111 protein-coding genes and 1 tRNA gene (2 of these 112 running past the window's edge) are annotated in these 111,271 nt (G+C 70.8%); 65 read left to right on the forward strand and 47 right to left on the reverse strand.

Annotated features, from left to right (window positions below):
• The 24 genes from RTA_RS13445 to RTA_RS13560 form a co-directional block, all read right to left on the reverse strand.
• A protein-coding gene (locus tag RTA_RS13445; protein ID WP_013901961.1) for an NUDIX domain-containing protein crosses the window boundary here: on the reverse strand, positions 1-209 show its start. Its footprint begins 388 nt before the window's first position; only the first 209 of its 597 coding nucleotides appear in the window; the start codon lies at positions 207-209; its stop codon lies off the left edge, out of view.
• Positions 206-508 carry a DUF2818 family protein gene (locus RTA_RS13450; RefSeq protein ID WP_013901962.1) on the reverse strand — a complete coding sequence of 101 codons (303 nt, stop codon included), beginning with the start codon at positions 506-508 and terminating at the stop codon, positions 206-208. Before RTA_RS13450 ends, RTA_RS13445 begins: the two co-directional genes overlap by 4 nt.
• A 16-nt stretch (positions 509-524) precedes the next feature.
• Positions 525-2,012: an NADH-quinone oxidoreductase subunit NuoN gene (gene nuoN / locus RTA_RS13455; protein ID WP_013901963.1), complete on the reverse strand. Its 1,488-nt coding sequence runs from the start codon at positions 2,010-2,012 to the stop codon at positions 525-527.
• Between the two features lie 10 nt (positions 2,013-2,022).
• Positions 2,023-3,498: an NADH-quinone oxidoreductase subunit M gene (locus RTA_RS13460; protein WP_013901964.1), complete on the reverse strand. Its 1,476-nt coding sequence runs from the start codon at positions 3,496-3,498 to the stop codon at positions 2,023-2,025.
• 13 nt (positions 3,499-3,511) lie between these two features.
• The gene (gene nuoL / locus RTA_RS13465; protein WP_013901965.1) at positions 3,512-5,569 is read right to left on the reverse strand and encodes an NADH-quinone oxidoreductase subunit L; all 2,058 of its coding nucleotides are present in this window, start codon (positions 5,567-5,569) and stop codon (positions 3,512-3,514) included.
• A gap of 26 nt (positions 5,570-5,595) precedes the next feature.
• Positions 5,596-5,904 (reverse strand): NADH-quinone oxidoreductase subunit NuoK, encoded by a 309-nt coding sequence (gene nuoK, locus RTA_RS13470; RefSeq protein ID WP_013901966.1) that lies wholly within the window; start codon positions 5,902-5,904, stop codon positions 5,596-5,598.
• Complete coding sequence (locus RTA_RS13475) at positions 5,901-6,557, reverse strand: NADH-quinone oxidoreductase subunit J (RefSeq protein ID WP_013901967.1); 657 nt, start codon at positions 6,555-6,557, stop codon at positions 5,901-5,903. Before RTA_RS13475 ends, nuoK begins: the two co-directional genes overlap by 4 nt.
• Positions 6,558-6,732: 175 nt before the next feature.
• Positions 6,733-7,251: an NADH-quinone oxidoreductase subunit NuoI gene (gene nuoI / locus RTA_RS13480; protein WP_013901968.1), complete on the reverse strand. Its 519-nt coding sequence runs from the start codon at positions 7,249-7,251 to the stop codon at positions 6,733-6,735.
• 12 nt (positions 7,252-7,263) lie between these two features.
• On the reverse strand, positions 7,264-8,346 hold the full coding sequence (gene nuoH / locus RTA_RS13485; protein WP_013901969.1) for an NADH-quinone oxidoreductase subunit NuoH: 1,083 nt from the start codon (positions 8,344-8,346) through the stop codon (positions 7,264-7,266).
• Complete coding sequence (gene nuoG, locus RTA_RS13490; protein WP_041675578.1) at positions 8,343-10,481, reverse strand: NADH-quinone oxidoreductase subunit NuoG; 2,139 nt, start codon at positions 10,479-10,481, stop codon at positions 8,343-8,345. Before nuoG ends, nuoH begins: the two co-directional genes overlap by 4 nt.
• A gap of 16 nt (positions 10,482-10,497) precedes the next feature.
• Positions 10,498-11,865, reverse strand: a complete 1,368-nt coding sequence (nuoF, locus tag RTA_RS13495; RefSeq protein ID WP_013901971.1) for an NADH-quinone oxidoreductase subunit NuoF — start codon at positions 11,863-11,865, stop codon at positions 10,498-10,500.
• The gene (gene nuoE, locus RTA_RS13500; RefSeq protein ID WP_013901972.1) at positions 11,865-12,353 is read right to left on the reverse strand and encodes an NADH-quinone oxidoreductase subunit NuoE; all 489 of its coding nucleotides are present in this window, start codon (positions 12,351-12,353) and stop codon (positions 11,865-11,867) included. Before nuoE ends, nuoF begins: the two co-directional genes overlap by 1 nt.
• A complete protein-coding gene (locus RTA_RS13505; protein ID WP_013901973.1) occupies positions 12,350-13,603 on the reverse strand; it encodes an NADH-quinone oxidoreductase subunit D in 1,254 nt (417 codons plus the stop codon). Before RTA_RS13505 ends, nuoE begins: the two co-directional genes overlap by 4 nt.
• Positions 13,596-14,234, reverse strand: a complete 639-nt coding sequence (locus RTA_RS13510; RefSeq protein WP_013901974.1) for an NADH-quinone oxidoreductase subunit C — start codon at positions 14,232-14,234, stop codon at positions 13,596-13,598. Before RTA_RS13510 ends, RTA_RS13505 begins: the two co-directional genes overlap by 8 nt.
• Positions 14,235-14,239: 5 nt before the next feature.
• Positions 14,240-14,719 (reverse strand): NuoB/complex I 20 kDa subunit family protein, encoded by a 480-nt coding sequence (locus RTA_RS13515; protein ID WP_013901975.1) that lies wholly within the window; start codon positions 14,717-14,719, stop codon positions 14,240-14,242.
• A gap of 34 nt (positions 14,720-14,753) precedes the next feature.
• Positions 14,754-15,125, reverse strand: a complete 372-nt coding sequence (locus RTA_RS13520; RefSeq protein WP_013901976.1) for an NADH-quinone oxidoreductase subunit A — start codon at positions 15,123-15,125, stop codon at positions 14,754-14,756.
• 56 nt (positions 15,126-15,181) lie between these two features.
• Positions 15,182-15,266, reverse strand: a tRNA-Leu gene (locus tag RTA_RS13525).
• Positions 15,267-15,384: 118 nt separating this feature from the next.
• Positions 15,385-15,822: a preprotein translocase subunit SecG gene (gene secG, locus RTA_RS13530; RefSeq protein WP_013901977.1), complete on the reverse strand. Its 438-nt coding sequence runs from the start codon at positions 15,820-15,822 to the stop codon at positions 15,385-15,387.
• A 28-nt stretch (positions 15,823-15,850) separates the two neighbouring features.
• Positions 15,851-16,612 carry a triose-phosphate isomerase gene (gene tpiA, locus RTA_RS13535; RefSeq protein ID WP_041675579.1) on the reverse strand — a complete coding sequence of 254 codons (762 nt, stop codon included), beginning with the start codon at positions 16,610-16,612 and terminating at the stop codon, positions 15,851-15,853.
• Positions 16,613-16,614: 2 nt separating this feature from the next.
• On the reverse strand, positions 16,615-17,601 hold the full coding sequence (locus tag RTA_RS13540; protein WP_013901979.1) for an NAD(P)H-quinone oxidoreductase: 987 nt from the start codon (positions 17,599-17,601) through the stop codon (positions 16,615-16,617).
• Between the two features lie 60 nt (positions 17,602-17,661).
• The gene (gene pnp, locus RTA_RS13545; protein WP_013901980.1) at positions 17,662-19,893 is read right to left on the reverse strand and encodes a polyribonucleotide nucleotidyltransferase; all 2,232 of its coding nucleotides are present in this window, start codon (positions 19,891-19,893) and stop codon (positions 17,662-17,664) included.
• Between the two features lie 191 nt (positions 19,894-20,084).
• Complete coding sequence (gene rpsO / locus RTA_RS13550; protein WP_013901981.1) at positions 20,085-20,348, reverse strand: 30S ribosomal protein S15; 264 nt, start codon at positions 20,346-20,348, stop codon at positions 20,085-20,087.
• An 85-nt stretch (positions 20,349-20,433) separates the two neighbouring features.
• Positions 20,434-21,345, reverse strand: a complete 912-nt coding sequence (locus RTA_RS13555; protein ID WP_013901982.1) for a DMT family transporter — start codon at positions 21,343-21,345, stop codon at positions 20,434-20,436.
• A gap of 79 nt (positions 21,346-21,424) precedes the next feature.
• Positions 21,425-22,729 carry a pyridoxal phosphate-dependent aminotransferase gene (locus RTA_RS13560; RefSeq protein ID WP_013901983.1) on the reverse strand — a complete coding sequence of 435 codons (1,305 nt, stop codon included), beginning with the start codon at positions 22,727-22,729 and terminating at the stop codon, positions 21,425-21,427.
• Here RTA_RS13560 and RTA_RS13565 point away from each other — a divergent pair.
• Positions 22,728-23,294 (forward strand): Lrp/AsnC family transcriptional regulator, encoded by a 567-nt coding sequence (locus RTA_RS13565; protein ID WP_013901984.1) that lies wholly within the window; start codon positions 22,728-22,730, stop codon positions 23,292-23,294. The genes RTA_RS13560 and RTA_RS13565 overlap by 2 nt on opposite strands.
• A 3-nt stretch (positions 23,295-23,297) precedes the next feature.
• Here the strand turns inward: RTA_RS13565 and RTA_RS13570 are convergent, their stop codons facing one another.
• Positions 23,298-24,584, reverse strand: a complete 1,287-nt coding sequence (locus tag RTA_RS13570) for a branched-chain amino acid ABC transporter substrate-binding protein (protein ID WP_013901985.1) — start codon at positions 24,582-24,584, stop codon at positions 23,298-23,300.
• A gap of 111 nt (positions 24,585-24,695) precedes the next feature.
• On the opposite strand from RTA_RS13570, the gene RTA_RS13575 reads away from it, so the two are divergent.
• Positions 24,696-25,082 (forward strand): Hsp20/alpha crystallin family protein, encoded by a 387-nt coding sequence (locus tag RTA_RS13575; protein ID WP_013901986.1) that lies wholly within the window; start codon positions 24,696-24,698, stop codon positions 25,080-25,082.
• A gap of 84 nt (positions 25,083-25,166) precedes the next feature.
• Entirely contained in the window at positions 25,167-25,946 is a 780-nt protein-coding gene (locus tag RTA_RS13580) for an alpha/beta hydrolase (RefSeq protein ID WP_143762978.1), read from the forward strand.
• A gap of 13 nt (positions 25,947-25,959) precedes the next feature.
• Here RTA_RS13580 and tsaD read toward each other — a convergent pair whose 3' ends face one another.
• Positions 25,960-26,997 carry a tRNA (adenosine(37)-N6)-threonylcarbamoyltransferase complex transferase subunit TsaD gene (tsaD, locus tag RTA_RS13585; RefSeq protein WP_041675581.1) on the reverse strand — a complete coding sequence of 346 codons (1,038 nt, stop codon included), beginning with the start codon at positions 26,995-26,997 and terminating at the stop codon, positions 25,960-25,962.
• 75 nt (positions 26,998-27,072) lie between these two features.
• Here tsaD and RTA_RS13590 point away from each other — a divergent pair, with 75 nt between their 5' ends.
• The 10 genes from RTA_RS13590 to cobA all read left to right on the forward strand — a co-directional run bounded on the left by RTA_RS13590 (position 27,073) and on the right by cobA (position 39,465).
• On the forward strand, positions 27,073-27,699 hold the full coding sequence (locus tag RTA_RS13590; protein ID WP_041675582.1) for an ANTAR domain-containing response regulator: 627 nt from the start codon (positions 27,073-27,075) through the stop codon (positions 27,697-27,699).
• 291 nt (positions 27,700-27,990) lie between these two features.
• A complete protein-coding gene (locus RTA_RS13595) occupies positions 27,991-29,247 on the forward strand; it encodes a CmpA/NrtA family ABC transporter substrate-binding protein (protein ID WP_041675583.1) in 1,257 nt (418 codons plus the stop codon).
• Positions 29,248-29,260: 13 nt separating this feature from the next.
• Positions 29,261-30,205: a nitrate ABC transporter permease gene (gene ntrB, locus RTA_RS13600; protein ID WP_081466277.1), complete on the forward strand. Its 945-nt coding sequence runs from the start codon at positions 29,261-29,263 to the stop codon at positions 30,203-30,205.
• Entirely contained in the window at positions 30,202-31,017 is an 816-nt protein-coding gene (locus tag RTA_RS13605) for an ABC transporter ATP-binding protein (protein WP_013901992.1), read from the forward strand. Before ntrB ends, RTA_RS13605 begins: the two co-directional genes overlap by 4 nt.
• A 14-nt stretch (positions 31,018-31,031) precedes the next feature.
• Positions 31,032-33,515 (forward strand): nitrite reductase large subunit NirB, encoded by a 2,484-nt coding sequence (gene nirB / locus RTA_RS13610; protein WP_013901993.1) that lies wholly within the window; start codon positions 31,032-31,034, stop codon positions 33,513-33,515.
• 73 nt (positions 33,516-33,588) lie between these two features.
• Positions 33,589-34,374: a type IV pili methyl-accepting chemotaxis transducer N-terminal domain-containing protein gene (locus RTA_RS13615; protein ID WP_013901994.1), complete on the forward strand. Its 786-nt coding sequence runs from the start codon at positions 33,589-33,591 to the stop codon at positions 34,372-34,374.
• Between the two features lie 22 nt (positions 34,375-34,396).
• A complete protein-coding gene (nirD, locus tag RTA_RS13620) occupies positions 34,397-34,780 on the forward strand; it encodes a nitrite reductase small subunit NirD (protein WP_013901995.1) in 384 nt (127 codons plus the stop codon).
• Between the two features lie 97 nt (positions 34,781-34,877).
• Positions 34,878-37,718 (forward strand): nitrate reductase, encoded by a 2,841-nt coding sequence (locus RTA_RS13625; RefSeq protein ID WP_013901996.1) that lies wholly within the window; start codon positions 34,878-34,880, stop codon positions 37,716-37,718.
• A 50-nt stretch (positions 37,719-37,768) separates the two neighbouring features.
• Entirely contained in the window at positions 37,769-38,674 is a 906-nt protein-coding gene (ybiB, locus tag RTA_RS13630; protein ID WP_013901997.1) for a DNA-binding protein YbiB, read from the forward strand.
• A 14-nt stretch (positions 38,675-38,688) separates the two neighbouring features.
• Positions 38,689-39,465: a uroporphyrinogen-III C-methyltransferase gene (gene cobA / locus RTA_RS13635; RefSeq protein ID WP_013901998.1), complete on the forward strand. Its 777-nt coding sequence runs from the start codon at positions 38,689-38,691 to the stop codon at positions 39,463-39,465.
• 7 nt (positions 39,466-39,472) lie between these two features.
• Here the strand turns inward: cobA and RTA_RS13640 are convergent, their stop codons facing one another.
• Complete coding sequence (locus tag RTA_RS13640; RefSeq protein WP_041675585.1) at positions 39,473-40,630, reverse strand: MFS transporter; 1,158 nt, start codon at positions 40,628-40,630, stop codon at positions 39,473-39,475.
• 56 nt (positions 40,631-40,686) lie between these two features.
• On the opposite strand from RTA_RS13640, the gene RTA_RS13645 reads away from it, so the two are divergent.
• The 3 genes from RTA_RS13645 (at position 40,687) to RTA_RS13655 (ending at position 42,846) form a co-directional block, all read left to right on the forward strand.
• Positions 40,687-41,904 (forward strand): BaiN/RdsA family NAD(P)/FAD-dependent oxidoreductase, encoded by a 1,218-nt coding sequence (locus RTA_RS13645; RefSeq protein ID WP_013902000.1) that lies wholly within the window; start codon positions 40,687-40,689, stop codon positions 41,902-41,904.
• A 159-nt stretch (positions 41,905-42,063) separates the two neighbouring features.
• Positions 42,064-42,276: a 30S ribosomal protein S21 gene (gene rpsU, locus RTA_RS13650; protein WP_012346814.1), complete on the forward strand. Its 213-nt coding sequence runs from the start codon at positions 42,064-42,066 to the stop codon at positions 42,274-42,276.
• Between the two features lie 120 nt (positions 42,277-42,396).
• Entirely contained in the window at positions 42,397-42,846 is a 450-nt protein-coding gene (locus RTA_RS13655) for a GatB/YqeY domain-containing protein (RefSeq protein WP_013902001.1), read from the forward strand.
• Here RTA_RS13655 and RTA_RS21015 read toward each other — a convergent pair.
• Together RTA_RS21015 and pmbA are read right to left on the reverse strand one after the other, a co-directional pair.
• Positions 42,821-43,579 (reverse strand): menaquinone biosynthetic enzyme MqnA/MqnD family protein, encoded by a 759-nt coding sequence (locus RTA_RS21015; protein ID WP_013902002.1) that lies wholly within the window; start codon positions 43,577-43,579, stop codon positions 42,821-42,823. The two genes, RTA_RS13655 and RTA_RS21015, sit on opposite strands and share 26 nt — an antisense overlap.
• An 8-nt stretch (positions 43,580-43,587) precedes the next feature.
• Positions 43,588-44,967, reverse strand: a complete 1,380-nt coding sequence (pmbA, locus tag RTA_RS13665; RefSeq protein WP_041675586.1) for a metalloprotease PmbA — start codon at positions 44,965-44,967, stop codon at positions 43,588-43,590.
• Between the two features lie 70 nt (positions 44,968-45,037).
• On the opposite strand from pmbA, the gene yjgA reads away from it, so the two are divergent.
• The 3 genes from yjgA to RTA_RS13680 are packed head-to-tail and all read left to right on the forward strand — an operon-like array spanning position 45,038 to position 47,551.
• On the forward strand, positions 45,038-45,697 hold the full coding sequence (yjgA, locus tag RTA_RS13670) for a ribosome biogenesis factor YjgA (protein WP_013902004.1): 660 nt from the start codon (positions 45,038-45,040) through the stop codon (positions 45,695-45,697).
• Entirely contained in the window at positions 45,690-46,292 is a 603-nt protein-coding gene (mog, locus tag RTA_RS13675; RefSeq protein ID WP_013902005.1) for a molybdopterin adenylyltransferase, read from the forward strand. Before yjgA ends, mog begins: the two co-directional genes overlap by 8 nt.
• On the forward strand, positions 46,289-47,551 hold the full coding sequence (locus tag RTA_RS13680; RefSeq protein ID WP_013902006.1) for an amidase: 1,263 nt from the start codon (positions 46,289-46,291) through the stop codon (positions 47,549-47,551). The genes mog and RTA_RS13680 overlap by 4 nt, the downstream gene beginning before the upstream one ends.
• 18 nt (positions 47,552-47,569) lie before the next feature.
• Here RTA_RS13680 and RTA_RS13685 read toward each other — a convergent pair whose 3' ends face one another.
• Positions 47,570-48,493 carry a LysR family transcriptional regulator gene (locus RTA_RS13685; RefSeq protein WP_013902007.1) on the reverse strand — a complete coding sequence of 308 codons (924 nt, stop codon included), beginning with the start codon at positions 48,491-48,493 and terminating at the stop codon, positions 47,570-47,572.
• Positions 48,494-48,606: 113 nt separating this feature from the next.
• Here RTA_RS13685 and RTA_RS13690 point away from each other — a divergent pair, with 113 nt between their 5' ends.
• Complete coding sequence (locus tag RTA_RS13690) at positions 48,607-49,491, forward strand: NmrA family NAD(P)-binding protein (protein WP_013902008.1); 885 nt, start codon at positions 48,607-48,609, stop codon at positions 49,489-49,491.
• Positions 49,488-50,027, forward strand: coding sequence for a cupin domain-containing protein (locus RTA_RS13695; RefSeq protein ID WP_013902009.1), 540 nt, complete (start codon positions 49,488-49,490; stop codon positions 50,025-50,027). Before RTA_RS13690 ends, RTA_RS13695 begins: the two co-directional genes overlap by 4 nt.
• A 24-nt stretch (positions 50,028-50,051) precedes the next feature.
• On the opposite strand, the gene cysE is transcribed toward RTA_RS13695, so the two are convergent.
• The gene (cysE, locus tag RTA_RS13700) at positions 50,052-50,825 is read right to left on the reverse strand and encodes a serine O-acetyltransferase (protein WP_013902010.1); all 774 of its coding nucleotides are present in this window, start codon (positions 50,823-50,825) and stop codon (positions 50,052-50,054) included.
• Between the two features lie 32 nt (positions 50,826-50,857).
• A complete protein-coding gene (locus tag RTA_RS13705) occupies positions 50,858-51,592 on the reverse strand; it encodes an RNA methyltransferase (RefSeq protein ID WP_013902011.1) in 735 nt (244 codons plus the stop codon).
• A gap of 100 nt (positions 51,593-51,692) precedes the next feature.
• Between RTA_RS13705 and RTA_RS13710 the strand changes: the two genes are divergently transcribed.
• Both RTA_RS13710 and RTA_RS13715 read left to right on the forward strand, forming a co-directional pair.
• A complete protein-coding gene (locus RTA_RS13710; RefSeq protein WP_013902012.1) occupies positions 51,693-52,595 on the forward strand; it encodes an inositol monophosphatase family protein in 903 nt (300 codons plus the stop codon).
• A gap of 14 nt (positions 52,596-52,609) precedes the next feature.
• The gene (locus tag RTA_RS13715) at positions 52,610-53,692 is read left to right on the forward strand and encodes a mechanosensitive ion channel family protein (RefSeq protein WP_013902013.1); all 1,083 of its coding nucleotides are present in this window, start codon (positions 52,610-52,612) and stop codon (positions 53,690-53,692) included.
• On the opposite strand, the gene RTA_RS13720 is transcribed toward RTA_RS13715, so the two are convergent.
• Positions 53,677-54,822, reverse strand: a complete 1,146-nt coding sequence (locus RTA_RS13720) for an HPP family protein (protein ID WP_013902014.1) — start codon at positions 54,820-54,822, stop codon at positions 53,677-53,679. The genes RTA_RS13715 and RTA_RS13720 overlap by 16 nt on opposite strands.
• Positions 54,823-54,876: 54 nt before the next feature.
• Between RTA_RS13720 and RTA_RS13725 the strand changes: the two genes are divergently transcribed.
• The 7 genes from RTA_RS13725 to RTA_RS13755 all read left to right on the forward strand — a co-directional run bounded on the left by RTA_RS13725 (position 54,877) and on the right by RTA_RS13755 (position 64,191).
• Positions 54,877-56,388, forward strand: coding sequence for an ATP-binding protein (locus RTA_RS13725; RefSeq protein ID WP_081466278.1), 1,512 nt, complete (start codon positions 54,877-54,879; stop codon positions 56,386-56,388).
• Positions 56,385-57,071 carry a response regulator gene (locus RTA_RS13730; RefSeq protein ID WP_013902016.1) on the forward strand — a complete coding sequence of 229 codons (687 nt, stop codon included), beginning with the start codon at positions 56,385-56,387 and terminating at the stop codon, positions 57,069-57,071. Before RTA_RS13725 ends, RTA_RS13730 begins: the two co-directional genes overlap by 4 nt.
• 76 nt (positions 57,072-57,147) lie before the next feature.
• Complete coding sequence (locus RTA_RS13735) at positions 57,148-59,043, forward strand: potassium transporter Kup (protein WP_013902017.1); 1,896 nt, start codon at positions 57,148-57,150, stop codon at positions 59,041-59,043.
• Positions 59,044-59,090: 47 nt separating this feature from the next.
• Positions 59,091-61,697, forward strand: coding sequence for a DNA mismatch repair protein MutS (gene mutS / locus RTA_RS13740; protein ID WP_013902018.1), 2,607 nt, complete (start codon positions 59,091-59,093; stop codon positions 61,695-61,697).
• Entirely contained in the window at positions 61,694-62,521 is an 828-nt protein-coding gene (locus RTA_RS13745) for a proteasome-type protease (RefSeq protein WP_013902019.1), read from the forward strand. Before mutS ends, RTA_RS13745 begins: the two co-directional genes overlap by 4 nt.
• Positions 62,522-62,534: 13 nt before the next feature.
• Positions 62,535-63,332 (forward strand): alpha/beta hydrolase, encoded by a 798-nt coding sequence (locus RTA_RS13750; protein ID WP_013902020.1) that lies wholly within the window; start codon positions 62,535-62,537, stop codon positions 63,330-63,332.
• Positions 63,333-63,414: 82 nt separating this feature from the next.
• Positions 63,415-64,191, forward strand: a complete 777-nt coding sequence (locus RTA_RS13755; protein ID WP_013902021.1) for an esterase/lipase family protein — start codon at positions 63,415-63,417, stop codon at positions 64,189-64,191.
• Here RTA_RS13755 and RTA_RS13760 read toward each other — a convergent pair.
• Entirely contained in the window at positions 64,154-64,978 is an 825-nt protein-coding gene (locus RTA_RS13760; protein WP_013902022.1) for an undecaprenyl-diphosphate phosphatase, read from the reverse strand. The genes RTA_RS13755 and RTA_RS13760 overlap by 38 nt on opposite strands.
• A 197-nt stretch (positions 64,979-65,175) precedes the next feature.
• On the opposite strand from RTA_RS13760, the gene RTA_RS13765 reads away from it, so the two are divergent.
• From RTA_RS13765 to RTA_RS13775, 3 genes are read left to right on the forward strand one after another with little or no spacing between them, the layout of a single operon-like run.
• A complete protein-coding gene (locus RTA_RS13765; RefSeq protein WP_013902023.1) occupies positions 65,176-65,589 on the forward strand; it encodes a DUF2306 domain-containing protein in 414 nt (137 codons plus the stop codon).
• Between the two features lie 31 nt (positions 65,590-65,620).
• The gene (locus RTA_RS13770; protein WP_041675589.1) at positions 65,621-66,655 is read left to right on the forward strand and encodes a sensor histidine kinase; all 1,035 of its coding nucleotides are present in this window, start codon (positions 65,621-65,623) and stop codon (positions 66,653-66,655) included.
• Positions 66,652-67,449: a LytR/AlgR family response regulator transcription factor gene (locus RTA_RS13775; RefSeq protein ID WP_013902025.1), complete on the forward strand. Its 798-nt coding sequence runs from the start codon at positions 66,652-66,654 to the stop codon at positions 67,447-67,449. Before RTA_RS13770 ends, RTA_RS13775 begins: the two co-directional genes overlap by 4 nt.
• On the opposite strand, the gene RTA_RS13780 is transcribed toward RTA_RS13775, so the two are convergent.
• Positions 67,450-69,270 (reverse strand): thiamine pyrophosphate-requiring protein, encoded by a 1,821-nt coding sequence (locus tag RTA_RS13780; protein ID WP_013902026.1) that lies wholly within the window; start codon positions 69,268-69,270, stop codon positions 67,450-67,452.
• 187 nt (positions 69,271-69,457) lie between these two features.
• On the opposite strand from RTA_RS13780, the gene RTA_RS13785 reads away from it, so the two are divergent.
• Both RTA_RS13785 and RTA_RS13790 read left to right on the forward strand, forming a co-directional pair.
• Positions 69,458-70,009 (forward strand): DUF3455 domain-containing protein, encoded by a 552-nt coding sequence (locus tag RTA_RS13785; protein ID WP_013902027.1) that lies wholly within the window; start codon positions 69,458-69,460, stop codon positions 70,007-70,009.
• A 338-nt stretch (positions 70,010-70,347) separates the two neighbouring features.
• Positions 70,348-70,599 carry a hypothetical protein gene (locus RTA_RS13790; protein WP_041675590.1) on the forward strand — a complete coding sequence of 84 codons (252 nt, stop codon included), beginning with the start codon at positions 70,348-70,350 and terminating at the stop codon, positions 70,597-70,599.
• 80 nt (positions 70,600-70,679) lie between these two features.
• Here RTA_RS13790 and RTA_RS13795 read toward each other — a convergent pair whose 3' ends face one another.
• Entirely contained in the window at positions 70,680-71,174 is a 495-nt protein-coding gene (locus RTA_RS13795; protein ID WP_013902029.1) for a hypothetical protein, read from the reverse strand.
• Positions 71,175-71,328: 154 nt separating this feature from the next.
• Between RTA_RS13795 and RTA_RS13800 the strand changes: the two genes are divergently transcribed.
• The 4 genes from RTA_RS13800 to RTA_RS13810 all read left to right on the forward strand — a co-directional run bounded on the left by RTA_RS13800 (position 71,329) and on the right by RTA_RS13810 (position 75,894).
• Positions 71,329-73,119, forward strand: coding sequence for a glutamine--tRNA ligase/YqeY domain fusion protein (locus RTA_RS13800; RefSeq protein WP_013902030.1), 1,791 nt, complete (start codon positions 71,329-71,331; stop codon positions 73,117-73,119).
• A 91-nt stretch (positions 73,120-73,210) separates the two neighbouring features.
• Positions 73,211-74,332 carry a hypothetical protein gene (locus RTA_RS20780; RefSeq protein WP_013902031.1) on the forward strand — a complete coding sequence of 374 codons (1,122 nt, stop codon included), beginning with the start codon at positions 73,211-73,213 and terminating at the stop codon, positions 74,330-74,332.
• A 262-nt stretch (positions 74,333-74,594) separates the two neighbouring features.
• The gene (locus tag RTA_RS13805; RefSeq protein WP_013902032.1) at positions 74,595-74,945 is read left to right on the forward strand and encodes a GlpM family protein; all 351 of its coding nucleotides are present in this window, start codon (positions 74,595-74,597) and stop codon (positions 74,943-74,945) included.
• A 100-nt stretch (positions 74,946-75,045) separates the two neighbouring features.
• Positions 75,046-75,894 (forward strand): class I SAM-dependent methyltransferase, encoded by an 849-nt coding sequence (locus RTA_RS13810; protein ID WP_013902033.1) that lies wholly within the window; start codon positions 75,046-75,048, stop codon positions 75,892-75,894.
• Positions 75,895-75,899: 5 nt separating this feature from the next.
• Here RTA_RS13810 and RTA_RS13815 read toward each other — a convergent pair whose 3' ends face one another.
• Together RTA_RS13815 and RTA_RS13820 are read right to left on the reverse strand one after the other, a co-directional pair.
• Entirely contained in the window at positions 75,900-76,388 is a 489-nt protein-coding gene (locus RTA_RS13815) for a glycine zipper domain-containing protein (protein ID WP_226986076.1), read from the reverse strand.
• 117 nt (positions 76,389-76,505) lie between these two features.
• Positions 76,506-77,609 (reverse strand): SDR family NAD(P)-dependent oxidoreductase, encoded by a 1,104-nt coding sequence (locus tag RTA_RS13820; RefSeq protein WP_013902035.1) that lies wholly within the window; start codon positions 77,607-77,609, stop codon positions 76,506-76,508.
• A 149-nt stretch (positions 77,610-77,758) separates the two neighbouring features.
• On the opposite strand from RTA_RS13820, the gene RTA_RS13825 reads away from it, so the two are divergent.
• From RTA_RS13825 to RTA_RS13840, 4 genes are read left to right on the forward strand one after another with little or no spacing between them, the layout of a single operon-like run.
• Positions 77,759-78,448, forward strand: a complete 690-nt coding sequence (locus RTA_RS13825; protein ID WP_013902036.1) for a DUF3348 family protein — start codon at positions 77,759-77,761, stop codon at positions 78,446-78,448.
• The gene (locus tag RTA_RS13830) at positions 78,445-79,803 is read left to right on the forward strand and encodes a coiled-coil domain-containing protein (protein ID WP_013902037.1); all 1,359 of its coding nucleotides are present in this window, start codon (positions 78,445-78,447) and stop codon (positions 79,801-79,803) included. The genes RTA_RS13825 and RTA_RS13830 overlap by 4 nt, the downstream gene beginning before the upstream one ends.
• Positions 79,800-80,453 carry an OmpA family protein gene (locus tag RTA_RS13835; protein WP_013902038.1) on the forward strand — a complete coding sequence of 218 codons (654 nt, stop codon included), beginning with the start codon at positions 79,800-79,802 and terminating at the stop codon, positions 80,451-80,453. The genes RTA_RS13830 and RTA_RS13835 overlap by 4 nt, the downstream gene beginning before the upstream one ends.
• A complete protein-coding gene (locus tag RTA_RS13840; RefSeq protein ID WP_041675591.1) occupies positions 80,450-81,043 on the forward strand; it encodes a DUF2894 domain-containing protein in 594 nt (197 codons plus the stop codon). The genes RTA_RS13835 and RTA_RS13840 overlap by 4 nt, the downstream gene beginning before the upstream one ends.
• Before the next feature lie 27 nt (positions 81,044-81,070).
• On the opposite strand, the gene RTA_RS13845 is transcribed toward RTA_RS13840, so the two are convergent.
• Together RTA_RS13845 and RTA_RS13850 are read right to left on the reverse strand one after the other, a co-directional pair.
• Positions 81,071-81,517 (reverse strand): BON domain-containing protein, encoded by a 447-nt coding sequence (locus tag RTA_RS13845; RefSeq protein WP_013902040.1) that lies wholly within the window; start codon positions 81,515-81,517, stop codon positions 81,071-81,073.
• A 104-nt stretch (positions 81,518-81,621) separates the two neighbouring features.
• Positions 81,622-81,834, reverse strand: a complete 213-nt coding sequence (locus tag RTA_RS13850) for a hypothetical protein (protein ID WP_013902041.1) — start codon at positions 81,832-81,834, stop codon at positions 81,622-81,624.
• Positions 81,835-82,013: 179 nt separating this feature from the next.
• On the opposite strand from RTA_RS13850, the gene RTA_RS13855 reads away from it, so the two are divergent.
• Positions 82,014-82,622: a DUF938 domain-containing protein gene (locus tag RTA_RS13855; RefSeq protein ID WP_013902042.1), complete on the forward strand. Its 609-nt coding sequence runs from the start codon at positions 82,014-82,016 to the stop codon at positions 82,620-82,622.
• Positions 82,623-82,646: 24 nt separating this feature from the next.
• Here the strand turns inward: RTA_RS13855 and RTA_RS13860 are convergent, their stop codons facing one another.
• Positions 82,647-83,546, reverse strand: coding sequence for a LysR family transcriptional regulator (locus tag RTA_RS13860; RefSeq protein WP_041676432.1), 900 nt, complete (start codon positions 83,544-83,546; stop codon positions 82,647-82,649).
• Between the two features lie 91 nt (positions 83,547-83,637).
• Here RTA_RS13860 and RTA_RS13865 point away from each other — a divergent pair, with 91 nt between their 5' ends.
• From RTA_RS13865 to RTA_RS13880, 4 genes are read left to right on the forward strand one after another with little or no spacing between them, the layout of a single operon-like run.
• Positions 83,638-84,597, forward strand: a complete 960-nt coding sequence (locus RTA_RS13865) for a Bug family tripartite tricarboxylate transporter substrate binding protein (protein WP_013902044.1) — start codon at positions 83,638-83,640, stop codon at positions 84,595-84,597.
• Entirely contained in the window at positions 84,594-85,523 is a 930-nt protein-coding gene (locus RTA_RS13870) for an NAD(P)-dependent oxidoreductase (RefSeq protein ID WP_013902045.1), read from the forward strand. Before RTA_RS13865 ends, RTA_RS13870 begins: the two co-directional genes overlap by 4 nt.
• Positions 85,524-85,538: 15 nt before the next feature.
• Positions 85,539-86,792, forward strand: a complete 1,254-nt coding sequence (locus RTA_RS13875; RefSeq protein ID WP_013902046.1) for an alpha-hydroxy acid oxidase — start codon at positions 85,539-85,541, stop codon at positions 86,790-86,792.
• Between the two features lie 47 nt (positions 86,793-86,839).
• Positions 86,840-87,517, forward strand: a complete 678-nt coding sequence (locus RTA_RS13880; protein WP_013902047.1) for an RraA family protein — start codon at positions 86,840-86,842, stop codon at positions 87,515-87,517.
• 21 nt (positions 87,518-87,538) lie between these two features.
• Here RTA_RS13880 and RTA_RS21365 read toward each other — a convergent pair whose 3' ends face one another.
• Positions 87,539-89,809 carry a hybrid sensor histidine kinase/response regulator gene (locus tag RTA_RS21365; RefSeq protein ID WP_143762980.1) on the reverse strand — a complete coding sequence of 757 codons (2,271 nt, stop codon included), beginning with the start codon at positions 89,807-89,809 and terminating at the stop codon, positions 87,539-87,541.
• 85 nt (positions 89,810-89,894) lie between these two features.
• Here RTA_RS21365 and dbpA point away from each other — a divergent pair, with 85 nt between their 5' ends.
• Positions 89,895-91,289 carry an ATP-dependent RNA helicase DbpA gene (gene dbpA, locus RTA_RS13890; RefSeq protein ID WP_013902049.1) on the forward strand — a complete coding sequence of 465 codons (1,395 nt, stop codon included), beginning with the start codon at positions 89,895-89,897 and terminating at the stop codon, positions 91,287-91,289.
• Positions 91,290-91,349: 60 nt separating this feature from the next.
• Positions 91,350-91,493 (forward strand): hypothetical protein, encoded by a 144-nt coding sequence (locus tag RTA_RS21125; protein ID WP_013902050.1) that lies wholly within the window; start codon positions 91,350-91,352, stop codon positions 91,491-91,493.
• Between the two features lie 3 nt (positions 91,494-91,496).
• Here RTA_RS21125 and RTA_RS13895 read toward each other — a convergent pair whose 3' ends face one another.
• Positions 91,497-91,877 (reverse strand): hypothetical protein, encoded by a 381-nt coding sequence (locus RTA_RS13895; RefSeq protein WP_013902051.1) that lies wholly within the window; start codon positions 91,875-91,877, stop codon positions 91,497-91,499.
• A gap of 108 nt (positions 91,878-91,985) precedes the next feature.
• On the opposite strand from RTA_RS13895, the gene RTA_RS13900 reads away from it, so the two are divergent.
• Positions 91,986-92,471 carry a DUF1294 domain-containing protein gene (locus RTA_RS13900; protein ID WP_041675592.1) on the forward strand — a complete coding sequence of 162 codons (486 nt, stop codon included), beginning with the start codon at positions 91,986-91,988 and terminating at the stop codon, positions 92,469-92,471.
• Here the strand turns inward: RTA_RS13900 and pncB are convergent.
• Together pncB and pdxR are read right to left on the reverse strand one after the other, a co-directional pair.
• Positions 92,462-93,664, reverse strand: coding sequence for a nicotinate phosphoribosyltransferase (gene pncB, locus RTA_RS13905; protein WP_013902052.1), 1,203 nt, complete (start codon positions 93,662-93,664; stop codon positions 92,462-92,464). The two genes, RTA_RS13900 and pncB, sit on opposite strands and share 10 nt — an antisense overlap.
• 70 nt (positions 93,665-93,734) lie before the next feature.
• Positions 93,735-95,201 carry a MocR-like pyridoxine biosynthesis transcription factor PdxR gene (pdxR, locus tag RTA_RS13910; RefSeq protein ID WP_013902053.1) on the reverse strand — a complete coding sequence of 489 codons (1,467 nt, stop codon included), beginning with the start codon at positions 95,199-95,201 and terminating at the stop codon, positions 93,735-93,737.
• A 138-nt stretch (positions 95,202-95,339) separates the two neighbouring features.
• On the opposite strand from pdxR, the gene RTA_RS13915 reads away from it, so the two are divergent.
• From RTA_RS13915 to RTA_RS13980, 14 genes are all read left to right on the forward strand, one after another.
• The gene (locus RTA_RS13915; RefSeq protein WP_013902054.1) at positions 95,340-96,119 is read left to right on the forward strand and encodes an ABC transporter permease; all 780 of its coding nucleotides are present in this window, start codon (positions 95,340-95,342) and stop codon (positions 96,117-96,119) included.
• A gap of 7 nt (positions 96,120-96,126) precedes the next feature.
• Positions 96,127-96,906 (forward strand): ABC transporter permease, encoded by a 780-nt coding sequence (locus RTA_RS13920; RefSeq protein ID WP_013902055.1) that lies wholly within the window; start codon positions 96,127-96,129, stop codon positions 96,904-96,906.
• Positions 96,907-96,916: 10 nt separating this feature from the next.
• Positions 96,917-98,503 (forward strand): N-acyl-D-amino-acid deacylase family protein, encoded by a 1,587-nt coding sequence (locus tag RTA_RS13925; RefSeq protein ID WP_013902056.1) that lies wholly within the window; start codon positions 96,917-96,919, stop codon positions 98,501-98,503.
• Positions 98,504-98,527: 24 nt separating this feature from the next.
• Positions 98,528-99,325, forward strand: coding sequence for an ABC transporter ATP-binding protein (locus RTA_RS13930; RefSeq protein WP_013902057.1), 798 nt, complete (start codon positions 98,528-98,530; stop codon positions 99,323-99,325).
• 50 nt (positions 99,326-99,375) lie between these two features.
• A complete protein-coding gene (locus tag RTA_RS13935) occupies positions 99,376-100,437 on the forward strand; it encodes an ABC transporter substrate-binding protein (RefSeq protein ID WP_013902058.1) in 1,062 nt (353 codons plus the stop codon).
• Positions 100,438-100,489: 52 nt separating this feature from the next.
• A complete protein-coding gene (locus RTA_RS13940) occupies positions 100,490-101,542 on the forward strand; it encodes an ABC transporter substrate-binding protein (RefSeq protein WP_013902059.1) in 1,053 nt (350 codons plus the stop codon).
• A gap of 28 nt (positions 101,543-101,570) precedes the next feature.
• On the forward strand, positions 101,571-102,890 hold the full coding sequence (gene hisD, locus RTA_RS13945) for a histidinol dehydrogenase (RefSeq protein ID WP_013902060.1): 1,320 nt from the start codon (positions 101,571-101,573) through the stop codon (positions 102,888-102,890).
• Positions 102,891-102,892: 2 nt separating this feature from the next.
• Entirely contained in the window at positions 102,893-104,086 is a 1,194-nt protein-coding gene (locus RTA_RS13950) for a DegT/DnrJ/EryC1/StrS family aminotransferase (RefSeq protein WP_013902061.1), read from the forward strand.
• A gap of 49 nt (positions 104,087-104,135) precedes the next feature.
• Positions 104,136-105,152, forward strand: a complete 1,017-nt coding sequence (gene cuyA, locus RTA_RS13955) for a D-cysteate sulfo-lyase (protein WP_013902062.1) — start codon at positions 104,136-104,138, stop codon at positions 105,150-105,152.
• Positions 105,153-105,159: 7 nt separating this feature from the next.
• Positions 105,160-105,930, forward strand: a complete 771-nt coding sequence (locus RTA_RS13960; protein WP_013902063.1) for an SDR family NAD(P)-dependent oxidoreductase — start codon at positions 105,160-105,162, stop codon at positions 105,928-105,930.
• Positions 105,931-105,940: 10 nt separating this feature from the next.
• Positions 105,941-106,957 carry an alcohol dehydrogenase catalytic domain-containing protein gene (locus tag RTA_RS13965; protein ID WP_013902064.1) on the forward strand — a complete coding sequence of 339 codons (1,017 nt, stop codon included), beginning with the start codon at positions 105,941-105,943 and terminating at the stop codon, positions 106,955-106,957.
• Positions 106,954-107,958 carry a YeiH family protein gene (locus tag RTA_RS13970; RefSeq protein WP_013902065.1) on the forward strand — a complete coding sequence of 335 codons (1,005 nt, stop codon included), beginning with the start codon at positions 106,954-106,956 and terminating at the stop codon, positions 107,956-107,958. Before RTA_RS13965 ends, RTA_RS13970 begins: the two co-directional genes overlap by 4 nt.
• A 15-nt stretch (positions 107,959-107,973) precedes the next feature.
• Positions 107,974-108,675, forward strand: coding sequence for a cysteate racemase (gene cuyB, locus RTA_RS13975; protein WP_013902066.1), 702 nt, complete (start codon positions 107,974-107,976; stop codon positions 108,673-108,675).
• A gap of 61 nt (positions 108,676-108,736) precedes the next feature.
• The gene (locus tag RTA_RS13980) at positions 108,737-109,897 is read left to right on the forward strand and encodes an MFS transporter (RefSeq protein WP_013902067.1); all 1,161 of its coding nucleotides are present in this window, start codon (positions 108,737-108,739) and stop codon (positions 109,895-109,897) included.
• Positions 109,898-109,900: 3 nt separating this feature from the next.
• Here the strand turns inward: RTA_RS13980 and RTA_RS13985 are convergent, their stop codons facing one another.
• The gene (locus RTA_RS13985) at positions 109,901-110,230 is read right to left on the reverse strand and encodes an NIPSNAP family protein (RefSeq protein ID WP_013902068.1); all 330 of its coding nucleotides are present in this window, start codon (positions 110,228-110,230) and stop codon (positions 109,901-109,903) included.
• Positions 110,227-111,271: the 3' portion of an MFS transporter gene (locus tag RTA_RS13990; RefSeq protein ID WP_013902069.1), read on the reverse strand. It continues 182 nt past the right edge of the window; the window shows 1,045 of its 1,227 coding nt (coding positions 183-1,227); the start codon falls outside the window, past its right edge; it ends in the stop codon at positions 110,227-110,229. Before RTA_RS13990 ends, RTA_RS13985 begins: the two co-directional genes overlap by 4 nt.

A 111,271-nucleotide genomic window follows, 5' to 3' on the forward strand; every position in this document is an offset into this window, starting at 1 on the left:
CGGTACTGGCGCTCCATCACCACCCGCCCGTCGTCCAGCAGCGGGACCACCATCACGGCGCCGGGATGCAGGATGTACTCTCGCGTGGCGCTGCCGCCATCGGGCAGGGCCACCGTGTCGCGCACCACGTGCAGGAAGTCGCCGCGCAGCAGGTGCTCGCGGCCGGTGGTGCGCTCGACCAGGTGCGGGTCGGCCGGGGGAGAGCTCATTCGCGGTGCCGCAGGAGGTAGCGCCAGACGAAGCCGGGGAAGGCCAGCGTCAGGAACAGCGCCGCGGTGACGGCGTAGAACTCCCAGCCCTGGGGCGCGATCTGGCCCAGCCGCCGCTCCAGCAGCAGCGCCATGCCGCCCACCGCGAAGTACAGCAGCACCAGCTCGGCCAGGCGCACGGCCAGGGACTTGGGGCTGCCCAGCGCAACCACGCCCAGCAGGCGCCGCGTGAGGAACGGCAGGTTGGCCGCCAGCAGCGCCAGGACGATCACGAACCAGGTCGATGCGGTCTGGGACATCGCGCGCCCCGCCCCATCACGTGGCCAGCGTCCGGACCACGGCGTCGGCGCACAGCGCCATCAGCCCGCCGGGCAGGATGCCCAGCACCAGCACCAGCGCGCCGTTGAGGGACAGCACGGCCCGCACGTGCGCCGGCGCGGACACGGTGGTGGCCGTGATGGGCGAGTCGAAGTACATCACCTTCACCACCCGCAGGTAGTAGAACGCGCCGATCAGCGACATCACCACCGCGAAGATGGCCAGGCCGATGTAGAACGCCTGCCCCGAGGCGACCAGCGCCTGCAGCACGGCCAGCTTGGCGTAGAAGCCCACCAGCGGCGGGATGCCGGCCAGCGAGAACATGCACACGGCCATGACGCCGGCGTACAGCGGGCTGCGCTGGTTCAGGCCGGCCAGGTCGGAGATCTCCTCGCTCTCGAAGCCCTCGCGCGCCAGCAGCAGGATGATGCCGAAGGTGGCCAGCGTGGTCAGCACGTAGGTCACGATGTAGAACATCGAGGCGCTGTAGGCGTACTGGGCGTTGCTGGTGTTGCCGTTGACGAAGCCGGCGGCCAGGCCCAGGATCACGAAGCCCATCTGCGCGATGGTGGAGTAGGCCAGCATGCGCTTGAGGTTGGTCTGCGCGATGGCGGCCAGGTTGCCCACCAGCAGCGAGCCCACGGCCAGCACCACCAGCATCTGCTGCCAGTCGATGGCCAGCGGCATCATGCCCTCGACCAGCAGGCGGATGGCGATGCCGAAGGCGGCCAGCTCGGGCGCGGCGCCCAGCATCAGGGTCACGGCCGTGGGCGCGCCCTGGTACACGTCGGGGATCCACATGTGGAAGGGCACGGCTCCCAGCTTGAAGGCCAGGCCGGCGACCACGAACACCAGGCCGAACACCAGCACCTCGTGCTTGATGCGGCCCGAGCCGATGGCCTTGAACACCTCGTTGATGTCCAGCGAGCCGGTGGCGCCGTACAGCATGGAGATGCCGTACAGCAGGAAGCCCGAGGCCATGGCGCCCAGCACGAAGTACTTCATGGCGGCCTCGGTCGCCTGCGCGTGGTCGCGGCGCAGCGCCACCAGCGCGTAGCTGGACAGCGTGAGCAGCTCCAGGCCCAGGTAGATCACCAGGAAGTTGCTGGCCGAGACCATCACGAAGATGCCCAGCAGGGAGAACATGGAGAGCAGGAACAGCTCGCCGCCGCGCAGCATGTCGCGCTCGGCCGCGTACGGCCGGCCGTAGACCAGGGTGACCATCACGGCGATGGTGGCGAACACCTTGAGCCAGTTGCCCAGCGGGTCGCTGACCACCATCTTGTTGAAGCCGTACAGCGTCTGGCCGGTCATCGCGAACTCCGCGCTCAGCCAGGCCACCAGGGCCAGGGTGGCCAGGGTCAGGCCGTAGGTCAGGCCGCGCAGCCGGCTCTTGACGCCCAGGTCCACCAGGGCGACCACGCAGGCCATCACCAGCAGGAGGATTTCCGGCGCGACGACGTAGAAGCTCAGTCGGTCAAGCATGGTGGTGTCTTCAGTTCAGTTTGGAAGCCGCCACGTGCTTCAGGAGATCGACCACCGAGGCGTTCATCACGTCGGTGAAGGGCTTGGGATGGATGCCCATGTACAGCACGGCGACAGCCAGGATGCCGAGCATCAGGAACTCGCGCGCGTTGATGTCGGTGAGCTGGCGCACGTCGTCATTGGCCACGGGACCCAGGTACACGCGCTTGAACATCCACAGGGTGTAGGCCGCGCCCCAGATCAGCGCCGTGGCAGCCAGCAGGCCCAGCCAGAAGTTGGCCTTGACGGTGCCCAGGATCACCATCCACTCGCCCACGAACCCGGCGGTGGCGGGCAGGCCGGCGTTGGCCATGGCGAACAGCAGCGCGAACGCGGTGAAGTTGGGCATGGTGTTCACCACCCCGCCGTAGCTGGCGATCTCGCGCGAATGCACCCGGTCGTACAGCACGCCGATGCACAGGAACATGGCGCCCGAGACGAAGCCGTGGGCGATCATCTGCACCAGGCCGCCGGCCACGCCCAGGTCGTTGAAGATGAAGAAGCCCAGGGTCACGAAGCCCATGTGGGCCACCGACGAGTAGGCCACCAGCTTCTTCATGTCCTGCTGCACCATGGCCACCAGGCCCACGTAGATCACCGCGATCAGCGACAGCGCGATCATCAGCCAGGCCCACTCGCGCGAGGCGTCCGGCGCGATCGGCATGGAAAAGCGCAGGAAGCCGTAGGCCCCCAGCTTCAGCATGATGGCCGCCAGCACGGCCGAGCCGCCGGTGGGCGCCTCCACGTGCACGTCGGGCAGCCAGGTGTGCACCGGGAACATGGGCACCTTGACGGCGAAGGCGGCGAAGAAGGCGAAGAACAGCAGCGTCTGCGCCGTGGCCGGCAGCGGCAGCCGGTGCCAGGCGGCGATGTCGAAGCTGCCGCCGGACCGGGTGTACAGGTAGATCAGCGCGATCAGCATCAAGAGCGAGCCGAGCAGCGTGTACAGGAAGAACTTGAAGGCGGCGTAGATCTTGCGCGGCCCGCCCCAGATGCCGATGATCAGGTACATCGGGATCAGCGTGGCCTCGAAGAACACGTAGAACAGCATGCCGTCCAGCGCGCAGAACACGCCGATCATCAGGCCCGACAGGATCAGGAACGCGCCCATGTACTGGTTGACGCGCTCGGTGATCGCCTCCCAGGCGGAGATCACCACCACCACGGTGATGAAGGCCGTCAGCAGCACGAACCAGAACGAGATGCCGTCCACGCCCAGGTGGTAGTGGATGTTGAAGCGCTCGATCCACGGGGCACGCTCGACGAACTGCATCGCGGAGCTGCCGCGGTCGAAGCGGCCGTACAGCGGCAGCGTCACCAGGAAGCCGACCAGCGAGCCGATCAGCGCCAGCCAGCGCACGGCGCGCGCCTGGTCGTCCCGCCCCAAGGCCAGCAGCACCGCGCCGAACAGGATCGGCGTCCAGATCGCCAAGCTCAACAGACCCATTTTTGTTGTTCTCCTATCGTCCCAGCCAGGCCGACCACGGCGCCACGAACCAGGTGAGCAGCACGAACACGCCCACGATCATGGCCAGCGCATAGTGGTAGAGGAAGCCGGTCTGCAGCCGGCGCACCATGAAGGCGAAGGCTCCCACCACGCGGGCGCTGCCGTTGACCAGGGCGCCGTCGATCAGCGCCTGGTCGCCGCCCTTCCACAGCCCCAGGCCCAGGCCGCGCGCGGCGCGGGCGATGATGTTCTCGTTGATCCAGTCCATGTAGTACTTGTTGTCGAGGATCTTGTAGACCGTCTGGAGGTGGGCGCGCAGCGCGGCCGGCAGGGCCGGGTTCACCATGTACATGTACCAGGCCAGCACCACGCCGGCGACGGCCAGGTACAGCACCGGCGTGCTGAAGGCATGCACGGCCATCTGCACCGGGCCATGGAACATCCTGGCCAGTTCCGCCATCGCGGGGTGGCGGGCGGCGTCCACCGTGATGGCGTCCTTGAGGAAGTCGCCGAACAGCATCGGCTGGATGGTCAGGAAGCCGATCACCACCGACGGCAGGGCCAGCAGCAGCAGCGGCGCCGTCACCACCCAGGGCGACTCGTGCGGCTTGCCGTGCGCATCGTGCCCGTGGTGGTGCGGGTCGGGCTCCTCGTCCGAATGGTGGCCGTGGTGGGCGTCCGGGTTTTGGCCGTAGCGCTCCTGGCCGTGGAACACCAGGAAGTACATGCGGAACGAGTAGAAGGCGGTGACGAACACGCCGATCAGCACCGCCCAGTAGGCGAAGCCGGCGCCCGGCAGGCGGCTGAAGTGCACCGCCTCGATGATGCTGTCCTTGGAGTAGAAGCCGGAGAACAGCGGCGTGCCGATCAGCGCCAGCGAGCCCAGCAGTGCAGTGATCCAGGTGATGGGCATGTACTTGCGCAGGCCGCCCATCCAGCGGATGTCCTGGTTGTGGTGCACGCCCATGATGACCGAGCCGGCGGCCAGGAACAGCAGCGCCTTGAAGAAGGCATGCGTCATCAGGTGGAACACCGCCACCGAGTAGGCCGAGGCGCCCAGCGCCACCGTCATGTAGCCCAGCTGCGAGAGCGTGGAGTAGGCCACCACCCGCTTGATGTCGTTCTGGATGATGCCCAAAAAGCCCATGAACAGGGCCGTGATGGCGCCTATCACCAGGATGAAGGACAGCGCGGTGTCGGACAGCTCGTACAGCGGCGACATGCGCGCCACCATGAAGATGCCGGCCGTCACCATGGTGGCGGCGTGGATCAGCGCGGAGATGGGCGTCGGGCCCTCCATCGAGTCGGGCAGCCACACGTGCAGCGGGAACTGCGCGCTCTTGCCCATGGCGCCGATGAACAGGCAGATGCAGATCACGGTGATCAGCATCCACTCGGTGCCCGGGAAACCGAGCTTGGCAAGGTCTGCGCTTTTAGCGAAGACCTCGCCATAGGCGAGCGAACCGGTGTAGGCGGCGATCAGGCCGATGCCCAGGATGAAGCCGAAGTCGCCCACCCGGTTGACCAGGAAGGCCTTCATGTTGGCGAAGATGGCCGACGGCTTGTTGTACCAGAAGCCGATCAGCAGGTAGGACACCAGGCCCACCGCCTCCCAGCCGAAGAACAGCTGCAGGAAGTTGTTGCTCATCACCAGCATCAGCATGGCGAAGGTGAAGAGCGAGATGTAGGAGAAGAAGCGGTTGTAGCCCTCGTCCTCCTCCATGTAGCCGATGGTGTAGATGTGCACCATCAGCGACACGAAGGTCACCACGCACATCATCATGGCCGTCAGGCCGTCGACCAGGAAGCCGACCTCCATGCGCAGGCCGCCCACCACCATCCATTCGTAAATGGTCTGGTTGAACCGGGCGCCGTCGGCGGCCACGCTCTTGAGCGTCATGGCCGACAGCACGAAGGCGATCAGCACGCCCAGGATGGTGGCGGTGTGGGCCAGGCGGCGGCCGATCCACCTTCCACCGAAGGTGGTGCCGAAGATGCCTGCGATGACCGCGCCGGCCAGCGGGGCCATGGGAACGGCGAGCAGGGCCTGTGCATTGAGGGTCTGGCTCATGTTTCTTTTCGACGCGCTGCAGGGCTTCAGCCCTTGAGCGTGTTCAGTTCTTCGACGTTGATGTTCGACTTGTTGCGGAACAGCAGGACCAGGATGGCCAGGCCGATCGCCGACTCCGCCGCCGCGACCGTGAGGATGAAGAACACGAACACCTGGCCGTGCATGTCGCCCAGGTAGTAGGAGAACGCGACGAAGTTCATGTTCACGGCCAGCAGCATCAGCTCGATGGCCATGAGCAGCACGATCAGGTTGCGCCGGTTCAGGAAGATGCCGACCACCGACAGGGCGAACAGGATGGCGCCCAGCGACAGGAAGTGACCGAGGGTGAGGATCATGCCTTCCCCTCCGGCGCGGCCTCGGCCGGCACCGGGGGTGCCGCCAGGGTGGGCGGCAGCTTGACCACCTGCAGCCGGTCGCGCGCCTTCACCCGCACCTGATGGGCCGGGTCCATGTGGCGGCTGTCCTTGCGCTCGCGCAGCGTGAGCGCGATGGCCGCGATGATGGCCACCAGCAGCAGCACGGCCGCGATCTCCAGCGGGTACAGGTACTGCGTGTACAGCAGCTTGCCCAGCTCCTTGGTGTTGGAATAGTCCGCCGCCACGGCCTGCGCCGTCGCCGCGGCCGGGCGCGCCTCCTCGCCGACGCGGAAGCCCCCCATCAGCACGGCCGCCATCTCCAGCGCGATCAGCGCGCCGATGAAGCCGGCCGCGGGGAAATGCTTCCAGAAGCCGGCGCGCAGGCTGTCGAGGTTGATGTCCAGCATCATCACCACGAACAGGAACAGCACCATCACGGCGCCCACGTAGACCAGCACCAGCGAGATCGCCAGGAACTCGGCCCGCAGCAGCAGCCACACGGCCGCCGCCTGGGAGAACGCCAGCACCAGGTACAGCGCGGCGTACACCGGGTTGCGCGCGGTGATGACGCGGAACGATGCGAACAGCAGCACCGCGGAGAACAGGTAGAAGAAGCCAGTCTTGATGTCCATATCGGTCTTCTCGCGGGTCACCGCGGAACCGGCTTTGCCGGGCCGCTGGTGGCGCCCCTTGAGGGCTGAGGGCCGCGGCTCCAGACCTGCTTGAGCAGGTCTGGACGGCCCGAAGAGCTGCTGCCTCTGGCAGCGGCACGGGGCACATGAAGGCGCTTCGGGGTGGTCGTCATTTCTAGCGGTACTTGGCGTCCGCCGCCTTGGCGGCGGCGATCTGCGGCTCGTAGCGGTCGCCCACCGCCAGCAGCATCTCCTTGGTGAAGTACAGGTCGCCGCGCTTCTCGCCGTGGTACTCCAGGGTCTGGGTCTCGACGATGGAATCGACCGGGCAGCTCTCCTCGCAGAAGCCGCAGAAGATGCACTTGGTGAGGTCGATGTCGTAGCGCGTGGTGCGGCGCGTGCCGTCGGCGCGCTGGTCCGACTCGATGGTGATGGCCAGCGCGGGGCACACGGCCTCGCACAGCTTGCAGGCGATGCAGCGCTCCTCGCCGTTCTCGTAGCGGCGCAGCGCGTGCAGGCCCCGGAAGCGCGGGCTGAGCGGCGTCTTCTCCTCGGGGAACTGGATGGTGATCTTGCGGCTGAAGGCGTACTTGCCGGTGATGGCCAGGCCCTTGAACAGCTCGACCAGCATGAAGCTGGACAGGAAGTCCTTGAGCGAGAACGCCGGCGGCCTGGGTAAGGCTTGGGTAGACATGGCGTTGTCCGGTTATTTCCAGATGTTGAACGGGGTCTGCATCCAGGCCCCGACCACGATCAGCCAGACCAGCGTGACCGGGATGAAGATCTTCCAGCCCAGGCGCATGATCTGGTCGTAGCGGTAGCGCGGGAACGTGGAGCGCACCCACAGGAACATGGTGACGACCAGGAAGGTCTTGAGGCCCAGCCAGATCCAGCCGGGGATCCAGTTGAGCAGCGGCGCCTCGATCGGCGGCAGCCAGCCGCCCAGGAACATGATGACGGCCAGGATCGAGACCAGCCACATGTTGGCGTACTCGGCCAGGAAGAACATGGCGAAGCTCATGCCCGAGTACTCGATCATGTGGCCCGCGACGATCTCCGACTCGCCTTCCACTACGTCGAACGGATGCCGGTTGGTCTCGGCCAGGCCGGCGATGAAGTAGACGACGAAGATGGGCAGCAGCGGCAGCCAGTTCCAGGACAGGAAGTTCAGGCCCAGGTCCGCGAACCGGCCGCGGGCCTGGCCCATCACCACGTCGGTCATGTTCAGGCTGGCCGAGACCATCAGCACCACCACCAGGCAGAAGCCCATGGCGATCTCGTAGCTGACCATCTGGGCCGAGGCCCGCAGCGCGCCCAGGAAGGCGTACTTGGAGTTGGAGGCCCAGCCGGCGATGATCACGCCGTACACCTCCAGCGAGGTGATGGCCATGATGAACAGCAGGCCGGCGTTGATGTTGGCCAGCGCCACGTCGGGACCGAAGGGGATCACCGCCCAGGCCGCCAGCGCCGGCATGATGGTCATGATGGGGCCGAGCAGGAACAGCCCCTTGTTGGCCGCCGTGGGGAGGATGATCTCCTTGGTCAGCAGCTTGAGCGCATCGGCGATGGGCTGCAGCAGGCCCAGCGGACCGATGCGGTTGGGGCCCATGCGGATCTGCGTGAAGCCGATGGCCTTGCGCTCCCACAGCGTGAGGTAGGCGACGGCGCCCATCAGCGGCGCGACCACCGCGATGATCTTGATCAGCGTCCAGGCCACCGGCCAGGCGGCGCCGGTCCACCAGGGGGCGGCGATCAGGCCGTTGCCGAACCCGTAGATCGTGTCGATCATGCCGGCGCCCCTTCCACCGCGGCCTGGGCCGCGCGCGCGTCCGCCGTCAGCTGCAGCGACGGCGCGCGGCGCACGATGCCGTCGAGCTGGTAGATGGCCGCCGTGGCCGGGCGGCCGGAAGCTGCCGACAGCTCGATGCGGGTGGACGTCGCGTTGCTCAGCTGGTCGCCCTGGACGAACGCCTCCTGCGCATCCTTCGCGCCGCGGGCGGCCACGAGCACCTCCTGCGCCGACTCCCAGTCGAAGCCCGGCAGGCCGAACATGTTGCCCAGCACGCGCAGCACCTTCCAGGCCGGACGGGTCTCGCCCATGGGCTTGACCACGGCATGGAAGCTCTGGACGCGGCCTTCGGCGTTGACGAAGGTGCCCGGCGTCTCGGTGAACGGCGCGATGGGCAGCAGCACGTCGCTGAATTCCAGGTTGGCCTTGAACGGGCTGAGCGTCACGACCATCTCGGCACGGCCCAGCGTTTCGGCGGCACGGGCACCGGCGGCGGAATCGAACACCGGCTCGTTGTTCAGCAGCAGCACGGCCTTCAGGCCGCCGGCCAGCATCTGGCCGGCATTCAGGCCGCCCTCGTTCGGCAGCGCGCCGGCCAGCTGCGCGCCCACCGTGTTGGCCGCCTCGGTGAGGTAGCCGACGGTCGCGCGGGTGTGCTCGCCGATCCAGCGGGCCAGCGCCAGCAGCGACGAGGCGTTGGCGTGGTGCGCCGCCGCGTTGCCCAGCAGCACGGCCTTGCGCTCGCCCGACAGCAGCGAGCGGGCCATGGCCCTGGCGGTCTCGGACGCCTCGGCCTGGGCCGGGGCGGGGACACCCTTCTCGGAAGCGATGGCGGCGGCGACGCCCGCCAGGGCGCGGACCCATTCGCCGGCGGCGACCACGGACTTGGCCGCGATGGGCATGGCCCAGTCGCTGTCGGCGTCGTGCACCACGGAGACCTGCGCGCCCTTGCGCGCGGCCATGCGCACGCGCAGCGAGAACAGCGGATGGTCCTTGCGCAGGTTGGAGCCGACCACCAGCACGCGCTGCAGCTCGGACAGCGCCGCGATGCGGGTGCCCAGCCAGCGCACGCCCTCGAAGGGGGTGAACTGCGCGTGCCGCAGGCGATGGTCGATGTTCTCGCTGCCCAGGCCGCGCACCAGCCGGCCGGCCAGGAACAGCTCCTCCACGGTGCTGTGCGGGCTCACCAGGGCCCCGATGGCCTTGGCGCCATGGTCGGCCTTGACCAGCTTCAGGCCATGGACCACGTACTCCAGCGCGGTCTGCCAGTCCACGGTCTTCCACTCGCCGCCCTGCTTGAGCATGGGCGCCGTGAGCCGCTCGCCGGTGTTGAGCGCCTCGTAGGAGAAGCGGTCGCGGTCGGCCAGCCAGCATTCGTTGACGGCCTCGTTCTCCAGCGGCAGCACCCGCATCACGCGGTTGTTCTTGACCTGCACGATCAGGTTGGCGCCGGTGGAATCGTGCGGGCTGACCGACTTGCGGCGCGACAGCTCCCAGGTGCGGGCGCTGTAGCGGAAGGGCTTGCTGGTCAGCGCGCCGACCGGGCACAGGTCGATCATGTTGCCCGAGACCTCGGAGTCGACCGTGTCGCCCAGCACCGTGGTGATCTCGCTGTGCTCGCCGCGGTGGATCATGCCCAGCTCCATCACGCCGGCCACTTCCTGGCCGAAGCGCACGCAGCGGGTGCAGTGGATGCAGCGGCTCATCTCCTCGGTGGAGATGAGCGGGCCGATGTCCTTGTGCGGCACGACGCGCTTCTCCTCCTCGTAGCGCGAGGAGGAGCCGCCGTAGCCCACGGCCAGGTCCTGCAGCTGGCATTCGCCTCCCTGGTCGCAGATGGGGCAGTCCAGCGGGTGGTTGATGAGGAGGAACTCCATCACCGACTGCTGGGCCTTGATGGCCTTGTCGCTGCGCGTGCGCACCACCATGCCGTTGGTCACCGGGGTGGCGCAGGCGGGCATGGGCTTGGGCGCCTTCTCCACGTCCACCAGGCACATGCGGCAGTTGGCGGCGATGGAGAGCTTCTTGTGGTAGCAGAAATGCGGGATGTAGGTGCCGACCTTCTCGGCGGCATGCATGACCATGCTGCCGTCGGCGATCTCCACCTTCTGTCCGTCTAGGGTGATTTCAGCCATGTTGTGCTTTCGACGGTCAGCCGCGCGCGCCCGCGGGCACCGGGACCTGGCCGTCCGAGGTGGGCAGGTTGGGCCGGGCGATCTTGGCCTCGAACTCGTGCCGGAAGTGCTTGATCATGGCGCGCACCGGCATCGCCGCCGCGTCGCCGAGGGCGCAGATGGTGCGGCCCTGGATGTTGTCGGCCACCGAGTTGAGCAGGTCCATGTCGCTGGGCTTGCCGTGGCCGTTGTCGATGCGGTCCACCACGCGCCACAGCCAGCCCGTGCCTTCGCGGCAGGGCGTGCACTGGCCGCAGGACTCGTGCATGTAGAAATAGGACAGCCGCTTGAGCGACTGCACCATGTCGCGCGTCTCGTCCATCACGATGACGGCGCCCGAGCCCAGCATGGAGCCGGCCTTGGCGATGGAGTCGTAGTCCATCGTGCAGTCCATCATGGCGCTGGCGGGCAGCACCGGCGCGGACGAGCCGCCCGGGATCACGGCCTTGAGCTTCCTGCCGCCGCGCACGCCGCCGGCCAGCTCCAGCAGCTTGCTGAACGGCGTGCCCAGCGGGATCTCGTAGTTGCCGGGCAGCTCCACGTCGCCGGACACCGAGAAGATCTTGGTGCCGCCGTTGTTCGGCTTGCCGCACTCCAGGTAGGCCTGGCCGCCGTTGCGGATGATCCAGGGCACCGCGGCGAAGGTCTCGGTGTTGTTGATGGTGGTGGGCTTGCCGTACAGGCCGAAGCTGGCCGGGAACGGCGGCTTGAAGCGCGGCTGGCCCTTCTTGCCCTCCAGCGACTCCAGCAGCGCCGTCTCCTCGCCGCAGATGTAGGCGCCGAAGCCGTGCGCCGCGTGCAGCTGGAAGCTGAAGCTCGAGCCCAGGATGTTGCTGCCCAGCAGGCCGGCCGCCCTCGCCTCCTCCAGCGCCTCCTCGAAGCGCTCGTAGGTCTGGAAGATCTCGCCGTGGATGTAGTTGTAGCCCACGGTGATGCCCATCGCGTAGGCCGCGATGATCATGCCCTCGATGACAATGTGCGGGTTGTAGTGCAGGATGTCGCGGTCCTTGCACGTGCCCGGCTCGCCCTCGTCGGAGTTGCACACCAGGTACTTCTGGCCCGGGAACTGGCGCGGCATGAAGCTCCACTTCAGGCCGGTGGGGAAGCCCGCGCCGCCGCGGCCGCGCAGGGCCGATTCCTTGACGGTGGCGATCACCTGGTCCTGGGTCAGACCCTCGGCGATGATCCTGCGCAGCGCCTTGTAGCCGTCGCGCGCCTCGTAATCCGCGAGGCGCCAGTTGGTGCCGTCGAGCCGGGCGTAGATCTGCGGGTTGATGTGGCGGCCGTGGAAGCAGGTCTGCACCCCGGTCGCCTGGAATTGCGAGAGAACTTGGCTGGCGTTCATTACTGCTGCTCCGCCTTGCGCAAGCCGTCGACCAGTTGGTCCAGCTTGTCGCTGCTCATGAAGCTGCACATGGTGCGGTCGTTGACCAGCATCACCGGCGAGTCGGCGCAGGCGCCCAGGCACTCGCTCTGCTGCAGGGTGAAAAGGCCGTCGGGCGTGGTCTCGCCCATGGCGATGCCCAGCCGCTGCTCCAGGTGGTGCAGCGCCTTGGCGCCGTCGCGCAGCTGGCACGGCAGGTTGGTGCAGACGCCCAGCTTGTAGCGGCCCACCGGCTTCTGGTTGTACATGTTGTAGAAGGTCGTGACCTCGTGGACCGCGATGGTCGGCATGCCCAGGTAGCGGGCGACCGCCTCCTCGCTGTCCTTGCTCACGTAGCCCTGCTCCTGCTGCACGATGGCCAGGCAGGCCATCACCGCCGACTGCTTCTGGTCGGCCGGGTACTTGGCCACTTCGCGGTCGAAGCGGGCGCGGGTTGCGTCAGAAATCATCGATCGATCTCCCCGAACACGATGTCCATCGTCCCGATGATGGCGACCGCGTCGGCAATCATGTGGCCGCGCCCCATCTCGTCGAGGGAAGCCAGGTGCGCGAAGCCGGGCGCGCGGATCTTCAGGCGGTAGGGCTTGTTGGCGCCGTCGCTGACGATGTAGATGCCGAACTCGCCCTTGGGATGCTCCACCGCGGCGTAGGCCTCGCCCTCGGGCACGCGGAAGCCCTCGGAGAAGAGCTTGAAGTGATGGATCAGCTCTTCCATGTTGGCCTTCATGGACTCGCGGTCCGGCGGCGCCACCTTGTGGTTGTCGGTGATCACCGGGCCGGGGTTGGCGCGCAGCCAGGCCACGCACTGCCGGATGATCCTGTTGGACTCGCGCATCTCCTGTACGCGCACCAGGTAGCGGTCGTAGCAGTCACCGGTGGCGCCGACCGGGATGTCGAAGTCCATCTTGTCGTAGACCTCGTACGGCTGCTTCTTGCGCAGGTCCCAGGCAATGCCCGAGCCGCGCAGCATGGGGCCGGTGAAGCCCAGGTTGAGCGCCCGCTCGGGCGCCACCACGCCGATGCCCACGGTGCGCTGCTTCCAGATGCGGTTGTCGGTCAGCAGCGTCTCGTACTCGTCCACGTACTTGGGGAAGCGCCGGGCGAAGTCGTCGATGAAGTCCAGCAGCGTGCCGCTGCGGTTCTCGTTGAGCTGCCGGATGGCCCGCTCGTTGCGCACCTTGCTGGCCTGGTACTGCGGCATGCTGTCGGGCAGGTCGCGGTACACGCCGCCCGGGCGGAAGTAGGCCGCGTGCATGCGCGCCCCGGACACCGCCTCGTACATGTCGAACAGGTCCTCCCGCTCGCGGAAGCAGTAGATCAGCATGTTCATCGCGCCGCAGTCCAGGCCGTGCGCGCCCAGCCACAGCAGGTGGTTCAGCAGGCGCGTGATCTCGGCGAACATGACGCGGATGTACTGCGCGCGGATCGGCACCTCGATGCCCATCATCTTCTCGATGGCCAGGCAGTAGGCATGCTCGTTGCACATCATGGACACGTAGTCCAGGCGGTCCATGTAGGGCAGCGACTGGATGTAGGTCTTGGTCTCGGCCAGCTTCTCGGTGGCGCGGTGCAGCAGGCCGATGTGCGGGTCGGCGCGCTGGATCACCTCGCCGTCGAGCTCCAGCACCAGGCGCAGCACGCCGTGCGCGGCCGGATGCTGCGGACCGAAGTTCAGGGTGTAGTTCTTGATCTCAGCCATTGCCCATGCCCCGCCCGGCCTGGATGCCGCCGTAGTGGTCCTCGCGGATGATGCGCGGCGTGATCTCGCGCGGCTCGATGGTCACCGGCTGGTAGATCACGCGCTGGCGCTCGGGGTCGTAGCGCATCTCGACATGGCCGGACACGGGGAAGTCCTTGCGGAACGGGTGGCCGATGAAGCCGTAGTCGGTCAGGATGCGGCGCAGGTCGGCATGTCCCTCGAACACGATGCCGAACAGGTCGAAGGCCTCGCGCTCGAACCAGTTGGCCGCGCTCCACAGGCCGGTGATCGAGTCCACCAGGGGCAGCTCGTCGTCGGGTGCGAACACCCGCAGCCGCACGCGCTGGTTCAGGCTCACGGACAGCAGGTGCACCACGACCGCGTAGCGCGGGCCGTCCCAGCCGCCGTCGCGGTACTCGGAGTAGTCGATGCCGCACAGGTCCAGCATCTGCTCGAAGCGGCAGTCCGGCGCGTCGCGCAGCACCTGGGCGGCCTTCAGGTAGTTGGCCGCGGTCACGGTGACGGAGACCTCGGCGAGCTTGAGCTCGATGCGCTTGGCCAGGGGGCCCAGTGCGGCGGCCAGGGTCTCTTTCAGCGCCGCGGGGTCCACGGCGAAGGGAGTGGTCGTCATGGTGCTTAAGCCCGGGCGATGGTCTGCGTGCGGCGGATCTTCTGCTGCAGCTGGATGATCCCGTACAGCAGCGCCTCGGCCGTGGGCGGGCAGCCGGGGACGTAGACGTCCACCGGCACGATGCGGTCGCAGCCGCGCACCACCGAGTAGCTGTAGTGGTAGTAGCCGCCGCCGTTGGCGCAGGAGCCCATGGACAGCACCCAGCGCGGCTCGGGCATCTGGTCGTAGACCTTGCGCAGCGCCGGCGCCATCTTGTTGCACAGCGTGCCGGCCACGATCATCAGGTCGGACTGGCGCGGGCTGGGGCGGAACAGCATGCCGAAGCGGTCGATGTCGTAGCGCGCGGCGCCCGCGTGCATCATCTCCACGGCGCAGCAGGCCAGGCCGAAGGTCATGGGCCACAGCGAGCCCGTCTTGGCCCAGTTGATGACGCTGTCCACGGTCGTCGTGACGACGCCCTTGTCGAGAATGCCTTGATCAGCCATTGCGAAAAAACCTTTGCTTAGGGCGCGCGGGGACTCACTCCCACTCGAGCGCGCCCTTCTTCCATTCGTAGACGAAGCCCACGACCAGGATGCCCAGGAAAACCATCATGGCCCAGAAGCCCACCGGCCCGATCTCCTTGAGCGCCACGGCCCAGGGGAAGAGGAAGGCGATCTCCAGGTCGAACAGGATGAACAGGATGGCGACGAGGTAGTAGCGCACGTCGAACTTCATGCGCGCATCCCCGAAGGCCTCGAAGCCCGACTCGTAGGGCGAGTTCTTGGCGGCGTCCGGCTTGTTGAAGCCAGCGGCGCCGGCGAAGAAATAGCCCAGCAGCTGCGGAACCACGCCGACCCCGATCCCGACCAGGATGAACAGGAGAACTGGGAGGTACTGGTCTAGGCTCATCTCGGGGCTCTGATCACCGCTTCAAGCCCCCGGGCGCGGCCGGGGGCTCTTGTATCTGGTGCCGTCGGCGAGACTCGAACTCGCACAGCTTTCGCCACTACCCCCTCAAGATAGCGTGTCTACCAATTTCACCACGACGGCGGCGTGTTGCTGCCCGGAAAGCGCCATGAGGCTGCTGGTCTTGTGGCTCTCCGGACAGCCTGAGAGTTTACCCTGAAACACGGTCGTTTCTCCCTGAAACGACACGAGAAACGCGAGCCTAGCGCGTGGGGATCTGCCCCGCGCCCGAGGCCGGCGTCGCGGGCGCCGCCGGGACCGCCGCAGCGCCGGGTGCGGCCGGCGCAGGCGCGGCCGTGCCGGGGATCTGCGCGGCGCCCGAAGCCGCCGGCGCCGGCGTGGGCACGGCAGCGGGCGCGGAGGCCGGTGCACGGTCCAGCACGCTGCCGGAATCAACCGGGCGCAGGTTGCCGAAGTAGGCCAGCGCCAGCGTGCAGACGAAGAACACGGCGGCCAGCACGGCCGTCGTGCGCGACAGGAAGTTGGCGCTGCCGGTGGCGCCGAACAGGCTGCCCGAGCCGCCGCTGCCGAAGGCCGCGCCCATGTCGGCGCCCTTGCCGTGCTGGATGAGGATGAGCCCGATCATGCCCAGCGCCGAGAGCAGCTGGACCGCGAGGATGAGGGTGAGCAGTACGTTCATGTCGTGGTGAGTCCTAATCTGGTGCGCTTCAGGCGGTGGCGGCGCGGGCGGCGGCGATGATCTGCAGGAAATCCGCGGCCTTGAGCGAGGCCCCGCCGATCAGGCCGCCGTCGATGTCCGGCTGGGCCAGCAGGCTGGCGGCATTGGCGGCGTTCATGCTGCCGCCGTAGAGGATGGCGACGCGGTCGCTGTGCGCGGTGGCCGCCTGCAGCTGCGCGCGCAGCACGGCATGCACCTGCTGGGCCTGCCCGGGCGTGGCGGTCCGGCCGGTGCCGATGGCCCAGACCGGCTCGTAGGCGACCGCGATCTCGCTGATGCAATGCCCGTTGGCGTGGATCACGGCGGCCAGCTGGCGCTTGACCACCGCCTCGGTCTGGCCGGCCTCGCGCTCGGCCAGCGTCTCGCCGACGCAGACGATGGGCGTGATGCCGTGCGCGAGCGCCGCCTTGGCCTTGTCGGCCACCAGCGCGTCGCTCTCGCCGTGGTACTGGCGGCGCTCGGAATGCCCGACGATGGCGAAACGCACGCCGAACTCCTTGAGCATGGCGGCCGACACCTCGCCGGTGTAGGCGCCCTGCTCGTGGCGCGAGACGTCCTGCGCGCCGAGCTCGAGCGCCGAGCCGTGGCGCAGCATCTGCACCTGCGCCAGGTAGGGCGCCGGCGCGCAGACCGCCACCTGGCAGCCCGCATCGGCACCCATGCCCGCCACCACGGCGCGCACCAGCGCGTCGTTGGCGGCGATGCCGCCGTTCATCTTCCAGTTGCCGGCGATGAGCTTTTTCTTTTTCATGTTCACCAGGTGAGGACGATCTTGCCGATGTGCTGGTTGGATTCCATCAGCGCATGGGCCTGCGCGGCGTCGGCGGCGGCAAAGGTGCCGTGGATCACCGGCTTGATGGCGCCCGCCTCGATCAGCGGCCACACCTTCTCGCGCAGCGCGGCGGCGATGGCCGCCTTGAAGGCCACCGGCCGCGGCCGCAGCGTGGAGCCGGTGACCGTGAGCCGGCGCCGCAGCACCAGGCCGGCGTTGAATTCGCTCTTGGCGCCGCCCTGCACGGCGATGATGACCAGCCGCCCGTCCTCGGCCAGGCACTCGACCTCGCGCGCGACGTAGCCGCCGGCCACCATGTCCAGGATGACGTCCGGGCCGGCGCCGCCGGTGAGCCGCTTGGCCTCGGCAGCGAAGTCGGCCGTCTTGTAGTTGATGGCGTGGTCGGCCCCCAGCGCCAGGCAGGCCTGGCACTTGTCGTCGCTGCCGGCGGTGACGATCACCGTGGCCCCAAGGGCCTTGGCCATCTGGATCGCCGTGACGCCGATGCCGCTGGAGCCGCCCTGCACCAGCAGCGCCTCGCCCGGCTGCAGGCGGCCGCGGTCGAACACGTTGCTCCAGACGGTGAAGAAGGTCTCGGGCAGCGAGGCCGCCTCGACGTCGGACAGGCCGCGCGGCACCGGCAGGCACTGGCCCACGGGCGCCACGCACAGCTGCGCGTAGCCGCCGCCGGCCACCAGCGCGCAGACGCGGTCGCCGGCCTTGAAGCCGGCCGCCGCCATCGCCCGGGCGTCGCCGCCGACGATCTCGCCGGCCACTTCCAGCCCCGGGATGTCGGACGCGCCAGGCGGCACCGGGTAGTTGCCGGTGCGCTGCAGCACGTCCGGACGGTTCACGCCGCTGGCGGCCACGCGCAGCAGCACCTCGCCGGCACCCGCGACGGGGTCGGGACGCTCGGCCAGCCGCAGCACCTCGGGGGCGCCGTAGCTGCTGATCTCAACCGCTTTCATGGTCGTTTCGGCCCGCAGCCCGCCCGCATCGGGCGGGCTGCTGCAGCTTTTGCCGGCGAATCACTCGCCTTGCGGCTCGACCGGAGCCGCCTGCTGGGGCTCGCGCGGCTCACGCGGCTCACGAGACTCGCGCGGCGGACGGTCGCCCCGCTCGGCACGCTCGCGGCGCTCGCCGCCGTTGTGCTCGGGCATGCCGGCCGGGCGCTCCAGCAGCGCCTTCATGGACAGCTTGACGCGGCCCTTCTCGTCGGTCTCCAGCACCTTGACGCGCACCACCTGGCCTTCGGACAGGTAGTCGCCGACCTTCTCCACGCGCTCATGGGCGATCTGGCTGATGTGCAGCAGGCCGTCCTTGCCGGGCAGCAGGTTGATCAGCGCGCCGAAGTCCAGGATCTTGGTGATCGGGCCTTCGTAGACCTTGCCGATCTCCACTTCCGCGGTGATCTGCTCGATGCGCTTCTTGGCTTCCTCCGCCTTGGCGGCGTCGGTCGCCGCGATGGTGATGGTGCCGTCTTCCTCGATGTTGATCTGGCAGCCGGTCTCGTCGGTCAGCGCGCGGATCACCGCGCCGCCCTTGCCGATCACGTCGCGGATCTTCTCGGGGTTGATCTTCATGGTGTAGAGCTTGGGCGCGAAGCTGCTCACCTCGGTCTTGGCCTCGCCCATGGCCTCCTGCATCTTGCCCAGGATGTGCATGCGCGCCTCCTTGGCCTGGGCCAGGGCGACCTGCATGATCTCCTTGGTGATGCCCTGGATCTTGATGTCCATCTGCAGGGCGGTGATGCCGTTGGTGGTGCCGGCCACCTTGAAGTCCATGTCGCCCAGGTGGTCCTCGTCGCCCAGGATGTCGGTCAGCACCGCGAAGCGGTTGCCTTGCTTGATCAGGCCCATGGCGATGCCGGCCACGTGCGCCTTCATGGGCACGCCGGCGTCCATCATGGACAGGCAGCCGCCGCACACCGAGGCCATGGACGAGGAGCCGTTGGACTCGGTGATCTCCGACACCACGCGGATGGTGTAGGGGAACTCCTCCTTGGTCGGCAGGCAGGCCGCCAGCGCGCGCTTGGCCAGCCGGCCGTGGCCGATCTCGCGGCGCTTGGTCGAGCCCATGCGGCCCACCTCGCCGGTGGCGAAGGGGGGCATGTTGTAGTGGAACATGAAGCGGTCCTCGAACTCGCCGGCCAGCGCGTCGATGCGCTGCGCGTCGCGCTCGGTGCCCAGCGTGGTGACCACCAGGGCCTGGGTCTCGCCGCGGGTGAACAGCGCCGAGCCGTGGGTGCGCGGCAGCACGCCGTTGCGGATCTCGATCGGGCGCACGGTGCGGGTGTCGCGGCCGTCGATGCGCGGCTCGCCGGCCAGGATCTGGCTGCGCACGATGGACGACTCGATGCCGAACAGCAGGTCGGCCACCTTGGCCGCGTCGAACTCGCTGCCTTCGGCCTTCAGGCTGTCGAGCACGGAGGCCGAGGCCTCGCGCAGGGCCTGGGTGCGGGCCTGCTTGCTGCGGATCTGGTAGGCGGCGCGCAGCTTCTCTTCGGCCAGGGCCTTGACCTTGGCGATGAAGGGCTCGTCCTGCGCCGGCGGCTGCCAGTCCCACACCGGCTTGCCGGCCTCGCGCACCAGCTCGTGGATGGCATTGATGGCGATCTTGCCCTGCTCGTGGCCGAACACCACGGCGCCCAGCATCACCTCCTCGGGCAGCTGCTGCGCCTCGGACTCGACCATCAGCACGGCGGCCTCGGTGCCGGCCACCACCAGGTCCAGCTGCGATTCCTTGCGCTGGGTCTGGCCGGGGTTGAGCACGTACTCGCCGTTGACGTAGCCCACGCGCGCGGCGCCGATCGGTCCGGCGAACGGGATGCCGGAGATCGCCAGCGCGGCGCTGGTGCCGATCATGGCGGCGATGTCGGCGTCCACCTCGGGGTTGAGCGACAGCGTGTGGATGACCACGTGCACTTCGTTGAAGAAGCCCTCGGGGAACAGCGGCCGGATCGGGCGGTCGATCAGGCGGGAGGTCAGCGTCTCCAGCTCGCTGGGCTTGGCCTCGCGCTTGAAGAAGCTGCCGGGGATCTTGCCCGCGGCGTAGGTCTTCTCGATGTAGTCGACGGTCAGCGGGAAGAAGTCCTGGCCCGGCTTGGCGGTCTTGGAGGCGACCACGGTGGCCAGCACCACGGTGTCGTCGATGTTGACCACCACGGCGCCGCCGGACTGGCGCGCGATCTCGCCGGTTTCCAGGGTGACGGTGTGCTGGCCCCAGGTGAAGGTCTTGCTGACTTTGTTGAAGATGCTCATGTCCTGACTCTCTCTCGTTGGGAGGAGCGCTGGGAGCGAACACGATGCCATTCCATCAGGGGCCGCCAGCCGGCGGGACCGGGCCCCTGGTGGAATGACACAGCGCGTATCCGTTCCGTCCTGCTCCGAAATGAAACGCGCCTGAGCTAGCGGGCTAACTCAGGCGCGTCTCGCGTTTTCTTTGCGCGGGCTTACTTGCGCAGGCCCAGCTTGCCGATCAGCGCCGTGTAGCGGTCGGCGTCGGCGCCCTTCAGGTAGGCCAGCAGGCTCTTGCGGCGGTTCACCATGCGCAGCAGGCCGCGGCGGCCGTGGTGGTCCTTGGCATGGGTCTTGAAGTGCGGCGTCAGCTCGTTGATGCGGGCGGTGAGCAGCGCGACCTGGACTTCCGGGCTGCCGGTGTCGCTGGCCGAGCGGGCGTGGGTCTTGACGACCTCGGCCTTGTTGATGGCGGTCATGGGGTTTCCTTGAAAAAATGGTTTTGACTTGCGTTGGCGCTGGAACGGCCCCAACGTGCGCCCTGCCATAGGCAAAGCCCCGGGATTATAGCCGTCCCGCGCCGGGCCGCCGGCCGGGTGCGCTGGCGCCCAGCAGCACACCGCCCAGCACCAGCGCGCAGCCGGCCAGCTGCCCGGCGCCCAGTACCTCGCCCAGCACCAGGGCCGACAGCGCCAGCGCTGACACCGGCAGCCAGGCGGTGGTCAGGGCGGCCAGGCCCCCGCTCAGCCGCGCCGCACCGGCGTACCAGAGCCAGAAACCCAGCACCGTAGGCACCCAGGCGTAGTAGGCGGTGGCCGCCCAGGCCGAGGCAGGCACCTGCAGGCGCCAGGGGCGCTCCAGCAGGGCCGGCAGCAGCGACAGCAGCAGGCCCAGCGCCGCCATGCTGGACGACAGCGCCAGGGCCGGCAGCGGCTGGCGCAGCCGCTTGTTCAGCAGGATGAACACCGCCTCGCAGCCCACCGCGCCCAGGACCAGCAGGTTGCCCAGCCAGGCACCCGGGACAGCCCGGGCCTCGCCCGCCGGCAGGGTGACGACCAGCACCCCGGCCAGCGCCAGGCCCAGGCTGGCGAGCAGCCGGGGGCCCAGGCGCTCGCGCAGCACCAGCAGCGCGAAACCGGCCGCGACGGCGGGCAAGGTGCCGGCCACCACCCCGGCGTCGGCGCCGCTCGCCAGGCGCGTGCCCAGCAGCATCAGCACCGTGTAGCCCACGCTGCCCGCCCCGGCCTGGGCGGCCAGGATCGCGGCGTCGTGCCGGCCCGGGCGCGGCCAGCGGGTGCCGGTGGCTGCCATGAGCACGCAGAACACCGGCAGCGCCAGTGCGAACCGCAGCGCCGTGGCGGTGAACGGCGGCAGTCCCGCCGTCATCAGCTTGCTGGCCACCACCGTGCTGCCCACCGTCACCATCGCCAGGCTGCACAGCAGCAGGCCGACCGCCGCCCTCGCTCCCACCACCATGGCCCCGCTCCTTCGATGCGAAAGCGCCATGCTGCCGCCACGTTGCGCGGCGGTCTTGAACGGGATTGCAGCGCCCGGTTCAGTCCAGCCAGCGCCGCAGGCGCTCCACGCCCTGGCTCAGCCGGTCCAGGTCCCGGGAGGCGAAGCACCAGCGCAGCCAGCCCTGGGCCTCGGGCCCGAAGGCGGTGCCGGGCGCCAGGCCCAGCCCGGCCTCGCCGACCAGGCGCTTGGCCACCTTCAGCGAATCGCCGCTGCCCTCCAGCTGGAAGAAGGCGTACATGCCGCCGCGGGCTGGCGACACGCGCACCCGGGGCAAGGCCTGCAGCTGGGGCACCAGGGTGTCGCGGCAGGCCTTCAGGTGGGCCACCACGCGCGGCGTGACCTCGTCGGCGCGGGCCAGGGCGGCCAGGGCCGCGCGCTGGGTGAACACGCTGGCGCAGGAGGTGTTGAACTCGACCAGCTTGCCCATGGGCTCGGTCATGGCCGGCGGCATCACCAGCCAGCCCAGGCGCCAGCCGGTCATCAGGAAGCTCTTGGAGAAGCTGTGCGCCACTACCAGCCGGTCGTCGGGCCGGGCGATGTCGAGGAAGCTGGGCGCGCAAGGACCGGCTCCCCCCGAAGCGCTGCGCGCCTCCCCCCTGAGGGGGGCGCCCGGCTCGGGGCGGCCCAGCGCCGGGCCGGGCGTGTCCTCGTAGTACAGCCGCTCGTACACCTCGTCCGCCAGGATCCAGGTGCCGGTGGCCCGGCAATGGTCGAGGATGGCCTGCTGCTCGGCGCGGCCGAGGGTCCAGCCGGTCGGGTTGTTGGGCGCGTTCACCACCAGCAACCGGGTGGCGGGCGTCACCGCGGCCAGCAGCGCGGGCAAGTCCAGCGTCCAGGCGCCCTGCACCGGCCGCAGCGGCACGGTGCGCAGCCGGGCGCCCATGATCTGCGGCTGGGCCGTCAGGTTGGGCCACACGGGCGTGACCGCCACCACCTCGTCGCCGGCGTCCACCAGGGCCTGCACCGCCAGCATCAGCGCGTTGACGCCGCCGGAGGTGACGGCGATGCGGTCGGCGCCCACCGGCCCGTGCAGCGCCGAGGTGTAGCCGGCGATCGCCTGGCGCAGCTCGGGCAGGCCCAGGTTGTGCGCGTAGAAGGTCTCGCCCTTGTGCAGCGAGTCGATCGCCGCCTGCCGGATGAAATCCGGCGTGACCTCGTCGCTCTCGCCGAACCAGAAGGCCAGCACGTCGGGCCGGCCCAGGCCGGCGTTGGCCACCTCGCGGATGCGCGAGGCCTCGAGGTCCAGGATGGTCTGTCGCATGGAGTGACTGTAATTCGGTGTGCGGGAATAATCTTTTCTGCTTTTGCGCCCACGGCCGCTTGCAGGAAAGGACCTTGCCATGCCGCGCCCTTCGACGAAAACCTCGCCCGCACCCGCACCCGCACCGGCACCGGCCGCCGTGCGCCGGCACGACGAGCCCGCCGAGCCCGAGCACCGCGGCCTGGACCGCTACGACATCAATATCCTGGCCGAGCTGCAGCGCGACGCCCGCATCACCAACGCCGAGCTGGCGCAGCGCGTGGGCCTGAGCGCCGCGCCGTGCTGGCGCCGCGTGCGCCGGCTGGAGACCGAGGGCTACATCGACGGCTACCACGCCAGCGTCAACCGCCAGAAGATCGGCCTGGGCGTGGTGGCCTTCGTGCGCCTGTTCGCCGAGCGCAACACCGGCGAGGTGACCGAGGAGATCAAGCGCCAGGTGCTGGCCCTGCCCCAGGTGCTGGCCTGCCACCACGTCTCGGGCGAGGGCTCGTTCGAGATCGTCGTGGTCCACACCGACCTGGAGGCCTACGCCCGCTTCGTGCGCGAGGTGCTGATCAACCTGCCGCACATCAAGGACCTGCGGACCAGCTTCTCGCTGGGCGAGGTGAAGAACCTGCGGCAGCTGCCGCTGGACCACCTGCGCTGAGGCTCAGGCCGCGGGCCGGACCATGCGGCACGAGGACGGCATCTGCGCCTGCTCCGGCGCGATGTCGCGGATCACCCGGAAGCCGTAGCCCGAGCCTTCCACGTCGAACTTCACGCCCGGCGCGCCCTGCCGGTCCATCACGCCCACCACCAGCGACTGCTGGAACTGGTGGTCCGCCGCCCGCATCGCGCCTTTCTGGCCGTAGAAATCGAGCGTGACCCGCTCCAGCTGCGCCGCCACCGCGACCGGCTCCATCGTGCCCGCGCGGTCCAGGGCCTGGGCCAGCGCCTCGACCATCATCTGCATGCGCATGTGCACGTAGTCGTCCTGCGGCTTGGGGAAGCGCTGGCGGAACGCCCGGTAGAAGGCCTCGCTCTGCGCGGTGGGCAGGTTGGGCAGCCAGTCGGCCGCCGCGATCACGCGGCCCACGCCGGCGTCGCCGATGGCCGCCGGCGCGCCCAGCGCGTTGCCGTAGAAGGTGTAGAACTTGCCCTCGAAGCCGACCTCGCGCGCCGCCTTCACCAGCAAGGTGAGGTCGTTGCTGAAGTTGCCGGTGACCACCGCGTCGGCGCCGCTGGCCTTGATCTTGGTCGCGTACGGCGCGAAGTCCTTGATGCGCAGCAGCGGGTGCAGCTCGTCGCCGACGATGCGCACGTCCGGCCGCAGCAGGCCCAGCTGGCGGCGCGCCTCGCGCAGCACGCCCTGGCCGAAGCTGTAGTCCTGCCCCAGCAGGTAGACCGACTTCACCTGCGCGTCGTCCTTGAGCACCCCCATCAGCGCGGTCATGCGCATGTCGGCATGCGCGTCGAAGCGGAAATGCCAGTAGCTGCATTTCTCGTTGGTCAGGACCGGGTCGACCGCGGAGTAGTTGAGGAACAGGACGCGGCGCTGCGGCTCGCGCTCGTTGTGCCGGTTGACGGCGTCGACCAGCGCCGCGGCCACCGCGGACGAATTGCCCTGCAGGATGAACTGCGCGCCGTCGTCCAGGGCCGAACGCAGCGCCGACAGCGCCTCCTCGATCTGGCCCTTGCTGTCGTAGCGATCCAGCTGCAGCGGGCGGCGCCGGCCGTCACGCATGCGCACGCCCCCGCGCTCGTTGACCCGCTCCACCGCCCAGGCCAGGTTGCGGAACACCGCCTCGCCGCCGTTGGCGTTGCCGCCGGACAGCCCCTCGATCATGGCCAGCTTGACCGGCCCGGCGGCGCCCTGCTGGGCCAGCGCGGCGGCCGGAAGAAATAGCGTTGCCGCCAGCGATTTCAAGACCTCTCGGCGCAGATTTTTCCCTCTCATGGAACCCTTGAAAAACATGCCGGCCGGGCACAGATCGTGTCCAGGCGGCGATCGGTGAAAAACGAAAGCCGCGAGTGTAAGTGAGCCGTTTTTCCATTGAAGGAGATCACCATGTTTTTCGCACCCGTCGTCCGCACCCGCGCCGTGGCCCCGGCCCATCGTTCGTTCGACCGCAGCTTCGAGCGCTTCGTCAACGACGCCTTCTTCGGCGCAGCCCCGGCCGCCCGCGGCCTGCACCTGCAGGAGGATGACAAGGCCTGGACCGTCACCCTGGACCTGCCCGGCATCGCCCGCGAGGACCTGAGCATCAACGTCGAAGGTTCCGTCGTGCGCATCGAGACCCGCCAGGAAGCCAAGCGCCAGTACAAGGCCGCCTACGAGCTGCCCCAGGAAATCGACGTCGACGCCACCAGCGCCAAGCTGGAGAACGGCGTGCTGACGCTGGCTCTGGCCAAGAAGCAGCCGGTGAGCAACGCCCGCCAGATCCAGCTGAGCTGATCCCGGCGGGACGGGGCTGAGTCGCCTGGCCCGAACGGGCCCCCACGGCCCACCGGACGCCGCACGGTCGCCACAATCGGCGCCGTGCGGCGATTCTTTTTCTTCCCTGCCCTCCTCCTCCTGCTCGGCGCGGCCACGATCGCCGGCTGCGCGGCGTTGCGCGCGCCCACCGTGCCCATGCCGACGCAGGTGGTGCGCGCGGCCTGCCCCGCCGACACCCTGCTGGTGCTGCTGCCCGGCGCCCATTCGTCCATCGACGAGTTCGAGCAGGACGGCGGCTGGCTCAGCGCGCTGCGCGCGCGCCGCATCGCGGCGGACGTGATGCTGGCCGATGCGCACATGGGCTACTACCGCGACCAGTCCGTGGTCGACCGGCTGCAGGCCGACGTGTTCGCGCAGGCGCGGGCGGCGGGCTACCGGCAGGTCTGGCTGGCCGGCATCTCGCTGGGCGGCTTCGGCTCGCTGCTCAACGAATGGGCGGTGCCGGGCCGCACCAGCGGGCTGATCGTGCTGGCGCCCTACCTGGGCGAGCCGCCGCTGATCAAGCAGATCGAGGCCGCCGGGGGCTTGCGCCGCTGGCAGCCGCCGGCACAGGCGCCGGATGCGGACGACCCGCTGGCCGAGGTCGAACTGCGGCTGTGGCGCTGGCTGCGGCAGCACACGGCCGGCGAGGCCGGCGCACGCCCGCCGCTGTACCTGGGCTACGGCACCGAGGACCGCTTCGCCCAGGGACACCGCCTGCTGGCGGCGGCCCTGCCGGCCGAGCGGGTGTTCACCACGCCGGGCGGCCACGACTGGCCGCAATGGCGGCGCCTGTGGCTGCAGGTGCTGGAGCGGGTGCCGCTGCCGCGCTGCGCAGCCTGAAGGCGCGCCCGCTTCAGGCCGCCACGATCTCGTGCAGCGGCCAGCGCGGCTTGACGTCGAAGGCGTAGTCGGTGCTCGCCTGCTGCGCCCCGGCGGCCAGCCGCATCGCGGCCGCCATGGCGATCATGGCGCCGTTGTCGGTGCACAGCGCCAGCTCCGGGTAGTGCACCCGCACGCCGAGCCGGGCGCAAGCCGCATCCAGCTGCTCGCGCAGCCGCCGGTTGGCGCCCACGCCGCCAGCCACCACCAGGCGCTGCAGGCCGGTCTCCTGCAGCGCGGCCAGCGATTTCCTGAGCAGCACCTCCACGATGGCCGCCTCGGTCGAGGCCGCCAGGTCGGCCTTGCGCGCGGGCAGCCCCTCGCCCAGCTTCCTGGCCTGGGTCAGCACCGCCGTCTTCAGGCCGGCGAACGAGAAGTCCAGGTCGCCGCTGTGCAGCAGCGGGCGCGGCAGCTTGAACGCCTGGGCATCGCCCTGCTCGGCCAGGCGGGACAGCGCCGGCCCGCCTGGGTAGCCCAGGCCCAGCAGCTTCGCCGACTTGTCGAAGGCCTCGCCGGCGGCGTCGTCGATGGTCTCGCCCAGCAGCTGGTAGCGGCCCACGCCTTCCACCCGCATCAGCTGGGTGTGGCCGCCGGACACCAGCAGGGCGACGAAGGGGAACCCGGGCGGGTCGGCGCTGAGGAAGGGCGACAGCAGATGCCCTTCCAGGTGGTGCACGCCCAGCACCGGCTTGCCCAGGGCGGCGCCCAGGGCGCAGGCCACGCCCGCGCCCACCAGCAGCGCGCCGGCCAGGCCGGGGCCGCGGGTGTAGGCCACCACGTCGACCTCGGGCAGCCGGCGCCCGGCGTCGGCCAGCACCCGCGTGGCCAGCGGCAGCACGCGGCGGATGTGGTCGCGGCTGGCCAGCTCGGGCACCACGCCGCCGTAGGCCTGGTGCATGTCGATCTGGCTGTGCAGGGCATGCGACAGCAGGCGCGGCACGGCGATGCCGGCGGCCTCGACCAGGGCGACGCCGGTTTCGTCGCAGGAGGATTCGATGCCCAGGACAAGCATCACGGCAGTGTAGGCCGGGCGCCGCCGCCAGCGGGGCGTCGGGGCTTTGGCGCGATTCTTGCGCGCGACGCCCGCATGACCGAGGCTTTACGCATCGTGGTGGTGGCGCCCGACCTGGTGGTCAGCGACCCCGGGGACGAGCATGCCGTGCAGCAGGCCGAACGATCGCGCTCGCTGCGCATCGGCCTGCTGGAGAACGGCTTCAACCTGATCGCCACCCTGCCGGCCGACGTGTTCCTGGCCGAGCGCATCGCCCAGCTGCAGCCGGACATGATCATCGTGGACGCCGAGAGCGCCGCGCGCGACGCGCTGGAGCACGTGGTGATGGCCACGCGCGACGAGCGCCGGCCCATCGTGCTGTTCACCAACGACGAGGACACCCGCCACGTCCGGGACGCGGTGGCCGCGGGCGTGTCGGCCTACATCGTGGCCGGGCTGGCGTCCGAGCGCATCCGCCCCATCCTGCATGTGGCCATGGCGCGCTTCCAGCACGAGCAGGCGCTGCGCCGCGAGCTGGCCGACGCGCGCTCCGAGCTGGCCGGGCGCAAGACCATCGAGCGGGCCAAGGGCCTGCTGATGCGGCGCCAGGGCCTGTCCGAGACCGAGGCCTACGAGAAGCTGCGCAAGACCGCCATGGACAAGGGCCTGAAGCTGGCCGAGGTGGCGCAGCGCATCCTGGACGTGGCCGACCTGCTCGGCTGATGCGCTGCCGTGGTGCAGCGCACAAAACGGGTGCGCCGCTGGGCTTCAGGCGTCGAACCGGCTCCCCGGCCCTTGTCCTTACTGGCCGGCAGCTCCTGAAACCATAGCAGGCGGGTGTGGCACACCGCTTGCATCATGGAGCGCATCAACCGACGAAGGTTGGATGGCCACCCCGCTTCAACGGCGAAGCACCGGGCGGCCGCACCGGACGAAGGCGTCCCCACCCACGGGTTTCCCGTGCGCGTGCGGACGCCTTTTTTGTTGTTTGTCTCGTTGCTGGAGCTGCCCGTGATGCCCGACCTGCTGAAAACCAAACTCTCGCGCCGCAGCGTGCTGCAGGCCGTGGCCGTCGGCGCGGCCGGCGTCTCGCCGGCCTTGCGCACCGCGGTCTACGCCCAGGGATCGGACGCGCCGGAGAAGAAGGAAGTGAAGATCGGCTTCATCCCGCTGACCGACTGCGCCAGCGTGGTGATGGCCTCGGTGTTGGGCATCGACCAGAAGTACGGCGTCAAGATCATCCCCACCAAGGAAGCCAGCTGGGCCGGCGTGCGCGACAAGCTGGTCAACGGCGAGCTGGACATGGCCCACGTGCTGTGGGGCCTGGTCTACGGCGTGCACATGGGGACGGCCGGTCCGAAGAAGGACATGGCCGTGCTGATGAACCTGAACCACAACGGGCAGGCCATCACGCTGTCGAAGAAGTTGGCCGACAAGGGCGCGGTGGACGGCGCCTCGCTGGCCAGGGTGATGGCCGCCGACAGGCGCGAGTACACCTTCGCCCAGACCTTCCCCACCGGCACCCACGCCATGTGGCTCTACTACTGGCTGGCGGCCTACGGCATCCACCCGATGAAGGACGCCAAGATCATCACGGTGCCGCCGCCCCAGATGGTGGCCAACATGCGCGTGGGCAACATGGACGGCTTCTGCGTGGGCGAGCCCTGGGGCCACCGCGCCATCATGGACGGCATCGGCATCACGGCGGTGACCACCCAGGACATCTGGCGCGACCATCCGGAGAAGGCGCTGGGCACCACGGCGGACTTCGTCAGGAAGTACCCGAACACCGCCCGCGCGGTGACGGCAGCCATCATCGAGGCCGGCAAGTGGATCGACGCCGGCCTGCAGAACAAGAACAGGATGGCCGAGACCGTGGCCGACAAGGCCTACGTCAACACCAGCGTGGACGCCATCAACCAGCGCATCCTGGGCCGCTACCAGAACGGCCTGGGCCGGACCTGGGACGACCCGAACCACATGAAGTTCTTCAACGACGGCTCGGTGAACTTCCCCTACCTGTCCGACGGCATGTGGTTCCTGACCCAGCACAAGCGCTGGGGCCTGGTCAAGGAGCACCCGGACTACCTGGGCATCGCCCGGCAGATCAACCAGGTCGACCTCTACAAGCAGGCCGCGGCGGCTGCCAGGGTGCCGGTGCCCAGGGAGGCCATGCGCAGCAGCAAGATGGTCGACGGCGTGGTGTGGGACGGCAAGGACCCGAGGAAGTACGCCGAGTCGTTCAAGGTCAACGCCGCGTCGGCGGCGTAAGGGGCACAGGCACATGGTCAGCGCCGTTTTCCACGACCCCCGCCCCGCGCCCGCGGCCGCTCCCTCCCCTTCCGGGGGAGGGTCGGGATGGGGGCAGGCTGCCAACGAACCTGCTACCGCCTCCACCCCCGCCCTCCCCGAGAGGAGGAGGGGGAGGGAGAAAAGAGCTCCCTTCGCCTGGCGCGACCTGTGGCTGCGCGTGCTGCCGCCGCTGTTCGGCCTGGGCCTGCTGCTCGTGGTGTGGCAGATGGTCTCCATCCAGTCGGCCGGCAGCATCCCCTCGCCACTGGAGACCGGCCGGCAGGCCGTCAGCGTGTTCAGCGACCCGTTCTACTCCAACGGCCCGAACGACCAGGGCGTGGGCTGGAACGTGCTGTCCTCGCTCAAGCGGGTGGCCATGGGCTTCGGCCTGGCGGCGCTGGTGGGCATCCCGCTGGGCTTCATGATCGGCCGCTTCACCTTCCTGGCGCGGATGTTCGGGCCCCTGATCAGCCTGCTGCGGCCGGTGTCGCCGCTGGCTTGGCTGCCGATCGGCCTGCTGGTGTTCAAGGGCGCCAACCCGGCGGCGATCTGGACCATCTTCATCTGCTCCATCTGGCCCATGATCATCAACACCGCGGTGGGCGTGCAGCGCGTGCCGCAGGACTACCTGAACGTGGCGCGGGTGCTGAACCTGTCCGAGTGGAAGGTCGTCACGCGCATCCTGTTCCCCGCCGTGCTGCCCTACATGCTGACCGGCGTGCGCCTGGCCGTGGGCACGGCCTGGCTGGTGATCGTGGCCGCCGAGATGCTGACCGGCGGCGTCGGCATCGGCTTCTGGGTCTGGGACGAGTGGAACAACCTCAACGTCAAGAACATCATCATCGCCATCTTCGTGATCGGCGTCGTCGGCCTGGTGCTGGAGGCCGCGCTGGTCAGGCTGGCCACCGCCTTCACCTTCGAGGAGGTCAAGCCGTGAACGAGAACCTGACTTCCCGGTACATCCAGGTCCAGGGCGTGGGCCAGACCTTCAAGACTGCCAACGGATCCTTCGTCGCGCTCGAGGACATCCACCTCACGGTGGCCAAGGGCGAATTCGTGGCGCTGATCGGCCATTCGGGCTGCGGCAAGTCCACCTTGCTGAACCTGATCGCCGGCCTGACGCGCCCGACCCGGGGCAGCCTGATCTGCGCCAACCGCGAGATCGCCGGCCCCGGCCCCCAGCGCGCCGTGGTGTTCCAGAACCACTCGCTGCTGCCCTGGCTCACCTGCTTCGAGAACGTGCACCTGGCGGTGGAGCGCGTGTTCGGCGCCGCCGAGACCCGGGCCCAGCTCAAGGCCCGCACCGAGGCGGCGCTGGACTTGGTCGGCCTGGGTCACGCCGCGGCCAGGCGGCCGGGCGAGATCTCGGGCGGCATGAAGCAGCGCGTGGGCATCGCCCGCGCGCTGTCCATGCAGCCCCAGGTGCTGCTGATGGACGAGCCCTTCGGCGCGCTGGACGCCCTGACCCGCGCCCGGCTGCAGGACGAGCTGCTGCAGATCGTGGCCGCCACCCGGAGCACCGTGGTCATGGTCACGCACGACGTGGACGAGGCCGTGCTGCTGGCCGACCGCATCGTGATGATGACCAACGGCCCGGCCGCCACCATCGGCGAGATCCTCAGCGTCGGGTTGCCGCGGCCGCGCAGCCGCGTCGCGCTGGCCGAGGACGCGCGCTACCTGCACTGCCGCAAGGCGGTGATCGACTTCCTCTACACCCGCCAGGCCCCCGCCCCGAAGCTGGCCGCCTAAGGAGACAAGAAGCCATGGACATGCGGGTTCAGCCGCGCGGGAAGCTGGTCATGGTCGGCAACGGCATGGCCGGCGTGCGCACCCTGGAGGAGCTGCTCAAGGTGGCGCCCGGGATGTACGACATCACGGTGTTCGGCGCCGAGCCGCACCCCAACTACAACCGCATCCTGCTGTCGCCGGTGCTGGCCGGCGAGCAGACGCTCCAGGACATCGTCCTGAACTCGTGGGACTGGTACCGCGACAACGACATCCGGCTGCATGCCGGCAAGAAGGTGGTCGCGGTGGACCGGGCGCGGCGCATCGTTCGCGCGGCCGACGGCACCGAGGCGCCTTACGACCGCCTGCTGCTGGCCACCGGCTCCAACCCTTTCCTGCTGCCGGTGCCGGGCAAGGACCTGCCGGGCGTGGTCGCCTACCGCGACATCGCGGACACGCAGGCCATGATCGATGCCGCCGCGAGATACAGGAAGGCGGTCGTCATCGGCGGCGGCCTCCTCGGCCTGGAAGCGGCCAACGGCCTGCTGAAGCGCGGCATGGACGTCAGCGTGGTCCATACCGGACCCTGGCTGATGGAGCGGCAGCTGGACGAAGTGGCCGGCCAGCTGTTGCGCCAATCCCTGGAGGAGCGCGGCCTGAAGTTCCTGCTGGGCGCCCAGACCCGGGAGCTGGTGGCGGGCGAGGACGGCCGCGTGGCCGGTGTGCGCTTCAAGGACGGCAGCGAGCTCGAGGCCCGGCTGGTGGTGATGGCCGTGGGCATCCGTCCCAACACCGAGCTGGCGCAGGCCATGGGCCTGCACCTGAACCGCGGCGTCGTGGTGCACGACACCCTGCAGACCGTGACCGACGCGCGCATCTGGGCGGTGGGCGAATGCGCCGCGCACCGCGGCATCGCCTACGGCCTGGTGGCGCCGCTGTTCGAGCAGGCCAAGGTGGCGGCCAACCACCTGGCGCAATTCGGGATCGGCCGCTACACCGGATCGCTCACCTCCACCAAGCTCAAGGTCACGGGCATCGACCTGTTCTCCGCCGGCAACTTCACCGGCGGCGAAGGATGCGAGGAGATCGTGATGAGCGATCCCTTCGGCGGCGTCTACAAGAAGCTGGTGATCCAGGACGACAGGCTGGTGGGCGCCTGCCTGTACGGCGACACGGTGGACGGCCGCTGGTACTTCCAGCTGCTGCGCGAGGGCCGCAGCATCGCCGACATCCGCGACAAGCTGATGTTCGGCGAATCGAACATCGGCGACACCGGCCACGAGGGCCACAGCAAGCCCGCCGCCATGGCCGACGATGCCGAGGTCTGCGGCTGCAACGGCGTCAGCAAGGGCGCCATCTGCAAGGCCATCCAGGACAAGGGCCTGTTCACCCTCCATGACGTGCGCCAGCACACCAAGGCCAGCGCGAGCTGCGGCTCCTGCACCGGCCTGGTCGAGCAGATCATCATGTCCACCGCCGGCGGCGACTACTCGGCAGCGCCCCGGAAGAAGGCGATGTGCGGCTGCACCGACCACGGCCACCAGGACGTGCGCGACGCGATCAAGGCCAACCGCCTGCTGTCCATCGCCCAGGTCCGGCAGTTCATGGACTGGCGCACGCCCGACGGCTGCGCCAGCTGCCGCCCGGCCCTGAACTACTACCTGCTGTCCACCTGGCCCAAGGAGGCGCGGGACGACCCGCAGAGCCGCTACATCAACGAGCGCTCGCACGCCAACATCCAGAAGGACGGCACCTACTCGGTGATCCCGCGCATGTGGGGCGGCGAGACCACGGCCGCCGAGCTGCGCCGCATCGCCGACGTGGTGGACAAGTACCGGATCCCGACCGTGAAGGTGACCGGCAGCCAGCGCATCGACCTGCTGGGCGTGAAGAAGGAGGACCTGCCGAATGTCTGGAAGGACATCGGCATGCCTTCGGGCCATGCCTACGCCAAGGCGCTGCGCACGGTGAAGACCTGCGTGGGCAGCGAGTGGTGCCGCTTCGGCACGCAGGACAGCACGCAGATGGGCAAGGACCTGGAACGCGCCCTGTGGCGCATGTACGCGCCGCACAAGGTCAAGCTGGCCGTCTCCGGCTGCCCGCGCAACTGCGCCGAGTCCGGCATCAAGGACGTGGGCGTCATCGGCGTCGACTCCGGCTGGGAGGTCTACGTCGGCGGCAACGGCGGCATCAAGACCGAGGTGGCGCAGTTCCTGGTCAAGCTCAAGACCGCCGCCGAGGTGCTGGAGTACAGTGGGGCCTTCCTGCAGCTCTACCGTGAGGAAGGCTGGTACCTGGAGCGCACGGTGCATTACCTCCACCGCGTCGGCCTGGACCATGTGAAGAAGCGGATCCTGCAGGACCCGCAGGGCCGCCAGGCCCTGTGGGAGCGCCTGCAGTTCAGCCTGGACGGCGAACCGGACCCCTGGTTCGAATTCGACCAGGCTGCGGTGGACGGTCGGCAATTCGACCGGCTCCAACCGCACCCGGCAGCGATCTCGCGAGAGAGCGCCTCGGCATAACGAGAAGCGTCGATGAGCTGTCACACGTTGTCAGGGAAAAAAAGCTCTCCATTCGATCAACGAAGGACTTCCCATGCAACGACGGACCCTGCTTCAACTCGCACCCGTGGCCCTGCTCGTCCCGGGCACGGCCATCCCGCAGGTGGTGGACATCAACGACGCCATCAACAAGGCGGGGCGGCAGCGCATGCTCAGCCAGAGGCTGGCCAAGAGCTACATGGCCCTGGGGCAGAAGGTCCAGGCGGATTCGGCGGAGAAGGTGCTCAGCGTCTCCATGGCCCTGTTCGACCGGCAGCTGGTGGAGCTCAAGGCCTTCGCCCCGGCCTTGGACATCCGCGCCACCTACGCGCAGCTGGAAGCCAAGTGGGCCGACTACAAGGCCGCCCTGATCGGCGCGTCGCCCTCGAAGAACGCGGCAGAGGGCGTGCTGGGGCTGGCCGGCCAGGTCCTGCAGCTGGCCAACCAGGGCACGGTGCAGCTGGAAGGCGTGTCCGGCAAGCCGCTGGGCAAGCTGGTCAACATCGCCGGCCGCCAGCGCATGCTCAGCCAGCGCATGGCCGCCTTCTACCTCAGCGCCAGCTGGGGCGTGCAGGCCACGCCTTCGGCCGCCGAGATGGCCAAGGCGCGCGAGGAGTTCCTCAAGGCGCACGAGGTGCTGAAGTCCGCGCCCGAAGCCACCGCTGCCATCAAGGCCGAGCTGACCCTGGCCGAGACCCAGTTCGCGTTCTTCGAGGTCGCGCTCAAGACGCTGCAGCCCGGCGCGCCCAACGCCCAGAACCAGGCCAATGTGTTCACCACCAGCGAGCGCATCCTGCAGGTGATGGACAACGTGACCGGCCTGTATTCCAAACTTGCTTGACGAAGAAAGGAAGGACAGGTCCATGAGCCCATGGCAGCGCGTCTGCGGCATCGCCGACATCCCCGTGCTGGGTTCGCGCCGGGTGGCGCGGCCCCGGGGCCTGGACGTGGCGGTGTTCCGCAACGCCCAGGACCAGGTGTTCGCCCTGCTCGACCGCTGCCCGCACAAGGGCGGGCCGCTGTCGCAGGGCATCGTGTTCGGCAACAGCGTCGCCTGTCCGCTGCACAACTGGACCATCGCCCTGGACGATGGTTGCGCGCGCCAGCCCGACGAGGGCTGCACGCCTCGCTTCGCGGTCCGGGTGGAGGGCGGCGACGTGTTCCTCGACGCGCGCGAGCTGGCCGGCCTGGCGGTGGATGCCGAACGGCCGATCGCCGGGCCGGCGCGTCGCGCAGCAAGGGCATGAAGGAAACCCGCTCCACCTGTCCCTACTGCGATCTCGCCGCTGCGCGGCGGATCGCATTGCGAGCATCAGAAAACGCCTCCGTAGGGACTTGGCAGCAGTGAAGGAAGTTCGTTCCACCTGTCCCTACTGCGGCGTGGGCTGCGGCGTCATCATCGAGTCGCAGGGCGAGCGCATCACCGGCGTGCGCGGCGACCCGGAGCATCCGGCCAACTTCGGCCGCCTGTGCAGCAAGGGTTCGACCCTGCACCTGACGGCCTCGGCCGAGGTGGTGCGCCAGACGCGGCTGCTGCAGCCGATGCGGCGCCTGCAGCGCGGCGCGGCGCCGCAGCCGCTGCCCTGGGACGATGCGCTGCAGCTCGCCGCCGACCGCTTCGCCGGCACCATCGCGCGCCATGGGCCCGACGCGGTTGGCTTCTACGTTTCCGGCCAGCTGCTGACCGAGGACTACTACGTTTTCAACAAGCTGGCCAAGGGCCTGGTGGGCAGCAACAACATCGACACCAACTCGCGCCTGTGCATGAGCAGCGCGGTGGCCGGCTACAAGCTCACGCTGGGCGCCGACGCGCCGCCGGCCTGCTACGACGACGTCAACCACGCCGGTTGCCTGTTCATCGCCGGCAGCAACGCGGCCTGGGCGCACCCGGTGCTGTTCCGCCGCATCGAGCAGGCCAAGGCGGCGAATCCCGCGATGAGGATCGTGCTGGTCGATCCGCGCCGCACCGACACCGCGGAACTGGCCGACCTGCACCTGCCTGTCCAGCCCGGCACCGATGTGATGCTGTTCAACGGCCTGCTGCACCTGATGCTGTGGGAGGGCTGGACGGACACAAGCTGGATCGCCACCCACACCACGGGCTTCGAGGCGCTCAGGGCCACGGTGCGGGACTGCACGCCGCAGCGCGTCTCGCAGGTCTGCGGCGTGCCGCAGGACGACCTGCTGACCGCCGCGCGCTGGTTCGCCACCGGCGCCTCGGGCGAGCCGCAGCACCGTGCCGGCACGCTCAGCCTGTATTGCCAGGGCCTGAACCAGTCCACCAGCGGCACCGACAAGAACGCCGCCCTGATCAACCTGCACCTGGCCTGCGGCCAGATCGGCAAGCCGGGCGCCGGGCCGTTCTCGCTGACGGGCCAGCCCAATGCCATGGGCGGGCGCGAGGTCGGCGGCCTGGCCAATTTGCTGTCCGCGCACCGCGACCTGGCGAACCCGCAGCACCGCGCCGAGGTGGCCGCGCTTTGGGGCGTTCCCTCGGTACCGGACCAACCCGGCAAGACGGCGGTGGAGCTGTTCCAGGCCGCGGCCGACGGCGAGGTGAAGGCGCTGTGGATAGCCTGCACCAACCCGGCCCAGTCCCTGCCCGACCAGGCCACGGTGCGGCGCGCGCTGGAGCGGGCCGAGTTCGTCGTCGTGCAGGAGGCCTTCGCCACGCCGGCCAGCTGCGACTTCGCCGACCTGCTGCTGCCGGCCAGCACCTGGGGTGAGAAGACCGGCACCGTCACCAACAGCGAGCGCCGCATCAGCCGCGTGCGCGCCGCCGTGCCTCCGCCGGGCCAGGCCCGGCACGACTGGCGGATCGTGGTGGACTTCGCGCGCCGCCTGGAGGCCCTGCTCCCTCCCCCGCCAGGAGGAAGGAGCAAGACCCTCTTCCCCTACGAAGACCCCGAAGCCATCTGGAACGAGCACCGCGAGAGCACCCGCGGCCGCGACCTGGACATCACCGGCCTGAGCTATGCCCTGCTCGACAACCCAGGCCCGCAGCAATGGCCCATGCCCCAGGGCGCGCCCGCCGGCAAGGCGCGCCTCTACGAGGACGGCGTCTTCCCCACGCCCGACGGCAGGGCGCGCTTCGCCGACGTGGCCTGGCGCCCCGTGGCCGAGCCGCGCGAGTCGCGCTACCCGTTCTCGCTGACCACCGGCCGGCTGCGCGACCAGTGGCACGGCATGAGCCGCAGCGGGACGGTGGCGCGGCTGTTCGGCCACGTGCCCGAACCCGTGGTCCAGCTGCATCCGCAGGACATGCACCGGCGCGGGCTGGCCGAGGGCGACCTGGTGCACGTGACCAGCAAGCGCGGCTCCATCGTGGTGCCGGTGCAGGCCAGCCGCGAGCTGGGCCTGGGCCAGGCCTTCATGGCCATGCACTGGGGCGGCGAGTACCTGGGCGGCAGTTCCAGCACCGGCGCCCGGCTGGCGGGCGTCAACGCGCTCACCACCTCGGCCTTCTGCCCCACGTCCAAGCAGCCGGAGCTCAAGCATGCGGCCGTGAAGATCCTCAAGGCCGAGCTGCCCTGGTCGCTGCTGGCCGCGGCCTGGCTGCCCGAGGACCAGGCCCTGGCGGCACGCGAGCAGGCGCGCGCACTGATGGACGCCTTTCCCTTCGCCAGCTGCGTGCCGTTCTCCAGCGGCGCGCCGGCCGCGGGCACGGCCGTCGGCGAGCGCTGCGGCCTGCTGTTCCGCGCGGCGGCCCACGAGGCGCCGCCCGAGGCGCTGCTGCAGCGGCTGGAGGCCCTGTTCGGCCTGGCCGGCGGCGAGGCCCTGCGCTATGCCGATGCGCGCCGCGGCCAGCGCCGCGCCGTGCGGCTGGCGCGCGTGGGCCAGGGCACCCGGCTGGAGGGTTTCCTGCTGGCCGGCGACACGCGCGCCGAGGCCTGGATCAAGGCGCTGCTGCAGGACGGGCTGCCGGCCCAGGCCTACGGCCGCCAGCTGCTGCTGGCCGGGCCCCGGCCGCCGGTGGCCACCGCCGCGCGCGGCAGGCCGGTGTGCACCTGCCTGAACGTGACGGACGCGCAGATCGATGGCTGCCTGGCCGACCTCGCGGGCGCCGAGGGCGATCGCCTGCAGGCCCTGCAGGCGCGGCTGCACTGCGGCACCCAGTGCGGCTCCTGCCTGCCCGAGCTCAGGCGGCGCGTCCGCCAGCTGGCCGCGCCGTCATTCGCCAAATAGCCGGGCGTCATGAGCCATCCCTGACAATCGGGGGCTCACTTCACGTCACCATGGGCATCAGCCAGTACATCAAGGAGATCGGCCGCGGCAAGGACGGCGCGCGGCCGCTGGCGCGCGAGCAGGCGGCCGACCTGTTCGGCCAGGTGCTGGACGGCACGGTGAGCGACCTGGAGGTCGGCGCCTTCTGCCTGGCCATGCGCATCAAGGGCGAGACGGCCGAGGAGATGGCGGGCTTCCTCGACGCCACGCGCTCGCGCATGCAGCTGATCCCAACCGGCGGCAGGCCGCTGGTGGTCCTTCCCAGCTACAACGGCGCGCGCCGCCTGCCGGTACTCACGCCGCTGCTGGCGCTGCTGCTGGCGCGGCGCGGCCAGGCAGTGGCCATCCACGGCACGGCCACCGAGGACGGCCGGGTGTCCGTGCCGCAGGTGCTGCAGGCCCTGGACCTGGCCAGCCGTGACGCGGTCGGCGGCGTGGCGCCGGGCGAGGTCGCCTACTTCCCCACCGGGCTGCTGTGCCCCGGCCTCAAGCGCCTGCTGGACGTGCGCCGCGTGGTCGGCCTGCGCAACTCGGCGCACAGCCTGGTCAAGCTGATGAACCCGGGCGACGGCGCCGCCGTCATTGTCAGCAGCTACACCCATCCCGAGTACGCGGTCTCCATGGCCGCGGTGTTCGAGCGCGTGGGTGCCACCGCGCTGCTGCTGCGCGGCACCGAAGGCGAGGTGGTGGCCGATGCGCGCCGGCTGCCGCAGATGGACGGCTTCGTGCGCGGCCGGCGCGTCACCCTGGAGGAAGGCCGCAAGGGCACGCTCACCGCCCTGCCCGAGCTGCCCGCCGGCACCGACGCGCCCGGCACGGCCGTGTACATCCGCGAGGTGCTGGAAGGGCGCCAGCCGGTGCCCGAGTCGCTGGCCCTGCAGGTGGAACACATCTTGCGTTTGGCGGTCGCATCATGAACAGGGAGAAAACCATGGCTGTGCAAGAAGGCAAGGTGACCTTGGTTGGCGCCGGCCCCGGCGACCCCGAGCTGCTCACGCTCAAGGCCGTGAAGGCCATCCGGTCCGCCACGGTGGTGCTGGTGGACGACCTGGTGAGCGACGAGGTGGTGGCCTACGCCGCGCCCGGCGCGCGCATCGTCCACGTCGGCAAGCGCGGCGGCTGCAAGAGCACGCCGCAGGCCTTCATCACCAAGCTGATGGTGATGGCGGCGCGCGAGGGCGAGAACGTGGTGCGGCTCAAGGGCGGCGACCCCTTCATCTTCGGCCGCGGCGGCGAGGAGCTGGAGCAGCTGCGCGCCGCCGGCATCCAGGTGGAAGTCATCAACGGCATCACCGCGGGGCTGGCGGCCGTCACTTCGCTGGGCGTGCCGCTCACCCACCGCGACCATGCCCATGGCGTCGTCTTCGTCACCGGCCATGCGCGCCCGGGTGCCCACGACACCGACTGGGCCGGGCTGGCCGCCATGGCGCACCAGGCGCGCCTGACCCTGGTGATCTACATGGGCGTGAGCGGCGCGGCGCGCATCCAGCACCAGCTGCTGCAAGGCCTGCCGGCCGACACGCCGGCGGCCGTGGTGCAGCACGCCAGCCTGCCCGGCCAGCGCCACGCCGTCACCACCCTGGGCGCGCTGGCCGCCACCATCGAGCGGCAAGGCCTGGCCAGCCCCTCGGTCATGGTGGTGGGCGACGTGCTGGGCGGTTTGGCCGCGGCGGCGCGGAGCAGCGACGCGCGCTTCCGGGCAGCCTGACCCGGCTTCAGCGCGGCAGCGCGCGCCGCGCCGCCAGCGCCACCGCCGCGGCGAACAGCACCACCAGGGCCAGGCCGGCGCCGAGCGAACGGCCTTCGGCGATGAAGCCGATCGCCGGCGGGCCGGCCATCATGCCCAGGTAGCCGGCCGAGGACACGGCCGCGATGCCATGCGCCGGCGACACGCCCGGCACCTGCGACGCCGCGCTGAACAGCACCGGCACGATGTTGGCGAAGCCCAGGCCCACCAGCGCGAAGCCCACCAGCACCGCCGCCGGGTGCGGCACCAGCAGCGCCAGCGCCATGCCCAGCGCCCCCAGCGTGCCGCTGCCGCGCAGCACCGCCACCGGCGCCAGCCGGGCCCGCAGCGCGTCGCCGCCGAAGCGTCCGGCGGCCATGGCGGCGCTGAAGCTGGTGTAGCCCAGGGCCGCCGTCGCCGCGGCCGTGCCTATTTCCTGGCGCAGGTACAGCACGCTCCAGTCGTACATCGCACCCTCGGCCACCAGCCCGATCGCCGCCAGCAGGCCCAGCAGCGCCAGCGGCCCGCGCGGCAGGCTCAGTGGCGTGCCTTCCTGCGGCCCCCCGTCCACGCGCGGCAGCATGCGCGCGCAGGCGGCCAGCACCAGCGCGCTGCAGGCCAGCGCGGCACCCGCCAGGTGCGGCACGGCGGCCACCTGGGCCGCCGCCAGCGCGCTGCCCGCGCCCGCGCCCACCATGCCGCCCAGGCTGAACATGCCGTGGAAGCCGCTCATCAGCGGCCGCGCCGCGCGGCGCTCGATCTCGCTGGCCTCGGCGTTGATGGCCACGTCGAACAGGCTGGCCGAGGCACCATAGGCCAGCATCACCCCCAGCAGGGCCCCGTAGCTCCGGGAAGCCAGCAGCGCGCCTATGCAGGCTGCGCTGAGCACGCCCATGGCCAGCGCGACGCGACGCGGGCCGTGGCGCGCGACGATGCGCCCGGCCTGCAGCAGCGCGGCGATGGCGCCCACGCCGGCCGCCAGCATGGCGACCGCCAGCGACTGCTCGCCCAGGCCGTAGTGCGACTTGACGCTGGGCACGTGCACGCCCCAGGTGGCGAACAGCGCGCCGGAGACGAAGAACTGGGCGCGCAGGGCCCAGGCGGCGGCGCGCAGGCCGCGCGTGTCGGAGGAAGAGGGGGAAGGCATGCGGAAGGAGCGCGCATTCTAGGGAGTGGTGCCTTGCGACGGGATAATCGCGCCCCATGCAGACCTACGACGCCATCGTCATCGGCGCCGGCGCGGCGGGCCTGTTCTGCGCCGGCATCGCCGGGCAGCTGGGCCTGAAGGTGCTGCTGATCGACCACGCGCCCCAGGTGGCGGAGAAGGTGCGCATCTCCGGCGGTGGCCGCTGCAACTTCACCAACCGCGAGCTGGACCCGCGCGCGCCGCACAAGCACTTCCTGGGCGAGAACCCGAACTTCTGCCGCTCGGCGCTGTCGCGCTACACGGCGCAGGACTTCATCGCGCTGGTCCAGCGCCACGGCATCCCGTACCACGAGAAGCACAAGGGCCAGCTGTTCGGCGACCGATCCTCGCAGGACTTCATCCGCCTGCTGCTGGCCGAGTGCGAGGCCGGCGGCGTGCAGCGCCGGCAGCCCTGCGCAGTCCACGGCATCGCGTTCTCTGCCGGCCGCTACGAGATCCAGACCGACGGCGGCCCGGTGGCGGCGCCGGCGCTGGTGGTCGCCACCGGCGGGCTGTCCATCCCGCAGATCGGCGCCAGCGACTTCGGCTACCGCGTGGCGCGCCAGTTCGGCCTGCGGGTGGTGGAGCCGCGCCCGGCCCTGGTGCCGCTGACCTTCGACGGCGAGGCCTGGGCGCCCTACGCGCAGCTGGCCGGCCTGTCCTTGCCGGTGCGCATCGAGACCGGATCCAAAAAGGAGCGCATGGCCTTCGACGAGGACCTGCTGTTCACCCATCGCGGCCTGTCCGGCCCGGCGGTGCTGCAGATCTCCAGCTACTGGCGGCCGCAGGCGCCGCTGCGGCTGGACCTGGCACCCGGCGCGGCGCTGGAAGACCAGCTGCGCCAGGCCAAGGCCGGCTCGCGCAAGCTCATCGCCAACGAGCTGGCGGCCCACGTGCCCGCGCGCCTGGCCGACGCCTGGGTGCGCCAGGACGCCGGCTGGCAGCGGCCGGTGAACGAGGCCTCGGACAAGGCGCTGGCGGCCCTGGCCGGCCGGCTGTCGGGCTGGGAGCTGGTGCCCACCGGCACCGAGGGGTACCGCAAGGCCGAGGTGACGGCCGGCGGGGTGGACACCCGCGAGCTGTCGTCCCAGACCCTGGAAGCGCAGCGGCAGCCGGGGCTGTACTTCATCGGCGAGGTGGTGGACGTCACCGGCTGGCTGGGCGGCTACAACTTCCAGTGGGCCTGGTCCAGCGGCTGGGCTTGCGCGCAGGCCTTGGCCGAGCGCATCCGGTGACTCGCAGGGGCTGGCAAGCCCCGGTTGCGGCCGGGACAAGCCCCGCTATAATCGCGGGCTTTGCTGGCAAACCCCGGCGGCCTCTGATCACCGTTCAAGCCGGGGACCCCCGCTGCAAGCCCGATCTTCTTGCGGCACCCATTGGATCCAAACAAACGCATGACGACCATTCGTGTCAAGGAAAACGAGCCGTTCGACGTGGCCCTGCGCCGCTTCAAGCGCACCATCGAGAAGCTGGGCCTGCTGACCGAGCTGCGCGCCCGCGAGTTCTACGAGAAGCCCACCGCCGAGCGCAAGCGCAAGAAGGCCGCCGCCGTCAAGCGCCACTACAAGCGCGTGCGCAGCATGCAACTGCCGAAGAAGCTCTATTGAGCTTCGGCCCAGGAAGCTTCCAAGGCCTGTAGCCAGCGCCGGCCGTTCGCGGCCCCAAGGCCCGTCCGGGGACGCCCGCGCGGGCCTTTCGCCTTTTCCGACACCCACAGGAGCTCTGCCATGTCCCTCAAGCAACGCATCAACGACGACATGAAGGCCGCCATGCGCGCCAGGGAAACTGAGCGCCTGGGCACCATCCGGCTGCTGCAGGCCGCGATGAAGCAAAAGGAGGTGGACGAGCGCATCGAGCTGGACGATGCGGCCGTGGTGGGCATCGTCGACAAGCTCATCAAGCAGCGCAAGGACAGCATCGACGCCTTCCAGAAGGCCGGCCGCCAGGACCTGGCCGACAAGGAGTCGGCCGAGATGGCGGTGCTGCAGGCCTACCTGCCGGCGCGGCTGTCGGCCGACGAGGTGGCCGCGCAGGTGCGCGCCATCGTTGCCGAGGTGGGCGCCAAGGGGCCGGGCGACATGGGCAAGGTCATGGGCGCCGCCAAGCAGCGCCTGGCCGGCAAGGCCGACATGGGGCAGGTGTCGGCGGCGGTCAAGGCTGCACTGGCGGCAGGCTAGCCAGCCGCTCCAGGAACAACGCCTGCCCTTGGCGCATGCGTCCGTCCAGCCGGAAGCGAAGGTGGTCGCGGTAGTAGGTGCGCAGGTCGTAGCCGGCCTGCGCGGCATGAGCGTCGGCGATCTCGTCCAGGCGCTCCAGGCCGGCGGCATTGGCCTCGTCGAAACGCTGCACGAAGCCTTCCGGCAGGGGCCGCACCGCCGCCCAGGCCGCGAAGACGAAGGGCAGGCCGGTCCATTCCTTCCAGACCTGCGCCAGGTCCCACTTGTGGCAAAAGCGCGCGCCCTGGGTCATGGCCCGGTCGCCGATGATCACACCGGCGCGCGTTCCGGCGATCCGGTCGATGTAGCCCTCCTGCGCCGCCGAGAAGCGCACCTGGCGGCGCCAGTGGCCGGCCAGCAGCAGCTGCACCAGCGCCACCGAGGTGCAGGACTGGTGGTCCAGCAGCACCTCCTCGATCTGCGTCATCGGCACCTGGCTGAACAGAGCGACCGAAGCGACCGGCCCGTCGGCGGCGATGCCGTGCGTGCCGACCGCGTAAGCACCCGGGATGCGCGGCAGCGCCGCCACCGGCAGCAGCGCGACGTCGGCCTCGCCGGCGGCCAGCAGCCCGGGCAGCCGCGCGGGCACCTCCAGCCGCAGCTCGACCTCGCCGGCCGGCAGGGCCTGCAGCCCGGCCAGCAGCGGCTTGGCGTTGAGGTAGGAAACGGCGGCGACGCGGACGGGGCGGGACACCGCGCGACTCAGCTGCCCGCCACCTTCATCCGGTTGACCAGCACCGAGCCGACGGTCTTGGCGCCGTAGTTGTAGGTGTCGGCGCCCACCGCGTCGATGCCGGCGAACATGTCCTTGAGGTTGCCGGCGATGGTGATCTCCTGCACCGGGAAGGCGATCTGGCCGTTCTCCACCCAGAAGCCGCTGGCGCCGCGCGAGTAGTCGCCGGTCACGTAGTTCACGCCCTGCCCCATCAGCTCGATCACGAACAGGCCGGTGCCCAGCCTGCGCAGCATGGCCGGCAGGTCGTCGCCGGGCTGGGTCAGGCGCGAGGTCAGCGCCAGGTTGTGCGAGCCGCCGGCGTTGCCGGTGGTCTTCATGCCCAGCTTGCGCGCCGAGTAGCTGGACAGGAAATAGCCCTCCACCCGGCCGGCGTCCACCACCTTGCGCGGCGTGGTGCGCACGCCCTCCTCGTCGAACGCGGCGCTGCCCTTGCCGCGCTTCTGGTGCGGGTCCTCGGTCACGTCCACATGCGCCGGGAAGACCTGCTTGCCCAGCGAGTCGATCAGGAAGCTGCTGCGGCGGTACAGCGAGCCGCCGCTGGTGGCCTGCACGTAGGCGCCCAGCAGGCCCGCCGCCAGCGGCGACTCGAACAGCACCGGGCATTCGCGGGTGCTGATCTTGCGCGAGCCCAGGCGCGCCAGCGCACGCTCGGCGGCGTAGCGGCCGATGGCCTCGGGCGCGGACAGCTCGTCGGCCGAACGCATGGAGCTGTACCAGGCGTCGCGCTGCATGTTGTCGCCGCGGCCGGCGATGGGCGCCACCGAGACGGAGTGGCGCGAGCTGGCATAGCCGCCGCGGAACCCCCGCGTGTGGGCGCTGAAGAAATGGCTTTGCTGCGCCGACACGCCCGCGCCCTCGCTGTTGGTGATGCGGCGGTCGGTCTTGAAGGCCGCCGCCTCGCAGGCCAGCGCGATCCGCGCCGCGCGCTCGCTGTCGATGTCCCAGGGATGGAACAGGTCCAGGTCGGGCTGCTCCTCGGGCGGCGCGATGTCGCCAGCGTCCGGCAGGCCGGCCACCGGGTCCTCGGCGGTGAAGCGGGCGATGTCGTAGGCCGCCTGCACGGTCTGCGCGATGGCGGCTTCGGAGAAGTCGGAGGTGCTGGCGTTGCCGCGGCGCTGGCCGATGTACACGGTCACGCCCAGGGACTTGTCGCGGTTGCGCTCCACGTTCTCCAGCTCGCCCTTGCGCACCGACACCGACAGGCCGCAGCCCTCCGACGCCTCGGCGCCGGCATCGGTGGCGCCCAGCTTCTTCGCATGGGCCAGGGCCGTGTCGACCAGTTGTTCGAAATAGGCGCGGCTGTAGCTGAAGCCGCGTTCGGCGGCACGTGCATCGGGTGTGTTCATGGCGGGGCTATGATACTTGCCGCCCTTGCGCAACCATTCGTGCAGCCCCTGCGCGGGCCTTCCATCCCCCATGCCACGCAAACCCAAAAAAGGCTACTTCGTGCGCGGCCAGTTCGTGGCCGAAGGCAGCGAGCTGGACCTGCAGCTCAAGGCCGAGCTCAAGGGCAGCGAGATCAGCAAGACCGACCTCAAGCGCGAGAGCACCGAGCTGCAGAAGCTGGGCGAGGCGCTGCTGGAGCTGCGCCCTGTCCTGATGGAGCGCCTGCAGCTGCCCGACAAGCTGCTCGACGCGCTGGACGAGGTGCGCCGCATCAGCAACTTCGAGGGCCGGCGCCGCCAGATGCAGTACATCGGCAAGCTGATGCGCGGGCTGGACGAGGACCTGCTCGCGGCCGTGCGGGCCGCGCTGGACGAGCAGCACCAGGGCTCGGCGCGCGAGACGCTGGCCCTGCACGAGGCCGAGCGCTGGCGCGATGCGCTGATCGAGCGCGACGAGGCCGTGGGCGAGTGGCTGCAGCTGCACCCCGCGACCGACGCGCAGCAGCTGCGCGCGCTGGTGCGCCAGGCCCGCAAGGACCGCGGGCCGGCCGATGCCGACGCGGTCTCGCGCGGGCTGGCGCCGCGCCAGGGCCGGGCCTATCGCGAGATCTTCCAGCTGGTGCGCCAGCAGCTGGCCGGCGCCGGCGACACCCCCGTGGACGAAGACACCCAGGAGGACACCCATGAATGAGGCATTCGACCCCGTGCGCGTCGGCATCGTGTCCATCAGCGACCGCGCCTCCAGCGGCGTCTACGAGGACAAGGGCCTGCCCGCGCTGAAGGACTGGCTCGCGCGCGCGCTGCGCAACCCCCTCGCATTCGAGGCGCGCCTGATCCCCGACGAGAAGGAGCGCATCAGCGCCACCCTGGTCGAGCTGGTCGATGCCGGCTGCGCGCTGGTGCTCACCACCGGCGGCACCGGGCCGGCCCCGCGCGACGTGACGCCGGAGGCCACGCTGGCCGTGGCGGACAAGGAGATGCCCGGCTTCGGCGAGCAGATGCGCCAGATCAGCCTGAGGTTCGTGCCCACGGCCATCCTGTCGCGGCAGGTCGCGGTGGTCCGCGGCCGCAGCCTGATCATCAACCTGCCCGGCCAGCCCAAGTCCATCCAGGAAACCCTGGAAGGCCTGAAGGACGCGCAGGGCCAGCCGGTGGTGCCCGGCATCTTCGCCGCCGTGCCCTACTGCATCGACCTGATCGGCGGCCCCTACCTGGAAACCGACGACGCCGTGTGCAAGGCGTTCCGGCCCAAGTCCGCGGTCCGCGCGAAAGGAGCGCCGGCATGAACCGCGAGCAGACCTTTGCCCACCTGGAACGCACGCTGGACGACATCGCGCGGCGCGATGCCGGTATCGGCGCCTTCGTCGCCCTGCATGACCGCACCGGCCTGCAGGTCGAGCTGGACCGCGCGCTGGCCGGCGGCGGCGCGCTGGGCGGCCTGCCGGTGGCGGTCAAGGACATCTTCGACACCGCGCACCTGCCCACGGCCTACGGCTCGGCCCTGTTCAACGGGCACCGTCCGCGCTTCGATGCCGCCATGGTGCAGGCCATCCGCCGCGCCGGCGGCGTGGTGGTCGGCAAGAGCAGCAGCACCGAGTTCGCCTTCCTGCACCCGGCCGCCACCCGCAACCCGCGCTCGGCCGGCCACACGCCCGGCGGCTCCTCGGCCGGCTCGGCGGCCGCCGTTGCAGCGGGCCTGGTTCCGCTGGCCGTCGGCACGCAGACCGGCGGCTCGGTGATCCGCCCGGCGTCCTACTGCGGCGTGGCAGGCTTCAAGCCCAGCTTCGCAGTACTGCCCACGGCAGGCCTCAAGCCCTTCTCCTGGTCGCTGGACACGGTGGGGCTGTTCGCGCCCACGGTGGCCGAGCTGGCCCGCGGCGCGCAGGCCATCGCCGGCCAGCCCTGGGCCGACCAGGCCGGGCTGGGTACCGGCGCCAGCGCCGCGTCCAACGGCGGCGCGCTGCGCTTCGGCTTCGTCGACCGCTTCCCCTGGGGCGAGACCACGCCGAGCGCGGCGCAAGCGCTCAACCAGGGCCGCAGCGCGCTGCAGGCTGCCGGCGCCACGATGCACGACGTCGCCCTGCCCGGCTGGATGGCCGAGGTGTTCCATGCGCACGACGCGGTGCAGGGCTGGGAGGCCGCCCGGGCCCTGGCCGACGAATACGAGTTCCATGCGGACGCGCTGTCGCCGGTGCTGCGCGACTACCTGGCGTCGGCGCGCGCGGTCAGCGATGCCGCCTACCACCAGGCCCAGCAGTCGACCGGCGTGGGCCGGCGCACGGCACTGACGCTGTTCGACAGCGTGGACGTGCTGGTCACGCCCAGCGCGCCCGACGAGCCGCCGCCCCTGTCGGCCGCGTCCACCGGCTCCTCCAGCTTCAACCGGGCCTGGACCCTGCTGGGCCTGCCCTGCCTGAACGTGGCGGGCGGAACGGGGGTGAAGGGGCTGCCCATGGGGCTGCAGGTGATCGCGCCGCCGCGGCGCGATGCGCTGTGCCTGCGGGCGGGCGACGTGCTGGAGCGGGCGCTGGCGGCCTCGCGCTGAGGGCGGGGGCTTCTCTTCTCAAGTCGCAGCGCCGGCATCTCCGGCGCTGCCAAGCGGGCCGCCGCGTCCCAGGTGCGCGACCAGGGAGTCGATGAACACGCGCACCTTGGCCGACAGGCTGCGGTGGCTCGGGTACAGGGCGTGCACGTCCACCGAGCTGCAGTCGAACGCCGGCAGCACGCGCAGCAGCCGTCCGGCCGCGATCTCGGCTTCCGCATGGAAGTCCGGCAACAGGCCGATGCCGGCGTGCCCCACCAGCATGGTGCGCACGACATCCGGCTCGGGAACCACGGTGCCGGCCTCGAATTCGATGTCGTGCAGCGCGCCGCCTGCCTTGCGGAACGCCCACCGCTGGCGCCGGTCGGCATGGGCAATCAGGCGGTGCTGCAGCAGATCCGTCGGTTGCTCGATGGCCGGGCCGTTCGCCAGGTAGCGCGGGCTGGCACACGGCCATAAGCTGAAACTGGCAAGCCGACGCGCGATCAATTCGGAGTCGGGCAGCGGGCCGATCCGGATGGCGATGTCCGCCTCCTCCGCCAGCAGATCGATCTGGCGGTTGCTGACGCTGAGCACCACCCGCACCTCGGGGTAGCGCAACACGAAGCCCGGCAGCATGGACGCCAAGGGCCCGGCGGCGAAGGTGAACGGCACGCTGACCCGCAGGTCGCCGCGCGGCTTGCCCACCAGGCCGCCGATCGCATTCTCTGCCTCGCCGACATCGTCCAGGATGCGGCGGGCATGCCGCTGCAGCAGATGGCCCGCGTCGGTCAGCCGCAGGTGGCGCGTCGACCGCTCGACCAGCGCGGCGCCCACCGACGCTTCCAGCTTTGCCAGCGAGCGACTGAGCGACGACTTGGGCAACCCGAGCGCGCGCGCAGCGCCGGAGATGCTGCCGAGATCGGCAATGCGCGAGAAGGCACGCAGTTCATGGAGTTCAAGCATGGCGGGAGGCACCTCCAGGCGTTCCAATATTGGAACGGTTCGTCCAACATTACACGTCTAGTCGATAACGGTGGAACGCCCTAGATTGGAATCACCCCAACCAAGGACTTCCCATGACCCAAACTGTTCTGATCGTCGGTGCGACCGGCATGCTCGGCCGTCGCATTGCCCATCATCTCGTCAGAAGCCCGCAGGCGCGCGTGCGCCTGCTGGTGCGAGACCCTCACGGCAAGAAGGAGGTGCTGGACCCACTCGCGGCCAAGGGCGCCGAGGTGGTCGCGGGCGACCTCTCCGATGCCGCTTCGCTCGACCGTGCGACTCGTGGCGTCGACGTCATCGTCTCGGCCGTCCAGGGCGGGCCCGAAGTCATCGTTGAGGGCCAGGTCAGGCTGGCGGAGATCGGCAAGCGCAACGCCGTGCGGCGCATCCTGCCGTCCGACTACGCGCTCGACCTGTTCAAGGCCACACCCGGCGAGCACACGATGTTCGACATGCGGGCGCAGGCCGATGCCCGCATCGCCGAGACCGGCCTGGAGCAGGTCAACGTGCTCCAGGGCGGGTTCATGGAGCTGTTCATGCCGGGCAAGGGCGCTATCGACCTGGAGGCGGGCACGGTGAGCTTCTTCGGCGACGGCCACCGCCCGGTCGAGGTGACCAGTGTCGAGGACACCGCGCGGATGGTGGCCCGGGCCGCGCTCGACCGGGCGCTTGCCGCAGGGAAGTTCGCCTTTGCCGGCGACCGCGTCTCGTTTCGCCAAGCGGGCGAAATCGTCGCCCGACAGTCCGGCCGCCCGATCAGGCCCGTCTCGCTCGGCTCGGAGGCGGACCTGCGCGCCCTGATGGCCCAGGCCGACCCGCACCAGCAGGTGATGCTCGCCTACCTGCTGTACATGACCAATGGGCAGACCGCGCTGACCGGCTTGCAGAACGACCGCTACGGCGACCTCAAGCTCCAAGGTTTCGCTGATTTCGTTGCACGCCAAGGAGAACGGTCATGACGTACACGCCTGAGCTGCCCGCCGTTCCCGGCTCCCTCGCATTCGTCCGCAACGTCGACACCGCGCCGGCCTACTGGTGGCTCGACATCCTGTGGGTGGTGCTGGCCGACGGCGCCGACACGGGCGGGCGCTACTCGCTGATGCACGAGACCTTGCCCAAGGGCGCGGGCGCGCCTCCCCACAAGCACACCTGGTCGGACGAGCATTTCTACATGGTCGAGGGCGAGATCACTTTCCTCGTCGGCGAGGACATCAAGGTGGCCCATCGAGGCGACTTCGTCTTCGTGCCGCGCAACACGCGCCATGCCTTTCGTGTGGACAGCGAGACGGCGGTGTTCCTCAACGGCTACACGCCGGCCGGCCTGGAACTGGCCGTGATCGAGAACGCCATGCCCGCGCCCGAGCGTGTCATTCCGCCCAAAGGCGCCACGCCCCCGCCGGGCCTGACTGCGGAGCAGTACCGGCGCTATGGCATGGACAACACGCCAGGCCCCAACCCCTTCGCCGCCGATGCACACCCGGGAGGCGCCGCATGACGATCCAGGCCAACTGCCTCGATCCTACTTGCCGACCAACTGGGTCAGCTTGTCGGCCTCGAAGCTTTCCTTGAGGGCCGCGTCCTGCGGCACGCAGCCCTCGGTGCGCCGGACGTCCGACAGCTTCTCCACCGCCTGCCACAGCAGCGCGATCTGGTGCTCCTGCGAGGAGGCGTTGTCGATCAGGCCGCGCATGGCCTGCGACAGCGGGTCGTCGCTGGCCGTGACGCCATAGGCCGAGAAGCCCATCTTGCTGGCCGCCTCCTCGCGCCGCGCCGAGTCCTCGGCCTGGATGATGCGCGCCGGGATGCCCACGGCCGTGGCGCCGGCCGGCACCGGCTTGGTCACCACTGCGTTGGAGCCCACCGCGGCGTTGTCGCCCACGGTGAAGCCGCCCAGCACCTTGGCGCCGGCGCCCACCACCACGTTGCGGCCCAGGGTCGGGTGCCGCTTGGCGCCCTTGGTCAGCGAGGTGCCGCCCAGGGTGACGCCCTGGTAGATGGTGCAGCCGTCGCCGATCTCGGCGGTCTCGCCGATGACGACGCCCATGCCATGGTCGATGAACACGCCATCGCCGATCTTCGCGCCGGGGTGGATCTCGACCCCGGTGAGCCAGCGCGAGACCAGCGAGATGAAGCGTGCCAGCCAGCGCAGGCCGCGCATCCACAGCCAGTGCGAGGCGCGGTGCATCATCAGCGCGTGCAGGCCGGGGTAGCAGGTCACCACCTCCCAGGTGCTGCGCGCGGCGGGGTCGCGGTCGAGGATGCACTGGATGTCGGAGCGCAGGCGGCTGAACATGGGCGGTCGTTCTATCGTTCTGACGGTCCAGTCTAAGGCTTGCGTCCGGCGGCTGCTTGCGACATCGCCTTGGCGACACCACGCAGGATGTGGATTTCCTCGGCCGTCGGTTGCGCGCGGTTGAACAGCTGGTTCAGGCGCGGCATCAGCTTCTTGGGCGAGCCCGGGTCGAGGAAGCCGATGTCCACCAGGGCCCGCTCCCAGTGCGCCAGCATGCCGGCCACGGCCTGCGCGTCGGCCGGCGCCGCCTCGGCCGCCGCCGGCTGCACCGCATAGCCGCCCAGCGCCTGGCGCCATTCGTAGGCGATGACCTGGATCGCAGCGGCCAAGTTCAGCGAGCCGAAGGCCGGGTTGGCGGGGATGGAGAGGGCCACGTGGCAGCGGTAGACGTCCTCGTTGCTCATGCCGAAGCGCTCCGGGCCGAACAGGAAGGCCACGCCCTGCGGCGGCGGCGACGACGCGGCCAGCCGTGCCAGGTGCTCGCGCGGCGCGCGCGTGGGCGGGCCGAAGTCGCGCGGCGTCATCGCGGTCGCGCACAGGTGGCTCACGCCGTCGAGCGCATCGTCCAGCGTGGCCACGATGCGGGCCTTCTCCAGCACGTCCAGGGCGCCGCTGGCGCGCTGGATGCACTCCTCGCGGTGGAGTACGTTGTCCCAGCGCGGGGCCACCAGCACCAGCTCGTCGAAGCCCATCACCTTGAGGGCGCGCGCGGCCGCGCCGACGTTGCCCGCATGGCTGGTCTGGATGAGGATGAAACGCGTCTTCACACACGGAAAAGTAGAATCGCGCTATTGTCGCTGTCCGCATCGCCGGGCGGCCCGCCCCGCCTTCGCAGCACGCAAGGCGCGTTCTTCGCCTTAACAATCCATGTCGTCCAACCTGCACCCCATGCTCAACGTGGCCATCAAGGCCGCACGCGCCGCCGGCGCCATCATCAACCGCGCCGCCCTCGACGTCGAGTCGGTGCGCATCTCGCAGAAGCAGGTGAACGACTTCGTGACCGAGGTGGACCATGCCAGCGAGGCGGCGGTCATCGAGACGCTGCTGACGGCCTACCCCGACCACGCCATCTGGGCCGAGGAATCGGGCAAGACGCACGGCAAGCAGGGCTCCGACTTCGTCTGGGTCATCGACCCGCTGGACGGCACCACCAACTTCATCCACGGCTTCCCGGTCTACTGCGTCAGCATCGCGCTGCTGGTCAGGGGCCGCGTCGAGCAGGCCGTCATCTACGACCCCACGCGCAACGACCTGTTCACCGCCACGCGCGGCCGCGGCGCCTACCTCAACGAGCGGCGCATCCGCGTGAGCAAGCGCACCGACCTGCGCCAGTGCCTGATCGCCACCGGCTTCCCGTTCCGCCCCGGCGACAACTTCAACAACTACCTGCGCATGATGGCCGAGGTGATGCAGCGCACCGCCGGCATGCGCCGCCCCGGCGCCGCCGCGCTGGACCTGGCCTACGTCGCCGCCGGCTTCACCGACGGCTTCTTCGAGACCGGCCTGTCGCCCTGGGACGTGGCGGCCGGCTCGCTGCTGGTGACCGAGGCCGGCGGGCTGATCGGCAACTTCACCGGGGAGTCCGACTTCCTCGAGCAGAAGGAATGCGTGGCCGGCAACCCGCGCGTCTACGGGCAGCTGGTGGCCATGCTCTCCAAGTACAGCAAGTTCGCCAGCGCCGGCGAGAAGGCCCAGGTGCGCCAGGCGGCCGCCGCCGACCTGGTGGCGCCGGACACCCGGCCATCGGCCACGCTGGACGACGGGCAGTAGGCGCCGGCTCGCGCATGGTGCCCGAGCTGCTCCAGAACCGACCCTGGACCGCGATCGCGCTGCTGGCGCTGCTGGCCGTGCTGGGGGCGATCGTGCTGCACCACGCGGGCCGCGCGGTGCTGGGCCGGGCCAGCCGGGGGGCGCCGGTCATCCACTCCGTCCTCAGCGCCGTCGACAAGCCGGCCGGCGCAGCCCTGCCGCTGATCGCGCTGCAGGTGGTCTGGCAGATCGCGCCCAACTCGCTGGAGCTGATCGACGGCGTGCGCCACGTCAACGCGCTGCTGCTGATCGCCGCGCTCACCTGGTGGCTGATGTCCCTGATCTCGGGCTTCGCCGAAGGCGTGATCGCGCATCACCCGGTCACCGAGGAGGACAACCTGCAGGCGCGGCGCATCCACACCCAGGCCCGCGTGCTCTCGCGCTCGGCCCAATCGGTGGTGCTGGTCGCGGGCGCGGCCATGGCGCTCATGACCTTTCCCGGCGCGCGCCAGGTCGGCGCCAGCCTGCTGGCCTCGGCCGGCGTGCTGGGCATCGTGGCCGGCCTGGCCGCGCGGCCGGTCTTCGCCAACCTGATCTCCGGCCTGCAGCTGGCGCTGGCGCAGCCGATCCGGCTGGACGACGTGCTCATCGTCAAGGGCGAATGGGGCCGGGTCGAGGAGATCACCGGCACCTACGTGGTGCTGCGCATCTGGGACGACCGGCGGATGATCATCCCGCTGCAGTGGTTCATCGAGAACACCTTCGAGAACTGGACCCGCAACACCTCGCAGCTGCTGGGGCTGGTGGTGCTGCACCTGGACTACACCACGCCCATGGACGTGCTGCGCGGCCAGGCCAGGAAGGTGGTGGAGGCGGCCCCCGAGTGGGACAAGCGCGTGTTCGCGGTGCAGGTGCAGGAGGCCACCGAGCGCGCGATGCAGGTGCGCGTGCTGGTCTCGGCCGCCAACGCCGGCAAGCTGTGGGACCTGCGCTGCCGCGTGCGCGAGGACCTGCTCACCTTCCTGGCGCGCGAGTACCCGCACTGCCTGCCGCGGGTGCGCACCGAGACCGACGACGATGCCGCCGGCGGAAGCCGCGGCGCTCAGGCCGAGGGCTGAACCGCCCGGTACAGGGCCCGCACCAGGTCGGTCTGGGTGATGATGCCCGCCAGCCGCTGCTCGCCGTCGATGATGGGGATGTGGTGGTGCCCGCCCTCGGAGAACAGCGGGATCAGCTCGCTGAGCAGGCGGTCCTGGCTGGCCACGCGCACCTGCCGCGTCATGATCTGCCCCACCACCTCGGGCCGGCCGGAATGCGTCAGGCCGCTGGCGCGCAGCAGCGCGCGCAGGCGCTCGCCCAGGCCCTCGTGCCGGTCCAGGTCGGCATGCCGCATGAAGTCGGCCAGCGTCACGATGCCCACGATGCGCCGGGTCGGGTCCACCACCGGCAGGGCCTTGATGCGCCGCTGCCGCATCAGCCACCAGGCCTCGGCCAGCGGGGCGCCGAAGGACACGGCCAGCGGCTCGCGGGTCATCACGTCGGCGCAGCGCAGCTCGCCCAGGGTGCGCTGGTAGGCCGCGGCCTCGGCCTGCGCCAGCAGCGCCTGCAGGTCGTCGCGCGGGACGTCCAGCACCTGGTTGTAGCGGGCCAGCGCGGCGTCCAGGTCAGCCGCGCTGAAGCGGCTGCGCGGCTGCCCGCCGGCCGGCGGCAGCTGGGCGTGCGGATAGGCGCGCCCGGTGCGGCTGTTGTAGAGCATGCCGGCGGCCACCAGCAGCAGCGAGTTGACCAGCACCGGGAACAGTGCATGGCGGAAGGCGGTGGTGCCGGTCAGCACCATCAGCAGCGCCGAGGCGCCGCCGGGCGGGTGCAGGCAGCGCAGCGCCAGCATGACGGCGATGGCTCCCGCCACCGACACGCCGGCGGCCATGGCCGCGTCGGGCAGCAGGCGGGCGCAGGCGATGCCCACCAGGGCCGAGACGGTGTTGCCGCCCACCACCGCCCAGGGCTGGGCCAGCGGGCTGGCGGGCACGCCGAACACCAGCACGGCGGAAGCGCCCAGCGGCGCCACCAGCCAGGCGCCCGCGGGCGAGGTGCCGGCCAGCCAGCGGCTGGCCCAGGCGGCCAGCAGCATGCCCAGCGCGGCGCCGGCCACCATGCGCCAGCGCTCGCGCGTGTCGATGGCCACGGGGGCCGGCCACAAGTGCGACAGCCAGGCGCGCAACGGGGCGGGAAGACGGGAGGCGGTCATGCGAGGCGAAAACGGCAAAGCTGCGCATTCTGCCAAGGGCTACCATGCGCCGGCATGAACACGCGGCCACCGGCCCCTTTGCAGTCGCTCGGCAGATTCGCCTGGGTTGCGGCGTGGGTGCCCGCGGCAGCGGCAACGGCGGCCAGCGCGGTGCTGGATCCGGCCATGTCTGTGGCCGGTCTGGCCATGGTCTATCTGGTGGCGGCAGTGGCCGGGGCCGTGGTGCTGGCGATGGGGCCGGCCGCCCTGGCCGCCCTGCTCTGCGTCGTGGCGCTCAACTACTTCTTCGTGCCGCCGCGGCGCTCGCTGTCCGTGGACGGCCCGGAGTACTGGTGGCTGCTCGCTTCCCTGCTGGGCCTGACGCTGGGCTTGAACGCACTCGTCGCCCGCCTGCGCGAGCGCAGGCAGCAGGCGGAGCGCGGACAGGTGCAAGCCGCTGAGCTGCATGCGCTGGGCGAAGCGATGGCGCTCACCCGCGACCACCACGCGATGGCGCGGGCCGCTGCGGCCTTTCTGCATGGCACGCTGGACCTGCCGTGTGCGGTGTTCCTGACCCAGGACACGGAGGGCGCACTCACGCGGGAAGCCGCGCCCGCCGACGGTGCGTTCCAGCGGCAGCCAGCCGAATGGGCCATCGCGAACGGCCGGCCGCTGGGCCGGGGCTGCCTGGACTGGCCCGAACTGCCCCTGTGGTGCGCGCCGTTTTCCCGGCACCGGCCGGCGGGCGCCGTCCAGCTGCTGCTGCCCGCGCGAGCGGCGCCTCCGGCGGACACGGTGGCGCACTGGCACGCGCTCGCGCGCCAGGTCGGGTTGGCGGTGGAGCGCGAGCGCGCGGCGGCGGCCGCGGCGCGGGCCGAGCAGGCTGCCAGCGCCGAGGCGGCGCGCAATACGCTGCTCGCGTCGCTCTCGCACGACCTGCGCACGCCGCTGGCCGGCATCGTCGGCACGGCCAGCCTGCTGCGTATCCGCGGCGACGACATGCCGGGCCTGGAGCGCCAGCGCCTGCTGGGCAGCCTCGAAGACGAGGCGCTGGACATGGCGTCGATGGCCGACAACATCCTGCAGGTCGCCCGGCTGTCCCAGCCGCTGGCCCAGCTCGGCCTCCGGTGGGAGTCCATCGAGGACGTCCTGGGCGCGGCGGTGGCGCGGGTGCGCCGGCGCTGGCCCCAGGCATCCATCCAGCTGAGGGCGCCGCACGGGCTGCCGCCGGTGCAGGCCGAGGCCGGCCTGCTGGCGCAGGCCATCGCCAACCTGGTGGACAACGCGGTACGCCATGGCGGCTCGCCGCCACGCATCGCCGTCCAGCTCGGCAAGAGCCGTGAAGGTGTCTTCATCGCGGTGCGTGACCATGGCACGGGGCTGCCGCCGGGCGACCCGGCGAAGCTGTTCGCGCGCTGGCGCAGTGCGGCCGGCGGGCGCGCGGGCGGCACCGGCCTGGGCCTGGCGATCTGCCAACTGTGCGTGCAGGCGCATGGCGGGCGCATCACCGCGAAGCGCTGCGAGCCGGGCGCGGAGTTCCGTGTCGACCTGCCGGCCGCTGCAGTGCCGGTACAGGACCCAGCGTGAGCAAGGCCTCGGTGCTGGTCGTCGAGGACGAGCCGGCCATCGCCCGGTTCGTCTGCGCCAGCCTGAGCGCGGCCGGCTTGTTGCCGCGCCGGGTCGGAACGGTCGCCCAGGCCGAGGCGGAGCTGGCCGCCGCGCCGGCGGACCTGCTCCTGGTGGACCTCGGCCTGCCGGACGAAGACGGCGTCGCCTTCATTGCCCGGCTGCGGCAGACCAGCGGGGTGCCGGTGCTGGTGCTCTCGGCGCGCGCCCAGGAGCCGCAGAAGATCGAGGCGCTGGACGCCGGCGCCGACGACTACCTGGCCAAGCCTTTCGGCATGGGCGAGCTGCTGGCCCGCGTACGCGCCATGCTGCGCCGCGCCGCCGCCGCGCCACTGCCCGCGCCGGTGCTGCGGGTCGGCGAACTGGCCTTCGACCGAGGCTCGCGCGAGCTGCGCCTGCGTGGCGCGCCGATCCATCTCACACCGCGCGAGCTGCGCCTGTTCGAAGTGCTGGCGGCCGCCCAGGGGCGGGTCGTGACGCACCGGCAGCTGCTGGCGGCAGTGTGGGGCGCCGAGCAGGTGGACCAGCTGCATTACCTGCGCATCTACATGGGCCACCTGCGCGCCAAGCTGGAGGCCAACCCGGCCGAGCCGCGCTATCTGCTGACCGAGCTGGGGGCCGGCTACCGTCTTGCCGACGAGTAGACCGGGCGCGGGCCGTTTATGCATTTTTTATGCGGCCGGGGTGACAACCGGGGCTCCTCAACGATCGGGAGCCCGAATGTCCACCGCCACGCTGGCCACCGCGCCGCGCAAGCAGGCCACCGCCACCCTCGCCCTCGCCGCCCTCGGGGTGGTGTACGGCGACATCGGCACCAGCCCGCTCTACACCATCAAGACCATCTTCGATGCCGGCACCGGCGTCCCGCTCAACCCCGCCACCGTCGTGGGCGCGGTGTCGGTGGTGTTCTGGGCTCTCATGCTCGTGGTCACGCTCAAGTACGTGGTGCTGATCACGCGGGCGGACAACAAGGGCGAAGGCGGCATCATGGCCCTGCTGGCCCTGGCCTCGCGCACGGTGGCCGACCGGCCGGCGCTTCGCTCGCGGCTGCTGGTGCTGGGTGCGTTCGGCGCGTGCCTCTTCTACGGGGACGCGGTGCTGACGCCGGCCATCTCCGTGCTCAGCGCCGTCGAGGGCCTGGAAGTCGTCACGCCCACCCTCAAGCCGTGGGTGCTGCCAGCGTCGGTGGGCATCCTGGTGGCGCTATTCGCCGTCCAGAGCCGTGGCACGGCCGCCGTCGGGCGCTGGTTCGGCCCGGTGATCGTGCTGTGGTTCTCCACCTTGGCGGCCGTGGGGATGTGGCAGATCGCGCAAGCCCCCGAGATCCTCCAGGCGCTGGACCCGCGGCATGCGTGGCGCTTCCTGGCCGAGCGCGGCTGGGGGCTGTTCCTGGCCGTGGGGGCGGTGGTGCTGGCCATCACCGGCGCCGAAGCGCTGTACGCCGACATGGGCCACTTCGGCAAAGGCCCGATCCGGCTGGCCTGGAGCACGGTGGTGCTGCCGGCGCTGGCGCTCAACTACGCGGGCCAGGGGGCGCTGCTGCTGCGCGTACCCGCCGCGGCCTCCAACCCGTTCTACCTGAGCTTCCCGGAAGGCTTGCTGCTGCCGGCCGTCGCCCTGGCCACGGCCGCGACCATCATCGCCTCGCAGGCGGTGATCTCCGGCGCCTATTCGCTCACCCAGCAGGCCATGCAGCTGGGCTTCCTGCCCCGCATGACCATCGTCCATACCTCGGCGCATGAGCGCGGCCAGATCTACATCCCCGCCGTCAACGGCATCCTGCTCGTGGCGGTCGTGCTCGCCTGCCTGTTCTTCGGCACCTCGTCGTCCATGGCCTCGGCCTACGGCATCGCGGTCACCGGGACCATGCTCATCACGACGCTGCTGACTTACTTCGTGGTGCGCCGCAGCTGGGGCTACCCGGCGTGGGTGGCGATCGGCGCCACCGCCTTCTTCGTGGCGCTGGACACCCTGCTGCTGGCTTCGTGCTCGGTGAAGGTGCTCGAGGGCGGCTGGTTCCCGCTGGTCCTCGCCGCGGGGCTGCTGGCCGTCATGTCGGCCTGGAAGCGTGGCCGGGAACTGCTGTCCCGGGCCGTGCACGCCGACACGCTGACGCTGCCGGACTTCGTGGCCGGCCTGGACCCGGGCGACACCGTCGCCCGGGTGGACCGCACGGCCGTCTTCCTGTCGGCCGAACGTGCGCTGGTGCCGCAGGCCCTGCTGCACAACATCAAGCACAACCTGGTGCTGCACCGGCGTAACATCGTCCTGACCGTCGAATTCGCCGACGAACCCACCGTGGCGCCGGCGGATCGCCTGCGTGTGCGGGACGTCGGCCGTGGCTTCTGGCAGGCCGAGCTGCGCTTCGGTTTCACGGAACAGCCCAACGTGCCGCAGGCGCTCGAGCTGGCGGGCCGCCAGGGGCTGGACATCGATCCGTTCGACACCTCGTACTTCCTGAGCCGCGAGACCGTGGTGCCCCGGCCTTCGGCCACGATGTCGCGCTGGCGGCAGCACCTGTTCGAGACCTTGTCGCGCAATGCCGGGCGGGCCGTCGATTTCTTCGGTATCCCGGCCAACAGCGTGATCGAGCTGGGCACGCGGGTGCAGATCTAGCCGGCCGCGGCCGGGCCCGGCCGGCGGCGCGGGATAATCGCCGGCCGATGACCAGCGCCGCTGCCGAGTCCCCCGACCTGTCCGCCCACACGCCCATGATGGCCCAGTACCTGGCCATCAAGGCGCAGCACCCGCAGACGCTGGTGTTCTACCGCATGGGCGACTTCTACGAGCTGTTCTACCAGGACGCGGAGAAGGCGGCGCGCCTGCTGGACATCACGCTCACGCGGCGCGGCCAGTCGGCCGGCCAGCCGGTGACCATGGCCGGCGTGCCCTTCCACTCGGTGGAGACCTACCTGGCGCGCCTGATCAAGCTGGGCGAGTCGGTGGCCATCTGCGAGCAGGTGGGCGACGTGGGCGCGAGCAAGGGCCCTGTGGAGCGCAAGGTGGTGCGCGTGGTGACGCCCGGCACGCTGACCGACACCGAGCTGCTGAACGACAAGAGCGAGGCCCTGCTGCTGGCCGTGCACCAGGGCTCGCGGCATCGCCTGGGCCTGGCCTGGCTGAGCGTGACCCAGGGCGCGCTGCAGCTGGCCGAATGCGCCGGCGACGAGCTGGAGGCCTGGGTCACCCGCATCGCGCCCAGCGAGATCGTCTACAGCGCCGAGGTGACGCCGGCCTTCGAGCAGCGGCTCAAGGCGCTGCGGCCGGTCTCGCTCACCGTGCGCCCGGCCTTCCAGTTCGACGCCGGCCTGGGCCTGCGCAAACTGATGGAGCACCTCAACGCCGCCACGCTGGCGGCCTGGGGCGCCGAGGCGCTGGCGCAGGCACATGCCGCCGCCAGTGCGCTGCTGGCCTATGCCGAGCACACCCAGGGCCGCCAGCTCTCCCACGTGCACGACCTGCAGGTGCAGCGCGACGACGAGCTGATCGCCCTGCCGGTCACGACGCGGCGCAACCTGGAGCTGGTGCAGACACTGCGCGGCGAGGATTCGCCCACGCTCTTCTCCCTGCTGGACACCTGCATGACCGGCATGGGCAGCCGGGCGCTCAAATGCTGGCTGCTGGAGCCGCGGCGAGACCGCGGCCAGGCGACGGCCCGGCACGACGCCATCGCGCAGCTGCGCGAGCAAGGCCTGTTCGAGCGCCTGCGCGAGCGCCTCAAGGGCACCAGCGACATCGAGCGGATCACGGCGCGCATCGCCCTGCGCCAGGTGCGCCCGCGCGAGCTGGTGGGCCTGCGCCAGTCGCTGAACAAGGCCGAACAGCTGGCGCCTACCTTGGACGGCTTGCCGGCGCTGCTGGCGCAGGTCGCGGCGGACCTGGTGCCGCCGCCGGGCTGCGCCTCGCTGCTGCAGCAGGCCCTGCTGGACGAGCCCGCGGCCCTGGTGCGCGACGGCGGCGTGATCGCGGCCGGCTTCGACGCCGAGCTGGACGAGCTGCGCGCCATCCAGGACAACGCCGACGGCTTCCTGCTGGCGCTGGAAGCCCAGGAGCGCGCCCGCACCGGCATCGCCAACCTGCGGGTGCAGTTCAACCGGGTGCACGGCTTCTACATCGAGGTGAGCCAGGGCCAGCTGGACAAGGTGCCGGCCGACTACCGGCGCCGCCAGACGCTGAAGAACGCCGAGCGCTTCATCACGCCCGAGCTCAAGGCCTTCGAGGACAAGGCGCTGTCGGCGCAGGAGCGCGCCCTGGCGCGCGAGAAATGGCTGTACGAGCAATTGCTCGACCGGCTGCAGGCGCATGTGCCCGCCCTGGCCCGCCTGGCACGCGCCATCGCCTCGCTGGACGCTTTGTGCGCCCTGGCCGAGCGCTCGCTCACGCTGGGCTGGTGCCGCCCGCGGTTCATGAAGGAACCGGGCATCGAGATCGAGCGCGGCCGGCATCCGGTGGTGGAGGCGCGCCTGGCCGAGACCAGCAGCGGCGCCTTCATCGCCAACGACACGCGGCTGGGCCCGAAGCAGCGCATGCAGGTGATCACCGGCCCCAACATGGGCGGCAAGAGCACCTACATGCGCCAGGTGGCGCTGATCTGCCTGCTCGCGTCCATGGGCTCGTACGTGCCGGCGGCGGCCTGCCGCCTGGGCCCCATGGATGCCATCCACACCCGCATCGGCGCGGCCGACGACCTGGCCAACGCCCAGTCCACCTTCATGCTGGAGATGACTGAGGCGGCGCAGATCCTGCACGCCGCCACGCCGCAGTCGCTGGTGCTGATGGACGAGATCGGCCGCGGCACCTCCACCTTCGACGGCCTGGCGCTGGCCTCCGGCATCGCCGCGCACCTGCACGACAGGACCCAGGCCTTCACCCTGTTCGCCACCCACTACTTCGAGCTCACCGAGTTCCCGGCCCGGCACCACTGCGCGGTGAACATGCACGTGAGCGCGGCCGAGTCGGGCGGCGACGTCGTGTTCCTGCACGAGATCCAGCCCGGGCCGGCCAGCCGCAGCTACGGCATCCAGGTGGCGCGCCTGGCGGGCATGCCGGCGGCCGTGGTCAGGCACGCCGGCCATGCGCTGGCGGCGCTGGAGACGCAGCAGCAGCTCTCGCGCGAGCAGGTCGACCTGTTCGCGCCGCCGCCCGAGGCGGCCGCGCCCGCGACCAGCGCGGTCGAGGCGGCGCTGGCGGCCCTGGACCCGGATACCATGAGCCCGCGCGAGGCATTGGACGCGCTGTACCAACTGAAAAGAACAGGGAGCAAGCAATGACCTACTGCGTGGGCATCAAGCTCAACGCCGGCCTGGTGTTCCTGTCCGACTCGCGCACCAACGCGGGCGTGGACCACATCAGCACCTTCCGCAAGATGATCGTGTACGAGCGCCCCGGCGACCGCTTCATGGTGCTGCTGTCGGCGGGCAACCTCTCCATCTCGCAGTCGGTGCGCGAGATCCTGCAGGTCGAGCAGCTCAAGGACCCGGACGGCGGCGAAGCCATCACCATCTGGAACGCGCGCAGCATGTTCGACGCCGCCCGCGTGCTGGGCCAGGCGGTGCGCCGCGTGTACGACCGCGACGCCGAGTCGCTGCGCCATGCCGGCGTGGAGTTCAACGTCTCGCTGATCTTCGGCGGCCAGGTCCGCGGCGAGGGCATGCGCCTGTTCCACGTGTACTCGGCCGGCAACTTCATCGAGGCCACGCTGGAGACGCCCTACTTCCAGATCGGCGAGTCCAAGTACGGCAAGCCGGTGCTGGACCGCGTGATCACGCCCGACACGCCGCTGGACGAGGCCGCCAAGTGCGCCCTGGTGTCCATGGACTCGACCATGAAGTCCAACCTGTCGGTCGGACCGCCGCTGGACCTGGTGGTCTACGAGGCCGGCCGCTTCGAGACCGACCGGCTGGTGTGCATCGACATGGCCAACCCCTACTACCGCATGCTGCACAACAGCTGGGGCCAGAAGCTGCGCGAGGTGTTCGACAGCCTGGAGGACCCGGTCTGGGACGATGCCCACACCGACACGCCGCTGAAGGTGGCCGACGGCCGCGCGGCGCCCCTGCGCAAGATCACCCGCCCGGAGGAAAAGCTCATCTGAGCCGGATCGCGCGTTGAGCCTCGTCGTCTTCTCCCATGCCAACAGCTTCCCCGCGGGCACCTACGGCGTGCTGTTCAAGCACCTGCGCTCGCGCGGCTTCCTGGTGCGGGCCGTGGACAGGTTCGGCCACGACCCGCGCTACCCGGTCAGCGACAACTGGCCGCACCTGGTTTCGCAGCTGCACGACTTCGCCGGGCGCGAGGTGGACAAGGCCGGCGAGCCGGCCTTCCTGGTCGGCCACTCGCTGGGCGGCTTCCTGAGCCTGATGTGCGCGGCGCGGCACCCGCATCTGGCGCGCGGCGTGCTGCTGCTGGACTCGCCCCTGCTGGGCGGCTGGAAGGCGCGCGCCCTGGGCGCCGCAAAGAGCACGCAGCTGGTCGGCTCGATCTCGCCGGGCCGGGTGAGCCGCCGGCGCAAGAACCGCTGGCCCAGCCGCGAAGCCGCCTTCGAGCACTTCCGCCACAAGAAGGCCTTCGCCCACTGGGAGGAGCAGGTGCTCTACGACTACGTCACGCACTGCACCCACGACGATCGTGGTGAGCGCGTGCTCAGCTTCGACCGCGACGTCGAGACCGCGATCTACAACACCCTGCCGGACAACCTGGACCGCCTGCTCAAGCGGCATCCGCCGCAATGCCCGGTGGCCTTCATCGGCGGCCTGCAGTCCGAGGAGATGCGGCAGGTCGGCACGGCCATGACGCGGCAGGTGACCGAAGGCCGCATGACCCTGCTGGACGGCTCGCACCTGTTCCCCATGGAGAAGCCGCAGGCCACGGCCGCCGCCATCGAAGCCGCCCTGCTCGCGCTGTGAGGCACGGCTGTGGGATGTTGCAGCGCAGCATGGCTGTCCTCGTCCTACACGGCACAGCCATGTCAAGCCGCAGATTGAGGGCATGAGCAACACGCACCTGCTGTCCCCCTCGCCCGCCTACCCGGCGCCGCCCCTGTCCCTGCTGGCCATGGAGCCGCTGCGCGCCATGTTCGATTTCTGCGCCGCCAAGCTCGGCACCCATGCGCAACCCGTCGGCGACGGCCACCCGGTGGTCGTGTTCCCCGGCCTGGGCGGCGCGCCCTTCACCACCTCGCACCTGCGGCGCTTCCTGATGGCGTCGGGCTTCCACGCCCACTGCTGGGGCCGCGGCGTCAACACCGGGCCCGAGGGCCTGTTCGACGACTGGATGGCCGCCCTGGTGGACGACGTGCGCGCCCTGCACCGGCGCAGCGGCCGCGCCGTCAGCCTGGTCGGCTGGAGCCTGGGCGGCGTGTACGCGCGCGAGATCGCCAAGCTGGCGCCCCGGGCCGTGCGCCAGGTCATCACACTGGGCACGCCGTTCGCCGCGATGGGCGGCGGCGCCACCCACGCGGAAAGCCTGTACAAGCTGATGGGTGGCAACACCTCGCAGCTCACGCCGCAGCTGCAGGCGCGGCTGCGCCAGACGCCGCCGGTGCCCACCACCTCGGTCTACAGCAGGACCGACGGCGTGGTCAGCTGGCGCGGCTGCATCGAGAAGAAGGGCCCCGTCACCGAAAGCGTGGAGGTGTCGGCCAGCCACCTGGGCATGGCCACCAATCCCGAGGTGATGCGCCTCGTGGCCGACCGGCTGGCCCAGCCGGAGGGGCAGTGGCGCCCGCTCAGGCCGACCAGTCCACCCAGCCGGCCCACGAGGTGAGCAGCACCAGGATGCCGAAGGCGATGCGGTACCAGGCGAAGGGCGTGAAGCTGTTGCTGGAGATGTAGCGCAGCAGCCAGCGCACGCACAGCCAGGCGCTCAGGAACGAGAACAGCAGCCCGACCCCGAACATCGGGATGTCGGCCGCGCTCAGCAGGGCGCGCTGCCTGTACAGGCTGTACACGCCCGCGCCCACCAGGGTGGGGATGGCCAGGTAGAAGGAGAAGTCGGTCGCCGCCTTGCGCGACAGCCCCAGCAGCATGCCGCCGATGATGGTGGCGCCGCTGCGGCTGGTGCCGGGGATCATGGCGAAGCACTGCACCAGGCCGACCTTGAGCGCATCCTGCCAGCGCATCTGGTCGGCGTCGTGGATGCGCACCGCGTCCTGCGGCCGGCGCTCGGCCCACAGGATCACGAAGCCGCCCAGGATGAAGGTGGTGGCCACCACCGCCGGCGTGAACAGGTGGGCCTGGATCGCCTTGCCGAACGCCAGGCCCAGCAGCACGGCCGGCAGGAAGCCGATCGCCACGTTGGCGGCGAACTGCCGGGCCTGCCGCTCGGTTGGCAGCGCGGCCAGCGTGCCGCGGATCTTCTGCCAGTACACGATGATGACCGCCAGGATGGCGCCGGTCTGGATCGCGATCTCGAACACCTTGGCCTTGGCGTCGTGGAACCCCAGCAGGGCTCCGGCCAGGATCAGGTGGCCCGTGCTCGAGATCGGCAGGAACTCGGTCAGCCCCTCCACCACACCCATGATGGCGGCCTTGACCAGCAACACAACGTCCAACGCATCCCCTCTCGGTTTCGCAACCACTGCGAGCGGCGGATTATCACCGTGGGTCATCCATTCGCGGGCCGCCGGGCTGGCGTTTGGCGCCGCGCTGTCGGCATTTCGCGCCCTTGTCCTGCAATTCGTCGCAGGGCGGTGGCGCGCCCGGCCCGTGGCGCCCACAGTGCCTGCCGTCCACACCGCCGGAGGCCGCCATGCAGTTCACCCCCCTCATCGCCATCCACATGAGCGCCGCCCTGGCGGCCGTGGCCCTCGGCCCGGTCGCGCTGTGGGCCCGGCGCGGCCGCACCCAGCGCCCGCGCCTGCACCGCGCGGCCGGCTACGCCTGGGTCACGCTGATGGTGGCGGCCGCGCTCAGCGCAGTCTTCATCCGCGACTTCCGGCTGCCCAACATCGCCGGCTACACGCCCATCCACCTGCTGGTGCCGGCCACGCTGGGCAGCCTGGTCATCGCCTTCCGGCTGCTGGCGCGCGGCGACATCCGGGGCCACCGGCGCTGGATGCAGATCCTGTACGTCAGCGCCTGCCTGGTGGCCGGCGCCTTCACCCTGCTGCCCGGGCGCTACCTGGGCGACCTGGTGCTGGGCCGCTGGCTGGGCCTGGTGTGAGCCGGTGGGCGCGCCGGGCATACTGCGGCGCATGCCGCCGCGCCGCCCGCTGTCCCTGTCGTTCGCCCTGCGCGGGGTACAGGCGGCCGCGGCCAACACGCTGATCGCGCTGGGCCTCACGGCCTTCGGCGACGAGCCCTTCGGGCGCAACCTGCTGTATTCGCAGGGGATCGGCCTGTCGATCTGGGCGGCCATCGACGGCGGGCAGATGCTGCTGATCCGGGACTGGAGCACGCAGTGGCGCCGCATGGTGGCGATCGCGCCGGCCGGCGTGGCGGTCGGCTATGCCGTGGGGATCGCCGCCACCGACCGGGCCCTGGGGCGCGTGCCCTTCGTCGAATGGGCCGGCCAGCCGCGCCGGGCGCTGGGCTTCCTGGTGCTCAGCCTGGGCGCCGGCGTGGTGGTCACCTACTGGTTCGCCAGCCGCGAGCACATGGCCCAGGCGCGCGAGCGCCAGGCGCAGCTGCAGCGCGAGGCGACCGAGGCCAGGCTCAAGCTGCTGGAGACCCAGCTCGCGCCGCACATGCTGTTCAACACGCTGGCGAACCTGCGCGCGCTGATCGCGGTGGACGCGCCGCGCGCGCAGCAGATGCTGGACCACCTGATCGCCTACCTGCGCGCCACGCTGGGCGCCTCGCGCAGCGTCACGCATCCGCTGGCGGCCGAGTTCCAGCGCCTGCACGACTACCTGGCGCTGATGGCCATCCGCATGGGGCCGCGCCTGGCCTACGAGCTGCACCTGCCGCCGCAGCTGGCGCAGCAGCCCGTGCCCACGCTGCTGCTGCAGCCGCTGGTGGAGAACAGCCTGCAGCACGGCCTGGAGCCGCAGGTCCGGGGCGGCCGCATCGTGGTCGACGCCCGGCGCGAGGGCGGGATGCTGGTGCTGGAAGTCGCCGATACCGGTGCCGGCTTGGCCGGCACGCCGCCGGCCGACGGGCACGGCTTCGGCCTGGGCCAGGTGCGCGACCGCCTGGCCACCCTGTTCGGCCCCGCCGCCACCCTGGAGCTGGCGCCCATCGCCTCCGGCGGGACGCGCACCACCATCCGGCTGCCGCTGCCCGCATGAACGCCGCCCCCACCGCCCTGATCGCCGAGGACGAGCCCCTGCTGGCGCAGGCCCTGCAGGCCGAGCTGGCGCGCGCCTGGCCCGCCCTGCGCATCGCCGCCAGCGTGGGCGACGGCGCGGCGGCCGTGGCGCAGGCGCTGGCGCTGCGGCCCGCCGTGCTGTTCTTCGACATCCGCATGCCCGGGATGAGCGGCCTGGAAGCGGCCGCCGAGCTGGCCGACGCCTGGCCGGACGGCCAGCCCTTTCCCGCGCTGGTGTTCGTCACGGCCTACGACCAGTACGCGGTCCAGGCCTTCGAGGCCCAGGCCGTGGACTACGTGCTCAAGCCGGTGCAGCCGGCCCGGCTGGCCCGCACCGTGGCCCGGGTGCAGCAGCAGCTGGCCGGCCGCGGTACCGGCAACGCCCAGCTGGAGCAGGCGCTGGCCCAGCTGCGTCCGCTGCTGGCCGGCGCGGCGGCGCCGCCGGCAGCGCCGCTCACCGTGATCCAGGCCGGCATGGGCAGCACCATCCGCCTGGTGCCGGTGGCCGAGGTGCTGGTGTTCGAGGCCGCCGACAAGTACGTGCGCGTGCTCACCGCCGGCCAGGAGTACCTGATCCGCACGCCGCTCAAGGAACTGCTGCCGCAGCTGGATGCGCAGGCCTTCTGGCAGGTGCACCGCGGCACCTTGGTGCGGGCCACCGCCATCGACCGGGTGCTGCGCGACGAGGCGGGCCGGCTCACGCTCACGCTGCGCGGCCGGCCCGAACAGCTGCCGGTCAGCCGCCTGTACGCCCACCGCTTCAAGGCGATGTGATCAGGACGAAGATGAGGAGCTGGGCGCCTTGCGCCCGCGCAGCCCGGCCCAGACCTGCCGGGCGGTGGACTTGATCACCTCCAGCGCCTGCCCGTCGCCCTTGCGCAGCGCCTCGGTGAACTGCGCGGCCTGCTCCCGGGTGACGTTCGGCGGGATCGGCATCACGTTGGCGTCGGTCACCATCTCCAGCAGCACCGGCCGGTCGGTGGCGAAGGCCTCCTCGCAGGCCAGCGCCACCAGGCCGGGCCGGTCGATGCGCACGCCGCGCAGCCCCAGCATGCGCGCGTACTCGGCGTACGAGAACTCCGGCAGCAGCTGGGACTTGTCGAAGCGCGGCTCGCCCTCGGTGCCGCGCTGCTCCCAGGTCACCATGTTCAGGTCGCCGTTGTTCAGCACCAGCACCAGCAGGCGCGGGTCGCTCCAGCGCTTCCAGTCGCGCGCGATGTTGATCAGGGCGTTGATGCCGCTCATCTGCATCGCGCCGTCGCCCACCAGCGCCACCACCGGCCGGCCGGGATGGGCGTACTTGGCGGCCAGCGCGTAGGGGATGGCGCAGCCCATGGAGGCGAGGCCGCCCGAGCCCGAGCCCATCATCTGCCCCCGCATCTGGATGTTGCGGGCGTACCAGGCGGCCACCGTGCCCGAGTCCCAGGCGAGGATGGCGTCCTGCGGCAGCCGCGGCGAGAGCTCGTGGAACACCCGCTGCGGGTTGATCGGCCCGGCGGACTCCACCAGGGCGCGCTCGCGCAGCACCTGCTGCCAGCGCGCCACGCCGGCCTCGATGCGCTGGCGCCATTCGCGGTCCACCTTGGGCTGCAGCAGGGGCAGCAGCGCGCGCAGCACGGCCCGGCTGTCGCCCACCAGGTTCACCTCGGTCGGGTAGCGCAGGCCCAGGCGCCGGCCGTCGATGTCGATCTGCACCGCCCGCGCCCGCCCCTCGCGCGGCAGGAACTCGGAGTACGGGAAGGAGGTGCCCACCATCAGCAGCGTGTCGCACTGGTCCATCAGCTCCCAGCTGGCGTCGGTGCCCAGCAGTCCGATGGCGCCGGTGACGAACGGCAGGTCGTCCGGCACCGCAGCCTTGCCCAGCAGCGCCTTGGCGATGCCCGCGCCCAGGCAGTCGGCCACCTCGACCAGCTCGGCGCCCGCATGCAGCGCGCCGGCGCCGGCCAGGATGGCGACCCGCTCGCCGGCGTTGAGGAGGTCGGCCGCGCCCTGCAGCTGGGCCGGGTCGGGCGCGCCGGTCTGCACCGTCACGCCGATGCCGCTGTGCACCGTGCCGTGCTGGTGCGGCGGCTCCTCCACCGCCTTCTCGCGCTGCAGATCGCTGGGCAGGATCACGCAGGTCACGCTGCGCCGGTCGCGCGCGATGCGCATGGCGCGGTCGATCAGGTGCCGCACCTGGCCGGGCGAGGCGGCCATCTGCACGAACTCGCCGGCCACGTCCTTGAACAGGCTGAGGAGGTCCACCTCCTGCTGGTAATCGCCGCCCAGCGCGGCGCGCGCCTGCTGGCCCACCAGGGCCACCACCGGCTGGTGGTCGGCCTTGGCGTCGTACAAGCCATTGAGCAGGTGGATGGCGCCGGGGCCCGAGGTGGCGATGCACACGCCGACCTCGCCGGTGAACTTGGCATGGGCCGTCGCCATGAAGGAAGCCAGCTCCTCGTGCGCCGTCTGGACGAACTCCACCCGGTCCTGCTGGCGGTTCAGGGCGCCCATGACGCCGTTGATGCCGTCGCCGGGGTAGCCGAAGACGCGGCGCACGCCCCAGGCGTGCAGCCGCTCGACGATCTGGTCGCTGACATTTTTATCGTTGCTCATAGGGCCAGCTTAGAAAGCGCACGGGACCGCATCGTAGTCGGCGCACGGCAGGCCCGGTAGGCCGGGGCCGACCCGGTCTTTTATGGATGTGCTTGAATCCGCCTCGGCAACTGCCGCGTAGTCGCCCAGACGCTTGCGTCCGATGTTCTCCCAAACCAAAGCAACCCGAATCAAGGAGCTTGAAACCATGATGATCCGTACCGCCCTCGCCGCCAGCGCGGCCGCCCTGCTGGCCGCCTGCGCCGGCAACCCGATGGCCTCGGCCAAGGCTTACGACCAAGCCACGCTGCCGGCCGCCGTCCAGGTGCCGGCCGGCAACCGGGTGGCCATGGAAACCGTGGGCGTGGGCGAGATCACCTACGAATGCCGGGCCAAGGCCGGTGCCGCCGGCCAGTTCGAATGGGTGTTCGCGGGCCCCGATGCCAAGCTGATGGACCGCGCCGGCAAGCAGGTGGGCAAGTACTACGGCCCGCCCGCGACCTGGGAAAGCATGGACGGCTCCAAGCTGACCGCCACCCAGGTGGCCGTGGCCCCCAATGCCACCGGCAACATCCCGCTGCAGCTGGTCAAGGCCAACCCCGCCACCGGCACCGGCGCCATGAGCGGCACCACCTACATCCAGCGCGTGGCCACCCAGGGCGGCGTGGCCCCGGCCGCGGCCTGCACCCAGGCCAACCTGGGCGCCAAGCAGATGGTGAAGTACCAGGCCGACTACATCTTCTACAAGGCCGCGATGTAAGAACAAACGGGACGCAACGGTCCAGCTGCGGCAGTGTCCGGCACATGATGTCGGCGCTGTCCTACAAGAAGCCAGCAGGTGAAACGGTCTACTACAACCCGATCACCCCGACTCCTCTGAGTCCCCTCCTCCTCCGGGGTGAGCTGGTCCGGCCCTCCGTCCCGCGACTGGCATGTTGCCCCCAGGCCCACCGCCTGGGGGCCTTTTTTTGCCCGCCGGTTGCGCCCGCTTACGCTTGTTGACACAACGAGGCGATAGGGTCGAGTAGGGATGCTCCTACCGGTGGTGCTGACCGGGTCGGGCATGGGATCAGCAGCGGCGGCCTTACCTTACAGGGCATGGCTCTCAGCGACCACCCCACCGCCCGAGACCCGGAGGACAAACGCACCCCCGGCCGGTCCAAGGTACGCGCCGAAGGCCCGGTAAGCCGCGCGCTCAAGCGCGGCAAGAGCGGCTATGGCGTGGAAAGCCTGCGGCCGCACCTGGCCGACCAGCTGGTGCTCAAGGACCTGTTGCGCTCCACCTATCCGCCGAACAAGGACAAGTCCCTGGACGAGGACGAGGACAAGTCCAACCAGGCCGACGGCTGAGGCCGGCGGCTGCGCCACGCGAAAAAAACCCCCGGACCGCGCACGGCCGGGGGTACCCTTGGAAACCTGAGGTTCCGCGATCAATCGTCGTGGTCGCGGTGGTGCTTCTTCCAGTGCCTGCGATCGTCGTGGCCGTGCCTCCAGTGCCTGCGGTCGTCCCGGTCGTCCTTCCAGTGGCGATGGCCGTGACCGTAGTAGCCATGGCCGCGGCCGCCGTAGTACACCGGGGCCGGCTGCACGTACACGGGGGCCGGCTGGACGTAGCCGTGCCGGTAGCCGCGCGGGTAGACCACCTGCGGCTGGGTGTAGACCGGCTGGGGGTAGACGTACATCGGGGGCGGCGCATAGACCGGCGCCGGCTGCACGTAGACCGGGGCGGGCTGCACATAGACGGGAGCCGGCTGCACCACCACCGGCCGGTGGTTGCCCACGCCGACCGAGACGCCCGGGGCCGCGTCCACGCCGATGGACCAGTAGACGTTGTCGCGCGCCTGCGCCAGCGGCGCGGCGGCCAGTGCCGCCAGCCCCAGCAGGGCCGAGGCGGCCTGGAGGACAAGGGAACGGCTGATGAACATGGAAGCTCCTTGCGGGTGGAGGGCACCTGGCCCTGGTTCCCATTTAACGCCGGGCCCAAGCGCCCGATTACGGCCGTTCGGTCAAGTCCGTTGCCAGACGTAACTCAGCCTTCAGTCAGTCACCGATGACCCGGCCACCTAAAATGGTTTCTATATGACGTCGCCCGCCGATAAAGACAGCCTAAAACCCAGCAATTTCCTGCGCCAGGTGATCGACAGGGACCTGGCCCAGGGCACCTATGCCGGCCGCCACTGGGCGGGCCACCCCGCCGACGCGGCCACCCACCAGGCCGGCCAGCCCGACCCGGCCCGCATCCGCACCCGCTTCCCGCCCGAGCCCAACGGTTATTTGCACGTGGGCCATGCCAAGAGCATCTGCCTGAACTTCGGCCTGGCGCGCGACTACGGCGGCGTGTGCCACATGCGCTTCGACGACACCAACCCGGAAAAGGAAGAGCAGGAGTACGTCGACAGCATCAAGGACGCCGTGCGCTGGCTGGGTTTTTCCTGGGACGCGAACGGCACCAGCCACCTCTACCAGGCCAGCGACTACTTCGACTTTATGTACCGGGCCGCCGAGTACCTGATCCAGGCCGGCCTGGCGTACGTGGACGAGCAGACGCCCGAGGCGATGCGCGCCAGCCGCGGCGACTTCGGCAAGCCGGGCGTGGACAGCCCGTTCCGCACGCGCAGCGTGGACGAGAACCTGGCCCGCTTGCGCGAGATGCGCGCCGGCAAGCTCCCCGACGGCGCCGCCGTGCTGCGCGCCAAGATCGACATGGCCAGCCCGAACATCAACATGCGGGACCCGGCCCTCTACCGCATCAAGCACGAGGCGCACCACCACACCGGCGACGCGTGGTGCATCTACCCGATGTACACCTACGCCCACCCCATCGAGGACGCGCTGGAGAACATCACCCACAGCCTGTGCACGCTGGAGTTCGAAGACCAGCGGCCGTTCTACGACTGGCTGCTGGACCGGCTGCGCGAGGGCGGTTTGATCAACACGCCGCAGCCGCGCCAGTACGAATTCGCGCGGCTGAACCTGACCTACGTGATCACCAGCAAGCGCAAGCTCAAGGCGCTGGTGGACGAGGGCCACGTGGGCGGCTGGGACGACCCGCGCATGCCCACCATCGCGGGCCTGCGCCGGCGCGGCTACACGCCCGAGAGCCTGCAGCTGTTTTCCGAGCGCATTGGCGTGAGCAAGGCCAACGGCTGGATCGACTTCAGCATCCTGGAAGCGGCGTTGCGCGACGACCTGGACCCGAAGGCGGCCCGCGCGATGGCGGTGCTGGATCCGGTGAAGCTGGTGATCGAGAACTGGGGCGAGGTGATGGGCAGCGACGACAAGCTGGACGAGTGCACCGCCCCGGTCCACCCGCACGACGAGAGCCGCGGGCGGCGCAAGTTCATGTTCGGCCGCGAACTGTGGATCGAGCGCAGCGACTACGAGGAAACGCCGCCCAAGGGCTTCTTCCGTTTGTTCCCCGGCAACAAGGTGCGCCTGAAGTACGGGCACGTGGTGGAGTGCATCGGCGCCACTCGCAACGCCGCGACCGGCGAGATCGAGACCGTGCGCGCGCGCCTGGTGCCGGACACCAAGAGCGGCACGCCGGGGGCGGATGCGGTGAAGGTGAAGGGCAACATCAGCTGGGTGGGCGTGGCCGATGGGATCAAGGCGGAGGTGCGGCTGTACGACCGGCTGTTCTCGGTGGCGCAGCCGGATACGACGGAAGGCCGCGACTGGCGCGAGGAGTTGAATCCGGAGTCGCTGAAGGTGGTGACGGCCTACCTGGAGCCTTCGCTGGCGTCAGCGAAGGGGGATGAGAAGTTCCAGTTTGAGCGGCATGGGTACTTTGTGGCGGATCGGAAGGAGCACGCGGGCGGCAAGCCGGTGTTCAACCGCATCACCGGCCTGAAGGACAGCTACGGCAAGTAGCCCCTATTTTCAGCCACTATCCCGTCCTTTACTCCTGCAACCGCGCTGAAGGACAGTCGAGCAAGGCAATAACGCAGACGAGGTAAAAAGGATGGAACTAGCGCGTTTTCATCGTGCAATTCATGTCATACATTCGGATATATCGAACACTGAAATCGAGACGAAACTTACTCGACTTATTTCTTCACTTGATCAAGTGGCGGCCAGCCCAGGAAATCAGGACTATGCAAAAGTATTCCGTGAACAACTTGATGATCTTCGATCGTCCCTAAATAGCAGTTCGCTTAACGATCCAGAGGATGCAGATGTCGCGCAAGTCATTGAAGACTTGTCTCTTGAGGGGCATGTTGGCACTGGTTTTGCACGGCGGATATTGAAGGCGATCACGCAAAATCAGCTGGCGCCTCAAGCCGCATCGGCAGAGCTTACGAAGTTAAGGGACGAAGTCTTCGGCAAGCTCCGTCTTATCAGTTCAGTCGACTCAGCCTTCACGACGCTACAGGTTGATTACGCACGTTTAGATGGTGGTGAGGGCGAGATGCGGATCGCAGTGCCGTTTGCCTCTGAAACTCATACGTTAGAAGAGTTGGCTAAAGAAGCTCGGGAGTGGGACAAAATCTGTGCCGCTATATCTGAGGCCTTCGATCCTGAACGCACTCCGGTAACGGTTCGAACGGTATCTACAGGCTCGCTGTTGCTATACCTTGCTGGAACTCCCGCCTTTATATGGGGAGTTAGCAAGTGTCTAAAGGGGGTGAATAGTATCCTTGGGGAAGTAATAAAAATGCGCAAGCTGTACGGCGAGCTTGTGAAATCCAATGTGCCGAGGGAGGCGCTAGCACCGATTGAACAGCACAATGCAGGGAAAGCGAAATTTGATTTAGATGCTCTCGCGACAACAATCATTGAGGAGCACTACAAAGGTAACGACGAGGGAAGAAAGAACGAGCTCCGGAATTCCTTATCTATGGCGCTACAGCGGTTGGCGCGAAAGTTGGCAGATGGCGCTGATGTGCGATTGCGGTTGACTGCGCCGAAGAAACCAAAGATTGCAGAAGGTGTAGAGCCAACACCGGAGCAAGTTGCGCAGATCGAGGCAGCAGATAAAGTTGCGGCGCTTGAAGCGGATGTCCGCTTAGCTCGCGTCCAGCTTGAGTATGAAGGTGATAACCAGGACCTGATTGCCGCTTTGCCCGCTCCTCAAACCGAGTGAAGAAGGCACGCAAGGTGGAGCCAGTCGCATGTCGAAGGCCATCGGAGGAGGGGTGCGCGGCCTCCCGATTCTTGCGGCGGTTAGCGTGTACTCGGCCGGGTGTGACGACGCCTGCCTAAGCCAAGTTGGAGGGTCCGAGTTCTCGGCAAAGACCTTGAGCTTACCCAGCGCCTCTTCCCACTGCCATCGAATGACTTGCGCGCTTATTACAGGTTGCGCTTCATTTTCCCATTACTAAGCTCACCTCATCCGGCGGTTAAGCTTGCTCTCCCTCTTGCTCAAATCCCTGCTCGGCGCGGCCGCGGTGCTGGTGATTGCGCTGCTGTCCAGGTCGCGCGTGTTCTACGTCGCGGGCCTGGTGCCGCTGTTCCCGACCTTCGCGCTGATCGCGCACTTCATCGTGGGCACCGAGCGCTCGGGCGCCGACCTGCGCACCACCGCCCTGTTCGGCCTGTGGTCGCTGCTGCCGTATGCGGTGTACCTGCTGACGGTGTACGGCCTGTCCGTGCGGCTGCCGCTGGTCTCCACCCTGGTGCTGGCAACACTGGCCTGGGTGCTGGCGGCCGCCGTGCTGCTGTGGGGCTGGGGCTGGTACACGGCCCCGGCTGCCTGAGTCGTCAGAGGGCCGCCCCACAGCCAGCCGGATTGCTGGCACTATTTCGGGCGCCCCATGCTTTGCCGTCGTGGGCTTCGTCATCAGTCCAGGAGAGTCCATGCAACCCACCCGCCGCCAACTCCTCACCACCGCCTCCGCCGCCCTGTTCTTCCCCCTGCTCCCCGGCTGTGCCCAGGTCGATCTGCGCGAGGGCGCGGACTACACACCCACCGTCGGCCAGCCCGGCAAGGACGTGGTCTGGGTGCCGACGCCGGACGCGGTGGTGCAGCGCATGCTCGACCTGGCCGAGGTCAAGGCGGGGGACCGGGTGGTGGACCTGGGCTCCGGCGACGGCAAGATCGCCATCGCGGCGGCCAAGCGCGGCGCGCGCGCGCGGGGCATCGAATACAACCCGGACATGGTGGCCCTGGCCCGCCGCAACGCACGCGAGGCGGGCGTGCAGGTGGATTTCGCGCAGGGCGACATCTTCCAGGCCGATTTTTCCGACGCGGACGTCATCACGCTCTACCTGCTGCCCAGCCTGAACGAGCAGCTGCGCCCCATCCTGCTGAAGATGAAGCCCGGCACGCGCGTCACCTCGCACCAGTTCCGCATGGGCCCCTGGACGCCCGACCGCACCGACGAGGTGTCGGGCCGGGACGCGCACCTGTGGATCGTGCCCGCCTCGGCGGACGGCGCCTGGACGCTGCGCGCCGGCGACGGGGCCTCGCTGCAGCTGCAGCTGCGGCAGCAGTTCCAGATGCTGGACGGCCACGCCCTGGCCGGTAGCCAGCGGGTGCCGCTGGAACTGGCGAGCCTGCGCGGCCGCGCCATCCGGTTCGACGTTCCGGGCGGCACCGCCGGCACGCTGCGCTTCGAGGGCACGGTCGACGGCGGCCGCATGAGCGGCACGGTGGGGCCCCTGGCCGGCGGGCCGCGCGTGCCGTTCACCGGCACGCGCGGCTGAGCGGGTCAGCGCCCGTCGCGGTCCGAATCGCCCGGCATGGCGCGCTCGGCGCTGTCGCTCAGGCGGTGCCAGGCGTCGCGCGAGGCGTGCCGCGCGTGGTCCCACTCCATCGACGACGTGCCGCGCGCCGTGCCCCAGTCGCGGCTCAGGTCGGATTCGACGTCGTCGAAGTTGCGGTCCGGGTACTTCTCGTACGACTGCGCGCCGTAGCGGTACGCGGGCGAATACTCGTCGTAGCTGGCACCGCTCTTCACGTACGGCCGCGACGAGTAGTTGTCGCGCCAGTACGTGTCTTCCGCGGAATGGTCGACCTTCGCGCGCCGGCCGGTCACCGCACCGACCACGGCACCGACGGCAGCGCCGATCACGGCACCCGCCGGGCCCGTCAGCCCGCCGGCCAGCGCACCAGTGGCCGCGCCGCCGGCCACGCCGCCCGCCACGCCACCGACGGCGGCGCCGACACCGGCCTTGGCGGCGGGTTTTTCGTTGTTCATTTGGTCACGATCACGCTCGTTCATGTGATAACTCCTGAAGTTGCTGGTCTAGTGACCGTAGACCCATGCGAGGGCGGCCGCTGTTGGTGTTCATGCCGCATTCCGGACAGTCCAGTCCTATGGCACTGTCGGCCGAGCACCGACGGCACCCGGCGGCTCCCGGTGGCCACCATCGACGCCCCGGCCTACCTCTACCGGCCGGTGGAGCGAGCCGCTGGTCGCCGGCGCCGGCGGTGCCTTCTCCATCTGGTAGCGGTGCATCACATCAGCCGACAGCCGCTCGCTGAGGTCCGGCGCCACGCGGTGGCCCGCGTACGCCAGGTTGGCCTTCCACCCCACCGGGAACTCCTCGCGCGGATGCAGCGACACCCAGACGACCGCGTCGGCCACCTTCCGGGGGTCGTCCGGCAGGATCACCGCGGGTTCGCGCCCGCTGTGGTTGGAGGCGTGCTGGAAGAACGGCGTGTCCACCGCCCAGGGCATCACGGTGGAGACAGCCACCTTGCGCAGGCCGGCCAGGCGCAGTTCCTCGTTCAGGGCACGCCCCAGCGCCAGGATCGCCGCTTTGGTGGACGCGTACGAGGCGTGGTAGGCCAGCGGGCTTTCGCTCTCGATGGAGCCCATGTTCACCAGCGAGCCGAAGCCCTGCTGCCGGAACTGGCGCAGCGCGACATGGCTGCCGTGGATCACGCCCTTGAGGTTGACGTCGACCACGCGCGCGTGGTCCTCCAGCGGCACGTCCACGAAGCGGCCGATGGTGCCCACGGCCGCGTTGTTGATCCACACATGGATGGGGCCGAAGCGGGCCAGCGTCTCGCGCATGACCCGGGCCATGTCGTCGGCCCGCGAGACGTCGGCCGTCACGGGCAGCGCCTGGCCGCCGCGCGCCTGGACCTCGGCCGCCACCTCGCGCAGCAGCTCGGTGCGGCGGGCGACCAGCACCACGTTCGCGCCCATCGATCCCAGCTTCTCCGCGACGCCGCGGCCGATGCCGCTGGAGGCGCCGGTCACCACGTAGGTCTTGCCGGCCACCTCGGCGCGGTCGACGTGGCCGACCGTCGCGCAGCCGCCCAGCGCAAGCAGCCAGCAGGCCAGCAACAGGGGAAGGAGGCGCGCGAGAGGGGTGCCGGGTCGCATGTCGAAGACTTGCGGAAGAGGGATGGACAGGCTCTCGATTCTGGCGACGCGCGCGGCCGGCGTGTGCCCGGCCGCGCGTGACACGCCGCCTTCCTACGCCGAGCTGGAGGGGTCCGGCCAGCCCCCTGTAGCGCCTGGATGCAATCGCGCGGCGGCTGGACGGTATTGAGCTCAGCAGATCGTTTCTAATACGGGCCCGCCGCAGGGTCGCCTGGGGCGCGGAGGATCGTTTTTTGTACAGCACCCCCATTGGCCCTTCGAATCTGGTGCGTCTGCTGGCCGCCTGGGCGCCCGTCGACGCGAACGCGTCCGCCATGGACGTGGCCGAGCGCATGGGCCTGGCCATCGGCCCGCTGGACGCGATCCGGCTGCAGGCGGCGCAGCAGTCCCTGCGCGTCAGCGGTGCTGCGCCCGCCGGCGCGCCGCCGAAGGCGCGGGCCTACCAGCAAGCCCAGGCGCTGGCCGGGGAGGTGCAGAAGGTGCGCGGCGTGCTGGCCCGGGCCGTCGCGCAGGACCCGCTGGCCCTGGCCCACTACGCGGCTGCCGACGCCGAGGCCGCCGGCTACGCGCCATGGCAGCAGCGCCACCTGGAACTGCAACGCCAGATGGGCCAGATGGTGGGCGCGCTGCGCGACCATGCGCGGCAGACCGTCGCGCGCACCGCGCCCCGGCTGCAGCCCCTGGCCACGCTGGACGCAGCCTTCGAACAACTGCACGCCCCGCGCGAGCAGGCCCTGCTGCCCACCACGGCCGCCCTGCTGGAGCGGCGCTTCAACGCGCTGCGGTCGGCGGATCCCGCCTGGCTCGCCAGCTTCGCGCACGACTGGCGCCAAGCCCTGCTGGCCGAGCTGGACCTCCGGCTGGAGCCCGTGATGGGCCTGCTGGAGGCGCTGCGCCACGAAACCGGATCACCCACGCCATGAGCCACCGTTTCTTCTTCACCCTCGCCTTCGTCCTGGGCCTGCTCGCCCTGGCCTGGGTGGGCCTGGGCTTTGTCGGCACCAGCTGGCTGGCCCTGGCCATGACCGTGCTGATCGCCGCGGTGTACGGCGTGGGCGCGTTCGAGCTGCGGCAGTTCCGCGCCGCCACGGCCGCCCTGCACGATGCCCTGGAGCAGGGCCTGGCCACTGCGCCCGCCGCCCTGCCCGACTGGCTGGAGCGGGTGCCCGCGGCGCTGCGCCCCGTGGTGCGCCTGCGCATCGAGGGCGAGCGCGGCGTCCTGCCGGGCCCGGCGCTCACGCCCTACCTGGCGGGCCTGCTGGTCATGCTGGGCATGCTGGGCACCTTCCTGGGCATGGTGGTCACCTTCCAGGGCGCGGTATTCGCGCTGCAGGGCTCGACCGACCTGCAGGCCATCCGCTCCTCGCTGGCCGAGCCGATCCGCGGGCTGGGCCTGTCGTTCGGCACCTCGGTGGCCGGTGTCGCCGCGTCGGCCATGCTGGGGCTGATGTCCGCGATCAGCCGGCGCGAGCGGGGGGAGGTGGCGCGCCTGCTCGACACCCGCGTCGCCACCGTGCTGCGGCCGTTCTCGGCCACGCAGCACCGGCAGGAGACCCTGCTGGCGCTGCAGGCGCAGGCCCGCGCGCTGCCCGAGGTGGTGCAGGCCCTGCACGCCACCATGGAGCGCATCGAGCGCCGCAGCGAGCAGCTGGATACCCGGCTGCTGGAGCGTCAGGCGCAGCTGCAGCGCGAGGTAACGGCCGCCTGCACCGGGCTGGCGCAGCAGGTCGGCGCCTCGCTGCAGGACCACTTGGCCGCGGGCACCCAAGCCGCGGGCGCGGCCATCCGGCCCGTGGTCGAGCAGGCCATGGCGCAGGTGGTGGGCGAGTCGCGCCAGCTGTACCAGCGCCTGGGCGAGGTCGCGCAGGCCTCGGGCCAGCAGCGCACGGCCATCGAGGCGATGGTGGGCTCGGCCGCCACGGCGCTGGCGCAGGCCCATGATCGCTTCGCGCAGACGCTGCAGGCGCAGGCGGCGCAGGCCGCCGACGTATCCGCCCAGGCGGCGGGCAGCGCGGTGGAACTGGCCAGCCTGGCCGAGGCCTTCGGCGCCAGCGTGCAGCAGTTCCAGTCCAGCCAGGACAGGCTGGCCGAGACCCTGCAGCGCGTGGAGGCGTCGCTGCAGCGGTCCACCGCGCGCAGCGACGAGCAGCTGGCCTACTACGTGGCCCAGGCACGCGAGGTCATCGAGCTGAGCGTCGCCTCGCAGCAGGCGGTGATGGACAGCCTGCGCCAGCTGCAGCAGGGCAAGGCGCGGCCGCTGGCGGAAAGCGTGGCATGACCGGCGAACTGGACGACGGCGACGCCGCCGCGCAGGACGTGGCGCCGGTCTGGTCGGTCTTCGGGGACCTGATGGCCGGGCTGGTGGGCGCCTTCGTGCTGGTGCTGGTGGGCGTGCTGGTGGGCCAGATGGACTTGGTGGCCAGCCTGAACGCCGAGATCGAGAAACGCCGCATCGAGGAGCAGCGCCGCATGGCGCTGGAGAAGGCGCTGGCGGTCCCGCTCGCCTCCGGCCGCATCACGGTGGACAACGGCCGCATCGGCATCAGCGGCAGCGTGCTGTTCCCCGTCAACTCCGACCAGCTGCGGCCCGAGGGGCGGCAGCTGCTCAGGAGCCTGGTGCATCCGCTGCGGGTCTACCTGGGCGAGCGCAACGAGCTGCTCATGGTCAGCGGCTTCACCGACGACAAGCCGATCTCGGAAGGCAACCGCCGTTTCGCCGACAACCTGGAGCTGTCGGCCCAGCGCGCGCTGAACGTGACGCGCGCGCTGGTGGAGGACGGCATGCCGGCCGCGCAGGTGTTCGCCGCCGCCTTCGGGCCGGAGCAGCCGGTGGCCTCCAACGCCAGCGAGCAGGGGCGGGCGCTGAACCGGCGGGTGGAAATGGCCCCGGTGCCGCGCACGCCGGCCACCCCCGCCGCCCCGCGATGACCGGGGAGCCGGAACAGGCCCTGGCAGCCAGGCTGGCGTCCCTGCGCGAGAGCGGCGACTGGCGCGCCGACCCGGTGCGCTTCGGCTACCTGGAGGCCTTGTCCGCGCGCATCCCCGGCCAGCGGGCCACCGTGCGCCGCCTGCTGGCGAGCAAGCTGCAGTCCGCGCTGGACGACTATGCCCTGCGGCTGCGCGCCCCCGCGCCGGCCGCGGCGGCGGCGCCGGCCGACACGACCTGTGCGCCGCTGGCCGAGCTGAACGCGCACATCCGGCGCGCGGCGCCGGAGGGCGCTTCGCCGCCCCATGAGCTCGCCAGCGTGAGCCGCTTCCGCCGCGCCTGGGAAGGCGGCCGCACGCTGGACCAGCTGGAACAGGCCCTGGCGCGGCGACCGGCCAATGCCGGCCCGCTCAACTCGCACGCGCTGGTGCTGCGCTCGCTGGGCCTGATGCAGGCGCTGTCCATGGACTACCTGCGCCGCTTCCTCGGCCATGCCGAGACGCTGCAGTGGCTGGAACAGGCACGCGACCAGTACCGGCGCGAGAGCGCCCGCACCGCCAAGCCGGCCGCGCGCAGCCGGCGCCGCAAGTAAGCCGGCGCCGCCGCGGTGCCAGGTGGCTCAGGACATGTGGGAAGACACGCGCTCGGCCGCCCGCACCGCCGGCTGGCCCTGCGGCGGCGCGATCTCGTCCGGCGAACCCTGGATCTGCGCCTGGTTGTCCACCGACGTCACGCCGGTCGTGCTTTCCAGCTCGGCCATGAGCAGGATCACGTCGCGCGCCTGGACCTCGCCGCGCAGCGTCACGCGGCCGCCGCTCACCTCCACCTGGAGGGCCTGGGGGTTGTGGAGGGTGCGGTCCACGCGCGAGCGGATCCGCTCGCGCAGTTCGTCGTCGGTTTTCGGCGGCGCGTGGGTAGGCCAGTCCGGCAGGTCCCGGGACATGAGCTCATCGGTGCCGCGCGCGCCGACACCCGCGCCCCGGGGGGCTTGGCTGGCGCGGGAGCCGAGGTACTGGTTCAGCAAAGCGCCGAACACTGCCCCGGCAAGAAAGGACATCATCTTCATGGCGGTGCTCCTTGCGGCAGGGTGGGCATTCACCCTGCCCATGCGCTCACTGTGCAACGGCACCGCCTCGGCCGTTTGTAGGACGCCCGCTGCCGGGCGCGCCGTCAGCGTTCCTTGGAAGCGTGCCCGGGCTTGTGCCCGCCGCCACTGCGCTCCATGCAGATCTCGCGGTGCAGGCGGTCGGCGCTCTCGCGCAGCCGCCGGGCTTCGCGGCGCAGTTCGTCGGCAGGCCCGCCGTGCTGGGCGGCGGCCCGCTCGGCATCGCGTGCGGACGCGTGGGTCATGCCCCACAGGGCGATCTTTTCCGTCATGTTCATCGCTGTGCCTCCAAGAGACTGCGCCAGAGGTTTACAGGCAGCGTCGCTATTCTTGGGTGTACCGCGCATGAGCCATGTAGGAAGACGCCGGAATCGTCGCCGGGTTTAACGGCGGTGTTCCCTGCCATGCGGTGGCAAACTTCGGGGCCCCTTGCCACGCCTCCGAGCCCCGACCCGCCGTGACCGGCCTTCCTCACAGCGCCGCCGCCGATCGCAACAAGCAGCCCATCCTCGATGCGCTGCTGCAGGTGCTGCCGGCCCGCGGCACGGCGCTGGAGATCGCCTCCGGCACCGGACAGCATGCCGCGTGGTTTGCCGCCGCGCTGCCGGGCTGGAGCTGGCAGCCCACCGACGCCGACCCCGACATGCTTCCGGTGATCGCCGGCTGGACGGCGCAGGCCGGCGTGGGCAATGTCCACCCGCCCCTGCTGCTGGACGTGATGGCGCCGCAGTGGCCGCCCCTCGCGCAGCGCTTCGACGCGATCTACTGCGCCAACCTGCTGCATATCGCGCCCTGGCCCACCTGTGCCGCGCTGATGCAGGGTTGCGCGCGGCACCTGGCGCCCCACGGCGTGCTGGTGACCTACGGTCCCTACCTGGAAGACGACGTCGTCACCGCGCCGGGCAACCTGGCCTTCGACGAGAGCCTGCGCGCCCGCGACCCCGCCTGGGGCATCCGGCGGCTGGAAGACGTGCGGCGCGAGGCGCAGCGCGCGGGCCTGGACCTGCGGCAGCGGCACGCCCTGCCGGCCAACAACCTGCTGCTGGTGTTCGGCTTCCAGGGCTGAGCCCGGCCCGGCCAGGCAGCCGGCTCACCACAGCGGACTGGGCTTGGTGAAGTCCACCGTCTGCGCCACGGCCTCGCGCATGCGCGCCAGCAGCGGCCGGCTGTCGTCGCGGCGCCATTGGAAGGTGTACTGCAGCGGCGGCAGTGCCGGCCGGCTGCGCAGCTCCACCACCGCCTGGCGGTCGGCCATCTGGCGCAGCCAGCCCTGGGGAAACAGGCCGATGCCCACGCCCGCCGCGATCAGCCCGGCGATGGCCGCCAGGTTGTTGCAGGTCAGGCGGCGCCCGGCTTCCAGGTTGTTCACGGCCAGCCAGTGCTCCAGCATGCGGGTGGGGCCCGCCGCCGCGGGCATGGTGATGAGCGCCGCCTCCTGCAGCAGCCGCGCGTCGACGGTGCGCCGCGGGCCCACCAGCGCCGGCGCGGCCGCCCACGAGAAGTGCACTTCGGCGATGGCCTGGCTGGCGACGGTGCTGCGCGAGGAATAGCCCGCCACCACCGCGAAATCCAGCTCCCCGCTCTCCAGCCGCCGCTCCAGGGCGGCGCCCAGGTCCACCTGCGGCTCCAGCACCAGGTCCGGGTGCCGGGCGCGCAGGCCGGCCACCAGGTCCGGCAGCCAGGTCAGCGCGGCGAGTTCGCCCACGCCGAAGCGGCAGTGGCCCCGCAGGCCGCCGCTGTCGGCCGCCTGCGCGCGCATCTCCTCGGCCAGCCCCAGCATGCGGCGCGCCAGCGGGAGCAGCTGCCCGCCGGCCTCGGTCAGCACCGCCCGGTGCCCGCTGCGGTCGAACAAGGGCCTGCGCAGCTGCCCCTCCAGCTCGGCGATGCGCTTGGACAGCGTGGACTGCGACACGTGCAGCCGCCCGGCCGCCACGGCGAAGCTGGCGACGCTCGCCGCCCAGTAGAAGGCCTCCAGCTGCTTGAGCGTCATGTTCTTTCGGAAAAGCGAAGGAGCAGCTTCGATTTTTATCACTTTTCCGGCGCGCGCCCGGTGCCGAGAATCGGGCGGCAGGAGACATGCCATGCACCAGACCCCGCTCACCCGGCGCCAGCTCGGCGTCCTGGGCCTGTCGTCCCTGGCCGCGCCCGCCTGGGCCCAGCCGGATTGGACGCCCGCCCAGCCCATCACCATCCTGGTGGGCTTCGCGCCCGGCGGCTCGGCCGACCAGATCGCGCGGCAGCTGTCCTTCGCGGCCAAGAACGTCCTGCCCGTGCCGGTGGTCGTGGTGAACAAGGTGGGCGCCGCCGGCGCCATCGCCGCCCAGCAGGCCGCCGAAGCCAGGCCGGACGGCTACACGCTGTTCGTGGGCGGCGGCAGCGAGACCACCTCGGTCGGCCACTTCAAGCCCCTGCCCTACGACCCGCGCAAGTCCTTCACGCCGGTGATCAAGGTCTCGCGCGCGCCCAGCATCCTGGCGGTGAAGGCCGACTCCCGGTTCGCCGACATGAAGGCGCTGCTGGCCGAGGCCCGCCAGGCGCCGGAGAAGGTGTCGTACGGCTCCACCGGCGAAGGCGGCATCTTCCACGCCACCGGGCTGGTGTGGGAGAAGCAGGCCGGCATCAAGCTGCTGCACGTGCCGTACAAGGGCGCGGCCGATTCCATGAACGCGCTGCTCGGCGGCCAGGTGGACTGCGCCTTCGGCGCCTACGAGGAGATGAAGGCCATGATCGACGCCGGCCGCGTGCGGCCGCTGGCGCTGTTCTCCCGCACGCGCATGCCGCAGCTGCCGAATGTGCCGACCATGACCGAGCTGGGCGTGCCCGTCGCGCTGGACAACATGAAGGGCCTGATGGGCCCGGCCGGCATGCCGGCGCCGGTGGTGCGCTACCTGCACGACGGCTTCCGCCAGGTGATGCAGACGCCGGAATGGAAGGACTGGGTGGCCAGGTCCGGCCTGACCCAGGACTACGCCGACGGCGCCGCCTGGCAGAAGGAGGTCGTCGAGGCGTACGAGCTGATCGGCAAGGCGGTCGCCAAATGAGCCTGCGCGGTCCTTTCGGTCCCCACAGCGCCATCGGCTTCGTCGGCCTGGGCGTGATGGGCGGCGGCATGGCGCGCTGCCTGCTGCGCAAGGGCTGCAGGCTCCAGGTGTACGCACGCCAGCCGCAGGTGGCGCAGGCGTTCGCGCAGGCCGGCGCGCAGGTGGCCGGCCAGGTGTCGGCGCTGGGTGCCTGCGACCTGGTGCTGCTCAGCCTGCCCGACGCCGCGGCGGTGCAGCAGGTGCTGTTCGGCGCCGGCGGCCTCGCGGCCGCGCTCCAACCCGGCAGCTGCGTGGTGGACACCAGCACCATCGCCGCCACCTCGGCACGCGAGTTCGGCGCCCGGCTGCGCGAGCGCGGCATCTGGTTCCTCGACGCGCCGGTCAGCGGCGGCCAGCAGGGCGCCGAGGCCGGCACGCTCGGCTGCATGGTGGGCGGGCCCGCGGAAGCCGTGGAGGCCTGCCGCGAAGTGATGGGCGCCTTCTGCAAGACCCTCACGCACGTGGGCGAACTCGGCGCGGGACAGACCGTGAAGGCCTGCAACCAGGTCGCCGTCGCGGGTGCGCTGCTGGGCGTCGCCGACGCCATCGCCCTGGCCCGCCAGCAGGGCGTGGACCCGGCGCTGATGCGCGAGGTGCTGCTGGGCGGCTCGGCCCGCAGCTTCTCGCTGGAAAAGCACGGGCCGCGGATCATCGAAGGCTCGTTCACGCCGGGCTTTCGCGCGCAGCTGATGCGCAAGGACCTGCGCCTGGCGCTGGAGACGGTCCAGGCCGGCGGCGGCGTGCTGCCGGCGGCGGCGCTGGCCGAACGCCTGCTGGACGAGCTGTGCGAAGGCGGCCGCGCCGACTGGGACTGGTGCGCCCTCGCGCTGCAGGTGCAGCAGATGAACGGGATGCCCATCCCGCGGCAGCAGGAGCCCTCTTCCTGAGGCGCGGGCGGAACCATGCAGTTGCCAACCCCCCGCAGCGCAGCGGCCGGCGTGCCGGACGCGCCGCCCCAGCCGCGCGGCAGCAGCCGCGCGCGGCCCGCGCTGGCGGCGCGGCATGCCGGCATCCTGTGCCTGGACGACTTCGACGCAGCGGCGCGGCGCCACCTGCCCGCGCCCGTGTATGCCTACGTCGCCGGGGCCGCCGAGACCAACCAGTCCTGGCGCGAGAACCGCGCCGTGTTCCAGCACTACGCCTTCGTGCCGCGCGTGCTGGTGGACATCAGCCAGCGCAGCACGGCCACCACGCTGTTCGGCCGGCGCTACGACGCGCCCTTCGGCATCGCGCCCATGGGCCTGGCGGCGCTGTCGGCCTACCGCGGCGACCTGGTGCTGGCCCAGGCCGCGGCCCGCGAGAACGTGCCCATGGTGATGAGCGGCTCCTCGCTGATCCGGCTGGAGGACGTGGCCCAGGCCAACCCCGGGGCCTGGTTCCAGGCCTACCTGCCGGGGGACGATGCCGCCATCGCGGCGCTGCTGCAGCGCGTGCAGGCGGCCGGCTACCAGACGCTGGTGGTCACGGTCGACACCGCCGTCGGCGCCAACCGCGAGAACAACGTGCGCGCGGGCTTTTCCATCCCGCTGCGGCCGTCGCTGCGGCTGGCCTGGCAGGGCCTGTCGCATCCCCGCTGGCTGTTCGGCACCTTCCTGCGTACGCTGGCGCGGCACGGCATGCCGCACTTCGAGAACAACTATGCGAGCCGCGGCGCGCCCATCCTGTCGCCCAACGTGGAGCGCGACTTCTCCGACCGCGGCCACCTGAACTGGCGGCATTTCGCCATGATCCGCAAGCTCTGGCCCGGGCACCTGGTGCTCAAGGGCGTGCTCGATCCGCGCGATGCGCGCATGGCCGCCGACGCGGGCGCCGACGGCATCATCGTGTCCAACCACGGCGGCCGCCAGCTCGACGGCGCGGTGGCGCCGCTGCGCGCGCTGCCGCGGATCGTGCAGGCCTGCCCCGAGGTGCCCGTGATGCTCGATAGCGGCGTGCGCCGCGGCAGCGACGTGCTCAAGGCGCTGGCGCTGGGCGCCCGCTTCGTCTTCGTCGGCCGGCCGTTCAGCTTCGCGGCCGCCGTGGCCGGCGAGGCCGGCGTGCTCAGGGGCATCGAGCTGCTCAAGCAGGAGGTCTCGCGCGACATGGCGCTGCTGGGCATCACCTCGCTGGACCAGCTGGGCCCCGGCTTCCTGGTGCGCGGCGCGCCCGAGGGCTGACGCGCTACCCTCCCCTCCTTCCATTCCCTCCTTCAAGGCATCCCACCATGGTCGGTCTCCAGATCCTCAAGCGCCAGCGGCGCATCAGCGAACGCCTGGTCCAGGCATTCGCCGGCGTTCCCGTCGCCAACATCAGCGACTGCATGTCGCGCATGACGGCCGGCGGCCCGCGCCTGCGGCCCATGCACAAGAGCGGCCGGCTGGGCGGCGCGGCTCTGACGGTCAAGACCCGCCCGGGCGACAACCTGATGATCCACAAGGCGCTGGCCCTGGCCGAACCGGGCGACGTGATCGTGGTGGACGCCGGCGGCGACCTGACCAATGCGCTGATCGGCGAGCTGATGGTGAGCTACGCGGTCAGCCGCGGCATCGCCGGCTTCGTGATGAACGGCGCCATCCGCGACCTGGACATGATCGGCAGCGGCAGCTTCCCCGTGTATGCGGCCGGCGTCACCCACCGCGGGCCGTACAAGGACGGCCCGGGCGAGATCAACGTGCCCGTCGCCATCGACGGCATGGTCATCCACCCCGGCGACCTGATGGTGGGCGATGCCGACGGCCTGCTGTGCGTGCCGTTCGACCAGGCCGAGGCGATCCTGGCCGCGGCCAACCAGAAGAGCGCCGCGGAACAGAAGACGCTGCAGAACATCGCCGCCGGCCGGCACGACACCTCGTGGGTGGACGCGGCGCTGCAGCGCATCGGCTGCGACCCGGTCCCGCGCTGAGGCCGGCCGAGCGCCGGGCTGTCAGCGCCCCACCCGCTCGCCCAGCACCTCCATCAACGCCTGCGGCGCCACCGGCTTGGTCATGTGCGCGTCGAAGCCGGCGGCCTGGGCCGCGTCCTGGTCGCTCTGCTGGCCCCAGCCGGTCACCGCGATCAGCACCGGCTGGCGCTTCAGGCCCGGCTGGGTGCGGATGCGGCGGCAGACCTCGTAGCCGTCGATGTCGGGCAGGCCGATGTCCAGCAGCACGGCGTCGGGGGCGCGCTCCTGGACGGCGCGCACGGCCGACTGGCCGTCGTGCGCCACGGCCGTGCCGTAGCCGTGCATGCCCAGCAGGTCGGCCAGGGTGTCGGCCGCGTCCCGGTTGTCGTCCACCACCAGCACCTGCAGGCCGGCGCTTTTCTCCTGCGTGCCGCGGGCCTGCGGCGCCGCGGGCGGGACGGCAGCCTGCGGCGCCTCGGCCAGGGGCAGCTCGATGCGGAAGGTGCTGCCGTGCCCCAGCCCGGCGCTCATGGCGCGGATGGTTCCGCCGTGCAGCTCCACCAGCCGGCGCGTGAGCGCCAGGCCGATGCCCAGGCCGGTGTTGCCGCCATGGCCGCTGTGCCGCTCCTGCACGAACAGCTCGAAGATGCGGTGCAGGTTGTCGGCGCTGACGCCCACCCCGCTGTCCTGCACCTCGACCACCGCCTGCGTGCCCTGCCGCATCACGCGCACCACCAGCCGGCCGCCACGGGGGGTGAACTTCACCGCGTTGTTCAGCAGGTTCACCACGCACTGCGTCAGGCGCGTGGCATCGCCGTTGACGAAGGGCGGCGGCGCGGCGATGTCCTGCTCCAGCACCAGGCCCGCCTGCGCCGCCGCGTCGCCCACGGCATCCACCGCGGCCGCGGCCACCTCGCCCAGGTTCACCGGCTCCTGGCGCAGGTGGATGCGGCCCAGCGTGATGCGCGAGACGTCCAGCAGGTCGTCCACCAGGCGCGACAGGTGCAGCACCTGCCGCTCGATGATCGAGCGTGCGCGCTCCACCACGGGGTCGGCCGGGGCGCGCCGGCGGATCAGCTCGGCCGAGGTGCGGATCGGCGCCAGCGGGTTGCGCAGCTCGTGGGCCAGCGTGGCCAGGAACTCGTCCTTCTGCCGGTCGGCCTGGCGCAGCAGCGCCTCCTGGTTCTGCGCCACGGTGCGCAGCGTCTGCTCCTGCACGCGCTGCCGCTCGGCCTGGGCGCCGTCGCGCAGGGCCTGGGCCAGCAGGTCGATCTCGGCGATGCCGGTGTCGCGCTCGGGCGGCGGCGGGCGGCCCACGCGCACGTCCTCGCCCAGCTCGCGCAGCGGACGCGCCAGGCGCCGGCTCAGCAGGCCGGCCAGCACCACGCTGGCCACGAAGGCGGTGAGCAGCAGGGCCAGCCAGGCCAGCGAGGTGAGCCGCGTCGGAAAGAGGTGGCCGGGATGGGGCTGCGACACCCGCACGATGAAGCCGTTTTTGCGCGACACGGCATAGGCGCCCATGAGGGGTGTGCCGTCGCGCGAGGTGGCGCGGTACAGGCCGTGCAGGGCCCCTGGCCGCGTCGTGATGGGCACGGCCTTGTCCCCGAGGCGGGCCGCGGCGGCGCCGTTGGCGGCGACCACCACGCCGCGGCGGTCCACCAGGCCGGCGCGGACCTCGGGCACGGTCACCGACGAGCGGATCATCTCCTGCAGCACGGCGGGCGGGTACGACAGGATCAGCGCGTAGCGCGAGCGGCCGTCGCGCTGCACCGGGACGGACACCGACAGCGCCGGCCGGTTCACCTGCACGCCGTAGTACAGGTCGCTGTAGGCCGGCTGGCCGGTGTCGAAGGCCTGGCGCGACAGGTTGCCGGAGCTCAGGGGCAGGGAGCGCCCCTCCCACAACGCCTCCTTGTGCTGCTCGCCCAGCTTCCACAGGTTGGGCAGCGGCTGGCCCCAGGGCACGACGGTGTTGAGCAGCGCCTGGCCGTCCGGGCCCACCAGCACGATCAGGCTGCCCGGCACCTTGCGCGTCACTTCCGACGCGAACCGGTGCATCTGCTGCCAGTCGCCTTCGTCGATCATCGGCGAGGCGGCCAGCACCTGCAGCTGCGCGATGCCGCGGTCGAACTCGGCGTCCGAGGCCTGCACCAGCGCGTGCGCCAGGGCCAGCAGGCGGGTCTGCGCCAGCCGGTTCTCCTGGCTGGTCTGCCATGTCAGCAGCGCCAGCGTGCCGAGCAACAGGGGGGCGATGACCGCTGCCAGCAGCCGCCCGAGCACGTGGTTGAGGTTCCTGGGCTTGAGTAAAGGCATCGGGGGCGCGGGGATCGAGGCCGCAGCGTACAGCAGCCGCGGCCCGGATTGCGAGCGCCGACCCGGGCTGTGGAATGATCGCCGCATGCCCGCCACCGCCTTCAGCACCCTGCCCCTCTCGCCGGCCACCCTCGCCAACCTCGACCGCCTGGGCTACCGGGAGATGACGGCCATCCAGGCGGCCAGCCTGCCGCCGGCCTTGCTGGGCAAGGACCTGATCGCCCAGGCCAAGACCGGCAGCGGCAAGACGGCCGCCTTCGCGCTGGCCCTGCTGGCCAACCTCAACCCGAGGCGCTTCGCCGTGCAGTCGCTGGTGCTGTGCCCCACGCGCGAGCTGGCCGACCAGGTGACGGCCGAGGTGCGGCGGCTGGCGCGGGCCGAGGACAACACCAAGGTGGTCACGCTCACCGGCGGCGTGCCGCTGCGCGGGCAGCTCACCACGCTGGAGCACGGCGCACACGTCGTGGTGGGCACGCCCGGCCGGGTGCTGGACCACCTGGAGCGCGGCAGCCTGCGGCTCGATGCGCTCAACACCCTGGTGCTGGACGAGGCCGACCGCATGCTGGACATGGGCTTCCTGGACGACATCGCCAAGGTCGTGAAGCAGTGCCCGCCGCAGCGCCAGACCCTGCTGTTCTCGGCCACCTACCCCGAGGGCATCGCCCGGCTGGCCGCCCGGTTCATGCGTGAGCCGGTCACGGTGAAGGTGGCGGCGCAGCACACGGGCGGCGTCATCGAGCAGCGCTGGTACGAGGTGACCGAGCGCGAGCGCATCCCCGCCGTGAGCCTGCTGCTGGGTCATTTCCGCCCCGCCAGCACGCTGGCCTTCTGCAACACCAAGGCGCGCTGCCGCGAGGTGGCGGCGGCGCTGCAGGCGCAGGGCACGAGCGCGCTGGCCCTGTCCGGCGAGCTGGAGCAGCGCGAGCGCGACCAGGTGCTGGTGCGCTTCGCCAACCGCAGCTGCTCGGTGCTGGTGGCCACCGACGTGGCCGCGCGCGGGCTGGACATCGCGGGGCTGGCCGCCGTGATCAACGTCGACGTGACGCCCGATCCCGAGGTGCACATCCACCGCATCGGCCGCACCGGCCGCGCCGGCGAAAGCGGCCTGGCCCTCAGCCTGGCCAGCCTCGACGAGATGGGCGCGGTGGGTCGCATCGAGCAGCTGCAGGGCCGGGAGAGCGTGTGGCATCCGCTGGGCGGGCTCACGCCCGGCGGCACCGGGCCGCTGGTGCCGCCCATGGCCACGCTGCACATCCAGGGCGGCCGCAAGGAGAAGATCCGGCCCGGCGACGTGCTGGGCGCGCTCACGGCCGACCTGGGCTACACCCGCGAGCAGGTCGGCAAGATCGACGTGAACGAGTTCTCCACCTACGTGGCGGTGGAGCGCGGCATCGCCGGGCAGGCGGCGAGCCGGCTGAACGCCGGCCGCATCAAGGGCCGCAGCGTCAAGGTGCGGGTGCTGCAGGAGGCCGAGGGCTGAGCCGGGGCCGTTGGCCGGCACGCGCGCGCTGCTACATTCGCAGCGATCCAGGAGGACCCCATGCCCAAAGGCACGCAACGCAGCAACAAGATGACCAAGAAGCCCAAGAAGGACACCTCGCCGCCCAAGGAGGGCTCGCAGTCCGACCGGCCGACGCCGCCCACCACCACCGTCATCCCCAGGGGCAAGCTGAAGAAGCCGTAGGCGTCAGCAGCGCATCTCGCGGTAGCGCACGCGCTGGATGGCGAGGTCGCCCTCCGCGCCCGCCGGCGGCGGCCCTTTCCGGGCCTTGAGCCGGGCCTCGGCCTGCCTGATCTCCTTTTCCAGCGCGCTGCACTGGGCCCGCGTCTCGGGCGGCAGCTGGGCGCGGTTCATGCGGCGGGCCCGGTCCTGCGGCGGCGGGGCGGCGCGCTCCTTGGCCACCGGGCGCTTGTGGCCCAGGGCCTTGCCGCCGCTGCAGGGCGCATGCGTGTAGGTGGGGCCATCGCGGCCGGCGCACCAGTAGACCTGCTGGGTCTGGGCCGCCGCCGGCCCGGCGCCCAGCAGCAGGAATGCGGCGACGGCCAGCGGGCGCATGAGGAAGGACATGGATGGCATCGGAAGCTGTTGCGGATGGCTGGATGGTGCACCAGCCCGGCCGTGGCGGCCACCTCGGTGTCGCCGCTGCGCCACTGCCCAGCCGTACACAATAGACGCATGAAGAGACAGGGCACCGTCGTACGCTGGGACGAGAACCGCGGCTTCGGTTTCATCCGCAGCACGGCACGGGGCCGCGGGCAGCCGCGCAAGGCCGGCGTTCCCGGGCGCGCACCCCGCCACCAGGGCGCGCATGGCGAGTCGGCTGCCTGGGCGGCATTGCCCTTGATGCTGGCCTATGCCGCCATGCTGTCCTGGGCCGTGTGGGTGCGGCAGTGGCCGTGGTACGTGCTGCCCGCCTCCCTGGGCTTGAGCTTCCTGACCTTCTTTGCCTACTGGCAGGACAAGTTCGCCGCCGAGAAGGGCCGCTGGCGCATCAAGGAAGACACGCTGCACCTGTGGAGCCTGGCCGGCGGCTGGCCCGGCGCCTGGATCGCGCAGCAGGTGCTGCGCCACAAATCGCGCAAGGCGTCGTTCCTGGCCATGTACTGGACGACCGTGGTGCTGCACTGGGCCGGCGTGCTCGGCGTCCTGTTTTACGCCTGATCAGCCACCCCGAACACCTGCTTCAGGTACGCCAGGAAGGTCTCGTCCTTCACCAGCGTCTTGCCCGGCGTGTCCGAGATCTTGGCCACCGGCTGGCCGTTGGCGGACACCAGCTTCATCACGATGTTGATCGGGGTATGGCCCACGTCGTTGGTGAAGTGCGTGCCGATGCCGAAGCCGGTGGGCGCGCGGTCGGCGAAGGCGTCGTGGATGCGCAGCGCCTTGGCGATGTCCAGCGCGTCGGAGAACACCAGCCGCTTGGTGCGCGGGTCGATGCGCAGCTTCTGGTAGTGGGCGATGGCCTTCTCGCCCCATTCGATGGGGTCGCCCGAGTCCTGCCGCAGCCCGTCGAACAGCTTGGCGAAGTACAGGTCGAAGTCGGACAGGAAGGCGTCCATGCCCACCACGTCGGTCAGGGCGATGCCCAGGTCGCCCCGGTACTCCTGCACCCAGTCCTCCAGCGCGGCGCGCTGGAAGTCGCGCAGGCGCACGCCCAGCGCCTGGAACGTCTGCAGGTACTCGTGCGCCATGGTGCCGATGGGCACCAGGCCCAGCTCCTTGGCCAGCAGCACGTTGGACGTGCCCTTGAAGACCTGCGGCACCGCGCCGTGCAGCGTGGCCACCACCTCGCGCTGCCAGGCGCCGGAGAAGCGGCGCCGCACGCCGAAATCGAAGATCTCCAGCGGGTGCGCGCGCGGCGGCGCGCGCAGGGCCTGGCGCAGCGTCTCGATCTTGGCCCGCAGGCGCTCGCGGCCGGTGCGCAGCGCGCGCTGCTGGTCGAAACGGCGGAAGTACAGCTCGTTCACGGTGGCCAGCACATGGATCTCGAAATCCATCACGTGCACCTGCGGGCCGGCGGCGCGGATGCGCAGCTGCCCGCCCTCGGCCCAGGCGCGGATGAAGCGGCGCTGGAACTGGAACAGCCGCAGGAAGTCGACGAAGTCCGGCTTGATGAAGCGCAGGCGGCACAGGTAGTCCAGCTCGTCCTCGCGAAAGCGCAGCGTGCACAGGTGGTCCAGCTGGGCATCCACCTCATCGAGCAGCCCGGCCAGCGGGTAGTCCGGCTGGTTGCGGCACACGAACTCGTACTCGGCCACCGTCTGCGGGTGCCGGTGCAGCAGCGCCTGCCACATGGTGAACTTGTACAGGTCGTTGTCGAGCAGGCTGGTGATGACGGGCTGGAAGGCGGGCATGGCTTCATCTTCTCTCAATCGAAGCTGGGCACCACCAGGCAGGGCTGCATGCCGCCCCCTGGTCGCAAGGTCAACCGCTGCCTTGCACCAGTGCGGCCAGCTTCGCGATGCCCGGAGCTATCTGGGCAGTTGGAATGGACGAATACCCCAATCGCATGAAGCGGGACGGCGGGCGGGCCGCGTGGAAGAAGACGTCCCCCGGCTCGATGACGATGCCTTCGCGAAGCGCCCTTTCTGCCAAGCTGCGGGTGTTGGTCCTTTCGGGCATCTCCACCCATACCGCCGAGCCGCCTTGCGCCTGGCGGGCCCGTGCCGCCGGCATGTAGCGGCCGAGGGCTTGCAGCAGCTGCATGCCGCGCTCCCGGTAAGCGGCATTGAGCTTGCGCATGAAGGCCTCGTGGAAGCCATGCGCGATGAAAAGGGCCGCACTGTATTCGTTGTTGGTGGCCGGATGGCGCAGCATCAGGCGGCGCATGGCCCGCAGTTCGCAGATGAGCCGCGCCGGCGCCACGACGTAGCCGATGCGCAGGCCGTGCGCCAGGGTTTTCGACAGGCTGCCCACGTAGATGACCCGCCCGCCCACGTCCATGCTTTTCAGGGCGGGGCTGGGCTGCCCCAGGAAATTGAGCTCGCTCTCGTGGTCGTCCTCGATCAGGACGATGTCGTGCCGGTCGGCGTAGTCCAGCAGCTTTTGGCGCCGCGCGAGCGACATGGTCACCGTGGTGGGGCATTGGTGGCTCGGCGTGACGTAGACGTACCGGCAGGCCGCCAGCCCCGGCCCGACCACCAGCCCGTCGTCGTCGACGGGCAGGGGCCTGAGCGCCGCACTGCGCAGCAGGAGGTTGTTCCTCGCGTCCGGGTAGCCGGGGTTCTCGATCCCGACCACGGTGCGGGGACCCACCAGGACCTGGGCCAGCAGGTGCATCGCCTGCTGGGCGCCCGCCGTCACCAGGATCTCGTCGCGCTGCGCCCAGATGCCGCGCGCCGGCAGCAGCCGTTGCTGGATCTGCTCGATCAGCGGCTCGTGGTCCCGGTCGATGTGGTCCGGCGCCCAGCTGCGGATGGCGCCGACGTGCATCGACTCCAGCGCGCATTCGCGCCATTGCGCCAGCGGGAACAGCGAGGCGTCGAACTGCCCGTAGATGAAGGGGTAAGGCAGCTGCTGCCAGTGGGCCGGCTTGGCGATGTTGCGCTGCTCGGTGGGCCGCACCTTGAACCGCTGTTCCCAGGCCGGGCCGCGGCGACCCGTGGCGTCGACGCGCTGGGGCGGCTCCGCGGCGCGCCCGCGCAGCGCGTCGACGCTGACCCGGTAGCCGCTGCGGGCGTGCGCCACGATCAGGCCGCTCTCGCACAGGTATTGCAGGGCCAGGGTCACGGTCAGCCGGGACACGCCCAGCTCCTGCGCCAGGGCACGGGTGGAAGGAAGCCGTGCCCCCGGTGCCAGCAGGCGCTCGTGCACGGCCTGGGCCAGCATGTCGCGGATGCGTGCCTGCAGGCTGCCCCGCTGCTCGAAGCGTTTGAACAGACGACCCCACATCGGCGATGCGTTCCGCCCCCGCGTGCCGTCCGGCCTAGGTGTTGACCCTGATGCCAAGGGAGAGTTCATCGTCTGGCCTTATTGAATCTGGTCGTCTGGACATACGGCAACTGCTGATGCAAATGTACTCTTCGATGCATGAGCACAGCCGACCGTTCGAGGATCTACACAGGCGCCGCCACCGTCGCAGTGGTGCTGGGTGCCTGGGTCCTGGGCTCCAGGGCCGGCTGGATCAGCACCCAGGCGTTTCCGTCGCCCGAGCAGTTCGCGGCGGCCGCCCGCCAGCTGGTCTGGAGCGAAGGGTTCGGCGACGGCAGGCTGCACCAGCACGTGCTGCAAAGCGTCAAGCTGATCCTGATGGGATTCTTCGCGGCCACCGCGGTCGGCGTGCCGCTCGGACTGTGGATGGGGTGGAGCCGGCGGGCCGAGGCCATGGCCAATCCCATCTTCCTGCTGATCCGCCCCATCCCGGCGCTGGCCTGGATCCCCCTGGCCATCGTCTGGCTGGGCCTGGGCGATGCGGCCAAGGTCATGATCCTGTGGTTCGCCGCCTTCGTGCCCGCCGTGATCAACAGCTTCACCGGCGTGCGCAACATCGAGCGTCCGATCATCGAGGCAAGCCGGATGCTGGGCGTGCGCGGCTTCGCCCTGGTCAAGGACGTCATCGTCCCGGGTGCCCTGCCGTCGATCTTCACCGGCCTGCGCCTGGCGCTGCAGGGCTGCATGACGGCGCTGGTCGCCGCGGAACTCCTGGGCGCGATGCTGGGCATCGGCAAGGTGCTGTACCAGGCAGGACTCGACATCTACCCGGCCATGATCCTGGCGGGCATGGTGTCGGTCGCCGTCGTGGGATTCGCCCTCACCGCGGTCCTGGATGTCGTCGAGCACCGCTCGATGCCGTGGCGGACCCCGCACTAGGCAGGCCATGGACCCCAGACTCAAACATTCGCAGCTGGCATGGATGTCCGCCGCCGGCCTGCTCTTCTTCTTCGGCCTGTGGACCTTTGCCGCCTGGGTGGAGCTTGCGCCGCGCAGGTTCCTGCCCCTGCCCTGGGAGGTCCTCGAGCGGGGCGTGCGGTTGCTGGCCGAACCGTTCTCGGGCCAGACCCTGCAGGCGCACCTGGCCGCCAGCATCGAGCGCTACCTGCGCGGCTTCCTGCTGGCCGCCGCCGTGGGCGTGCCCCTGGGTTTGCTGATGGGCTGGTACCGCTGGCTGGACAACGTCATCACCCCGCTGTTCGACAGCCTGCGCTTCATCGCGCCCATCGCCTGGGTGCCGTTCGCCGCGCTGTGGTTCGGCACCGGCGTCGGCGGGCCGACCCTGATCATCTTCGCCGGTGCCTTTCCGCCCTGCCTGATCAATGCCTACCGGGGCGCCCGCTACGTGGAACGCAAGTACATCGAGGCGGCCCAGGTCCTGGGTGCCTCGGGACCGCGGATCATCTACGAGGTGCTGCTGCCGGCGTCGCTGCCGTCGACCATCGCGGGCCTGCGGGTCAGCGCCGGCGCCGGCTGGCAATCGCTCATCGGGGCCGAGCTGATCGCGGCCAACAGCGGCATCGGACTGATGATGGTGCGCGCCCAGGGCGCGCTGGACACCTCGATCGTCATGGTCGGGATGATCGCCGTGGGCGTGTTCGGCCTGCTGATCGACGTCGCGCTGCGCGGCGTCGAAGGCTGGGTTCAGCACCGGCGCGGGCGCTGAAGGACGGGCCGTGTTCGACACCCTCTTCATCGGCGGCAGCGTGATCGACGGGACCGGCGCACCCGCGTTCGAGGCCGACGTCGGCATCGTGGGCGACCGCATCGCCGCCATCGGCATGCTGGGGGGCGCTGCGGCAGGCGAGCGCATCGACGCCCGCGGGCTGACCGTCGCGCCGGGCTTCGTCGACATCCACACCCATTCGGACTTCACGCTGCTGGTCGACGGCCGGGCCGACAGCCAGGTCTGCCAGGGCGTCACCACCGAGGTGATCGGCCAGTGCGGCTTCAGCTGCGCGCCGCTGGCCTCCAGCGCCGACGCGGGCGCGGTGCTCGGCTACGTGGAAGACGCGGTCGACATCCGCTGGCGCAGCTTCGGCGAGTACCTCGACCGGCTGCAGCAGGCCGCGCCGGCGGTGAACGTCGCGGCGTTCGTCGGCCACGGCGCCCTCCACCGCGCGGCCGTGGCGCAGGCGGCGGTGCCCGGCACGGGCGACCAGGTGCAGGCCATGGTGCGGTTGGCCGAGGACGCCTTCGACGCCGGCGCCATCGGCCTGTCCACGGGGCTGGAGTACTGGCCCGGCAACACGGCGTCGCCGGAGGAGATCGCGGCGATGAGCGCGGTCGCCGCCCGCCGCGGAGGGCTGTACGCCACCCATGTGCGCAACCGCGACATCCACTACGACCTGGGCTTCACCGAAGCGGTGGCCACTGCCCGGCAGACGGGCGCGCGCCTGCAGATCTCGCACATCCAGCCCAAGTTCGGGGCGCCTGCCCACGCGATGCAGCACACGCTGGAGCTGATCTACCGGGCCCGGCGCGAAGGCGTGGATGTCGCGTTCGACATCATCCCGCACGACTGGAGCCACACCTGCATGGTGTCCATCCTCCCGCCGTGGGCACGCGAAGGCGGGACCGCCAGGACGCTGGAACGGCTCAAGGACCCGGCGCTGCGCCGGCAGATGAAGGACAACCCGCGCCCGATCTGGCGGCTGGTGAGCGCCGGCCGCTGGGACGACATCGTGCTGTTGAGCTCTGCCGCCAACCAGGACCTGGTCGGCATGAACTTCACCCGGATCGGCGCCCAGCGCGGCACCGATCCCTACGACGCCGTGCTCGACCTGCTGCTGGAGGAGGGGGAAGGCCTGCCGAACGTCATGTGGACCTCGCGCAGCTTCAACGACGCGGACGTCTGCATGTGCCTGCGCGAGGCGGGCTGCAGCGTCATGTCGGACACGCTGGCGCTGTCGCGGCGGGGTCCGCTGAAGGACACCATCGGCTCGCTCAGCGGCTACGGCTGGACGGCCCGCCTGCTCGGGCACTACGTGCGCGACCGCCAGGTCATCACCCTGCCGGAGGCCATCCGCCGCCTGACCTCCCAGCCCGCGCAGCGCCTGGGCCTGGCCGACCGGGGCCGGCTGCGGCCCGGCGCCTTCGCCGACCTGGTGGTGCTGGACCCGCCCGGGGTCGAGGACCGCTCCTCGGTGCTGGAGCCGCTTCGCCACCCCGCCGGGTTCCATCACGTGATGGTCAACGGACGCGCCGTGGTCCGGGACGGCGTCCGCAACGACGAGCGGCCGGGACGGGTTTTGCGCCGCTGAAGGCGCCACAAGAGAAAGAACAACATGGGTGACATCGTTCTCGATTCGGTATCGCGCAACTTCCGCCGGGACGGGAAGGATTTCCTCGCGCTGGACAACGTCAGCTTCACGGTGCGCGACAAGGAGTTCGTCGCCGTTGTCGGCCCTTCGGGCTGCGGCAAGACCACCTGCCTGCGGATGGCCGCCGGGCTGGAGTTCCCCAGCAGCGGGAGCGTGCGGGTCAACGGCAAGGAGGTGCGCGCGCCCGGGCCGGACCGGGCCGTCGTGTTCCAGCAGTTCGCACTCTTCCCCTGGAAGACGGTGCACGAGAACATCCTGTTCGGGCTGCGTTCCCTCGGGGTCGGCCGCAACGAGGCGCACGAGCGCATCGCCGGCAGCCTCAAGCTGATGGGCCTGGAGGGCTACGAGTCCGCCTATCCCCACCAGCTGTCCGGCGGCATGCAGCAGCGGGTGGCCATCGCCCGGGCCTACGTGCTCGAGCCCGACGTGCTGCTGATGGACGAGCCCTTCGGCGCCCTGGACGCCCAGACCCGCACCGTGATGCAGGAGGAGCTGCTGCGGGTGGGCCGCGCCAACCCGCGCACGGTCATGTTCATCACGCACGCCGTCGAGGAGGCCGTGTACCTGGCCGACCGCGTGATCGTCATGACGCGCCGGCCGGGCCGCATCAAGGAAACCATCGACGTCAAGCCCACGCGCGATGCCGAGCGCTGGCAGCAGTACGAGCGCATCGAGGACGTGATGGACCTGGAGTCCTTCGTCCATCTGCGCACCCGCATCTGGCGGCTGCTGCGGGAGCAGCACGACCCGGACATCCATTGACCCGCCGACGTTCCATCCACTCCACCACCGCGTCAAACCAGGAGACACCCATGAACAGCACCCGCAGATTCCTCGCGCTCACCCTCGCTTCGCTGGCGGCCATGGCCGGGCTCGCCGGCCCGGCCGCGGCCCAGGCCCTCAAGGAGGTGCGCGTCAGTTCCCAGCCGGCGCTGCTCGGCTCGGTGCCGTTCGCGATCGCCGAGGAAAAGGGCTGGTGGAAGGAAGCCGGCCTGAAGGTCACCGTCATCAACTTCCCCGCGGGCGCGCCGCAGATCGCGGCAAGCAAGAGCTGGGACGTGGGCTACACCGGCTCGGTGCCCGCCGTCCTCGGGGCGGTGCGCTTCGGCCTGCACACCGTCGCGTTCTCGGACGACCAGTCGGCCACCAACGCCCTGTACGTGCGCGGGCCGAACGCCAACACCATCATCAAGTCGCCCGCGTCGCTCAAGGGCGGGACCGTGTTCCTCACCGGGAACTCGACGGTCGACCTGGCGGCGCGCTCGTGCATGGCCAAGTTCGGCCTGGCCAAGGGCGACGTGACCGTGCGCTCGATGGGACAGGCCGAGATCATCGCCGCGATGAGCTCCGGCAGCGTCGACGTCGGCGGCCTATGGGCCCCCAACACCTACACGGCCGAGGAGAAGACGGGCGCCAGGATGCTGTGTTCCGGCCGCGAGGCCGGCGTCATGGTGCCGGGCAACCTGGTGGTCCGCGCCGAATGGGCCAAGGAAAACCCGCAGCTGGTGGCGCGCTTCCTGGCCGTGTACCTGCGCGCCCAGCGCTGGATGGCCGCCAACCGCAAGGACGCGCTGGCCGTGATGAAAAAACACTACGACGCCGGCGGGGTGGTGATCTCCGAGGCGGCCATGAACAAGGAGCTCGAGCTGCGCCCGACGTTCGACCTGGCGAGCCAGCTGGCGATGTTCAACCGCGGCGCCCAGCCTTCCCGGGCCGACGCGACGATGAACACCATCGCCTCGTTCATGAAGGAAGTCGGCGCGCTGCGCGCCGACGAGGCCCTGCCGGACCCGCGCACCTATGTGACGGACGAGTACCTCAGGCTGATCGACCGTGACCCGCAGCTCAAGGCCTTCGCCAGCCGCAGCGACTGACCGCCCGCCCTCCTCCTTCCAGCCGTCCGGACCTCTTCCCAGGGAGATGCCTATGTTCCGTCGCACCAGAAACGCCCTCCTGTCGCTGGCTGTCGCCGCAGCCTCGGCATCCGCGATGGCGCAGCCGCTGCAGGAGATCCGCGTCAGCTCGCAGCCGGCGCTGTACGGCTCGGTGCCCTTCCTCGTGGCGCAGGAGAAGGACTGGTGGAGGGAAGTCGGGCTGAAGGTGACGATCACCAACTTCCCTGCAGGCGCACCGCAGATCGCCGCCAGCAGATCGTGGGACGTGGGCTACACCGGCTCGGTACCGGCCGTCCTGGGCGCGGTGCGGTTCGGCCTGCACACCATCGCGCTGTCGGACGACCAGTCCGCCGCGAACGCGCTCATGGTCCGGGGACCCAACGCCGCCCTGCCGGCCAGGACCGCCCCCTGGCTCAAGGGGGGCACCATCCTGCTGACGGCGAACTCCACCGTGGACCTGGTGGCGCGCGCCTGCCTGCGCAAGCTGCGGCTGGAGCCGAAGGAGGTGACGCTGCGCAGCATGGGCCAGCCCGAGGTCGTCGCTGCCATGGCGTCGGGCTCCGGCGAGGTGGGCGGGCTGTGGGCGCCGAACACCTACACGGCGGAAGAGAAGGCGGGCGCACGGGTGCTGTGTTCCGGCAAGGATGCCGGCGTGCTCGTGCCCGGCAACCTGGTGGTCCGCGCCGACTGGGCCCAGCAGAACCCGCAGGCCGTCGCCAAGTTCCTGGCCGTGTATCTGCGTGCCCAGCGCTGGCTCGCGGCCAACCGCAAGGAGGCGCTCGCGGTGATGAAGAGGCACTACGAGGCCGGCGGCGTCCAGATCTCCGAAGCTTCCATGAACAAGGAGCTGGACACACGCCCCACCTTCAACCTGGGGCAGCAGCTGGCCCTGTTCGACCGCACGGAGCGCGCCGCCTCGGAGGTGGACAACGCGATGAACGCCATCTCCTACTTCATGCGCACCGTCGGCACCTTGCGTCCCGACGAGCCGATGCCCGACCCCAGGACCTACGTCACCGACAGGTACCTGCGGCTGATCGACGCCGATCCCGAGCTCAAGGGCTTCGCCAGGCGGACCCAATGACCCCCCAACCCGAGGCAATGCTTTACCCATGACCATCCAGTACCTCAAGAAGGCCAGCCCGCCGGTGCAGGCCATCGACACCGCCACGACCGAGACGGTGCGCAAGATGCTCGCCGAGATCGAGCGGGAAGGCGAGGAAGCCGTGCGCCGCTATGCGCGCGACCTCGACGGCCACGCCGGCGAGATCGTCCTGGGCGCCGACGCGTTCGACAAGGCCGAGCGCGCCCTCGGCCAGGGCGTGAAGGACGACATCGCCTTCGCGCGCCAGCGGGTGCTGGACTTCGCCCGGCGCCAGCGCGACTCGCTCTCGGAGTTCCAGGCGGAGCTTCTTCCCGGCCTCGTCGCGGGGCAGCGGCTGATCCCCTGCAACACCGCGGGCTGCTACGTGCCGGGCGGCCGCTACGCGCACGCGGCCAGCGCCATCATGAGCGTGGGCACGGCCAAGGTGGCCGGGGTGAAGAACATCGTCGCCACCTCGCCCTCGCACAAGGACCAGGGCGTCCACCCCGCCATCCTGTATGCGATGCGCCTGTGCGGCGCCGACCACGTGCTGGCCCTGGGCGGCGTCCAGGCCGTTGCCGCGCTGGCCTACGGCCTGTTCACTGGCCACGCCGCGGACATCATCGTCGGCCCGGGCAACCGCTTCGTGGCCGAGGCCAAGCGCATGCTGTTCGGCCGCGTGGGCATCGACGTCGTGGCCGGCCCCACCGAGTCGGCCATCATCGCCGACGGCGGCGCCGACCCGGCCATCGTCACCGCCGACCTGGTGGGCCAGGCCGAGCATGGGCCCGACTCGCCGGTGTGGCTGATCACCACTTCGCGCACCCTGGGCGAGGAGGTGATGCGGCGCGCACCCGAGGTCATCGCCGCGCTGCCCGAGCTGGCGCGCGACGCGGCCACCGCGGCCTGGCGCGACTATGCCGAGGTGGTGCTGTGCGGCACCCGCGAGGAGGCCGTCGAGGTCAGCGACCGCTATGCCTGCGAGCACCTGCAGGTGATGGCGTCCGACCTGGACTGGTGGCTCGACCGCCTGACGAACTACGGCTCGCTGTTCCTGGGCGAGGAGACCACGGTGGCCTACGGCGACAAGTGCTCCGGCCCCAACCACATCCTGCCGACCCGGGGCGCGGCGCGCTACTCGGGCGGCCTGTCGGTGGGCAAGTTCATCAAGACGGTGACCTGGCAGCGCCTGGACCGCGGCGCCTCGCGCCAGGTGGGGCAGGTGGCGGCCCGCATCTCCCGCCTGGAGGGCATGGAAGGCCATGCCCGCACCGGCGACATCCGGCTGCACAAGTACTACCCCGACGAGCGGTTCGACCTGGGCACGCTGGGCGGCCACGGAGGCTGACGGTGCCGGCCCGACCCATGGACCTGACCGCGCAGGAGCCCATCCCCGAGCAGGGCGTGCAGGCGGCGCTGGCCCTGATGGCCAGCGGCAAGCTGCACCGCTACGGCGAGGCCGGCGCGGCCCCGGCCGAGGCCGCGCAGCTGGAGGCCGAGTTCGCCCGCGAACTGGGCGTGCGCTACGGCGTGGGCATGAACTCCTGCGGCTCGACCATGTTCGTGGCGCTCAAGGCACTGGGGGTGGGGCCGGGCGACGCGGTGCTGTCCAACTGCTTCACGCTTGCGCCCGTGCCGGGCGCGGTGGCCCATGCCGGCGCGCTGCTGGTGCTGGTGGACGTGACCGACGACCTCACCATCGACCTGGACGACCTGGAGCGCAAGGCCGCCTCGGGGGTGGCCCGGGTGCTGCTGCTGTCCCACATGCGCGGCCACATCTGCGACATGGAACGGCTGATGGCGATCTGCGACCGCCACGGCGTCGCGGTGGTGGAGGACTGCGCCCACACCATGGGGGCGGGCTGGGCCGGCCGGCTGACCGGCACCTGGGGGCGCGTGGGCTGCTTCAGCGTGCAGAGCTACAAGCACGCCAACGGCGGCGAGGGCGGACTGCTGGTGACCAACGACGACGACATCGCCGCCCGCGCCATCCTCTTCAGCGGCAGCTACATGCACTGGCGGGCCCATGCCGTGCGGCCGGCGGACGAGGTGTTCGAGCGCTGGAAATACCTGACGCCGAACTTCAGCCTGCGCATGAGCAACCTGGTGGCCGCGATCGTGCGGCCGCAGCTGGGCGTGGCGCTGGCCGACCGCTGCCGCCGCTGGAACCAGCGGCACGACTGGCTGGCCGCGGGCCTGGGCGCGCTGCCCGGGGTACGGCTGCCGCGGCGGCCGCGCCAGGAGCAGTACGTCCAGAGCTCCATCCAGTTCCTGCTGCCAGGATTCACCGGCGAGCAGATGACCCGTTTCACCGAGGCGGCTGCCGCCGGCGGCGTCAACGTCAAGTGGTTCGGCGCCAGCGAGCCGGTGGGCTTCACCAGCGCCTGGAGCCACTGGCGCTATGCCGAGCTCGACCAGGCCCTGCCCAACGCAGCCCGCGTGCTGGCCGGCCTGTGCGACGTGCGCATCCCGCTGTCCCTGTCCCGGGCCGACTGCGACGCCATCGTGGCCGCCATCGGCGAGGCCTTGCAGGCCTGCCGCTGAACGCGATCCCCCCTCCCCGCAACCCCTTCTTTTGCATAGAGAGCGACCCATGAAACTCGCGAAATTCCCCCGCATCCGGCTCGGCCACATGCCCACGCCGCTGGAGCCGATGAAGAACCTCAGCGCCGCGCTGGGCGGCCCCAACCTGTGGATCAAGCGGGACGACTGCACCGGCCTGGCCACCGGCGGCAACAAGACCCGCAAGCTCGAGTTCCTCATGGCCGATGCACTCGCCCAGGGCGCCGACACCGTCATCACCCAGGGCGCCACCCAGTCCAACCACGCTCGCCAGACCGTGGCGGCCGCGGTCCGGCTGGGCATGCAAAGCCACATCATCCTGGAGGACCGCACCGGCTACACCGACCCGGAGTACAAGCAGTCGGGCAACGTCTTCCTCGACCAGCTCATGGGCGCCTCGGTGAGCGAAGTCCCGGGGGGCAGCGACATGGACGCCGCCATGCGGCGGCTGGCCGACGAGCTGCGCAGCCGCGGCCGCAAGCCCTACATCATCCCCGGCGGGGGCTCCACGCCCATCGGCGCGCTGGGCTACGTGGCGTGCGCGCTGGAGCTGGCCGAGCAGGCCTACGGCCTGGGGCTGGACATCCACACGCTGGTGCACGCCACCGGCAGCGCCGGCACGCAGGCCGGCCTGGTGGCGGGGATGGAAGGCGCTCGCACGCAGATCCCGGTGCTGGGCATCGGCGTGCGCGCACCCCGGCCGGCGCAGGAGGACAGGGTGTACTCGCTCGCGCAGCAGACGGCCGAGCTGATCGGCGTGCCGGGCGCGGTGGCGCGCGACAAGGTGGTCGCCAACTGCGATTACGTGGGCAAGGGCTACGGCCTGCCCACCGATTCGATGGCCGAGGCCGTGGCCCTGGTGGCGCGCACCGAGGGCATCCTGCTGGACCCGGTGTACTCCGGCAAGGGCATGGCGGGCCTGATCGACCTGGTGCGCAAGGGGCACTTCAGGAAGGGGCAGGACGTGGTGTTCCTCCACACCGGCGGCTCGGTGGCCCTGTACGGCTACCGCTCCGTCTTCGCCAGCCTCAAGCCGGCCACGGCCTGAGCCGGCCGTGAACACCGCCGCGCCGCTGTTCGACCTGTCCGGCCGCGTGGCCGTGGTCACCGGCGGCGCGTCGGGACTGGGCCTGGCGGCGGCCCAGGCGCTGGGCGCGGCCGGCGCGGCCGTGGTGCTGGTATCGAGGCGGCAGGCCGAGCTGCAGGGCGCGGCGCAGGGCTTGCAGGCGCAGGGCATCCGGGCCGCCTGCGTCGCGGCCGACCTGACGCAGCGCCAGGCGCTGGGCGACCTGGCCGGGCAGGTATCACAAGCCTTCGGCGCGCCCGACATCGCGGTGCATGCGGCGGGCGTCAACCGGCGCCAGGCCGCCGACGCCGTCGATTCCGCCGCCTGGGACGAGCAGATGGAGCTGATGCTGGCCGCGCCGTTCTTCCTGTCGCGCCACCTGGTGGACGCGATGCGCCGTCGCGGCTGGGGCCGCGTCATCCTGTTCGGATCGCTGCAGTCGCAGCGCGCCTTTGCCGACAGCCTGCCCTATGGCGCGGCCAAGGGCGGCACGGTGCAGCTGGCGCGCGCCATGGCCGAGGCCTGGTCGCGCGACGGCGTCAACGCCAACGCCATCGCGCCCGGGTTCTTCCCCACCGCGCTGACCCGGCCGGTGTTCGACGACCCGCAGCGGCGCGCCGCCATCGCGCAGCAGACCGCCGTGGGCCGCACCGGCCGGCCCGAGGACCTGCACGGGGCCGTCGTCTTCCTGGCCAGCCGCGCCAGCGACTACGTGACGGGCCAGACCCTGTATGTGGACGGCGGTTTCACCGCCAAATGAGGACATGCGCATGAAAGCCCTGGTCTACACGGCGCCCCGCACGCTGCAGCTGCAGGAGCTGCCCCCTCCCTCGCCGGAGGCCGGGTCGGTGCGGGTGCGCGTCGAGGCGGTGGGCATCTGCGGCTCGGACCTGCACGCCTGGCACGGGCACGACCCGCGGCGGGTGCCGCCGCTGGTGCTGGGCCACGAGTTCGCGGGCACGGTGCTGGAAGGTCCCCTGGCCGGGTGCCGCGTCACGGCCAACCCGCTGGTGGTCTGTGGCCAGTGCCGCTACTGCCGCCAGGGCCGGGGCAACCTGTGCGCCCACCGGCGGATGATCGGCATGAACATCGCGGGCGCGTTCGCCGAGGAGCTGTCCGTGCCCGAGCAGTGCCTGATCGAACTGCCGCCGGGCCTGGACGCGTGCGCCGCCGCACTGGCCGAGCCGGCCGCCACCGTGCTGCATGCGTTCGCGCTGGCCGCCCGCTCGCTGGCGCAGCCGCTGCCGCAGGCGCGGGTGCTGGTCATCGGCGCGGGCGCGATCGGGCTGCTGGCGGCGCTGCACCTGCAGTCGCATGGTGGTGCCGCCGCGGCGGTGCTGGAGGCCAACCCGCTGCGCCGGCAGCGCGCCCTGCAGGCCACCGGCATCGAGGTGCGCGACCCGCGGCAAGAGCCTCCCGCCGAGGCCGGCGCCGACCTGGTCTTCGATGCCGTGGGCAGCGCCGCCACCCGGACGATGGCGCTGCACGCGGTGGCGCCGGGCGGGACCGTGGTCCATGTCGGCCTGGCCGATGGGGCCAGCGAGATCGACATGCGCAAGCTCACCCTGGCCGAGGTCACGCTCGCGGGCAGCTACACCTACACCGGGGCCGACCTGCGCGCGGCCGTGCGGGCGCTGGCGGCAGGCCGGTTCGGCGATCTCTCATGGGTCGACGAGCGGCCGCTGGACGAGGGCCCCCAGGCGTTCGCCGACATGGCCGCCGGCCGGGTCGGCGCCGCCAAGATACTGCTGCGGCCCCGCCGCGAGCAGGGCGCAGGCCGCTCATGAGAGGGCGGGCAGAAGCCTGGCTGCACCGGGGCCGCAGCCTGGGGCCGGGCCTGCTGGTGGCCACGATGGTGGCCATGGCGGCGGCCTTCCTGGGCAGCCACTACAAGGGGTCGATGCTGCTGTTCGCGCTGCTGCTCGGGATGGCGCTGGGGTTCCTGGGCGACGATGCGCGCTGCAGGCCGGGCATCCAGTTCGCCGGCTCGAGCGTGCTGCGCATCGGCGTGGCCCTGCTGGGCCTGCGGCTCACGGTGGAGCACGTCGCCGCGCTCGGCTGGGGCACCGTGCTCGCACTGGCTGTCGCGGTGCTGGCGACCATGGCCTGCGCGCTGCTGCTGGCGCGGGTGTTGGGCATCCACCGCAGCTTCGGCGTGCTGGCCGGCGGCGCCACGGCGATCTGCGGCGCGTCGGCGGCGCTGGCGATCGCCAGCGTGCTGCCGCGCCGCGAGGGGCTGGACCGCGACACCACCCTCACCGTGGTCGGCGTGACCACGCTGTCCACGCTGGCGATGATCCTGTACCCGGTGCTCAGCACCTGGCTGGGCTTCGACGCCACCACCGCGGGCCGTTTCATCGGCGCGACCATCCATGACGTGGCGCAGGTGGTGGGCGCCGGCTACGCGCTGTCGGAGGCCGCCGGCGACGCCGCCACCATCACCAAGCTGATGCGGGTCGCGCTGCTGCTGCCCACGCTGCTGCTGGTGGCGCTGCTGGTGCGCTCGCGCGAGGCCGGGCTGGCGCGGCGGGCGCCGCTGCTGCCGTGGTTCGCTGTTGCCTTCGGCCTGCTGGTGCTCGTCAACAGCAGCGGCCTGGTGCCGGCCACGGCGCAGGCGCTGGCCGGCACCGCATCGCAGGCTGCGCTGGTGGTGGCCATCGCGGCGGTGGGGCTCAAGACCTCGCTGCGCGAGGTGGCCACCCTCGGCTGGCGGCCGGTGCTGCTGCTGGTGCTGGTCACCGTGTGGCTGGCGGCACTGGCGGCGGCGTACCTGCGCTTCGGCGCCTGACAAGGAGACCCCACGATGATCGGCGTATTGGGCGGCATGGGACCGCTGGCGACGGCGGACTTCTTCCGCAAGGTGATAACTCTCACGGACGCGCGGCGCGACGAGGACCACGTGCCGCTGCTGGTCCAGAGCGACCCGCGCATCCCGCCACGGCCGGCGGCCATCCTGCACGGGGGCGAATCGCCGCTGCCGGCGCTGCTCGCCGGCCGTGACCGGTTGATCGGCGCGGGCGCCACGATGCTGGCCATGCCCTGCAACACGGCGCACCACTGGTATGCGCAGCTGGTGTCGGGGTGCCCGGTGCCCTTCATCAGCATCGTGGAGGCCAGCTGCGACGCGGCGGCTGGCCGGGTGCCCGCGGGCGCTGCTGTGGGCCTGCTGGCCACGCGCGCCACGCTGGCTGCCCGCCTGTACGAGCCGGCGCTGCGCGCGCGCGGCCTGCGGCCGATGCTGCCGGACGACGCGCTGCTGGACACCTTCGTCCTGCCGGCCATCGAGGACGTCAAGGCCGGCCGGCTGGACGCCGCCGCCCGGCAGGTGCGCCACGCCGTGGCGGCGCTGAGCCAGCGCGGCGCCCAGGCCGTGGTGCTGGCCTGCACCGAACTGCCTATCGCCCTGCAGCATGGCGACACGGCCACCCTGCCTGCCTGTGTCGACACGACGCTGGAGCTGGCGAGGGCTTGCGTGCACCAATGGCAGGCCGCCAGTAGGCGTTGAGCCGGGCCCCGGCTGGGGCTGCGGCACACTGGCGGACGATGGACACCCACCGGACGCCTGCATGAAGGACACACCCGAAGCTGCTTCATGGGGCTTGCTGGCCGGCGCCGGCGCGGGCGCCTTCCTGCTGCTGGGCCTGATCTACCCCATCCTCGGGCCGGCGCTGCCGGCCCTCAGCGCCGGCTTCGGCCTCAGCGCCACCAGCGCCGCGCTGCTGCTCAGCCTGAACTCGGCCGGCGCGTTTGCCGGCGTGCTCGCAGCGGGCCTGCTGTCCGGGCGCTGGCCGCCGCGCGCCCGGGCGCTGTGCGCGCTGGTGCTGATCGCCGCGGCCTGCCTCGGGCTCGCGTTCGCACCCAGCTTCGCGCTGGCGGGCGTGGCATCGCTGCTGCTCGGCCTGGGGTTCGGCCTGCTGGACCTGACCATCAACGTCTGGCTGGCCACCAGCTTCGGCGCGCGCAGCGCCTCGGTCCTCAACCTGCTCAGTGCGGCTTTCGGCGTCGGCGCGGTGCTGGCCCCGCTGGCGGTGGGGATGGCGGGCGGCAGCATCCGCCTGCCGCTGCTCGGCTGTGCCGCCCTGGCGGCGCTGCTCCTGCCGGTGCTGTTCGCGATGCGGGCCCCCGCGCCGGAGGACAGTGCCGCCATGGCGGGCCCTGCACGCGCCGGAAGCGGGCCCTCGATCGGGCTCACGGGCGGGTTCGCGCTGCTGTTCCTCACCTATGTCGGCGTGGAGGGCGGCATCGGCGCCTGGGAGGTCACGCACCTGCAGCAGGCGCTGGGCATCGGCACCGCGGGCGCGGCGAAACTGGCCTCGCTGTTCTGGGTCAGCTTCACCCTCGGGCGGCTGCTCTCGGGGTTGCTGGCCCTGCGGGTGGAGCCCGCACCTTTGGTGATCGGTTCGCTGGCGCTGGCCGCCGCCAGCATCGCGCTGGCGACGCTACCGGCCGCGGCCGTGGCGGGCTACACGCTGGCCGGGCTGTTCCTGGCGCCGGTGTTCACCACCGGCCTGGTGTGGATGAGCCGGACGCAGCCCTCCAGCGGCGTCACCACCCTGGTGTTCGCCAGTGCCTTCCTCGGGCCGGTGCTGTTCTCGCCGGTGCTGGGAGCGTTGACCGACCGGCATGGCCCACCGGCGATCCCGCTCACACTGCTGGGCATCGCGTGTGTGTGCACGGCCGTGGCCCTGGGCCTGCGCCGGGCGCTGGACCGGCGGGCCCGGGCCTGACAGTCAGCGGGGCTGGAGATTCAGCGTGCCGGGCACACCTTCGCAGAAGCTGCGTTCCTCGCGCAGGATGAAGCGCCCGCGCTGCGCCCGCTGGAAGTTCTCGCGTCCCTCGGGATCGGCCTTGAGGCGGGCGCGGTAGGCCTCGTAGGCGGCCAGGCCGTCGAAGCCGATCAGGCCCCAGGCGATGTCGTTGCTGCCCTCGTGCGGCAGGAAATAGCCGAGCAGGTGGCCGCCGCAGCGCGGGATGATGCGCCCCCAGTGCTCGGCATAGGCCTGGAAGGCCTCGCGCTGGAACGGGTCGATCTGGTAGCGGATGAAGCAGGTGAGGTTCATGGTGGTCCTTGGGTGGTGGGAGGAACGGTGGCGGGGCGGCCGGCCCGCAGGCAGCCCAGCGCCGCCGCTTGCAGCACGGCCGCCGCGACGAACAGCCCCAGGGCGTCGCCGCCGGGACCGAGCAGCCAGGCAAAGGCTGCTGGCGCGAATGCGTACGTCGCCTGCGAAATGGCCACGACCAGCGCCACCACGCGGGCGGTGTCGGCCGGCGCGAATTCGCCCTGTACGACCAGAGGCGGCAGGGAGGTCGCATTGCCCAGGCCCAGGCCGAACAGCACCAGGCCCAGGCCCATGAGCGGCAGGTGATCGAGCCCTGCCGCCATCAGCAGCGACCCCACCAACTGCACGCCGTAGCTCCAGGCGGCAACGGCACGCCGGTCGGCACCGGGCCGCAGGCGCCGGCCGGCCAGGCTGCGCCCGGCGATGGCGCAGGCGGTCGCCGCGGCCATGGCCCAGCCGGCCGCCTGCGGTCCCAGCCGCACGGCCCATAGCGTGTAGAGATGCGAGATCAAGCCGATCTGCGCGAACAGTCCCAGCGCCATGCCCGCCGCCAGCGTGCGAAAGCCCACATGGCGCCACAAGGCGTGGCCGGGCGCGACGTCCTGCGGCTGTCTTGAGGACACCGGCGGCTTCATGCGCAGCACCCGCAGGCACAGCGGGATCACGATGCCCAGCATGCCCACACCCACCCACGCGGCTGCCTGCACGAAACCGAGCCACGCCACCAGCGCGCTCCACAAGGGAGAGAACAGCAGCCCGCCCAGGCTGGCCCCGTTGTAGGCCCGTGCCAGTGCCACCGGGCGGTCGCGGTCGAACCAGGGCGAGACGATGGCGTTGATGGCGGCCGCGCCCATGCCTGCCCAGCCGGCGCCGCTGAGCGCGGCGGCGGCGAACAGGTGCACCGGCTGGGTGGCCAGGGACCAGCCCAGCGCGCCGGCCGCCAGTGCCGCTGCGCCGGCGGCCGTGGTGGCTGCCACGCCCCAGCGCGCCTGCAGGCGCGGCAGGCCGGCCACGACGCAGGCGCCGAAGACGAAGTGGAAG

The organism is Ramlibacter tataouinensis TTB310, from assembly GCF_000215705.1.
GTDB classification, from domain to species: Bacteria; Pseudomonadota; Gammaproteobacteria; order Burkholderiales; family Burkholderiaceae_C; genus Ramlibacter; species Ramlibacter tataouinensis.

Coding starts and splice junctions, on each gene's coding strand:
- nuoL (WP_013901965.1), bottom strand. CDS start 5,569: ATGAGCCAGACCCTCAATGCACAGGCCCTGCTCGCCGTTCCCATGGCC.
- RTA_RS13930 (WP_013902057.1), top strand. CDS start 98,528: ATGGGTGACATCGTTCTCGATTCGGTATCGCGCAACTTCCGCCGGGAC.
- RTA_RS13640 (WP_041675585.1), bottom strand. CDS start 40,630: ATGCCTTCCCCCTCTTCCTCCGACACGCGCGGCCTGCGCGCCGCCGCC.
- RTA_RS13685 (WP_013902007.1), bottom strand. CDS start 48,493: ATGCTTGAACTCCATGAACTGCGTGCCTTCTCGCGCATTGCCGATCTC.
- RTA_RS13690 (WP_013902008.1), top strand. CDS start 48,607: ATGACCCAAACTGTTCTGATCGTCGGTGCGACCGGCATGCTCGGCCGT.
- cuyB (WP_013902066.1), top strand. CDS start 107,974: ATGATCGGCGTATTGGGCGGCATGGGACCGCTGGCGACGGCGGACTTC.
- RTA_RS13775 (WP_013902025.1), top strand. CDS start 66,652: ATGAACGCCGCCCCCACCGCCCTGATCGCCGAGGACGAGCCCCTGCTG.
- yjgA (WP_013902004.1), top strand. CDS start 45,038: ATGCCACGCAAACCCAAAAAAGGCTACTTCGTGCGCGGCCAGTTCGTG.
- RTA_RS13935 (WP_013902058.1), top strand. CDS start 99,376: ATGAACAGCACCCGCAGATTCCTCGCGCTCACCCTCGCTTCGCTGGCG.
- RTA_RS13645 (WP_013902000.1), top strand. CDS start 40,687: ATGCAGACCTACGACGCCATCGTCATCGGCGCCGGCGCGGCGGGCCTG.
- RTA_RS13915 (WP_013902054.1), top strand. CDS start 95,340: ATGAGCACAGCCGACCGTTCGAGGATCTACACAGGCGCCGCCACCGTC.
- RTA_RS13880 (WP_013902047.1), top strand. CDS start 86,840: ATGGTCGGTCTCCAGATCCTCAAGCGCCAGCGGCGCATCAGCGAACGC.
- RTA_RS13790 (WP_041675590.1), top strand. CDS start 70,348: ATGGCTCTCAGCGACCACCCCACCGCCCGAGACCCGGAGGACAAACGC.
- RTA_RS13575 (WP_013901986.1), top strand. CDS start 24,696: ATGTTTTTCGCACCCGTCGTCCGCACCCGCGCCGTGGCCCCGGCCCAT.
- nuoN (WP_013901963.1), bottom strand. CDS start 2,012: ATGCTTGACCGACTGAGCTTCTACGTCGTCGCGCCGGAAATCCTCCTG.
- RTA_RS13940 (WP_013902059.1), top strand. CDS start 100,490: ATGTTCCGTCGCACCAGAAACGCCCTCCTGTCGCTGGCTGTCGCCGCA.
- RTA_RS13765 (WP_013902023.1), top strand. CDS start 65,176: ATGCAGTTCACCCCCCTCATCGCCATCCACATGAGCGCCGCCCTGGCG.
- pnp (WP_013901980.1), bottom strand. CDS start 19,893: ATGAGCATCTTCAACAAAGTCAGCAAGACCTTCACCTGGGGCCAGCAC.
- rpsO (WP_013901981.1), bottom strand. CDS start 20,348: ATGACCGCCATCAACAAGGCCGAGGTCGTCAAGACCCACGCCCGCTCG.
- RTA_RS13875 (WP_013902046.1), top strand. CDS start 85,539: ATGCAGTTGCCAACCCCCCGCAGCGCAGCGGCCGGCGTGCCGGACGCG.
- RTA_RS13970 (WP_013902065.1), top strand. CDS start 106,954: ATGAGAGGGCGGGCAGAAGCCTGGCTGCACCGGGGCCGCAGCCTGGGG.
- ntrB (WP_081466277.1), top strand. CDS start 29,261: ATGGTCAGCGCCGTTTTCCACGACCCCCGCCCCGCGCCCGCGGCCGCT.
- RTA_RS13780 (WP_013902026.1), bottom strand. CDS start 69,270: ATGAGCAACGATAAAAATGTCAGCGACCAGATCGTCGAGCGGCTGCAC.
- RTA_RS13460 (WP_013901964.1), bottom strand. CDS start 3,498: ATGGGTCTGTTGAGCTTGGCGATCTGGACGCCGATCCTGTTCGGCGCG.
- RTA_RS13865 (WP_013902044.1), top strand. CDS start 83,638: ATGCACCAGACCCCGCTCACCCGGCGCCAGCTCGGCGTCCTGGGCCTG.
- cysE (WP_013902010.1), bottom strand. CDS start 50,825: ATGTTCAGCCGCCTGCGCTCCGACATCCAGTGCATCCTCGACCGCGAC.
- RTA_RS13560 (WP_013901983.1), bottom strand. CDS start 22,729: ATGGCAAGGTCCTTTCCTGCAAGCGGCCGTGGGCGCAAAAGCAGAAAA.
- nuoH (WP_013901969.1), bottom strand. CDS start 8,346: ATGATCGACACGATCTACGGGTTCGGCAACGGCCTGATCGCCGCCCCC.
- RTA_RS13520 (WP_013901976.1), bottom strand. CDS start 15,125: ATGAGCCTAGACCAGTACCTCCCAGTTCTCCTGTTCATCCTGGTCGGG.
- dbpA (WP_013902049.1), top strand. CDS start 89,895: ATGCCCGCCACCGCCTTCAGCACCCTGCCCCTCTCGCCGGCCACCCTC.
- RTA_RS13795 (WP_013902029.1), bottom strand. CDS start 71,174: ATGTTCATCAGCCGTTCCCTTGTCCTCCAGGCCGCCTCGGCCCTGCTG.
- RTA_RS13515 (WP_013901975.1), bottom strand. CDS start 14,719: ATGGCTGATCAAGGCATTCTCGACAAGGGCGTCGTCACGACGACCGTG.
- RTA_RS13785 (WP_013902027.1), top strand. CDS start 69,458: ATGATGATCCGTACCGCCCTCGCCGCCAGCGCGGCCGCCCTGCTGGCC.
- cobA (WP_013901998.1), top strand. CDS start 38,689: ATGGCTGTGCAAGAAGGCAAGGTGACCTTGGTTGGCGCCGGCCCCGGC.
- pncB (WP_013902052.1), bottom strand. CDS start 93,664: ATGCCCGCCTTCCAGCCCGTCATCACCAGCCTGCTCGACAACGACCTG.
- mutS (WP_013902018.1), top strand. CDS start 59,091: ATGACCAGCGCCGCTGCCGAGTCCCCCGACCTGTCCGCCCACACGCCC.
- RTA_RS13845 (WP_013902040.1), bottom strand. CDS start 81,517: ATGAAGATGATGTCCTTTCTTGCCGGGGCAGTGTTCGGCGCTTTGCTG.
- RTA_RS13980 (WP_013902067.1), top strand. CDS start 108,737: ATGAAGGACACACCCGAAGCTGCTTCATGGGGCTTGCTGGCCGGCGCC.
- RTA_RS13565 (WP_013901984.1), top strand. CDS start 22,728: ATGCCGCGCCCTTCGACGAAAACCTCGCCCGCACCCGCACCCGCACCG.
- RTA_RS13800 (WP_013902030.1), top strand. CDS start 71,329: ATGACGTCGCCCGCCGATAAAGACAGCCTAAAACCCAGCAATTTCCTG.
- mog (WP_013902005.1), top strand. CDS start 45,690: ATGAATGAGGCATTCGACCCCGTGCGCGTCGGCATCGTGTCCATCAGC.
- nuoF (WP_013901971.1), bottom strand. CDS start 11,865: ATGAACGCCAGCCAAGTTCTCTCGCAATTCCAGGCGACCGGGGTGCAG.
- RTA_RS13920 (WP_013902055.1), top strand. CDS start 96,127: ATGGACCCCAGACTCAAACATTCGCAGCTGGCATGGATGTCCGCCGCC.
- RTA_RS20780 (WP_013902031.1), top strand. CDS start 73,211: ATGGAACTAGCGCGTTTTCATCGTGCAATTCATGTCATACATTCGGAT.
- RTA_RS13755 (WP_013902021.1), top strand. CDS start 63,415: ATGAGCAACACGCACCTGCTGTCCCCCTCGCCCGCCTACCCGGCGCCG.
- RTA_RS13695 (WP_013902009.1), top strand. CDS start 49,488: ATGACGTACACGCCTGAGCTGCCCGCCGTTCCCGGCTCCCTCGCATTC.
- RTA_RS13710 (WP_013902012.1), top strand. CDS start 51,693: ATGTCGTCCAACCTGCACCCCATGCTCAACGTGGCCATCAAGGCCGCA.
- RTA_RS13835 (WP_013902038.1), top strand. CDS start 79,800: ATGACCGGCGAACTGGACGACGGCGACGCCGCCGCGCAGGACGTGGCG.
- nirB (WP_013901993.1), top strand. CDS start 31,032: ATGGACATGCGGGTTCAGCCGCGCGGGAAGCTGGTCATGGTCGGCAAC.
- RTA_RS13985 (WP_013902068.1), bottom strand. CDS start 110,230: ATGAACCTCACCTGCTTCATCCGCTACCAGATCGACCCGTTCCAGCGC.
- RTA_RS13965 (WP_013902064.1), top strand. CDS start 105,941: ATGAAAGCCCTGGTCTACACGGCGCCCCGCACGCTGCAGCTGCAGGAG.
- nirD (WP_013901995.1), top strand. CDS start 34,397: ATGAGCCCATGGCAGCGCGTCTGCGGCATCGCCGACATCCCCGTGCTG.
- nuoI (WP_013901968.1), bottom strand. CDS start 7,251: ATGTCTACCCAAGCCTTACCCAGGCCGCCGGCGTTCTCGCTCAAGGAC.
- RTA_RS13830 (WP_013902037.1), top strand. CDS start 78,445: ATGAGCCACCGTTTCTTCTTCACCCTCGCCTTCGTCCTGGGCCTGCTC.
- RTA_RS13655 (WP_013902001.1), top strand. CDS start 42,397: ATGTCCCTCAAGCAACGCATCAACGACGACATGAAGGCCGCCATGCGC.
- RTA_RS13745 (WP_013902019.1), top strand. CDS start 61,694: ATGACCTACTGCGTGGGCATCAAGCTCAACGCCGGCCTGGTGTTCCTG.
- RTA_RS13595 (WP_041675583.1), top strand. CDS start 27,991: ATGCCCGACCTGCTGAAAACCAAACTCTCGCGCCGCAGCGTGCTGCAG.
- RTA_RS13900 (WP_041675592.1), top strand. CDS start 91,986: ATGAAGAGACAGGGCACCGTCGTACGCTGGGACGAGAACCGCGGCTTC.
- RTA_RS13615 (WP_013901994.1), top strand. CDS start 33,589: ATGCAACGACGGACCCTGCTTCAACTCGCACCCGTGGCCCTGCTCGTC.
- tpiA (WP_041675579.1), bottom strand. CDS start 16,612: ATGAAAAAGAAAAAGCTCATCGCCGGCAACTGGAAGATGAACGGCGGC.
- secG (WP_013901977.1), bottom strand. CDS start 15,822: ATGAACGTACTGCTCACCCTCATCCTCGCGGTCCAGCTGCTCTCGGCG.
- RTA_RS13735 (WP_013902017.1), top strand. CDS start 57,148: ATGTCCACCGCCACGCTGGCCACCGCGCCGCGCAAGCAGGCCACCGCC.
- RTA_RS13840 (WP_041675591.1), top strand. CDS start 80,450: ATGACCGGGGAGCCGGAACAGGCCCTGGCAGCCAGGCTGGCGTCCCTG.
- RTA_RS13540 (WP_013901979.1), bottom strand. CDS start 17,601: ATGAAAGCGGTTGAGATCAGCAGCTACGGCGCCCCCGAGGTGCTGCGG.
- pdxR (WP_013902053.1), bottom strand. CDS start 95,201: ATGTGGGGTCGTCTGTTCAAACGCTTCGAGCAGCGGGGCAGCCTGCAG.
- RTA_RS13860 (WP_041676432.1), bottom strand. CDS start 83,546: ATGACGCTCAAGCAGCTGGAGGCCTTCTACTGGGCGGCGAGCGTCGCC.
- RTA_RS13895 (WP_013902051.1), bottom strand. CDS start 91,877: ATGTCCTTCCTCATGCGCCCGCTGGCCGTCGCCGCATTCCTGCTGCTG.
- RTA_RS13720 (WP_013902014.1), bottom strand. CDS start 54,822: ATGACCGCCTCCCGTCTTCCCGCCCCGTTGCGCGCCTGGCTGTCGCAC.
- RTA_RS21365 (WP_143762980.1), bottom strand. CDS start 89,809: ATGCCTTTACTCAAGCCCAGGAACCTCAACCACGTGCTCGGGCGGCTG.
- RTA_RS13815 (WP_226986076.1), bottom strand. CDS start 76,388: ATGAACAACGAAAAACCCGCCGCCAAGGCCGGTGTCGGCGCCGCCGTC.
- RTA_RS13680 (WP_013902006.1), top strand. CDS start 46,289: ATGAACCGCGAGCAGACCTTTGCCCACCTGGAACGCACGCTGGACGAC.
- nuoE (WP_013901972.1), bottom strand. CDS start 12,353: ATGATTTCTGACGCAACCCGCGCCCGCTTCGACCGCGAAGTGGCCAAG.
- RTA_RS13475 (WP_013901967.1), bottom strand. CDS start 6,557: ATGGACATCAAGACTGGCTTCTTCTACCTGTTCTCCGCGGTGCTGCTG.
- nuoK (WP_013901966.1), bottom strand. CDS start 5,904: ATGATCCTCACCCTCGGTCACTTCCTGTCGCTGGGCGCCATCCTGTTC.
- RTA_RS13590 (WP_041675582.1), top strand. CDS start 27,073: ATGACCGAGGCTTTACGCATCGTGGTGGTGGCGCCCGACCTGGTGGTC.
- RTA_RS21125 (WP_013902050.1), top strand. CDS start 91,350: ATGCCCAAAGGCACGCAACGCAGCAACAAGATGACCAAGAAGCCCAAG.
- nuoG (WP_041675578.1), bottom strand. CDS start 10,481: ATGGCTGAAATCACCCTAGACGGACAGAAGGTGGAGATCGCCGACGGC.
- tsaD (WP_041675581.1), bottom strand. CDS start 26,997: ATGCTTGTCCTGGGCATCGAATCCTCCTGCGACGAAACCGGCGTCGCC.
- RTA_RS13725 (WP_081466278.1), top strand. CDS start 54,877: ATGAACACGCGGCCACCGGCCCCTTTGCAGTCGCTCGGCAGATTCGCC.
- RTA_RS13510 (WP_013901974.1), bottom strand. CDS start 14,234: ATGACGACCACTCCCTTCGCCGTGGACCCCGCGGCGCTGAAAGAGACC.
- pmbA (WP_041675586.1), bottom strand. CDS start 44,967: ATGAACACACCCGATGCACGTGCCGCCGAACGCGGCTTCAGCTACAGC.
- hisD (WP_013902060.1), top strand. CDS start 101,571: ATGACCATCCAGTACCTCAAGAAGGCCAGCCCGCCGGTGCAGGCCATC.
- RTA_RS13450 (WP_013901962.1), bottom strand. CDS start 508: ATGTCCCAGACCGCATCGACCTGGTTCGTGATCGTCCTGGCGCTGCTG.
- RTA_RS13870 (WP_013902045.1), top strand. CDS start 84,594: ATGAGCCTGCGCGGTCCTTTCGGTCCCCACAGCGCCATCGGCTTCGTC.
- RTA_RS13570 (WP_013901985.1), bottom strand. CDS start 24,584: ATGAGAGGGAAAAATCTGCGCCGAGAGGTCTTGAAATCGCTGGCGGCA.
- RTA_RS13850 (WP_013902041.1), bottom strand. CDS start 81,834: ATGAACATGACGGAAAAGATCGCCCTGTGGGGCATGACCCACGCGTCC.
- RTA_RS13810 (WP_013902033.1), top strand. CDS start 75,046: ATGCAACCCACCCGCCGCCAACTCCTCACCACCGCCTCCGCCGCCCTG.
- RTA_RS13770 (WP_041675589.1), top strand. CDS start 65,621: ATGCCGCCGCGCCGCCCGCTGTCCCTGTCGTTCGCCCTGCGCGGGGTA.
- RTA_RS13555 (WP_013901982.1), bottom strand. CDS start 21,345: ATGGTGGTGGGAGCGAGGGCGGCGGTCGGCCTGCTGCTGTGCAGCCTG.
- cuyA (WP_013902062.1), top strand. CDS start 104,136: ATGAAACTCGCGAAATTCCCCCGCATCCGGCTCGGCCACATGCCCACG.
- RTA_RS13715 (WP_013902013.1), top strand. CDS start 52,610: ATGGTGCCCGAGCTGCTCCAGAACCGACCCTGGACCGCGATCGCGCTG.
- ybiB (WP_013901997.1), top strand. CDS start 37,769: ATGGGCATCAGCCAGTACATCAAGGAGATCGGCCGCGGCAAGGACGGC.
- RTA_RS13505 (WP_013901973.1), bottom strand. CDS start 13,603: ATGGCTGAGATCAAGAACTACACCCTGAACTTCGGTCCGCAGCATCCG.
- rpsU (WP_012346814.1), top strand. CDS start 42,064: ATGACGACCATTCGTGTCAAGGAAAACGAGCCGTTCGACGTGGCCCTG.